This window comes from Sporosarcina pasadenensis, from assembly GCF_047228845.1.
GTDB lineage: Bacteria > Bacillota > Bacilli > Bacillales_A > Planococcaceae > Sporosarcina.
In genome coordinates this window covers 1-115,343 of record NZ_JBFEGM010000010.1, presented here as the reverse complement: position 1 = coordinate 115,343, position 115,343 = coordinate 1, and the positions used below count along the sequence as shown (strand labels likewise).

The window sequence follows — 115,343 nt, the reverse complement described above, 5'->3', positions numbered from 1 at the left end:
TCCGAGATTTTGCATTCCGCTCTACAAATCTTAGAACAGAATCACAAACGGCTATTAGTAGTTGATCTGGCATTTGAACCATTTTTGAAAGAGGGGATCGAAGGGCTGTTTGGTGTGTTGTTGCGAGAGGAGGAAGGCTTCCTGTGAGTACTGTTGTGATGGTTGTTGGAGAAGGATTACTGGCTGATCGTATGTGCGGGGATTTATCCACTCAATACGAAGTAATACGCCGCTTCGATTTCGATGAGGGAGTACCGGACACGACTGATCTGGTTCTAGTATTGCACGATATCTTGAATCCTTCCATTCATAAAAGAGCAGAAGAAGTGTTGCGGCCAACCGGCATACCTTGGCTGCGAGGCTTTGTTTCATATGGAGAAGGTGTGATTGGGCCACTAATGCGTCCGAAAATACTTGGCTGCTCCCAATGTGCAGACAAGCGACGTATCATGGCCGGCCGAGACCGTAAAGAGATGTGGGTGATGGAACAGAGACATAAAGCTCAAGGTGAAATTTCGTGTGATGCTTGGGCAACGCGTACGGGATTATTGCAAATGGCGCACCTTCTCGAGTCAGAGGTACAGAGCATACTAGATGGAGAGCAGGCTCGTTCTGAAGGTCGTTTATGCTTAATCAGTCTGAAATCGCTAAAGAGTTCATGGCACTCGTTTCTTCCTGACCCGTTATGTCCGGTCTGTAGTCGATTGCCTGATGATTCTCCGGCCGCGGCCCGAATTACACTGCAATCTAGTCTAAAAATCAGTACCGACAGTTACCGCAGTCGTTCCATAGATGACCTGCAAAATATTTTAAGCAAGGATTATCTAGATGATCGAACTGGTTTGGTGAATAGTAAAATGTATCACCTCATGCTGCCATTTGCCGATGCAAGTGTTAATCTGCCGTTGTTTGGCGGAGACGAGGGGGTGGCAGGCCGGACTCATTCATACAAGGTTAGTGAGTCTACGGCTATTTTGGAGGGGTTGGAGCGGTACTGCGGTTTGTCTCCAAGTGGAAAACGAACAGTGGTTCATGACAGCTTCCGCAATCTGGAAGACCGAGCGCTTAATCCTCTTAAGGTAGGTGTGCATTCAAAGGAACAGTATGCGCTGCCTAATTTTCCGTTCAAACCGTTCAATCCTGATCGCTCCATCGATTGGGTTTGGGGTTATTCGTTTTTGAAAGAGCGTCCTATTCTGATTCCGGAGAAGCTTGCTTATTACAGCTTGGGCGGAGAGGGATTTGTCTATGAAACTTCAAATGGATGTGCATTAGGCGGTAGTCTAGAGGAGGCCATTTTCTACGGTATTATGGAAGTTGTTGAGCGTGATTCGTTCTTGATGACTTGGTACGCAGAGCTGGAACTTCCACGTCTTGACCCTCACTCTACTAATGATCAAGAATTACAGTTGATGATTGATCGTGTGCGGGCAGTTTGCGGTTATGATCTTCATTTTTATAATTCGACGATGGAGAATGGAATTCCAAGTGTTTTGGTTCTGGCGAAAAACAGGAAAAAAACGGGGTTGAATATCATTGCTGCGGCAGGCGCTCATCTAGATCCAATACGAGCGGCGAAAAGCGCGATTCATGAGTTGGCTGGCATGATGCTAATACTTGACGAGAATTTAGAGGCGAATCGGGAGGAGTATTTGCGAATGCTGAAAGACTCTTCCTTGGTACGGAAGATGGATGATCATGGGATGTTGTATGGGTTGCCGGAAGCGCAAGAACGCCTCCAGTTTTTGTTAGATGATAATCGACCATTGCGAACGTTTGACGAGGAATTCAAATGGGAGACAGTGCATGCAGACCTCACGGATGATCTACGGGATATTCTCCAAGTGTTTAGGGGATTAAACCTCGATGTGATCGTAGTGGACCAAACGGCACCGGAAATAAAACAAAATGGACTGTTCTGCGTAAAAGTCCTGATTCCGGGGATGCTGCCGATGACATTCGGTCAACATCTTACCCGAATAACAGGACTTGAGAGGGTGCTCCGGGTGCCGGTGGAACTCGGATATAAGGAAGAATTGTTAACACTTGAACAGCTCAACCCATATCCGCATCCGTTCCCATAACCAGTCGTTAGGAGGTAGGAGGATGAATCTTGAGGCATTACTGCACAATCTCCATTTTGACATTGACAAGGCAAGCCCGCCAGACTGGGAAGTGGATTGGGATGATGCACCGCTTACGTATAAGCTCTACCGTGGCTTACCTGTGATTCCGCTTTCTTTAGAAGTACCGTTGACGCTTAAAGGAATGGAAGTACCTGCAAAGCTTGACCTAAGCAACATCGGACATTTTCTCTGGTATGTATTCGGACTAACTCAATTTAGCGAGTATAAGATGGACGGGGATTCCAGCGATCCAGCCATGGACCTAATGCAGTCGAAACGGCGGTTTGTTCCTTCTGGTGGGGCGCTGTATCCAAACGAATTGTACATTTATTTGAAGATAGAGAATTTGCCTGCCGGTGTTTACCATTATGATGTAGCACATCATCGCTTAGTGTTGTTGCGAGAAGGAAATTTTGATTCCTATATATCCCGGGCACTTGGTAATCGCTGTGACCTATCCGAGTGTTTTGGTACTGTTTTTGTATCAACGATGTTTTGGAAAAATTTCTTTAAATACAATAACTTTTCCTACCGTCTTCAAGGGTTGGATGCGGGTGTGTTGATTGGTCAATTACTGGAAGTTGCAAAATGCTTTGGCTTCGCCTCTTGTGTATACTTCCAGTTCCTTGATCGGGCCATCAACCACCTCCTTGGCCTTTCCGAAAAAGAGGAGAGTGTGTATGCGGTGATTCCGCTTTCGGCGGAATCAACAAACTGCTTCAACAGAAGTAACATAGATGGGGAAGTCTATGCCAATGAATTAAGCCAAGAGTTGACAGCAATTCAGTCTACTCATCACGTCCGATCACGAACGGTTAAAGAGTTTCCGATGTTAACCAAGATGAATGAAGCGTCTATGTTGGAATCAACGAAATCGTTTCGGCAGATCAAGGAGGAGCAACTAAATTGTGACGGTCAATCGGTGACACTGCCTTATGTGAAGCGATTGTCGTACGATTTGGCGTCAGCCTGCCGAAAGCGATTTTCTCCGGACGTAGATTTCGTTTTGGGGAATGTTAGTCAACTCCAGCTTGCCACACTGCTTAAGGGCGCGATGAATTCTTTCTCGTATCAAAATGATTTGGATGGAGTTCAAAAGAAACAGAAGTCCCGTGTCTCACTTTACGGATGTTTGTATAATGTCGAGGGCATTCCGAACGGTGCATATCTCTATGACAGCTCTTCCCATGCGTTACGCCGAGTTCAACTCGGAGATCATCGATTACAGTTACAGTACGGAATGTCCGGAGGGAATGTAAATCTGTTTCAAGTGCCGCTTTGTCTACATGTTGCAGGGGACAAAGATCATTATAAAACGGAAATGGGATACAGAGGATATCGCATCCAACAAATGGAGGCAGGTATGCTTGTGCAAAGATTGCTGCTAGTCGCGTCAGCCCTCGGTTTCGGAGGACACCCACTCCTCGGGTTTGATGTGAACAGTAGTGATGCGATTTACAAGCTGAGTCCAGAAGGAAAAACCAGCCTCATCCAAATCCCGACAGGTCCGTATCGGCACCGTCCTTGGTTAAGTGGGGGTCTGCATAGTTAAAGTAAGTGGTAATGCCTCAATTTCCTTTTAGGAGTTGAGGCTTTTTTTATTAGAGAGCTCAAACTTCTCTTGTTGGTTGATTACATAAGCTGTGGGGTACATTGTTGTATATATCTTACAACTCAGAATATGTAAAGAGAATTTACAAAACCTTTACAAGAAAACTTAATTAAATTTACAAACTAACATTATTATTTACAAAGGGTCAATAAATCATTTCGGAGGTACAAATATGAAATATATAAGGAATGCAATCAAAGGATTATTCGTTATCTCCGTAGCAATCGTCCTGACTGCATGCGGCAACAATGCTGAAAAGGGTAGTAAATCGTCAAATGATAGTGCAGCGACGATTGCTATTTCAGGGTCTACTTCCGTAGGGCCGTTAGCTGAGAAATTGGCATTTAAATATGAAGAGAACAATGATGTGAAAATAGAGATCAACCAGATTGGATCATCGGCTGGCATAACGAATGCCATAAATGGGGTATCTGAAATCGGTATGGCCTCCCGTGATTTAAAACAGGAAGAGATCGAAAGCGGATTGAGCGAGATCGTTATTGCCTACGACGGCATTGTTGTCGTAACTCATCCGACGAACAAAGTAAAAAATCTCACTTTGGAACAAGTGAAGAAAATATTCACCGGAGAAGTGACGAACTGGAAAGAGGTTGGCGGCGAGGATATGGAGATTGTTGTTGTTTCCCGAGAAGACGGCTCGGGCTCACGTGACGCGTTTCAGGAAATTGTCGACTTCTCGTCAGGGGAATTAGTGAGAAACGCCATAATTGCGAGTGGAAACGGAAATATTAAAACGACTGTTGCAATGAATAAGCATGCGGTAGGTTTTATTTCCTTCGAATATGTGGATGAGTCCATTTCAACTGTTGACATAAATGGAGTGGAAGCAACAGCGAAAAATGTTCTGCAGCAAACATACAAATTGTCACGTCCATTCTTGTTCGTCACGAAGGAAGAAAATTTAACTGAAGCAGGTCAACAATTCATCGATTTCATTTTAAGTCCGGATGGACAAGATGTTGTTTCTGAAACTGGGGCTATCCCCGTTAACTAATCAAATTGACATCTTACGTAAAAGCGATTTTGGAGGGATTCAGCTATGACAAGCCCACCTATTGAAAAGCAAGGTATAGGTAACGGTAAATCAAATAGAAGAAAATACATGTTAGAAAGTTTATCATCCAAGCTATTCTTGTTCTGCGCACTGCTTTCCGTTTTCAGTTTGTTATTGATCGTAGGATTTGTATTTTATAGAGGTTCCCATCCGTTCATTGCAGAGGGGTACAGCTTTTTTGACTTCATCTTTGGAGTAGAGTGGGTGCCAAGCGAGGATAAATTCGGGATTTTCCCAATGATCGTCGCTTCTATTTATGCAACGATCGGAGCGTTAGTAATTGGGGTGCCTATTGGATTATTTACAGCAATCTTCCTATCAGAAATTGCGCCGAAACGGTTTGCGAAAATCATTTCGCCGGCTGTACAGCTGCTTGCTGGGATTCCGTCAGTTCTGTATGGTGTTTTTGGACTTGCCATTATCGTGCCGTTTTTTCAAAACAACTTAGGATTAGTGAAAGGGCAAAGCTTATTGGCTGTCATTTTAGTATTGGCGATCATGATGCTGCCGACAATCGTGACGGTAGCTGAAACGGCGATCCGCGCTGTTCCGAAAACGTACCGGGAAGGTTCTTTGGCACTTGGCGCGTCTGAAATCGGCACCATTTTTAAAGTCGTCGTACCGGCAGCAAAGTCCGGTATTATGGCAGCGATTGTTTTAGGTCTAGGCAGAGCGATCGGTGAAACAATGGCGGTAATTTTGATTGCAGGAAACAGTTTGATCACGCCTACAAGCCTGACAGACAGCGTCCGACCGCTAACAACCAATATCGCATTGGAAATGGGTTATGCAGCAGGCGTGCATCAAGAAATGCTGTTTGCAACCGGTATCGTGTTGTTCTCCTTTATCTTGATTTTGAACTTTGTACTAGCGAAAATCAGCGCAAGGGGTGCTAAATAAGATGAGAAATTTTAAAGACAACTTATTGCGCGGACTTCTATGGTTTGCAAGCTTAGTAACGGTTGCCATTCTGTTGCTTATTGTAGGATTCATCTTTTACAAGGGATTCCGTCTCATCAATTTCGAATTCATCTTTGGCGATTATTCGCCGACAGGTGGCGGTGGCATTTGGCCGATGATTGTTACTACCGTGTACACAATCGTTATTTCTCTTCTTATTGCAACGCCAATCGGAATTTTGGCTGCTGTATATCTTCAAGAGTATGCGAAGCAAGGCCGCCTTGTAAGAACGATCCGTTTTGCGACCGAAAGCTTAACAGGGATTCCGTCGATCATCTATGGATTGTTCGGTGCCGTATTCTTTGTTACGACGTTAAAGCTCGGCATGTCAATCATCGCTGCGTCATTAACGTTGACAATCATCGTATTGCCTGTCGTCATCCGAACAACAGAAGAAGCATTGAAAACGGTGCCTCAAACGTATCGTGAAGGTTCTTTGGCATTAGGGACAACAAAACTTCAAACACTCATGAAAGTCATCTTGCCAAGCTCAATGCCTGGAATTTTATCAGGGATCATCCTTTCAATGGGACGGATTGTCGGTGAGTCGGCTGCTATATTTTTAACGGCTGGAACTGTCGCGGCGATGCCTTCAAGCATTTTCTCTTCTGCAAGGACATTAACGGTCCATTCCTATTTAGTTACACAGGAGGCAGGCGATATCGAACTTGCAGCCGCGATTGGGATTGTGTTAATCGTTATTATCTTGATTTTGAACTTCTCAGCTACGTTCATATCCAAGAAATTGAATAAAGCGGATTATTAATTTTACGATAGCGGGACATAGAAGTAAGGAGGAGCTTATGAAGCAGTCAGAGGGAACAGCAAAGATCAGTGTAAAAGACTTAAGTCTTTTTTATGGAGATAAACAGGCATTATATGATGTATCGTTAGATATTGAAGAAAAGAAAGTGACAGCATTAATCGGCCCATCCGGTTGCGGGAAGTCGACCTTTCTACGGACGTTAAACCGTATGAATGATTTAATAGATGGAGTGAGAATCAACGGGGACATCGTCATCGACAACGAAGATATTTATAAATCCAGCGATGTCATTAAGCTTCGGACAAAAGTCGGAATGGTATTCCAAAAGCCGAACCTATTCCCAATGAGCATTTATGATAATGTTGCGTACGGACCTCGTGCACAAGGAATTAAAAATAAGAAGGAATTGAACCAAATTGTTGAGGAAAGCTTGCGTGGCGCTGCGATATGGGATGAGGTGAAGGATCGTCTTAAGACATCTGCACTTGGTCTATCAGGCGGTCAACAACAAAGGGTTTGTATTGCCCGTGCGATTGCGATGAGACCGGATGTCATTCTGATGGATGAACCGACTTCGGCATTAGACCCGATCTCCACATTGAAAGTTGAAGAATTGATTGCACAATTGAAAAAAGAATATACAATTGTAATCGTAACACATAACATGCAGCAAGCTGCCCGCGTATCAGACAAAACAGCATTCTTCCTAAATGGAGAGATTGTTGAATATGATGCCACAAACAACGTCTTTTCAAATCCGAAAGACCAACGAACCGAAGATTATGTAACGGGTCGTTTCGGTTAACCAAATCAAGGGGTGACATTCATGAACGCAAGGAAATACTTTGACAAGAACTTGCAAGAATTGCAAAACAAAATGAATGAGATGAACAAGCTTACTGTATCTGCATTTGAGAAAGCATTCACAGCTTTTAAAACGCAAGATGTCGAATTGGCGTTGCGAGTCATTGATGAAGACACAGCCATTGATAATCTGGACCAAGAAATTAACCAATTTGCGGTATGGCTTATTGCGAAAGAACAACCATTTGCAACCGATCTGCGAAGAATCATTGCATCATTGAAAATTACTTCTGATATCGAGCGGATTGCCGACTTTGCAGTAAATATCGCGAAAGCGACTGCTAAAATCGGAAAAACCGAATCGCTCATCAATATTACAAATCTAGAGCAAATGAATGAGATCTCCCTTAATATGCTTCAAAAGGCGGTGTCTGCATTCATCGATGGAAACATGGCGTTTGCTAAGGAAGTTGCCGAGTTGGACGATCAAGTCGACAATTACTATGCGGAAACATATAAAAGCATCACCGGCTATTTACGTGAACATCCAGAAGAAACAACACAGCTCGTACAATTGCTATTCATCAATCGTTACCTTGAACGTACTGCTGACCACATTACGAACATTGCTGAAAGTGCAGCGTATTTAATTAAAGGTCAAATTTATGATTTGAATCAATAACGATAGACATGAGGTGAAATTCATTCGAACATGGATGAGTTCACCTCGTTTTTATTTTCTGCATTAAAATTTATCTGTTTGCACTATATTTACTATTTTGAGAAGATGAGATTACTAGGGATATGGTGGAGGGGTATGATGACGTCGGTAACGGATAGATTAACGGAATCAGTTTTACTAGAGATATTGGAAAATGCATTTCAATGGTTTGTTGTCGTTGATAAAGAATCGAACATTTTATATATCAATGAAGAATACTGTAAGTTCCTTGAAACGACTCGTGAAGAAGCAATCGGAAAGCCGGTGAACGAAGTTATTGAAAACTCACGTATGCATGAAGTTGTCGAGACGGGTGAGGAGCATATCGCATCGCCGCACTTCATAAAAGGGAACTACATGTTAGCGAATCGTGTTCCAGTGAGAGTGGATGGAGAAATTGTAGGGGCGTTCGGAAGTGTCATCTTTCGAGACATGAACGATTGGCATAACTTGAGCTCTCAAGTGAGAACGACAATGGAGAAAATTAAGATTGGACAGACGGCAGAGAAAACGACCTTCCAACTTCAAGATATTCTTGGATCTTCCGATTCAATCCGATCAATTAAAGAAACCATTCAAATGATTGCCCCAAGTGATTTACCTGTATTGATCCAAGGTGAAAGCGGAACTGGAAAGGAAATGTTTGCACAAAGTATTCATTACCTATCCAACCGCTCTGAAAAGCCTTTTGTAAAAGTGAACTGTGCAGCAATTCCAGCAGAGTTTCTTGAACTTGAGCTCTTTGGCAGTGTTGGATCTACTGAACAAATCCAAAGAAAAGGGAGGATCCATCAAGCTGAAGGCGGGACATTGTTCTTGGATGATTTAGGGGATATGCCGCTATCGATGCAAGTTAAATTATTGCGGGTGCTCCAGGAAGGAACGATTGAACCGATCGGGTCACACAATGCAAATAAAGTAAACGTCCGAATCATTGCTGCTGTGAATCAACCGTTGAAAACCTTAATGGAATCCGGGAAATTTCGAGAGGATCTATATTATCGAATTCATGCGGTTACGTTGCAAATTCCACCACTTCGTAAGCGAATGGATGATTTCGAGGAAATTACAAATCACTTTTTTCACGAAACGATTGCGACAGTGGGAAAGCGAAATCTTTCAATTGCACCGGGGACGATGCAAACTTTAAAAGAATATAGTTGGCCGGGGAACGTGAGAGAATTGCAGAACGTAATCCAAGCGGCAGTCTATTTAACTAATGGAGATGTGATAGAGCCTAGTGTCCTGCCTCAAGGAGTCCGATCCAAGTCCCGATACTATACGGGCAAAACCCAAACGTTACAGCAAGCGGTTGAGCAAATGGAGAGGAGTATCATTGCTGAAACTCTCCAGATGTACCCGAATAAGGGAGAAGCAGCAAAGGTGCTAGGGCTAAGTAGAAGTACGTTTTATGAGAAGTTGAAAAAATATGAGTTTTGACCTATTTTCCGAGTTTCTGGACACGTGTCCGGAATTTCGGACGTAATGAAAAGCGTGCTTTATATATTGGAAAGAGTTCTATCTGAACAGTCCGAGATTCTGGACTGTTTTTTCTCTTTATCTTGTAAAACGTTTAGAAATAAGGGTTTGCAAGTTTTCATAAGCTTTGATTAAATGAATTGAAAGCGTTTTCCGTATACATACGTAGGAGGTGGATTCTAGGGAGACGAGCTATTGATAAATTGTAATGTAGCTATTGTCATTATTTTTTGAATAACATTAACTGAAAATTACAATTACATTTGGGGGAAATACAATGGAAGCATTAGGGATGATTGGTTTGATTGGGGGACTCGCTCTTCTTATTTTCCTGACAATGAAGGGTGTCAATATTTTGATCGTCGGTCCTATTTCTGCATTGTTTGTTGCGTTAATGAGTGGAATGCCGCTATTCGCCAAACTTGCTGATGAAGGGCAAGCTGATTTTGTAACAAGTTATATGGGTGGATTCACTTCCTTTATTGCATCTTGGTATATGATGTTCTTGCTTGGTGCAGTATTTGGGAAAGTGATGGAAGATAGCGGAGCGGCGGATGCCGTTGCAAAATGGTTTGTAGACAAAATGGGGATGAAATATGCCGTAATGGCAATTGTAGCCGCTTGTGCGATTTTGACATATGGCGGCGTAAGTTTGTTTGTTGTTGCATTCTCCGTCTATCCTATGGCAATCTCTTTATTTAAACAAGCTGATTTGCCAAGAAGATTCATTCCCGCGACACTTGCTCTTGGATCCGTCACATTTACGATGACTTCTGCCGGATCGCCGGAAATTCAAAACTGGATTCCGATCCCGTATTTGAATACAACGGCTTACGCAGGCTGGGAAGTCAGTTTAATTGTCGCCGTGTTCATGGCGGTGTTTGGATACTGGTGGCTGAAGAGAATGGTGACAAAAGCAGTGAACAAGGGTGAGCGGTTCGTCGGTAGGGAATCGGATCCAGCATTCGATACGACTCGTAAACTGCCAAATCCATTCTTGTCCATGATTCCTTTGGCTGTTGTACTAATCATTTCATTTATTTTCCACGATTCGTTAGCACAATCCGCATTGATTGTCGCGTTGCTCGGTGGGATTATTGCTACTTATATTGTAGGAAGAAAATATTCCGCGAATTTTGGTGCAGCTGTTTCCGCAGGGACGCTTGGAGCAATTGTTGCGATTGGTAACACTGCCGCTGTCGTCGGTTTCGGTGGAGTTGCAAAAGCGGTTCCCGCTTTCCAAATGGCTGTAGAAGCTATGACGAACATTCCAGGCTCTCCTTTAATTGGGGCAGCTATAGCTGTATCGGTCATTGCAGGTATGACTGGTTCTGCATCAGGTGGCCAGACGATTGCCTTGCCTTTGATTGCGCCGCATTATATGGATATGGGAGTGAATCCGGAGGCGTTGCACCGTGTTGTCGCCATCTCGTCTGGTGCACTTGATTCCCTCCCGCATAACGGCTATGTCGTGACAACAATTCAATCTATTTGTGGAGAATCACACCGAGACGCATACGGTCCAGTAGGTGCCTTAACTGTAATAGTTCCTGTCATTGGAGTGGCAATTGCAATCATCTTGTTCTCCTTAGGCTTTGGAATTTAACCAAATATTTTTTAACCAGTTTAAAACTGGTTGACAGTTCACCTTTGGGGCGCCATATGAAAGACGGGTGAGGCGCCCTGTATTTTTGTTTCAGGAGGTATTCACATGGTAGAAGGAAAAGTTTTATTTATAACAGGAGCTGCACAAGGAATCGGCTTTGAAATTGCCCAAGAATTTTCTGAAGCCGGCGCTAAGGTTGTGCTATCTGATATTAATGAGGAAAAAGTGAAGGCCGCTGCGCAAAGACTCGGCAAAGACGCAATTGGTATCAAGTGCGATGTCACGTCTGAAGCAGATTTGGAAAAGGCGATCAATGAAGCAATCGATCATTTTGGACGGATTGATATTCTCATTAATAATGCAGGGATGCAGCATGTTGCGATGCTTGAGGATTTCCCGACGGAGCGGTTTGAATTGCTTGTTAAAATTATGCTGACAGCGCCATTTATCGCAACGAAACTCGTATTGCCACATATGAGGAAAAATGGCTTTGGACGTATCCTGAACATGGCTTCCATCAATGGACTAGTCGGTTTCGCAGGGAAAGCCGCATATAACTCAGCGAAGCATGGTGTCATCGGGTTGACGAAAGTGGCTGCTCTGGAAACAGCAGCAGATGGGATTACGGTGAACGCAATCTGTCCTGGGTATGTCGACACGCCGTTAGTGCGCAATCAGCTAGAAGACTTAGCGACAACACGCAATGTCCCACTTGAATCCGTTCTGGAGGAAGTCATTTATCCATTGGTTCCTCAGAAGCGACTATTAGACGTTAAGGAAATCGCCGATTTGGCACTATTCCTTGCGAGCGATGCAGCTAAAGGCATGACCGGCCAAGCGGTAGTACTAGATGGTGGATATACAGTCCAATAAATGAAGCGTCCTCTCATCTTAGAGAGCCCGCTTTTATTTATCAGAATTTTGCCGGTGCCTGTGCAGCACACATTTATGACAATTCATCGAAGTGTATAAAGATTCATATTTTTAAATTGTGAACATTGACACGAATGGATTCTGAATTTAATTTATTCAATTGTAGTGCATAGTCAGAATAGTTTGCTGCACAGGCACCGCTTATTTGGGCACCGCTTATTTGGCATCGCTTATTTATTTCGTATCTGTTCCATTAAATAATTGACGAAAGCTTCGTCCCGTACAAGCCATGCTTCGTAGTTTCTTTTAAGGAAACGCTCCGCTTCCTCGAAGCTTGTAAAAGGCTGATCTATCTTTTCGTTATTTTGTTTAATGGCCCATGCTTGATCGTCTTCCGGATAGATGAAAAAGCTGTCTTCCATTCGGTTTTTATAGAGGGAACCGAACGAAGAATGTTTCACATTGTAGCGATTACGTCGTGCATCTTCCCTTAATGGCTCCAAGTGGAACGTGTCCAACACAAACTGCTTAAATGCCTCCTTGCTTAACGAGCATCCTGAAGCTTTTGCATGACCGCCTCCGCCGAATTGCCCGGCCACTTCAGATACATCAACATGATCATGGATTGTTCGAAAACCGGCTCGTTTCCCCCCGATATTGAGGATTGCGATGTAATCAAGATGAGGGTATTCTTTGCCCAACTCATTGCCAAGCTCTGAATGGTACGATTCCGCATAAACAATTCCGGCGAATAGGTCTCCGTTTTGCGACTGGACGAGCTCTCGTCTCTTACGGCGAATATACCGTTCAATTTTATCTTCTTCCATATCGAGCAATTTTTTCTCGAATTCATCAAAGTGGAAGTGGTCGTCTGAAAGTAGTCGATCAATCATCTTTTCTTCAAACTCATCAATTGTAATTAGGAAAAAGAGGGCATTAAGACGTTGTGCAGACTGATTATTATTTTTTTCCCATTCCCACGTATCGTACTGCCTGACGAGCTCGACAAATTCAGCTATCGATTCCGATGGTTCCATAAGCTGGTGTGTCACAAGGTATTCATAAAATAGGGAAGTCGCTGAAGTTAATTTACCTTCATCGTCCTCTACGACGACATGACCCCAATCATACTCGTTAAAGTGAAGCGCTGTTTTATGGTGATCAAGCAATTGGACCTTTCCGCCATCTTCATAAAACGACTCAAGCCTCTTCTCGTTTTCTTCATTGACCGACAAATCCGTAATGAACAAAAAAGTTTCCTTATCTTCATTTTCCAAAAACCATTCCACTTCCCGGTCTAAACCAGAAACGGAATTATAGCGCACTTTAACTTGCTTTCCAAAAGCGATCTTCGCTAAAATACCGCAACCAACACCATCCAAATCATTATGCGACAATAATTTATACATATCCATCACTCCTCGAACGACAGTATAGTCAAATTGCGTGGGTGACAGTCATTTATAGATGAATCTAAATGCTATTCATTCAAAAGAAAACCCCCGAATTAACGGGGGTTGGAAATTGGCAATTCGGCAGTGACGCCAAGCTTATCTAGAATGAATGCATAGCATTCCGCCGCTTCTTTCAAGTGGTTGAATCGGCCTGACTTGCCAAAATGGCCGGCGCCCATATTCGTTTTAAGCACGATGACATTATCATCGGTTTTTATTGCTCTCATTCGTGCGACCCATTTGGCTGGCTCCCAGTATCCGACTCGCGGATCGTTCAGGCCGGTAGTGATATACATATGCGGGTAGTTTTTCGCCTCCACATTGTCGTACGGGCTATATGACTTCATATAGAAATAATCCTCCCGATCTTGCGGATTGCCCCACTCGTCCCATTCCAACGTGGTAAGGGGAATCGTGGTATCAAGCATCGTCGTGACGACATCGACGAACGGAACTGCCGGGACGATGACCTGAAACAGCTCGCCAGCCATATTGGCTACTGCACCGACAAGCAAGCCTCCCGCACTTCCTCCGCGAGCTGCCATTAAGTTCGGGCTTGTGTAATCCTGCTCAATAAGATATTTCGCTGCAGCGATAAAATCGGTGAAAGTGTTTCGCTTCTTCTGCATTTTCCCATCCTCATACCAACTTCGTCCCATCTCGGAACCACCACGAACTTGCGCTGTGACAAATACGACACCCTTGTCCAAAAGCGGAATGCGATACGGATCAAAATGCGGATCGCTGTTTGCGCCATAGGATCCATACCCATACAGAATCAACGGCGCTGGTCCATCATCGAACGCACCTTCCCGGTAGACGGCGGTCATTGGCACGTTGACTCCATCTTCCGCTTCCGCCCACAATTGCTCTTGACGATAGTTGGAACGATCATATTCTCCACTAACCGGGGCAACTTGTAGTCGATGCTTCTCTCCTGTCACTAAGTTCAGGCCGAAAGTTGTTTTCGGGGTAAGCAATGACTCGTATTGAAGTAATACTTCCGTCGCCTCATAGCTTTGGTCGGATAAAACAGCAACCGTATAAAGAGGCTCCTCCCATTCAAATCGCTCCAACCCATCGTCCTGTACCTTCCAGATCTGCGTCAATCCATTCTCACGGCCAGCAACTAGCAGCGTGTTGCGGAACGGATATATAGCTTGAAGATAGCGTTCTTCGCTATGCTCAATGATTTTAACCCGTGACTCTAGGTCATTGAGAGGGCAGCGGAGCAATTGAAAGTTCAGTGCTTCTTCGTTTGTCAGTATGAACAGGTCATCTTCCCGATGCTCAACGTCGTATAGAATTCCTTCACGCCGCGCATCCAGCAGTTGCAAAGGGGATAATGGAGCATCTGCATCCAACATGCGGATTTCGCTTGATGTTTTCGAATGTGAATAAACAAAAATAAACTTCCCGCTTTGCGATTTTGACACGAACAATGTAAACGTCTCGTCTTTTTCTTCGAAGACGAGTTCATCATTATCCACGTCACTTCCTAAGCGATGTCTCCATAATCGGTACGGACGTTGATTCTCATCAACCGTAATATAAAAAATATAGTCACCGCAACGACTCCATTCCATGCTGCCATATAAAAAGACATCCGGAATCCGATCGGGCAGAAGCTCGTCCGTTTCCAAGTCCTTAACATGGATTGTATACCGGTCCGTGCCGTCCCGGTTCTCCAAATAAGCGAGTCGGTTTTGATCAGTGCTGATACGTTGCGCCGTCACGCTTAAATAGTCGCTGCCTTCGGCGAGTACGTTCAAATCGAGCACCACTTCCTCCGTCGCTTCCGGCAGAAGCTCGCGGCTTGCCGCCCGCTTGCGTGCATAGATCGGATATTGCTTGTCTTTGTCCAGACGCGAATAGTAGAAAAATGGTCCGTGCTGCACTGGTACTTTCACTTCTGAATCGGGAACCCGGTCAACCATGCTTTCATAAATCTGTTCAGCCTGCTCTTCGAGTGGGCGCATGATCTCCTCAAAATATCGATTTTCTTCCTCTAAATACTCGATGACCTCCGGATTGGTACGATCCTTGAGCCAATAATAGTCGTCTTCGCGCACATCGCCATGCAATTCATGGGGATGGGGAATACGTTTTGCTACAGGTGGTTTCATAAAACCTCCTCCTTTCCCTATAGATAGTAGTTTCGTGACTTCGATTGGGAATCCCTCTTTTTATTTCGAAGTACAAAAAGTACTGAGGGAAGGGTTATACTATATAAAGAAGAAATAAAAAAGGTGGAAACTACTATGACGAAGAAAATTGAGAAGTTGTCATCAGAACAACGGGAAGACTTACTTAAAACATTGAAATCCCGTTTTGAGAAGAACATGGACCGCCACGAAGGTCTTGACTGGGTAAAGATTGAAAACAAGCTTGAAGCGAATGACGAAAAACTGTGGTCGCTCAGTGAAATGGAGAGGACTGGTGGCGAACCGGACGTTGTCGGCTACGACGTCGACAAGGATGAATACATTTTTTACGATTGTTCACCGGAAAGCCCGAAAGGCCGAAGAAGTGTTTGCTATGATCGGGAAGCGCTGGAATCAAGGAAAAAACATAAACCGGAAAACAGCGCAATGGATATGGCAACTGAAATGGGCATTGAGCTATTAACAGAAGAGCAATATCGGATGTTGCAAACACTCGGGAATTTCGATATGAAAACGTCGAGCTGGGTACAGACACCGGCTTCTATTAGAAAGCTCGGCGGAGCCATCTTTTGTGACCGGCGCTATGACACTGTGTTTATGTACCATAATGGAGCGGAATCCTACTATGCTGCCAGGGGGTTCCGTGGTTCGCTGAAGGTCTGAATTTACGGTAGTGGCAAAGATGATCATATGACTACATTAAAAAGGAAGAACATGTCCCTTATATGGGTATTGTTCTTCCTTTTGTTTGAACGAATATATCAATACCTATTTAACTGTAAATGGAATTTGTTTAAAACATACAAAGCCATGTGCATAAAAGACGTTGTTCAAAGTATACAAAGTATTGTCCAAATGGGCTGTGGGGGTGAAAAAAGTTATGCACTGTATCTAGCTGGTGTTTGTGCATTTTGTTTACTAGACATAAAGACCTCTTCCGAAAAGCTATGTATAATAAGTATTGTTCCCAGCGAAAACGTTGTAGAGAGGCGTAAAACAACGAAAAAATGTTTTTCTGCAAAAGTAATTTGATCGCTCGAATAAATATATCTTTAATCACAGCACCGAAAGGGGAATAACAAATGTCTACAATTAATGAAAGTTTCGATACAAAAGCAGTTCCGATCGAACAAACTTCGACATTGGATGAATCACTGCATCCGAAGTCCGATCAGGACCGTACCGTCAAACCTAGAGACTATGTTTTCATGTGGATTGGCGACGGGGTTAACCTCGGGAATATGACATTGGGAGCCAGCGTAATTGTGGCGGGTGTGGCAACATTGAACATCTACCAGACAATTCTCGCAGCATTGATCTCCATCGGGATCATTTCAACTATTTTCGCACTGAATGATCGACTCGGCTATCGAGAAGGTATTCCTTATGTTGTGCAGCTTCGAATGGCATTCGGGATAAAGGGTAAAGTCATTTCTTCCTTATTACGGGGCATACCTGCCATCGTCTGGTACGGAATCCAAAGCTGGATTGGCGGTACTGCGTTAAATGAAATTATGAAGATTGTTACGGATGGATCTTTCAATAATGTTGTTGTCTGCTTCGTAGGACTTCAACTATTCCAAATTGTCCTTTCGCTGTTCGGCTTCCATGCAATCAAATGGGTTGAGACAGTTGCGTCAGTTGTGTTCATGGCGGCACTTGTGTATGTATTTGGAATCCTTATGACTTCCCATACGGCTGACATTGCTCAAAACTGGGTACAAGCTAAAGGTTCATGGGGCTTGCCGTTCTTCGGCCTTATCATGGTCTTCTTAGGAAACTATGCAGGTATCTTTGTAAGTGCCGCAGACTATTCCAGAGAGTTGAAAACTGGCCTGAGCGATAAGAAGCGCGGAGCATTATACTTTATCCCAATTACGATTTCATATGGGTTTGTCATTGTCATCGGAGCGATGCTTGCAGCTGCAACGGGTGTAACAAACCCTGCACAAGCACTTCCGATCATATTGAACAATGATTATGTTTCTGTATTCGTATCAGCATTTATCGTAATTGCGGTTATTGCAACAAATATGGTGGCGAACATCATTCCGCCAGTTTATGTAATTACGATGTTGACGAAACTTAAATATAAACCATCTGCGATCATTACAGGTTTGCTAGCTTTAGGTGCATTCCCTTGGCTGCTTATCCAAGAGTCATCCGCTACAGGTTTGAATATGTTCATTCTTATCTATTCTGCATTCTTGGGGCCGGTTATTTCCATCCTTCTAGTTGACTATTTCATCTTAAGGAAACAGAAAGTGGATATGACGGACTTGTATAATGAAGAGGGATCATTCGCAGGATATAATCCAGCAGGTCTACTTGCCATGTTTATCGGTGCGGCAGCTGCCTTCCTAGAGGTTGAGCTTGCATGGATCATTGGATTAGTAGTGGCAGGGACGTCTTACTATCTTCTATCGAAGTTTGCCTTTAAAGGTTCGAACTTCAAAAAAGGAACGATCTTCGAGAAATAAAAACTTAAGGAAGTACCTCGTGGAGAAACACTCTTCACGAGGTACTTCTGTTGTTCATTCTGCACAATCAGTTAGATAAAATGTATATAATCTTAACCTTCCTTATCCACTATACATAATAAAAGATGATTCTTTTGTTTAAGAGACCTAAAGAAGTATGGCTAGAGAGTATGTATAATGATGTAGTCCATAACTGGTCTCGAATGTTAGTTGTATAAGGAGGAGTTCTTTTGAATCTTTTTAATAGAGAAAAAGCTATGGCTGAAGGCTATAGCAATGATGTATTACCGACAGAGGAAGCGGATCGAAAATGGGGCGTTAGCAACTTTTTCACTGTTTGGATGGGTTCTGTTCATAACATTCCAAACTATATTGCCATTGGCGGTCTGTTTGCTTTAGGATTGTCAGTCGGTCAAGTTTTCGCAGCGATAATGGTTGCCTCTGTTGTCATAGCAGCGATGCTCGTCCTGAATGGCCACGCGGGGTCGAAATACGGCTTGCCGTTTGCGATGTTGCTGCGTTTATCATATGGACCTAAAGGTGCAATGATACCGGGCGTGTTACGTGGAGTTATTTCCGCGATTATGTGGTTTGGGTTTCAAACGTACGCAGGTAGCCAAGCATTATCAATCTTAATCGGGAAGCTTTGGCCGACGTATTTAACGTTAGGCGGAGATTGGAACCTTTTAGGATTGACATTGCCGGCATTAATTTCGTTTTTACTCTTCTGGTTATTCAATGTTGCTTTGATTTATGGAGGAATGGGTTTCCTAGGGAAATTTACAAATATCCTCTCACCGCTTGTGTACATCGTGTTTGGTGGAATGGCAATTTGGGCCATTAACTTAGCGGGCGGAATTGGACCGATTTTGTCGTATACGGGCTCGGGAGTTGCAGGGAATAAAATCGTTATCTTCATTGCTGCCATCACAGCAGTAATTGCAGCATGGGCAGCACCGATTGTAAACATTTCAGATTTCACAAAGCTAGCTAAATCTACGAAGACGCAAGCTATTGGACAAACTGCAGGACTTGTTGTCGCATACCTATTGTTTGCGGTGGCAAGTATCGCGATTATTGTCGGTTCTGAAATCGCTTTCGGAACACCGATATGGAATGTACTTGATGTTGTAGCTCGATTTGATGGTACATTTGCAGTCGCTATTTCTGTTTTAACACTGTGCTTAACTACTTTATCCGTTAACGTTACGGGAAATATAGTACCTGCCGGTTACCAATTGGCATCCTTATTCCCTAAAAAACTTACTTTCAAATCCGGCGCAATCATTGCAGCGATCATTGGGATTCTTGTAATGCCATGGAAGTTGATGGAGAGCGCAACAAGTATTTTCACATTCTTAAACATTATCGGTGGGATATTAGCTCCTGTTACTGGCATCATGTTAGCTCAGTATTTCATCATTTCTAAAAAGAATGTTGACTTGAATGCTCTGTATGAAGCCAAAAAGGGAAGGTACTACTATACAAAAGGCTTCAATGTAAATGCGATTGTAACAACAATTGTTGCAGGCGTTGTTTGTTTGATCGGCAATTTTGTTCCCTTCTTAAAACCGCTTTACGATATGTCCTGGTTTGTCGGGATCATTACAGCGTTCATTCTTTACACGGCGCTTGAATTGCCACATGGAAAAGGAAAATTATTCGAAAAAACTCCAGAGTTAAATAAGGAGAATAGTTAAAGTAAGATATGTCGAAACTGTTGTTTGGCTTATAAAGTTGTTGAATGTAAAAATTATTGATAGTTGAAAGGGGAATTTCAAATGGCATTTGATTTGGTTATTAAAGGCGGAAATGTTGTATTGCGTGACGGTGTTTACAAAGTTGATATCGGGATTAAAGATGAAAAGATTTCTTGCATCGCGGAAACGATTACGGATGATGCGAAAGAGGTCATTGATGCAACTGGCCAATATGTAATGCCAGGAATGATCGATACACATGTTCACATAAGCGAACCTGGACGTGCAGAGTGGGAAGGTTTCGAGACGGGATCGAAATCATTAGCTGCTGGAGGAACGACTAGCTATGTGGAAATGCCGCTGAATGCCCTGCCAGCAACAATCAATAAAAAGGCATTGGATCTTAAGCTGGAAGCAGCTGTTAACCAAAACTATGTTGACTACGCATTTTACGGCGGACTCGTACCTGAGAACTTGGACAATCTAAAAGAATTGGCTGACGCAGGCGTTCTTGCTTTCAAATGCTTCCTATCCGATATTACAAGTGATATTCCGGAAGACTTCGTAAATGTGGATGACTTCACATTATACAAAGGCATGCAAAAGCTCGCAGAACTTGATCAGATCCTATGCATCCATGCGGAAAACGCATCCGTTACGTCTGGACTTGCGAAGGAATACGCGAGAGAAGGCAAAAACTCTGGCGTGGAATATGCGGAATCACGCCCAATATTCACAGAAGTGGAAGCTGTTCAACGTGCTATTCTGTTTGCTAAAGAAACGGGATGTAAATTGCATCTAGTTCATATTAGTACTTCAGAGGCAATCCAGACAATCTTGAAGGCGCGTGAAGAAGGTGTAGATGTTACGGTTGAATCATGCCCGCATTATTTCGCATTCACTGCCGATCAAGTTGACGAGATTGGTCCACGAGCAAAATGTCAGCCTCCAATTAGAAAAGCGGAAGATCAAGCAAGATTATGGGACGAGCTTTTAGCTGGGAATATCGACTGGCTAACGTCTGACCACTCACCATGTACGGAAGACTTGAAGCAAGGGAACATTTGGGAAGCGTGGGGCGGTATTAGCGGCGCGCAAAACAACGTAGACCTTATGTTTGACTTGGCTGTTAAACAACGTGGACTTCCAGTTCATAAATTTGTCGAGTTGATCGCAACGAATCCATCTGAGCGTTTCAACATTCCACATAAAGGTGAAATCGCTGTTTCAAAAGATGCGGATATCATTTTAGTAGACCCTAACCAGTCTTATACGGTGAAAAGGGAAGACCTTTACTATAAAAACAAACATAGTGCATACGAAGGCAGAAAAATCGACTGCCGCGTAACAAAAACAATCGTTCGCGGAAACGTCGTATTTGATCTTGAACAAGGAATCGTGGGAGAGCCGGTCGGCAAACTGATTTCTGCTAAATAAATGATTCAAATAAACCCATTGCCATTGCCAGCTACAGCAATGGCAATGGGAAATAGCTTTTTGGAGGAATGAAATATGACTACATACGATTTGATCATTAAAAACGGAAAGATAGTTACTGCAGAATCCATTATTCAAGGGGATATTGCGATTAAAGACGGTAAAATTAAAGAAGTATCTCCATCACTTGAAGGTTCAGCTGACCGAGTGATCGATGCAAAAGGACTTCATGTTTTGCCTGGATTGATCGATACGCATGTTCACTTTAATGAGCCGGGGAGAACGGAATGGGAAGGTCTTGCTACAGGAAGCCGTAGCTTAGCTGCTGGCGGAGCGACTTCTTTCTTCGATATGCCGTTGAACAGCACTCCTCCGACGATCAATAAAGAAAATCTAGACTTGAAAAAGGCATGTGCAGAAGAGAAATCAGTCGTCAATCCTTATTTCTGGGGTGGTCTAGTTCCTGAGAATATTGCTGATCTGAAAGAGCTTCACGAAAACGGGGTTATTGGCTTCAAAGCATTCATGTCCCCAAGCGGAATTGCCGACTTTAATCATGTCGACGATGAAACGATCTTCAAAGGAATGAAAGAGATCGCATCTTTTGGATCGCTTCTTGCGGTTCACGCTGAAAGCACTGTCATCTGTGATCAGCTTGCTGAAGAAAAACAAAAGCAAGGGAAAACGACTGCGAGAGATTTCGTAGAATCACGACCAATCATTTCGGAAATTGAAGCTGTCAGAAGAATTATCTCTTATGCAGAAGCGACTGGCTGTAAATTGCACGTTGTCCATGCGAGCAGCAGAAAAGTAGTTGAGATCATTACTGAAGCTAAACAGCGTGGCGTTGATATTACGGTCGAAACGTGCCCACATTATTTAGCTCTAAATGTACAAGACTTTGAAGAAAAAGGCGGATTGGCGAAATGCTGCCCTCCACTACGTGATGAGAACGAAGTCGAAGACCTATGGGCTGCTGTAGCGAATGGGGAAATTAACGTCATCGCATCTGACCATTCTCCAGCTCCAGCGTCTATGAAAACAATAACAGATAACTATTTCGAAGGTTGGGGCGGAATTTCAGGTGCTCAATCAACACTAAACATCATGTTGACTGAAGGGTACTTCAAACGCAATCTTCCTTTAGAGAAAATCGTTGCGTTAACAGCGACAAACCCAGCTAAATTGTTCGGTCTTGAAAATAAGGGAACAATTGCAGAAGGCTATGATGCTGACATTGCGATTGTTAACTTGGAAGAAAGCTTTGAACTTAAAAATGAAGATCTGTTCTACCGGCACCAGCATTCTCCGTATGTTGGCATGACGTTTAAAGGAAAAGTCAAAACGACAATTGTTAATGGGGAAGTTGTATTTGAAAACGATGAAATCGTCGCTGACAAAACAATCGTTGCCCAATAATAATAAAAAAACCAAAACCCGATTTGAACCGGGTTTTGGTTTTTTGTTCTTTATGATTCCTGCTCTTTAAGAATTGATCCGATCAATAATGCGACACGTATACGCAACGAATGGGCAGGATCTCGGAAAGAGCAGCTCAGCAATTCTTCAGCTTTCTCAATCCGGTATTTAACCGTATTTCGATGGATGAACAATCGTCGTGACGTCTCAGAGATTTCACATTGGGAATCAAGGTACACTTGAATCGTTTTGACTAATTCCTGATTTTCTTTTGTCTTCGGATGGGCAAGCGACTTTAATGTGTTTTCATACAGTGCTTTTAAATCCTTTTTCGGAATCGTATTCAATAAATCTTCAAGTTCTTTCATTTTATAAAAGTTGATGAACCCAAGCATATTCATATCATAGCCGCTCATAATTGCTTCACAAGCTTCAGAATAGGCGGTTGTTATATCTTTAATGGATTGAACTGTATTGCTGACACCGAAAGAAATTGAATAATCGCCTTGCAAGCTCGCTTGACATTTATTGACGAATTCGGTTACTTCGTTTGGATCTGCTTCATTGCCATCGGCATATTGCAAGATCATGACGAAATATTTTTCCTTCGTGAATAAAACTCCTTCCAAGTTGCTATGAACAATTTCATCTTCAAGCTGGTCATATATGCTGTTGTATAATTCTCCGGCTTTTTTCTCGTACAACTGAAGATCCTCGTAGTTCTGCCCTTTCTGGTCGACAGTACAAACAATACAAATATTACTCAAATCCTCATTCAAACCATAGTAATTGGCGCGGCTTAATATTTCTTCATCGGAATGGATTCTATTTTCAATTAGATCATCGAAGAAATTATTCTTCAAAAGCCTAGAATTTTCTTCAATTGCCTGCTCTTTAATAATGGTAAATGTAATAACGTTGCCGGCCTGTTCAATCGCCATTTGTGAAGATGGGTACGGCAAAGTCATTGAATCAACGATGACGAGCATGCTTGGATGCTGCCGTTTTGTTTGAACAGAGAAAGTGGAAATGGATTGGTGCTCTCTAGATGGAACGGTAAATGTGCACCCTGCTCGGGCCGCAGTCAAGTCTTCCTTCACTTTCGCAATGATTTCTTGTTCGACTATTTTCATGGAATCCATGCGGAAATCATGGCTATGGGCGATTTTTTCTCCCCTATGATTTAGTAACAGGGTTGGCCGTGATAGAAAATGACCTAATTGCTCGATGAGTGCAGTTAAACTATAGCCTTTAATCATCATGTCTGAAAACTCTTTTTGAACATGCAAGGCATAGTACAGCTGTTCAGCTTCGGCATCATTTAAATAATTCAAGATGTGGCGCGAAACTTCACCTAATGTATGCTTTGTCGGTAGATCGATAATCGGAAATGCCAGATCATCAGCCAACAATTTAACTTCAGTCGGCAATTCCTTAAAGAAACGGTTGATCTTAATGACAAGGCCTGAACAATTTAAATTATGCATTTGTCTAATTAACTCGCAGAACAGTTCCGGATCATCTTTAAACGCATATCCGGTTGAAAGGAGTAAGTGATTTTCATTCAAAAAATTAATGACATCAGGTGTATCGGATATATTTACAAACTGTACATTTCTAGTTAAACCGCGATGACCTGCAAGCACGACACTATCTTTCATGCCTTCCAATATAAATAAATCATTTACTGTTTTCATAAGAATTACCTCATTTTCAAGATTTCCCTCGAGAAATATTCACCTACTTATTTTACGTTAAAAGTAAACAAAAATCAAGTCGGAATTTGTTCATAGTAAACAATGAAATTTTCGATAGATAACTGTAGACTAGAATAGATAAAGGTTAAAAATAAGGGAAAGCTATAGAATGGAAATAATCAAGTTTTGGGGTGAAAGTATGTCTGATCGTAACAGTCGTGCGTTTGTTTTGACCGCCCTTGCAGCGAGTGAAGATATTTCCCGTATCCTTGAAGAGAATCCTAAAGGTCATGTCCATAGTGTTTTTAATACAAGCTTCAATTTAGCTTTCGGTGAACATCTCGTCCATATTGGGGCATTGGAGAATGGTCTCGCTCCGTTCGGAATTGGAATGGACCAAGCGAACGCAACGCTGCTGACAAAGTTGCTTGCTGTAGACTTGGAAGTTTTATGGGATAAAATGTCTATGTCATTGCTTTTTCCAAAAGGGATTACCCTATCGATGTCTCAGGTGAAGTGGTCAAACCATAAGCTACAACCGTTTTCTTACGACCTGCTACATCTGGAAAATAATTTTCGGTTTATTGCAGAGAGGATTCTGCAAGCCGATTGGCAAACAGGTTTAGCTCAAACAGAAGAGGAAAAAAAGCGCATCATTCAATATATAGTCGATCCTTCATCATCCGTTGATGAGTCTCCCGTTCTGGATAAATTGGATAGCCTGAAAACTCTTGTCCGTCATCATGAACATGACGCAGAAAAAGTCTTCGACTATTGGATTGGCAGAGGGCTCGGACTTACTCCTAGCGGAGACGATTGTATTACAGGGATCTGCGCCGTCCTTTCAGCTTTAGATGGTGTCGACAAAACATTTCTGGACAAACTGAACTCTTATTTGGAGGAGCGCGGTCGAAAGCGGACGACGTATGTTGCTCTTGAGTATCTCCTCTATGCAACTGAAAACAAATATCATTCCCATCTCCTGCAGTTATGTTATGTTTTAGATAAACCGCGAGGGCCTGAATTTTTGAAAGCTCTTGAAGAGATGAAGGAAATCGGCCATACATCAGGCGCGGATACATTAGTAGGTATGTTAATCGGCATGAAAGCTGCCGTGATTCATTAGAAGAAAGGTGATTGTCATTAACGTTAATGAGTTATTAAAATCAAGTAACTGGATTTCGGGCTTACAGTGGCTCTTTTTTATTTTTACAAATATCGTCGTCATACCAATCACTGTCGGAGCGGCCTTTGACCTTTCTCCAGAGACGATTGTCAATATGCTTCAGCTTTCCTTTATCGTCACAGGTCTTGCATGTATCGTTCAAGCGTTTCTAGGGCATAAACGTGCCATCATGGAAGGGCAATCAGGGCTTTGGTGGGGCGTCATTTTGACGCTTTGCACGACGGCTGCAGCTCAAGGGATGCCATTGCATATTCTTGGGGGCAGCTTGACGGTTGGAATTATCATTGTCGCGATTATTACGACTTTAATTGGTGTAACAGGGCTCGGGCCTCGTATAGCAAAATTATTCACCCCTGCGGTGATGGCTGTATTTATGTTCTTGTTCGGATGTCAATTGATCGGCATCTTTTTAAAGGGGATGCTCGGTATTCCTTTTGGTAACCAGGCGACAAACCCACATATCAATTTATCCGTTTCACTATTATCGATTGTCATTGCGATACTGGTCATCGTCATTAGCGTGAAGGCACCTTCAAGTGTACGACGCTATGGTTTGCTAATCGGGATTATCGTCGGTTGGGTCGCTTATGCACTTATTTTCAAGCCGGAAAGCACAATTAGCGAAACGACGAAATTCACGCTTGAATTATTCCCATTAGGGAAGCCTGCATGGGACATCGGTATTATCATTACGACTGTTTTAGCGGGATTATTGAACACGGCAAATACGTTTGGCGCGTTAAAAGGAACTGAAAGCATGTATGAGGTGGAAACGACGAAGTCCGAGTACAGAGCGTCGTTTACGATTACAGGTGTTTTCACGTTTATCGCAGGAATTTTTGGCCTTGTTCCAAATTCACCTTTCGTTTCGTCGATTGGCTTCTTAAGTCAAACAGGGATCATCCATAGGATTCCGTTTGTTATTGGTGGATTCATGTTCCTCGTAATGGGACTTATTCCGCCACTAGGCCACTTTTTCTCGCAGCTTCCGTTAAGCATCGGAAGCGCAGCATTGTTTGTTTCGTATTTGCTCCTGTTGAATTCTTCGTTGAATTTCTTCAAGCAAGTTGAATACAACACGGTCAACGTGTACCGTTCTGCTGTTCCTTTGTTCGTCGGAGTTGTGATTATGACTCTTCCTGCATCTTATTTCATCACCATTCCAAGCATCGTCCGCCCATTGCTTAGCAGCGGATTGCTCGTCGGGATCATTCTCGCACTTCTGTTGGAAAACCTATTCAAGTGGGATAAATACGGTGTAGAAGTGAAGACGGAGCAAGAGGAAAGCACAAAGTCTGTTTCCTAAATAAAAACCTTTATTAAATCAAAATGATGAATATATATAATGAAAAGGGCGTGAGATAGATCTCACAGCCCTTTTCACTTACTTCAAGTTATTATTTAAGAATGTAATCACTTCTTCGAAAGCGTTTTGCACGATTGGGCTTTGCCAATCTTCGTCGAAAGAATGCTTGCCTTCTGGAATTGTGACCAGTTTACCTTCCACCCTGTTTTCCTTTAACTTCTCTGCGAATAAAACGGATTGCTCATAAGGGACATCTTCATCTTCCGTTCCGTGCAATAGAAGTGTTGGCGGAAAATCAGCTTGAATGTTGAAAAGAGGGCAGTACTTCGATAGTTCATCTTTCGAGATAATCGGAATAAGTCCACTCAATTCTTCGATCCAAACTCCATGCTGCCTTGCGTGCATATAGATGGCGTAACGCTTTTCAATTGGGCCGACAGAAATGATTTCATCAGATACGAGCATTTTCGCAAGTTCCCTCGGCACATTTGTCATAGCTGCATAATGGGGGCTTGGTTTCACTGCCCAGTCTCCGGTAATATCACCGTAACCGTAAAACGAGACGATCGCTTTCGGCTTATTCGTAAATGTTCCTGTTAAAAGTGACAGGTATCCGCCCGCAGAGCTTCCGATGACAGCTATTTTTTTTGGATCATAATCAAACTGCTTAACACCTTCGTTTTCCACCCAACGGAGGGCGTCAACAATATCCTCTTGAATAGCAGGAAGTTTGGATTCGGGCGCTAAACGGTAATCGATTGAAAAAATATTAAAACCCGCTTGCTGGTAAAACTCAATCTGTTCGGATTTCATATCTTCGCGCGAGCCCCAAACAAGGCCTCCGCCGTGAATAAAGACAATGACAGGGCGAGACTTTTCGGATGCGGGATAAAAATCGCCTTTAAGCTCGAAGTTCTGTTCCTGTTTATAGATAACAGTTGTTTTCAATGTGAGTCACACTCTTTCCTTCAATAGATAAGTTATATTTTATTATTGTATAATAAGATGAATGATATTTCGAGATAAGGACTTTTAGATACATGGAAAGGACTGCCGCAAATGGAGTTGAAAATAAGAGATTTATTAGCGATGGAGTCCATGAAGGAAGCTGAGGTTTTAGGCGGCCGCAATTATATTAACAATGTAATTGAAGGCGTGACGATCATGGAAGGCCCTGATATTGCAAATTGGATTAGGGGTGGGGAAGTGATCTTAACGAGCCTCTATTCAATCCGGAACTTCACTGAAAAAGAGCAAAAGGATTTCATTGCTCAATTAGCTGAGAAAAGAGTAAGCGCCCTTGTTATTAAGAAGCATAGTGAGGAAATTTCAGATCAATTGCTTGAAGCGGCCGATAGGAATAGGATGCCAATCATCCTACTCCCTCAAGAGGTTCCATTTGTGGATGTCATGTATCCAATCATGGGGGAGCTTTTTAATAAGCAAGTGACAAAACTGCAATACTATAAAGAGATCCATGATCGATTCACGGCATTATCCCTTGCCGACAAAGGGCTTGAGAAGATTATCCATACACTTGAAGAGTTGATCGGAAATCCGGTCGCGTTGTTTGATCGGAATTTCAGCTGTATCGTATCGACTTATCCTGAGCTTGAAAAGTTTGAAATGGTGGAGAAAGTCCACTTTTACGAACGGACAGCGGGCATTAAATTCCCGCACTATCGGCAAATTGTAAAATATCCGGAACTGAATAATATTAAAGGCCATCAAATTGTTGTACCAATTGAAACGTTAAACCATAATAAAATGTATTTGCTCATCGGTGAGATTAATAAATCATTAGGTGAACTCGACTTGATTGCTGTAGAGAACGCGGCAATATCATTATCCCTCGAATTAGTGAAGCAATTTGCGGTCGCTGAAGTTGAGAATAAATATAAAAATGATTTGATCGAGGAACTGATTAGCGGAAAAATCCAATCGATTAACGCCATATATGAAAAGGCGAACTTGATCGGCTGGGATCTCGACGGATCCTTTGCTGCAGTGCTCTTCAAGATCAACCGTTTTACAGACGTCGTATTAGAACAGAAAAGCGACCTATCCGACCGAAGCCATTTCCTTGCGCATGAGGCGATCCATCATTATTTGCCAAATGGCATCATTTCCAACAGAAGCAATCTCTTTATCGTCCTTTGGAAAGTGGAGGAGGCGAGCAAAGACGATGTTTCGTGGATGGACGAAATTACAAAAACGTCAGAGGCGATTCAAGCGCTCGTCAAAGGGCAAATTAAAGACATCGCAGTGCAAGTCGGGATAGGGGGAGTAGTGAACGATATTACCGAAATCCCTAAAAGTTATAGAGAAGCCCAAGATGCTCTCGATTTAGGTGAAACGTTAAATGGCTTAGATTCGGTCACCGCCTTTTCGGAATTAGGGATATTCAGATTGCTTCGCCATATTAAAGATTCTTCCGCACTTGTCCAATTCATTCCACAATCCCTCAATGAACTGCTTGACTACCAACAAGCAAATCAAGCGGATTTGTTGAAGACATTGCAAACCTTTTTGGATTGCAATCAGAACATTGCCCAAGCGGCCAAGCTTCTCTTCGTTCACTATAAAACGGTTGTATACCGTTTGGAGAGGATTAAGGAAATTACAGGAATGGATTTCAACGATTCGGAAGAAATGTTATCTGTGCGAGTCGGGCTTAAGATTTATGAACTGATACAACGCGAAAAAGAAGAATAGGAAAGGAGGCAACGTATGTTGCCTCTCTTTTTTTCATTTTAGTAATAAGTTATCCATAATGGTCAAAAATAAGATGAATCTTTATCCTTGTATGCAAAAGATTATTTCATATGAAACGTTTACAATTAATAGTGGTGCATATGACATGCATGAAAACTAAAACAAAGAGTTGACTAGGAATACATCTTTCGGTGAAATGACTAGCAATTTATACATAGCGAGAAAAAGGGAGGTGTAACATAGTGAACGAAATTAAAGATACTTTACAAAAGCTTGATCATCTTGCTGAAGAAACAGCAGGCAAGCTTGAATGGTTGGCTGAATTCGGAAAAGATTCCGAAGGCGGAGTATCTCGTTTGCTGTACACGAAAGAATGGGTTGAAGGGCAACATGCTTTGAAAGAATGGATGGAGAGCGAAGGCCTGGAAGCTCGATTTGATGAAATTGGAAATTTATACGGAACGATAAAAGGTAAAAATACGAATGAAACGGTTTTAACTGGCTCCCATGTTGATACCGTGACAAACGGCGGCCGTTTCGATGGCGCATATGGAATTGTAGCTGGGATCATTGCGTTGAAATACTTAAAAAAGCATTTCGGTGAACCGGTTAGAAACATTGAAGTCGTTTCAATGGCTGAAGAAGAAGGCAGCCGTTTTCCTTACTCGTTCTGGGGTTCCAAAAACATTGTCGGCTTAGCGAAGCGCGAAGACGTTGAAACAATCAAAGATTTCGATGGTGTTCCATTTGTCGAAGCGATGAAGGAAGCAGGCTTCGGTTTCGGAGATGAATCAAAAGGTCCTCGTGAGGATTTGAAAGCATTCGTCGAAGTGCATGTCGAACAAGGCAGCGTTTTGGAAACCGAAAAAACGGCAATTGGTGTAGTCAACAACATTGTTGGACAAAGACGGTATACGGTTGAAATAACAGGTCAAGCTAATCATGCTGGTACAACACCAATGGGTTATCGAAAAGACGCTGTGTTTGCGGCTAGCCAAATGGTCCATGAAATTATTTCGATGGCAAGAGCTGCCGGAGATCCACTCGTCACAACGGTTGGAAAATTCGAAGCTTCTCCAAACATCGTCAATGTAGTGCCAGGAAAAGCTATGTTTACAATTGATGTTCGTCATACTGATAAAGAGGCAATCGTTTCATTTACAGAACAAATGACGGCTAGAATGCAGGACATCGCCAAAGAGCACGAAGTTGAAATGAACATCGATCTATGGATGGATGAAGATCCAGTTCCTATGGATGAAAAAATCGTTGAACTCATTGAAAAGCAATGTAGAGATAACGGCCTCAATTTTAAGGTAATGCACAGTGGCGCTGGACACGATTCCCAAATCTTTGCTCCAGTCGTACCGACAGCTATGTTGTTTGTTCCTAGTCTAAAGGGAATCAGCCACAATCCTGCAGAGTTTACAGAACCTGCAGATTTGGCGGAAGGCGTAAAAGCACTTATTGGCGCTCTTTATGAATTAGGTTATAAAGAATAATTCGCAGTCAATTTGTTGTGTAAATACCAGGTGTACTCCTGGAAATATAAACAAACAGAGGAGAATGTAACGATGGGTTATCCAAAAGATATACTTTCAAGCAGGTCAATTATTAAACCAGGTCAATATGCGCTAATCGCTCCAGAAGGTTTAGTGAATAACGTTATCCCTGGATTTGAAAATTGCAGAATCTCCATTTTGGCTTCACCGAAGCTGGGCGCTGGCTTTGTCGACTACATGGTAACAATGCATGAAGGCGGAAAGAATAGCGAAGGCTTCTGTGGTGAAGAAGACGTACAATGCTTTGTTTACGTTATTAGCGGAAAAGTGAAAGCGAAAGCAGACGACCAGGAGTTCATTCTGGAAGAAAGCGGCTACCTATATTGCCCACCAGGCGTGAAAATGTATTTGGAAAATATGGAGTCTGGCGATTCCCGCTTGTTCCTATACAAACAAAAACATATTCCATTAAAAGATGGACGCAAACCTTGGGTCGTTTCCGGCCATGCGAATGACATCGAGTACATGGACTATGACGACATGCACAACGTTCACCTGAAAGATCTATTACCGTTGGATCTTGAATTTGATATGAACTTCCACATTCTTTCATTCGATCCGGCAGCAAGCCATCCATTTGTTGAAACACATTATCAAGGACATGGCGCTTACCTATTGTCAGGAGAGGGTATGTATAACCTTGACAACGAATGGATTCCAGTTAAAAAAGGCGACTACATTTTTATGGCGCCATATGTGCATCAAGCAGCGTATGCAGTTGGAAGAGAACCATTGACTTATGTTTATTCTAAAGACTGCAATCGGGATGCATCATTATAATAATCCCAGTGAAGAGGTGTCATGATGAGAGTAAGTAGAGAAGATCTAAAAGGTCTAATCAAAACAAAGCTTCAAAAAGCCGGCCTGAAAGAGGAACATGCTGATGTCGCGGCAGACGTATTGACGTTTGCCGACGAACGAGGCATTCACTCCCACGGTGCAATGCGCGTGGAATATTATGCTGAAAGAATCGCAAAGGGCGGGATGAATACAAACCCTGACTTTAGATTCGAAAAAACTGGTCCGGCCACTGGAGTATTCCACGGAGATGGCGGAAATGGCCATACAGCAGCGAAACTAGCCATGGATGAGGCAATCAAAATGGCGAAAGAAAGTGGAGTTGCGATCGTTGGAGTTAGAGATATCTCTCATAGCGGAGCAATTTCTTATTTCACAAACCAAGCTGCAAGTGAAGACTTGGTCGGCTTCTCGGTTTGCCAATCAGATCCGATGGTCGTTCCATTTGGAGGCGCTGAGCCTTATTATGGAACGAATCCAATCGCTTTCGCAGCACCAAGCAACGATGGCAGAATGATTACATTGGATATGGCAACGACAGTACAAGCTTGGGGGAAAATTCTTCATGCTCGTTCTAAGAACGAATCAATCCCGAATACATGGGCAGTTGACAGCAATGGAGAACCAACGACAGATCCGATGAACGTTAATGCATTGCTTCCGATTTCAGGTCCAAAAGGTTATGGCCTTGCGATGATGGTAGATGTGTTATCTGGAATTCTTCTCGGACTTCCGTTCGGTAACAAAGTTTCCTCTATGTATGAAGATTTATCCGAATATCGAAAATTAGGTCAGCTTCATATTGTCATTAATCCGGCATTCTTTACGGCATTAACTGGATTCAAAAACGACATCACTCAAACGATGGAAGATTTGAATCAAATCAAGCCTGCACCGGGCTTCTCGAAAGTCCTTTACCCAGGTCAAAACAATGATGTCGTTATCGACGACTACAAAGAAAACGGTATTGAAATTGTAGATGATATTTATGAGTATTTAAAATCCGATGTCATCCATAATAATCAATATGATCATAAGAACCCATTCGCTGAATAATATTCGATATTTGAATATAGATAAACCGGTTGAAGAACTTAATAGGGGTGAGTGGAATGAGATTAAGTAGTGAGCAGTTGAATGAGTTGATTACGAAAAAGCTGCATAAGGCAGGGTTAACCGAGGAACATGCACGTGGCGTTGCAGACGTGCTCGTTCATGCGGATGCCAGGGGAGTTCATTCTCACGGAGCGATGAGAGTTGAATATTATGCAGAGCGAATTGCTAAAGGCGGACTTAATGCGAATCCTGATTTCACATTTGAGAAAACGGGTCCTTGCACAGCTGTATTTGACGGCGACAATGGAGTAGGTCATGTCGCTGCGAAATTAGCGATGGACGAAGCAATTCAAATGGCAAAAGAAAATGGAGTAGCTGTTGTTGGTGTAAGAAGAATTGGCCATAGCGGTGCCCTTTCTTACTTTGTTCAACAAGCTGCCAACGAGAATTTGATTGGTATTTCAGTTTGCCAATCAGATCCGATGGTTGTTCCTTTCGGCGGATCAGAGCCATATTACGGAACAAATCCAATTGCTTTTGCGGCACCAGGCAAAAACGGGGAGAACATTACATTTGATATGGCAACAACCGTTCAAGCTTGGGGGAAAATTCTTCATGCTCGATCAAAAAATGAATCCATTCCTGATACATGGGCAGTTGATAGCGAAGGAAAGCCCACAACCGATCCATTTAAAGTGAATGCTTTAGTGCCAATCGCTGGACCTAAGGGATACGGACTCATGATGATGGTTGACGTTCTATCTGGAATTCTGCTTGGACTTCCATTTGGAAACAAAGTTTCGTCAATGTACCATGATCTCACCGAATACCGAAATCTTGGACAACTTCATATTGTTATTAATCCGGAATATTTCACAGGATTAAATGCGTTCCAGGAAAGTATTGCTACAACAATGAAAGATCTTAATAACATTAAACCGGCTCCTGGTTTTGATCACGTTTCCTACCCTGGACAAAGAAGTGCTGAAAGGGAGAAACAATACGAGGAAAACGGAATTGAGATTGTAGATCATATTTACGAATATTTAATTTCAGACGTTGTTCATAACAATGCTTACGATAATAAGAGCCCTTTTGCTAAGTAAGAAGGAGAAAGGGTGGTCATCCTGAGTGGCCACCCGCTTTTCTGTGCAAATTTTACGTAGGTTTCTTCAATTTTCTGTCAAAAATGCAAGTACAAAAAAATTCTAAAGAGGTGCGTGAAAACATGCTTTATACGATTGTCAAACAGAATTCATACCAGGATTCAGTTAACCTAATGCTTCTCACGAATAAAATTTCAACAATGGAAGGCGTTAACAAAGTTCAAGTCATGATGGGTACGCCTGCTAACAAAGACATTTTCAAAACTGCTGGCCTTTTCACTGAAGAGCTTGAAGGCGCAGCATCAAACGATATGTGTATCGTTCTTGACACGGATCAAGAAGAGAAAATCCAAGAAGTGCTTGATGAAGTTGATAACTACCTAAGCAACCAAGCGATCAGCGCTGGTAAAGAATCTTTCGAAACTGTTAACTCATGGGACAAAGCTGTAAATGCACTTCCTGATGCAAACATTGCAATCATCTCTACACCAGGCCAATACGCTGCTGAAGAAGCGGAAAAAGCGCTAGACAGAGATATGCACGTAATGATTTTCAGTGACAACGTTACGACTGAAGACGAGCGCCGCATTAAAGAAAAAGCTCATGAAAAAGGTCTTCTCGTTATGGGTCCTGATGCTGGTACAGTAATCGTTTCCGGTGTTCCACTTGCATTCGCAAACGTAGTGAAAACAGGCAAAATCGGTGTAATCGGAGCTTCCGGAACGGGTATCCAAGAAGTTACGACTGAAATCGACCGTCTAGGCGCAGGTGTGAGCCATGCAATCGGTACGGGCGGCCGCGACCTTTCTGACAAAATCGGTGCAATTACAATGTTGGACGGCTTGAAAGCATTGGCACAACATAACCAAACAGAAGTGATCACACTTATTTCTAAGCCACCTGCAAAAGAAGTTCGTGACGAAGTTGTCAGCTTGCTACACAGCATTTCTAAACCGGTTGTTGCAATTTTCCTTGGAGAAGAGCCACATAACCATGAAGGAAATGTGTACTATGCAAACACGCTTGAAGAAACAGCAGCACTTGCTGTTGATCTCGTAAAAGGCAACCCAATCAAACCAAATTACAATCACCTTGAAGACGAAGTACCTGCAGTAGACTTGAAACCTGAGCAAAAAACAATCAAAGGTTTATATTCCGGCGGAACGCTTGGATATGAGGCAGCTACTTTGATCAGCAGAGGTTTGAACCTTGGAGAAACTGAACATGACCAAGCTGGCTACCTTCTAAATGCAAACGGCTTTGAAGTAATCGACCTTGGTGACGACGTTTACACGCAAGGTAAACCACACCCAATGATCGATCCGGATACAAGAATTCAATTCTTCCAAAAAGCTGCACAAGATGAATCAACAGCTGTTATCCTGTTTGACGTTGTTCTTGGATACGGTGCACACGACGATATGGCAGGCGCATTGCTCCCTGGTATCGAAAAAATCCAAAACGAAACAAAAGCAGCTGGCAGAAACATCTACTTCGTTGCAACTATTTGCGGTACTGACCAAGATCCACAAAACATCGATGAGCAAAAAGCTAAACTCGAAAAAGCTGGCGTTATCATTCGTGATAGCAACAACCAAGCGACTCTTACTGCTTTGGCAATGCTTGGCATTCAAGTTGAAGAAGGTACGAAAGAAGTCGTTCCAGCAAAAGAAACTGCTACTGTTGAGTTTACAGTTTCAGAAGCGATCGAGAAGTTATTGAATGAAAAACCAAGCGTAGTTAACGTTGGATTGAAGAAATTCACAGAATCGGTTACTGCAAACGGTGGCAGAGTTGTTCAATATGACTGGCGTCCAGTTGCTGGCGGAAATCCAAGACTTCGCAAAATCTTGAGTCTCCTTAAGTAAGCTCGAGCTGAACGCAGATAAGGTTCTAAGAAATATTGAATTTTCAGGAGGAAACCATAATGTACGGACAATTTAAAACAATTGATGAAGCAAACCGAGCGGTTATCGATAAAGTAGTATCGGGCGCGCCATTTTTAATTGATGTAGTTCCAGCTAAATCTGTAATTGAAGAATTAAACGGGAAAGTACTACTTCATGCAGGACCACCTATTAAATGGGAAAACATGACGAGCCCAATGCAAGGATCTTGTATCGGTGCTGCATTGTTCGAAGGCTGGGCAACGAATGCTGATGAAGCACGTGCTATGCTTGAAAACGGAGAAGTTGAATTCATTCCATGTCACCACGTAAACGCAGTAGGTCCAATGGGTGGAATCACATCTGGAAGCATGCCGGTTCTCGTTGCTGAAAACCGTGACGGCGGAAACCGCGCATATTGCACAATGAACGAAGGAATTGGTGCAGTACTTCGTTTCGGTGCTTACTCTGAAGAAGTAATCAACCGTCTAAACTGGTTCAGAGATGTTCTTGGGCCAACACTATCCAAAGCTCTTCACATTAAAGGTGACGGCCTTAACGTAAACGTTATGATGGCTAGAGCAATTACAATGGGTGACGAATTCCACCAACGTAATATTGCTGGTTCACTTATTTTCTTGAAAGACATCGTTCCTTACATTCTACAAACGGATGTAGACGAAAAAGACAAGCAAGACGTTATCCAATTCCTAGCTGATACGGATCAGTACTTCTTGAACATTGCGATGGCTTCAACGAAAGCGGTTATGGACTCAGCTAGACAAATCCAACATGGTACAGTTGTAACAGCAATGTGCCGTAACGGACATGAGTTCGGAATCCGTATTGCAGGCATGGGTGACCAATGGTTCACAGCACCAGTTAACACGCCACAAGGTCTATTCTTCACAGGATACGATCAAGATATGGCTTGTAAAGACATGGGTGACAGTGCAATCACTGAAACATTCGGTGTTGGTGGATTTGCAATGATCGCTGCTCCTGGTGTTACACGCTTCGTAGGCGCTGGCGGTATGGACGATGCAGTTAACACAAGTAACGATATGATGGATATTTGTATCGACCACAACCCGAACTTCTCAATTCCTACATGGGACTTCAAAGGTTCTTGCCTAGGAATCGACGCTAGAAAAGTTGTTGAAACTGGAATCGAACCGATTATCAACACGGGTATCGCTCATAAAGAAGCTGGCGTGGGCCAAATCGGTGCAGGTACTGTTCGTGCTCCATTAGCTGCTTTTGAAAAAGCGATCGATGCTTACGCAGTGAAGCTTGGACTAATCGAAGCTGCGGAATAATGGATTCATGTGGAGAGGGATGGTTTGTAGCTAGTTCCTCTCCTCTTTTCTGTGATAAAATGAAGAGGTTTCATTTTACTCCAACAGTTGGACTTGCAAATGTAGTTTATTTTTCTTAATTAAAGGAGAGTTATCGATGAGTAAAAAAATCGTTTTAGCCATCGGCGGTAACGCAATCATCAAAGAAGGCCAAAAAGGAACACTTGAAGAGCAAATGCACAATATCAATGAGAGCTGCGAACCTGTACTTGACTTGATCGAACAAGGGAACACAGTTGTCATTACACACGGTAACGGTCCACAAGTAGGTAATTCATTAATTAAAAACCAAATGGCTGAATCAGTCGTTCCTGCTTTCCCACTTGATGTATTGGATGCTGAAACGCAAGGGAACTTGGGTTATTTGATTCAACAAGCATTCAGAAACAAAATGGTTGAGCGCAACATCCAACGACCTGTTGCGACAATCGTTACACAATCTGTTGTTTCCCAAGAAGATCCAGCATTCGCTAACCCGACAAAACCGATCGGTCCATTCTACACTCAAGAAGAGTTGGACAAAGTTCTTGAAACAGAAAAAATCGATTACATCGAGGACAGCGGACGTGGATACAGACGCGTCGTTGCTTCTCCAAAACCAGTTACAATCGTTGAGAAAGATGCTATCCAAGCTCTACTTGACAAAGAGATCATTGTTATCACAGCTGGCGGCGGCGGAATCCCTGTTGTCGAAGAAAACGGCATGCTAAAAGGTACAGACGCAGTTATCGATAAAGACTTCGCAAGCGCGCTATTAGCTGCAGAAATCAATGCTGATTACTTGTTCATCCTAACTGGCGTTGAGCAAGTAGCAATCAACTTCGGTACTCCACAACAAGAGAACCTGTTCGAAATGACTGTTGAAGAAGCACTTCGCTACATGGATGAAGGCCATTTCCCGAAAGGAAGCATGGGTCCGAAAATCGAAGCAGCGATCATGTTCTTGGAAAAAGGCGGCAAAAACGTCGTTATCACTTCAATGGACAAACTTCAAGACGCACTCGAAGGCAATACAGGCACTCGCGTAACTCTATAATATAAACAAGAATGGCAGCTCTCGTAGCTGTCTTTTTGTTTAAGGAAATATATCTAAATTAGGTAGGTGAGGTTGAGGTGTCTGGTAATATTGATGACTATATTCAGCAAGGAATTCATGGCACTCGAGAAACAAAGCCAGACGAACGGCGGAAGTTTCTTGGAACAATTCGTGAACGGATTGTTATCGCGCTTACAAAAGAACAAGTGAGAGAAAGAGGCATTTATGGACAAGTCGAGGATGCGATAAAGGAAAACAGAGAAGCTCGTCTTTATTTGAATGGACATATACACTATAAAGTGCTTTTAAAATATACCAAAATTGCTTCCAAGTATGATGTGCCATATACATTTGTCACAAATAAAAATCATGATTCCGAAATTGGTCTCATCCTCGCTTACGACCATGCTATTGACAAAGAAGAAATTTACGTAAAAAGGGAAACACCGAATGTTGAAAAGCCTCGAAACAGCAAAAAGAAAGGCCTGTTTTCCGCAATCTCAAAACTGTTCAAGCCGGTAAATTAGAGACTGCGGTGCCAGACTCCGGTGCCGAGACTCCGGTGCCTGTGCAAGGTGCATTTATGACAATTCAACTGTTTGTATAAAAATTAGTAAGGAAGCTAACTGATCATTGAATCGGGTAGCTTCCTTATTTATTTTATGCAATTGTAGTGTATAGTCTGAATTGTTCACTGCACAGGCACCAGTCAGGCGAAATAGGGAAAATCATGAATCGTTTTTTCATGTGTATTTTCTCTGCAATGGGAAAAACTATACCGATAGAAGGCAATCATTTAACAACAAAAAATGATTATCGAGAAGAGGTAAAGCTAATGAAAAAAAGTGCTAAAGGTATAAGCTTAGGGGCCACGTCCGCAATTGCATGGGGTGTAGATACAGTCATTATCGGTATTATTATTGCGAGCACACCATTTAAAGAGGCCGTGATCATTGCTCCAATTATTGCTGCGTTCATGCATGACTTTATCTCTTCAATTTGGATCTCGTTGTTGATGATTATTAAGGGCGAATTTATAAATGTCTTAAAGCTCTATAAAACGAAGAGTGGCGCTATTTTAGTGTTAGGTGCATTGGCGGGCGGACCTTTGGCAATGAGTTTTTATTTCCTTGGGATTCAATATGCTGGCGTAACGTATGCGGCAAGTATTGCTTCTATATTTCCTGGCATTGGAGCCGTGCTCGCATATTTCTTTTTGAAGGAAAAAATGAACAAAAAAACTTGGTCCGGCGTTGTTTTGAGTATTATCGGGGTCATTGTATTGGCATATGTCCCAACGAAATTTGATGCCGAAAGCACTTTTTTCATTGGAATATTGTTTTCATTAGGGGCCGCCATCTTTTGGGGACTTGAAGGTGTGATCGGCGCTTGGGGGATGAGAGGTAAGGAGGTCGTCCCGCTATATGCGATTAATATTAGGCAAATTACTTCCGCATTCAGTTATGGAATCATACTCGTACCATTGTTGCATGGCTATCCTTTAGTATTTGAAGCGGCGACATCGAGCATCGTATGGGTCATCGTCATCGCCGGGCTTTTAGGGACCGCTAATTATTCATTATACTATGCGTCAATTGACTTAATCGGTGCCGCCAGGGGGCAATCACTGAACAATACGTATGTGTTTTGGGCGATCTTAACCGAAATTGTGTTTATCGGTACGGCGGTCAATTTACAATTTGTCATAGGTGCAATCATTGTCATTATGGGGTCCATACTCGTTTCAGGAAGCATTAAAAGATAAAGTTGAAACCACCATAAAAGCATCCTTCCGAATTGTGCGGGTGCCTGTGCAACACACATTTATGACAATTCATCTGTTTGTATAAAAACACGAAAGGAAGCTTATCGGTTATTAAATCGGTCGGTTTCCTTATTTTTATTATACAATTGTAGTGTATAATCTGAATAGTTTGCTGCACAGGCACTTACTTATTGATGAATATACTATTGAATGCCGCAACAACGATTACAACGGGAGGTGGAGCCATGAACGTCACAGTGGAATGGATTTATAAATCACCGAAGGGACTGGAAACAACCTTCCGTTCCGATGAAATGCCGGCTGAACAAGCTATCCGGATTGCGGAGGATTTAGAGAGGATGGGTCGTGCTAAACAAGTGCTGTTCCTTGACCGATTCGATAGCTCGTGGACGGTTAAGGAAATGAAGGGCTACTTGAAAGGGATCGAAACGGAACCGCATAATATAACGGTTTATTTTGATGGAGGATTCGACCTGACAACGAAGGCAGCCGGTTTAGGCTGTGTCATTTATTATGATCAAAACGGGAATTCGCATCGCCTAAGGAGAAACGCAGCCGTAAAAGAGCTCATCTCAAATAACGAGGCTGAATATGCAGCTCTACATTTTTGCTTGCAGGAGTTGGAGCTGTTGAATGTACATGACCTTCCAGTCCGTATTATCGGAGACTCCAGGGTCGTCATTAATCATTTAAGCGAGGAATGGCCGGTCATCGAAGAGAACCTGTTCAGTTGGGCGGACAGAATCGAATCGAAAATGAAAGAGCTTGGCATTCGGCCGGAATATGAGTTAGTATCGCGCAAAAAGAATACCGAAGCAGATCGGCTTGCTGCCCAGGCATTGAATGGCATTGACATTTCGGCGACAATTGAAGTAGCGAATGAATAATACGCATTGTCCTGTAAGCAACAGTTACGGGACAATGCGTATTTTAGTGAAAATACAGGGAATCTTAACGATAAAAGGCGGATTTTCAATGAAAAGACGATTCATTGTTCTAATCACTATTTGTACGGCTTTCCCTTTATTTCAGAAGGATGTTCATGCAGTTGATCGAGTGGTCGTCAATAGCATTCAAACCGACAGATGGTATGATAATGTTTATTTGATGGCTGATAGGATTAACTGGATGACATTTCGCAATTTCACCATTCAGATCGGTGATAGAGATGGGAGTCTTTTTCATTTTCCGTCATGGGAAAGCGGTAAGTATGATACCTATCTTTTCCGAGAGGATTTAAATAACGATAATTTCAAGGATATTATCATTGTGTTGGACAGTTACCGAGATCCCATTCATGTACTGCAACACGATGGATCTTCAGATTATAAAGAAGTTACAGTTGAACCGGCGGCTGTCGCGATTAAACGATTAGTAAAGATGGAAAAAAAGGCCGACATCGTGACACTTGCAACAAAACAAAAAGTGTATAACATAAACGTCAAACCATTTCACTATACTACCGTCAAACCTTCCTCAACGGATGTATGGATTGATGGAGACCAAGTGGATTATTCAGTTGAGGGAAATAAAATTGTTGCGGATGTGCCCGTATTCATTACCATAGGAGGTTTAATTGGGGACTTGAAACTGTCTTACGATTGGACCGACAACGGGTATGAGGTAACATCAGTGAGTTTTAAACGCTATATTCCAAAGTGAATGAGGGAGCTTGGAAGCAAAAAAAGTCCCCAATTGGGAACAAAGGCATTTCAAATTATTTTCTTCACGAATAACGGTTAACTATGATCAATTGCATTTTTTACAATTCTTGCACTCCGATTTGTCGGCACCACATTTTTTGCATTTAGCCACTCACTCACTCCTTTACCTGGATAAATTCCATCTATTCCACTTTATTCTGTTAGGCATGGCATTATGCTTATCACAACTTGGATATTTGAAATCTTTAGTTCAAATAAAAAGCTGACAGACCCCTCAGAGGTTCGTCAGCTTTTCATCATGCATTCAACGTCATTGAAACTGAGCCCCAAATTGTGTCGGTGCCTGTGCAAGACACATTTATGACAATTCATCAAATTGAATAAAAACTCATTATAAAATTGATCGGAACCTTGTGTGATCTGTGTCCTGTATTTCTATTATGCAATGGTGGTGTATAGTCAGAATAGTGTGATGCACAGGCACCGAAAAAGAGCTTCCAAACGGCTGTTGCGTTAAAGTTGGTATACAATAGATGCAATAGCGATTGTTCATATTAGGAGGAAATGACAATGGAAATAGGTATAACAACGTTCGTGGAAACGACGCCGGATGTGGAAACGGGTAAAGTCGTAAGCCACGCGGAGCGGATCCGTGAAGTGGTGGAAGAAATCGTCTTGGCGGATAAAGTCGGATTGGATGTATTCGGAGTAGGGGAGCATCATCGCGAAGATTTTGCCTGCTCGGCGCCTACAGTTCTACTTGCTGCAGCGGCCGCACGGACAAGCCGGATTAAACTGACGAGTGCCGTCTCCGTTTTGTCCTCCGATGACCCGGTACGTCTCTACCAGCAATTTGCGACGGTCGACGCCATTTCAGACGGCCGCGCGGAAATTATGGCGGGCAGGGGATCATTCATCGAATCATTTCCTCTATTTGGCTACGATCTTCAGGATTATAATGAATTATTTGATGAGAAGCTGGAATTATTATTGAAGATAAATGAATCCGAAAAGGTCACATGGAATGGGAAACATCGGCCCTCCATTCCGAATTTAGGCGTGTATCCACGACCTGAACAAGACCGTTTGCCGATATGGATTGCGAGCGGAGGAACCCCGCAGTCCGCTGTGCGTGCCGGCGTTCTCGGGCTGCCTCTTGTTCTTGCAATCATTGGCGGCAGTCCGTTGCAGTTTGCGCCGATCGTGGAGTTATATAAACGAGCGGCTGAGAGGGCGGGGCATGACGTATCGAAGCTGAAGATTGCATCCCATTCCCATGGCTTCGTCGGGGAGACGACTGCGATCGCAAAGGATAAATTCTTCCCACCAACTGCACAAGTGATGAATGTGTTAGGAAAAGAACGTGGGTGGGGACCTTACACACGCGACACATTCGAGGCTGCAAGCAGCTTGGAAGGTGCCATGTATGTAGGAGACGCGGCAACAGTCGCAGAAAAGATCATCTATCTCCGTAAAAATGTCGGAGTTGAACGGTTCATGCTCCATGTTCCTGTCGGATCCATGCCGCATGAGGACGTCATGAAGGCGATTGAATTGCTAGGGACAGAAGTGGCGCCAATCGTCAAAGCTGAAATTGAACGATGGGAAAAAGAAAACACGCAATAATAGAAACTGCAATGAAGTTAGGAGAAAAACAATGCAAAAACTAACGAAAATATCCGACCGCCTTTATTACTTACCACCTGTTCAAGAAACGGACCGCCCGATATTAGGGGCGGTCGTCGGAGAAGAAAAGACGCTGCTTATTGACGCGGGGAACTCGTCGCAGCACGCCAAGCTGTTTTTACAGCAGCTCGGAGAAATCGGGATTGAAGCGGATCTGCTCGCCCTCACTCATTGGCATTGGGACCATGTCTTCGGCATGCGTGAAATTGCCGTGCCGAGTATTTCGTGTAAGGAGACATACGGCAAAATCAAAGAAATGCAACCCCTCTCCTGGGAAGACAAAGACTTGGATCAACGGGTGGAAGAAGGAACGGAAATCCCATTTTGTGCGGACGCAATGAAGAAAGAATTCGGGTATGAACGGAACATCCAAATTCAGCTTCCGACATTGACATTCGAAGATCGGATGACAGTGCATTTAGGCAGCTTAACTTGTGAAATCGAACACGTCGGCGGCGACCACTCAAGTGATTCTTGCGTCGTCTTCATCCCCGAGGAAAAGGCTCTGTTTGTAGGAGACTGCCTCTATGCGAATCTGTATGCGGAAAAGTGGAATTACACCGTAGAAAAAATGCTGAAGCTCATTCACCGATTGGAACAATACGATGCGGATATTTACTTCCTCTCCCATCATCCAGGCCCTTTAACGGAAGACGCCTTCCATTCATTTTTGCAGCTGCTGAAAAACGCAGCCTTGCTCACGCAAAAACATGCAGGAGACGAAAACGCCATCCACCAAGAAATGTCCGACAACCTACAACGTGACTTGAACGAAGAAGAACTCGAAGCAATCGGCTACTTCATCAACGGCTGGTAATTGTCGGAATTGTGCCGGTGCCTGTGCACGGCACATTTATGACTATTCATTAATTTGGATATTTATGACGAAATATTGTACTGAAACATTATTAAATCCAGGTTATTATTATTACGTTATACAATTGTAGTGAATAGGCGGAATTGTTTGCTGCACAGGCACCGCCTTTCACGGCTTTTATCGATCGGTTTCCTGGAAGTCGATTTTGATTAGTTCGCTCGTTCTTGTATTAAATGTGATGTTGACGAAGACGCCAAATTCGTGGCGGTCGTCTTTTAACCATAGCTTGAACTTTTCAATTGTTGTATCGTCTTTTATTTCGCTCCCGATATGCAAGTAGTCGATAATATTTGCATCGGGGTATTTTTGTTTTGTCTCCTTTACCGCAAGCACTCCCCATTTGGCGTAAGACGGAACTTCTACTTGTGCGGGTATGGTGATGGGGATTTGGGTTATTGCTGTGTAAACGGACATCAAAAGTCCAAGTGCCATAACGATATTTTTCATTGGTTTACAACTCCTTTTTTTCAGGATTGGTGCCAGTAGGATGAGTAATTTGGTTGGATTCATTCTGTTCGTTCGAGAATAATTCATTCGCAGATTGTAAGGATAGGAGATGTGACGATGAAGAGGTTAGTGATTATTACAGTTGGTAAGACACATAGCGGAAAAACTTCATTTGCGAGGGCTTTGGAGCAGAAGCTCGAGAACTCTATAGTGATGGATCAAGATAATCATGGGGCATTCATCAACACGTACTATAAAAACTTGCAACCGAAGACAGGGCCGAATACGCTTAAGCATGCTATTTCCCAGCTAATCGTCGATTACGCGAAAGAACATAGTGACTGTCATCTGATCTTATGTAATTCAAATCGGAGTCGGAAAGGTCGAGCGTATTTACTTGAACAGTTGTTTCCTGAGAATGAATTTATTCGCATCCTCGTCCACTTTGATTTGCCGGACCGTGTTCTTCAAGCTCGTGTTTCGAACAGTCAACGGAATACGAATATATTCAGAAGCTCATCCAATTTTGAACAGGTGCTCAATCGGCAAAATACAGACTCACTGAAGGAAGATGTAGCGGATCCAGTTGAGGGAGAAGCAAATCATTTATTCGTAATCAACGATAGCAGTGAAGTGGAAAGTGTTATTGAGACGATCATCATGATCGAAAAAGATGTGCTCTAGTCATTGGCAAAGTATAGTTCCATGGTGAAGGGGAATCGTAAAGCCAACATAATCAAATGGAGGACTTGCGATGACATTCGGTAATTGCCTGGGGAAATGCGTACCATGAAGTATTTATTGCTCGTTGGGACGTTCTTAGTAACGTTAGTAGGCTTTACAATTCCAAGCACTGCTATGTTCCATGACTCGACTATGAAAAGCTCTGTGAAAAATGAAGCGCTTTATCAAGAGATCAATTCTTACAGTGAGCAGCATGAAGTCAAGCCGATTGATGCGAAGGTGGACACGGTATGGAAGGCGATGCCCGGGTACAATGGGTTGCGTGTCGATGTTAAAGCGAGTTATGAAAAGATGAAGAAGGCAGGGAAGTTTGACGAAACGAAGCTCGTCTTTGAGGAAGTGCCGCCCGCAGTTCATTTGGACGACTTGGAGCCTCAGCCAATCTTTAGGGGGAATCCGGAGAAGCCGATGGTCTCCTTAAATATCAATGTCGCGTGGGGGAATGAATTTATTCCTCCCATTCTAAAAATCTTGGATGAGCATCAAGTAAAAGCCACATTTTTCTTTGATGGCAGTTGGGTGAAAAAGAATCCGGATCTGGCATTGATGATTCACAAAAATGGCCATGAAATCGGCAATCACGCGTACAGTCACCCCGACTTGCAGAAACGTTCCAGGGCCGAGACGATGGAGGAAATCTCAAAAACGAATGATGTCATCGAGGAAACGATCGGATTCAAGCCGAAGTGGTTTGCCCCGCCGAGCGGAAGTTTCAATCAGCAAACTGTCGATGTCGCCGACGAACTCGACATGAAAACGATCTTATGGACGGTTGATACGGTCGATTGGAGAAAGCCCGAACCTACCGAAATGGTGAGGCGTGTCGTCTCAAAAGTGGAAAACGGCTCAATGATCCTCATGCACCCTACCGAACCAGTCGCTCGAGGGCTGGGGGCAATGATAACTGAAATAAAAGCGAAAGGCCTTCAGCTCGGGACGGTCAGTGAATTGATGAGTGAGAAACGGATTGATTGAAAAGTGTCACAGAAACTGAAATGTCCGCTTTAAGCCATCACTTTGTAATGAAGATGCATACTATGTATCGAACGTTCTAATCGTGATGGAGGTATGCTATTGACGAACTTTCTATCTGCTAGCGGCAGAGTGACAAGGATCGATGACTTTTCGATTATGCAAAACGATCCGCAATCAGGTTGCTACAAATTATTTTCACTGATGGGCAACGATGGTTCAATTGTGAATTTTGTTGTCGAGCCTACAACTTACTTTGTGGAGCATGTCAAGGTGAAGGTCGGAGATTTTGTAACAGGATTTTTTGATGCAGACGCGCCAGTACCGTTAATTTACCCTCCGCAATATCGGGCAATTGTGATGGCGAGGGATAATGCAGATTACTTTGTGAAAGTGAGTTTCTTTAACAGCCAATTAATAAGCAGTGACGGCAATTTGAAATTGAATCTATCGAGGCAAACAGAAATCGTTCTCGAAAACGGGCAAGAATTTAATGGCAATCCCGCAAACCGAAATCTGGTCGTCATCTACGGTGCTTCGACGAGAAGCATTCCGGCGCAGACGACACCTTATGAGATTGTCGTGCTTTGTTAAATTTAAGTGAAAAGAGTCAACCGCTCAGGCGATTGGCTCTTTTCATTTTCAAGATAATCAATCTCCGATGGCCAAAAGGTCCAGTTCATAAGTCAAAACAAGAAATTGGAACCGTTTCGAAAAGGCCATATAAATGGTAAAATGGAAGAGTTGTAAATTATTTAAGGGAAGTGTTGTAAATGATTGGACGTAATGATCCATGTCCTTGTGGCAGTGGTAAGAAATATAAGAAATGCTGTCAGTCGAAACAGGCTGTTTCTGTCGAGGCTGTTCAAATGGAAGAATTGGAAGGATTACTGCAAACATTTTATGATGTGTATCCGGAGCGGAAGGACATTCCGGACTACTTGGAACTGGCGAATGAATGGAAACGTTCATTGAATACATATTTGCCTGAAGAAGAGATGATTGAAGCTATTGTGTTGGATGAATTCTTTTTCCATCATCGACCGGACATTTGGACTGGATACTTGGACAAACAGAAGAAAAAGCTGTTGCGTCCTTCCGTATTGCGAGTCATCGACACATGGCGGCGACCCCAAGCTATCATCGGGGAAGTGATTGACGTTGAAGATGGCTACATTACGGTGAAATCGATTTTTAACGGCGAAGTGATTCGGTTACGACGGGAAAGTGAGAAGCCGGTTCCAGTAGGTGTACACTTATTCTGCTTCATGCTGCCTGACGGTACAGGAGAGGAAAGTCAGTATTTGGCCGTTTCAAGTCTCATCTTTTTCCCGACAGATCATGGAGAAGTGATCAAGGAATTTGCAAATCAATTTACATCGGGTGAAGAGCAAGATATCAGTGCGTTCTTAAAGGAGAACGCGATGAATTTCTGGATGTTGCTCGGTCAAAACGGCTATCAAGGCGGGGAGTTTACTGAATTTGAGGCAACCGTTTTGCTCGATGTCATGGCTTTTCTCGAACAACATGACCGTACTGCAACAAAATTATTGGAAATCGTTGAAGACTTTTTAGTGGAACAGCAACCGAATGCCCGTAAAGAAACAGCGATTGCAGCTGGAGCGATCCGATTTGGTCAAGAGCATTCGTTTTTCGAGCCGCTTTCTATGACATTGAAAGAAATCGCTGAATGGTTCGATGTTTCGCCATCATCGATGAATAAGTATTATAAGGAACTGGATGCTTACTGCCTCTCGAAGGCTTCCGAGTAATCCTACATGGAAACCACCTACAGCTGTGAATAGCGGTAGGTGGTTTCTGTAGTAGCAACAGGTAAGCCTATACCCAACTTGAATTCATGCATACCATAGTATGAATGATAATTGAAGGAGGTATTAGACTTGAGAAACCCAGAACATAATCACATGGATGAAAGGCATCGGCATGAACATCGGCATGAGCACCATCACTATTTTCATACGGGAAATATGAGTCACCATATGGGACATATGCATAGTCATCACCATATGGGCGTCCAACCTGTAACGTTCTATCCAGTCAGTTTTCACCCGGTTCACCACCACATGGGGCATCATCACCACCACATGGGACACCAACACCACAATATGGGACATCACCACCACAACATGGGACACCAACATTTCCATGGAGGATTCAATAGGTTTTAATTAAGTGCGGGCACACTGTAGGCAATTATAAGTAAGGCAAGCATCCCTCGACTGTTCCGGTCTGAGGGTTTTTCCATGATGTAATTAGTTTAACTATTTTGAATGAAAGCTTTTATTGATATGATAAGATTGTTATTAGTAAAGGCATTACGAGAATGATTCATAGAAAAGGGGATGGGGAGAATGGCAATGCCGACACATATTGTAGCATGCGGGGCGCTCGTGGAAGATGATCAAGGGAACTTACTAATCGTAAAAACGCATCACGGCGGATGGGTGTTTCCAGGCGGACAAGTCGAAGTGGGGGAAAATTTGATGGATGGCGTCATCAGGGAAGTGAAAGAGGAAAGTGGCATCGATGTGGAAGTGTCCCACCTCATTGGTGTGTATACAAATTCAGCTATTTATAAATGGTATGACGGAGTGACGGACGTTCCGACGAAGGTGATGTTCGACTTTGCGTGCAAGCCGGTCGGCGGTGAGCTATGCACGTCAGAAGAGACTTCGGATTGCAAGTGGGTTCCTAAGGAAGAAGTGCTTGAATATATTACGCAGCCTGCGATACGGGCCCGCATTGAAGAGTATTTCAAGTTTGACGGGAATGTGGAGTACCAAGAATATGTCACACATCCGGAATTTGAAGTGAAATTGAGCAGGAAGGTGTAACTAGAACAAAAGCGAAACCGGCCGGCTAATGCAGTTATGCTTGAATAAATTGCTTTATGCGTATCTGCAGCGATTTATGAGCAAATAATTACGTTTATGCGTGCTTCTGGATTTATGCGTAAGTATTCGTGTTTATGCGTGAATAAACAACTTTATGCGTATCTGCAATAAAGTACCCTTACCCTACAGACGAAAGTACGAGTTTGCCAGATTTCATTTACAATAAAAAATTCTTCGTCTATACTAATGGCAACATAAAAGACAACTACATACCGTTTCTGCACTAGGGGTGCCCAATATTGGCTGAGATGCGAGCAATGGCTCCGATCCCTTATGACCCGATCAGGATAATACCTGCGTGGGGAAGTGTAGTGGCTTTCCGATTGTTTCATATTGGAGAAGTGCTACATCTTCCGGGATGTAGTTTTTTTATGGAATTTTTTCGGGAGGTCGAAGGAAATGGAATGTGGATTAAGCCCAATCGTCGGATTTCGTTTTTCGTTACATCCGATGGCAGATGATTTTGTAAGTGTGATTAAAGGAGCGTTGGAACAAACGGATACGTCAAATGTATTGATGCATACGGATGATGTGTCTACTGTCATTCGGGGCAAGCAGGTCCATGTCTTTAACGTGGCGAAGGCGATTACATTGCATGCTGCGAAAACGGGTAAGCATATTGCGTTATCCGGTACGTTTTCGGCAGGATGCCCGGGTGATACGGCGGGCGATGCGTATTTGGATAAAGGCGAGAAGATCGCGAATACGGATGAGACGAAGCAATACGTCTCCTCTCAATTTGCACTCTATCCGATGAATAATCCGGCATATATGGACATTATTTATCGCGAAGTGGACCGGGCGAAGGAGCAAGGCGTGTTCAATGAATCAATGCATTATGCGAGCGGCATCCATGGGGATATCCATGATGTGTTTGCATTTTATGAAGAATCGTTTAGCAATGCGCGTTCAGAAGAGCATAAGCATCTCGTCATGACGGTTTCGATGAGTATCAACAGTCCGTCGCACGGAGGACTGTAAGATGTTGAAGTCATGGAAGTTGAAAGAAGTTGTTCTCATGTCGTTGTTTTCGGTCGTGTTCGGGATTGTCTATTTGCTGTTTCTGCATGTCGGGAATATATGGTCGGGGTTCATTGGTCCGATCGCTTATGAATGGATGTTCGGTATTTGGTTCATCGTGTCGATCATTTGCATGTACATTATCCGAAAACCTGGCGCGGCGCTCATCTCTGAAACGATTGCCGCTGCCGTCGAAGTTCTTTTAGGGAATGCGGTCGGTCCGCGTTTAATACTTGCGGGTATTATACAAGGATTAGGCGCTGAAGCGGCTTTCGCTGCAACGCGCTATCGGCGGTTTGATTTATGGGTGTTAATGTTGGCGGGGGTAGGCTCCTCGGTATTCAGTTTCATCTATGGCTACTTCTTAGGCGGATTCGCGGTGTTCAGCACAGGCTATGTAATGCTCATGCTTGGCATCCGGATCGTCAGCGGAGCGGTCATTGCAGGCATTGGCGGTAAAATGGTCGTCGATGGATTGCTCGCTACAGGCTCGCTCCGTGGATATGCGATTACGCGTACGAAGAAAGGTGAGGCCCGTGCCTGAAGTGATCCGGTTCGATAACGTAAGTTTTCGCTATCCTGATGATGAGGAATGGATTTTGGAAGAACTATCATTGTCAATCAATCGTGGGGAGAGAGTCGTCATTACGGGGCCGAGCGGAAGCGGCAAGACGACATTGCTTTATTTATGCAACCGGCTATATCCGGAAAACTGCGATGGCATCGTAAAGGGCACCGTTTCATTATTCAATAAAGAAAGCCAGTCCTATTCACCTGGAGAAGTGAATCACCGGATTGCGACGGTTTTTCAGGATCCGGATGCACAATTTTGTATGCAGACTGTCGAAGAGGAGCTTGCCTTTACGCTTGAAAATTTAAATGTGGACCGGGAAGAAATGGATGGACGAATTCAAGATGTGTTGGAGCTGACGGGCTTGAGCAATTTCCGTCATTCCATCATCCAACAGCTGTCCGGCGGGGAGAAGCAGCGGATTGCAACAGCGTGTGCATTGATCATGGAGCCGGAAGTACTTCTCCTCGATGAACCGATCTCCCATTTGGATCCGTATACTGCGAAGCAGTTCATCGATTGGCTGGATGAGCTGCAAGAGAAACGGTCTCTGACAATCTTGGCGATTGAACATCGTCTCGATTTATGGGGCGACTTTTTCGATCGTGAAATTCAGTTGGAGGAAATAAATGAAGCGGAACAGATAACGAAAAGACATAGCAGCAAACAAGAACTTCAGTCATTGGAAGTGGCTGAAGTCGGCACAGAGTTATTTCTAAAAGACGTTTCCTTCACATTGAACCGGGGGGAAGTGGCGATTGTTGCCGGACCGAACGGAAGTGGCAAATCGACTTTGCTGAAAGCATTATGCAAATTGATTCCTGCGAATGGAACAGTGCGGCCTTCTAATTTAGGGTATGTCCCCCAATCACCGGAATTTTTATTCGTAACGAAGACAGTTCGGGATGAAGTTGCATTCGGCGGCGGTGAAAATGAAGAAGAATTGCTTGGCCGATTGCATTTGGCGTCGGTCTCGGCTGCACATCCTTTTGCCGTGAGCCATGGGCAAAAGAGGCGAGTGGCAATCGCTTCGATGCTTTGCGACGGCCGGGAAATCATCTTGATGGATGAGCCGACATCCGGGCAAGACGCCGCAGCGATGGCTGAGCTGTTCAAATTGATTGACGAACGGGCAAGGGAAGGAACGACCTTTTTAATCGTCACCCATGATATGGAGTTTGCGTATCATGTGGCGGATTCGATTTTAGTAATGAAAGATGGAGCTTTGACCGGGAAGTTTGATGCCGACCAAGTATGGCGGGACGAAGAGTTACTAGCAACCCATCATTTACTTCAACCGAAAGGATGGGTGCAACATGAGCTCTGCTTTGCATAAGATGAACCCTTCTGCAAAGTTCATTGTCGTCACGGTTTGCATGTTGACGATGGCGTTCTTTTTCAACCCGTGGACGCCGTTGCTCATGTGGGTCGGTGTACTTGTCATTCAGCTGTTGTTCAGCCGGATTGATTGGAAAATGTGGATTCTGATCATGATTCCGTTTTTCGTCATGGCTTTCGGATACTTTTGGACGACGCTAGTATTTGCGGAAGACAAGTCAGGGCCAGTCGTCCTGTCCATTTGGTCAATCAATATTACGGAAGTCCAGTTGAACCATGCGTTGTCTCTCAGTTTTCGAGTCCTTGCGTTCTCCGGCTTGTCGTTGTTATTCGCACTGACGACAAACCCAGTATCATTCATCTTAAGCTTAATGCAGCAAATGAAGTTGTCACCGAAAATCGCGTACAGCATTTTGGTCGGGTATCAGTTCCTGCCAGTCCTGAAGGATGAGTTTGTCCAAATCCAGCAAGCCCATCGGTTAAGAGGCGCAGTCCAAGAGAAACATGCACTTCTTCGATTGCTCCATATGCGGAAAATCCTTCTGCCGATGCTTGCGGGTGCTGTCCGGAAAGCGGAAAGAGCTGCATTCGCGATGGAAGCGAGGGGATTTACGGGTGACAAAAGGGAAAGCTTCTACAAAGTCATACGTGTCGGGAAGGTGGACGGGTATATGGTTAGCCTTTTCATGCTGCTACTTGTTCTAAGTTGTACGAGTGTATTGTATATCAATTAATTTCTCAAAGTCCCACTTGGATGTTCAAGTGGGATTTTATGATGTAAGGCGAAATAAGTGTGTGATATAGTTAGAGAATATGAAGGATTCTGAAATAGAGGAGGCGAAAGGTAATGAAAGAACAAAAGAATATTTATACAAAACTAATCGAAAGTTATGATGAATCCTTATCTGCGGGAGGCATCAATGGAAGAAGAATTGCCGAGCGATTAAGCGAATTATCCAGCATAGGTCAAACAGCAGAAGGTGGCATAAATCGTCCAGGGTTTTCAGCCGAGGAAAAAGAGGCAAAGCAATTGGTGAAAGGCTGGATGGAACAGGCGGGTTTACTAGTTAGAGAAGATGGGGCAGGAAATGTATTCGGTAGGATGGCAGGAACGACTGACGGGAAGTCGATTTTATCAGGATCTCATGTTGACAGTGTCCCAAATGGCGGAAATTTTGACGGACCACTTGGTGTAATTGTTGCATTGGAAGTGGCGGAAGCATGGAAAGCGACAGGGGTTCAACCGATAAAGCCGTTTGAAGTTGTTATTTTCTCGGATGAGGAAGGTTCGCGATTTGGCACGGGATTGACGGGAAGCCATGCTGTCCTAGGCCGTTTGAATAGGGAAGATGCAGTTTTATTGAAGGATAGTGAAGGGAAATCTTTCGAAACGGTCATTCAAGAATACGGGAGTACATTAGACGCTGTATGGGAAGCGAAGCGGGATATGAGTGAAGTGGAATTGTTCGTTGAAGTTCACATCGAGCAAGGCAAGAAACTGGAAAGAAGTGACCTTCCCATTGGTGTTGTAAAAGGAATCGCAGGACCTGCATCGGTAGCCTTCACGTTCGAAGGGGAAGCGGGGCATGCAGGAAACACTCCGATGGATGACCGTAAGGATGCCGTCTTGGCAGCTGGTGAATTTATTCGCACAGTTGCTACGTTGCCAATTCAATTCAGTGACACGGCTGTAGCGACCATTGGAAAAATGAATGTATTTCCGAATGGCACGAATGTCATTGCTCAAAAGGTTGAGTTGACCGCGGATGTACGCGATATCCATGAAGAGAAACGCGATGCATTAATAGAAGCGATAATAAAGGCCGCGGAAGACGCAGGCGCAGTACATAATGTAGACGTCCTTTACCAACGGATGCTAGCTGTTGAACCATTGCTGATCGACGAAACACTCAAAACAAGTTTGAAGGACTCCATTACGAAGTTCGGGATTAAACCGATGGAATTGATAAGTGGGGCGGGGCATGATGCAATGGTCATCGGAAGGAAAGTCCCTGCAGCCATGCTGTTCGTCCGCAGTAAAAAAGGAATTAGCCATAATCCGGAAGAATGGACGGACTTGAACGACTGTGTAGTAGCTGCACATGTATTGAAGGATTTTATTGAAAAACAAATGGATCATGCCTCAAAAGGGGATTCGCTCCATGATTGAAGTAAGGAAATTAAAGCTAGATGAAAATAAACGAATGATCATTACGTCAGATATTCATGCAAATCTTCCGCTGTTTCAGCAATTACTCGAGAAAGTGAATTATACGACAGAAGATTACTTATTCATCAACGGCGACCTTTGTGAAAAAGGGCCGGACAGCCTGTCGACGGTAGCGTTTGCGAGAAAGTTGAGCGCTGAATCTGATCGGGTTTTCATTACGAAAGGGAATTGCGATGTCGTCTATGATTATGTATTCAATAATGTCGAGGGCATTAAAAACTATATGCGGCAGCGGAAGAATTCCATTTTGAATGAAATGCTCGACCTTCATGGGAAGACTCTTGACGAATTCTCGACGCTTAAGGAGCTTGGGGAATTTTATAAGAGTCATTTCGGTGACGTGCTTGGCTGGCTGGACCGTCTGCCGATCGCCTATGAAACAAAAGACTTCATCATCATTCATGCGGGGGTTGAGGATATTCCTGATTGGAGGGAGACGAGCCGTGAATATGCTTTATATGCTCAGGCGTTTTACGAGAAAGGGCATCAGGCGGATAAAACGGTCATCGTCGGGCATTGGCCAGTCGTCAATTATCGGGCGAAAACTGTCAGCTCGAACTGTCCAATAATGGATTGGGAGAAAAGAGTGATCGCTTTGGACGGTGGCAATCAAATCAAAATGGACGGCCAGTTGAATGCATTGATCATTGATGGGCAAGACATCACCTATACATATGTGGATGAATTGAAAGAAAAAGAGATCGGATGTAGTCATGTGGATGAAACGAAACGTGTCGGAACGGTCACCTACCCGAACTATGGATTACGCATAGTTCAAGAAGACGATTTTTTTACGTTGTGCGAGAATGTGAATCTCGGCATTGAACAGTGGATAAAAAATGAGTTCATTCATGAGGGTAATTGTAAAAACGACTTAAGCACGACGTTTTTATCTGTTGAAAAAGGAGAAACCGTCTCTATCGTTGATGATCGACACGAAGGATATACATTAGTGAAGTCAGGCATTGGGGCAGTAGGGTGGATACCGAAGGGTTGCTTGTTGTAATCTGAAAAGCTTCGAAGGCAGGCGCCTGTCGAGGCTTTTATTATGGGTCAATAGTCACGAAATAACGATATAGTTGTGAAATTGACCGATAACTCATCTCGAATGATCGATAACTTTCCACGGTTGAAAAAATATCGATTGGAACATCGCCATTAATGAAAACGTCAAGCTCTATTAGAAGAAATCGGTGTCAAAAGGAGGAGCTATGTGGTTAATTAGTACATACGTCGTCGAGATGCTAGCATATATGATTTTTGCGCTCCCATTCTATGTGATTGTGCGAACTGTCATCGTCAAAAGAAGAAAACTGCCCGTTAACAAATTGCATGAAGTGCTGCTTGCCTTATTCATTCTATACTTAGCCGGGCTCGCCTCCCAGACGATTATTCCGAAGTGGAATATGGGTGTCGACGGAAGTACAGGAAAGTTCTTTTTTGATGTTTATTTTTTTGATCGTCTATCGAGCGTCAATATCATTCCATTCCGAACGATCATGAATTACTTTCAAGCGAATGAGCATGTGAGCGGTTGGAGCAGCGTTTCGCTTGTGAATCTACTTGGCAATCTGTTCGTTTTTTCTCCGATAGGATTCTTCATTCCACTCTTGTGGAAAAGGATGCGTTCGTTCGGTAAAATCGCATTCATCGGTTTAGGAGTAACTTGCTTCATTGAAAGCACCCAGTATTTCATTGGCCGCAGTGTGGATATTGACGATATCATTTTGAATACAATCGGTGTAATTTTCGGTTATGGCGTCTATCTCGTCTGGAAAGTGTTTGCTAGGCATGAAAAAATTGTTGACCGCGAATAATCGTTTTGTTATGATAAATACAACTTTCAGAAAGCGGGTGATGTTTTATGGCGAAAATCAATATGGCTATTGCACAATTGATCGGCACCATAATTTCACCTGCCATGCCTTCGTAATAGGCATGTCTATTCTGTTATGCGCGTGAAAGCATGGTGTCCGATCCGGAACCATGCTTTTTTATATGCATAATAGGAGGAATAACATTGATTAATTTGAACGAATACGGATGGAATCAATTTCATCAACATAATTTGGAAACGATTATGGAAGAACTAAAAGCGGACAATTGCGTTCCAGGACGTGTGACGCTTGAACATAAAAGAATGTATCGAATTATGACTGCGGAAGGGGAATGGCTATCCGTCTGTTCGGGCGCTTTTCAACATGCAGCCTTTGAACGAAGGGATTATCCTGCTGTCGGCGATTGGGTGGCCGTTGAAAAAATGCCTGGGGAAGAGCGCGGCATCATCCACGCCATCTTGCCGAGGACATCACTATTTTCTAGGAAATCGGCGGGATCAACAATTTCGGAACAGATTATTGCAGTGAATGTTGATATCGTTTTTCTCGTCATGTCAATGAACGATGATTTCAACGCAAGACGATTGGAACGTTATCTCGTAGCCGCCTATGATTCCGGAGCGATGCCGGTTGTCGTCCTGACGAAAATGGATGTAAGCGATGATCCGGATCATTATTTGGAAATGGCAAAGGCTGTCGCATTCGGCACTGATGTTTTCCCGGTGAGCAATACAACCGGGGAAGGGATTGAACAGATTACGGATATGCTGAAAAACGGCAAGACGGCTGCATTACTAGGCTCTTCAGGCGTCGGTAAATCATCGCTAGTCAATTCGATTTGCGGTGAAGGGAAGATGGCGGTGCAAGGCATTCGCGAAGATGACGCAAAAGGAAGACATACGACGACCCACCGGGAACTCATCAAAATTCCGACAGGGGGAGTGCTCATCGACACGCCGGGAATGAGGGAATTCCAATTGTGGAATGAAAGCGAAAGCCTCGATGCTGGATTCAAAGATATTGAGGAAATTTCAATTGCTTGCAAATTCGGTGATTGCCGGCATGAAAGCGAACCAGGCTGTGCAATCCGAAATGCGCTCGAAACCGGAGAGTTGTCAGCAGAACGTTATGGTAACTACGTAAAGCTCCAGAAGGAAATCGCCTTCCTCGACCGAAAAATGGACCGCCAAGCGCAAGCCGCCGAACGGGACAAATGGAAGAAGATAACGAAAGGAATGCGGAAGCATCCTTCGAAGAAAAAATGACCTACCACACTAGCGGAAGATAATAAAAACGGGCTGCGGCTTTCATCGACCAAACGATGGGTCCGCAGCCCGTTTCACATCTTATTCTGCGCCGATCTGCTCGGCTGCTTCTCCTGCTTCAACTATTTCTTCAACTGTCGCCTCATCAGTTCCTTCAGCCCCGTCCACTTCATTCACTTGGCCGAGATTGATGAACAGTTTTCCGTCCGCAAGCTTCCTTCTTTCATTTCCAAACCCATCGACAACTTTCACTTCGACGCGTGCACCATCAGCCGTGACGCCTAACGGAACTGTCCAGTAGCCGACGTAATGGCCTGGAGATACTTCGCTCATCGGCAATTCAGTCGCATTAGTCACTTCTTTGTCGCCGAGATTCGTCAGCGGCATGTGGATGACGTAAGTTGCTCTTAATCCCGGTTCGCTGTCGAATTCGAATTTAACGGACTTCCCAGTTACTAAATGGACATCCTCTTTTGGTATTAAATTCGTAATTTCTGGTGCTGTATATTTTGCGGTAACGGAAACAGTTTGAGTCGTTTCATTCCCCGCAGCATCTGTAGCGATTACAGTAATGGAATTCACACCATCATCCAATAGGATTCGTTTGGAGTAAGTGCCATTTTCGGAAACGGCGGCTTGTTGGCCATTCACTGTCACCGATTTGAGATGGGCATCCACAACTGTACCTTCCACCGTGACAGTTTCACGGTTTGTCGTTTCTCCGTTTTTCGGGTTCGTTATCGTCAATTCTGGTTTCATCGTATCCAATGTCACTGTCACAGGGTTTGAAGTACCTGTCTTGCGACCATCTAATAGAGAAACGGCGGTAAATTCATTATCCCCCTCTGTCAGAACTGTTTGGAATGAAAACTTTCCATCATTCCCGATGACAACGGAATCCACTTCTTCACCATTGTTTTGTAAAGAAATTGTCGTTGTCGGTGTAGCAGTACCTTCAATGACAATGTTCTTTTCATTTGTAACGGTGCCGTTTTCAGGGGAAGTGATCGTCGGTTCAAACACTTCGAAGCTGACGCGTGCCCGAATCATATAGTTCCCTTCAGCGGCAGGTGCAGGTGACCAAGAGCCGACGAACTGGTAACTTCTTTTCGCATTCGGTCCATTCTCATCCGTTGCGAGTCCTGGCGCATACGGATTTGCTGCCGTTTGGATGTACACCATGTAGAAGTCGCCGTTCACGACGATATTGTGCTCTGTCAAATCAACGACAGTCCAGTCGCCATTCCGTTTCGCCTGTGCATCGATCGGTCCTGCGATTTTTTGTCCTGGAGCTCCGTCAGCGCCCGTCGCATCCCAAACTTCCACTGCAAAAGCGGTTCCGCCCGGTACAGGCCATTCAGTATCCCAGAAACGGAAGACGCCTTCTGTGACAATGCCAGTATCATTACCTTCCGGAAGAGACATTTTGACGCCCCAACCGTTGCCAGCATCGTAAAATGCACGTGCGTTTTCTGCAGTTCCATCATCGTAACCGATTTCACCGCCAGGATATGTGAAGAACGGTTCAAGCACGAAGTCATGCGTTGTTTGCCCACCGATAGTGATGGTTGCCTCTTGACCGTGATAACCGCGCGCCACGACTTTTAGCGTATAATCTCCTTCATACGCAGTGATGGCAAAATTCCCTGATGCGTCCGATTGGACTGGAGAGATGTTCGCATCTTCCATTAGGAGCAATGTTGCGCCTGCAATCGGCTCACCTGTAGATTGGTCTGTCACAGTCCCGCTAATTGTCGCCTGAGGCATTTCCTCCAATGTGAAATTGGCCTTGGTCGTTGCATCCGCATTGATTGTCACCGTTTGCGCCTTCGATTGGTAACCGTATGCTTCTGCTTTCGCTGTGAACGTTCCTGCCCCGTGTGTCAGTGAATACGATCCGTCTGCTGGATTTGTATAGACGGACCTGTTCGTTTCGAGAATGTTCACTTGTGCGCCTAATGGAAGAAGGACAGGGGAGGCCTTGCCTTCCTCGATAGGCGGAGCCGGTTCTTCTATTGGCATGACAGGCTTGATTGTTTTAGGGTCGATTGGCGTTTCAAGTGCATCTTTTCCTTTTTCGATAATGATGCCTGGATTTTTTTCTTTGCCAGGCTTTAAGACGTTAGGTGTATTTTGCTCATTTGTTTTAAATAAGTTGTTTTTAGGAGTGGACGAGATTTCACTGGTCCGGGATTGACCGCTCAACGCGACATCATCGATATACCAGCCCTCTCTTACTACGCTTCCATCGGAAAACGCATTGAAACCGATGTAGACACGTTGGCCGCTATAAGCGGACAGGTCCACTTCCGCATCGATCCAACCATTCGAAGCGCCTTGTATCATGAGCAATTGCGTCCAGTTCTCCATATCCGTGGAAATGAACACATGTCCATAATCCCAAGCTCTTCCCGAAATGGACTGCTCGAAATTATGCCATTGCTTGAACTGCAAATAAGAATTGCCTTCAGGTAAGTCGACCGGAGGCATGACGAGCGTCGCATTCATATTGCTCTCATACATTCCGGATAAATTTGTGGCGTACACATTCACGCCTGAAGCCGCGTTGCCAGGACCGGATGTCGGTTTGCCCCATTCCCAGCTGTTTTTATTCCCGAAGGAAGTCCAACCAACCGGTGTCTGTTCGAAATTCTCGAAATAGCCGACAGTGACTCCAGGTTTGACAAGTACCGTGTATTCTTCGCTCGATACTTCATTGTTTCCGAAGTCATTGATCACCCATTTATAAGTGAATGCCTCTCCGGAAATTTCGTCACCGGGAACAGTGACACCGAACTCCCCGGATAGATAGTCGCCAGACTTTCTCTCGGCGTTAATTGAGCTCCATTGACCTTCCGAATTTACATACTGAAGTGTCACGGAGGAAATGCTTATATTATCCGTCACGTTGATGCGTAGATCCAAATCCATTCCCGCGTACGTTTCCGTCGGTGCAGAGTGCTCGAATGAAGGCGGTTCGTTATCATCGCCTTGTTTCGTCACTTGGCCTTCGAGCTTTCCAAGACCGCTCGCGATCGATGAAACAGCTGCATACGCATCGACTAGTCCGTGTCCATACCCGTGGTTAGGTGATGTCGGATACACATTATCCGTTAACGGCGTCGCCGTAGTGAGCAGGACTTGTTCCATTTCCTCGACAGAAATTGTAGTGTTCACTTGCCGGAGCAAGGCAGCAACGCCTGAAACAGCAGGACCAGCCATAGATGTTCCATTCCAGCCGCCTTCATAACCGTTTCCAGGAACAGAGGAGCGTATGTTGACGCCTGGCGCTGAAATATCTGGTTTTGTTAGACCATATGGTGAAGGTCCTCGAAGTGAGAAACTTGCCACTTTATTATTGATATCTGTCGCGCCTGTAGCAAAGGATTCCGGATAGTTCGCAGGTGCTGCGACCGATCCAGGACCTCCGGGATTCGAAAGGGTCGTGTTGCCAGCGGAGAATTCAGGGAAGATTTCCGCGGCGCGCCAGTTTCTGACGACATCACGATACCATTCATCGAGACCTGCGCCGCCGCCCCAAGAGTTATTGACGACGTCGGGAGCCAAGTCAACCCGTGCATTTCCATTTGCATCAGTTGGAGCAAGAATCCATTGCGCAGCGGCCAATAAATCACGATCTGTTCCACCGCTTGCAGTGAATGCCTTAACTGCTATCCATTTTGCACCCGGAGCGACTCCAATCTTGTTATTCCCGTTCGGTTCGCTTCCGACCATCGTGCCGGTTACATGTGTACCGTGTCCATGGTCGTCGTAAGGGGTTGTCCGTCCCGCAGTCGCATCAAACCAGTTGTAGTTATGGCTCACTTCGCCTGTTACCGAGTTGTAGCCACGGTATTTCTGTTTCAATGCAGGATGATCCCATTGCGCGCCTGTATCGATGCTTGCAACGACAGTGCCCGACCCATCGATCCCCATGTCCCAAGCTTGTGGCGCATTGACACGCTCAACATTCCATTCGACATTCGCCAGTTGCAATTTCGGGGCTTCAGCGTTTTCAACTACTGTTGTTTGCAATTGACGCGTTTCATTTGGCAGGACCTTTTCGACTTCCGCGAATGTCCCGATTGCTTGCGCGACTTCTTTCGTCGCCGTCACAGCCATGCCGTTGACGATAAAGTAGGAGGTGATATCTTTCGCTTTGCCGGCTTTCACTTGCTGTTCGAGATACTGCATGACATTTTGCTGCGATTCAAGGGAAGTCAATCGCAATTCGGAGACGACAGCCGATCTAGTCAGCATTACTGATTGCTTTCCGGAAAGGTTTGCCTGGCTTGCCTGTTGCTTTGCCGTAGCCGCGACTTGCTCCGTGTCCGCCTTTTCCTTGAATTTAATTAGAAAGGTGACCATGCTTTCATCTTTAAAACTTTCGAGCAATCGATTGCTGAGTTTCTCTTTGGCTATTTCATTCGAATCTCGCAACGAGTTATGCAGCTGTTTGTTCATTCCCGTGCTTGCCGCCATTGCAGGTGTCATTAATGAAAACACCATCAGGATTGTTGCTGCAATGCTGAAGTATCTCATCCGTCTACGCTTCCTCAATTCCATTCCTCCTTTTTTGTTTTAGCCATTTCCTTATACCGACCAACAAAAAAACACCCTTCGCCCCCTTTCTCAATCGTTAAGGTTCTCTGGTGTCGGATTCTCCGTATCTGGCTGTCTAGTAATATTATACAATTATTAAATTTGAATTAAATACTAAACCATCTGATTAGTTAATAAATAATGATAAGTAACTAACTTGGTCACATTGGAATAGGGAATTTCATCACGGTTAAGTATTGATCGAAAAAAGTCAAATAGTTAGCGTTAATGCTTTAGGTAAAGGGTTTGTGAGGATTATGAAGTAGGAGGTGAATGAGAAGTGAAAACGGAGGAAAAAAGAAAATAATATAGAAGACCTATAATTGGAATGAAATGCTATATTACTTATTTATAAAACAATAAATAATAGGTGAAATTTAATATGGAAATTGGTGAAAATAAATAGGGAGAACGATCGGAGAAATTTTCCCAAGTTAGCTCAATTAAAAAGAAGCCGGCGAATATCCGGCTTCTTTCGTTTAAGGACGAGGATTTTTATGAATCCTTTCTTTTCGCAAATCCTCTTTCATATCATCCAAGTTGATCGTATCCACTGTCTGCATATCCTCATGCATATCGAACAAGCTTACACGATCCGAAGAGGGAATCCCTTCAGGGTGCGCCAAATAGCGAAAGTCGATCTTTTCCCGATCTTCACCCGTCCCAGGCTGATTTTCGTTTGCCATAGCTGTTGCCTCCCTACATCTGTTTCCTCATAGGATTGGCAAGATCAGTGGATATATTCGCACCTAATAAACCGCTATGGACAACACTGTTCATTTTACCGCCTGCGTAATGGGGCAGTCGTCTTTTGTTTGTTTGCAACAATTTTGCGCACGATCGGATATACGACCGGAGCCCATTTAATAGCTGCCTTGATTAATCTTCCTAATTTCATGTAATTCGCCCCTTTAACCGTTTTCTTTAATTTGCCCTCTCTTGCGATTAAGTAAACAAAATCCGCTCTTTTCTATGACAGTTTCACTATGCTAATCAACTTCTTGTTTTTCATATTCAGAACTTTTAAAGATAAATATGTTTGAAATTGAAAGTTTTTGGACAAGACTGGTGGAAATTGTTAAGAAGAGAGGAGCAATATTACTTGATTAAGATTAAATTGATTGTGTTAACCGCAATCATGACACTCTCATTCAGTGTCGTGACCGAAGCGGCTATATTCAGCCAGACAGAACACGGAGAAGAGAATGCGAATCAACAAGTGTGGCCGAATCTTCATGATATTCCTTTTATCGAAGTATGGGAAAGTACATTTCCGTTATTTTATCCACCACTAGATTTATTGAAGAGAGAACCTATGACTTACGTCGTCGAGGAGGGCGATACTTTATTTCGGATCGCCTTGAATCATGACATGACAGTGGATGAACTGATGAGCTTGAATAATTTGTCCGGGGAAACGATATACCCAGGAGATGTTTTGACCATTAGCGGAGAAGGACCTGTAGACGATATTGTTGCAGTTAGTACTGTAAAGGTCGCATCCACCTATGAGGAATCAGTGCCGAAAAAGCCTGCATTCAACTCCTCCGTCTCGACTCCGCCAGCAAGTTCTGGAACGGAAATGACTGTGACGGCAACAGCATATACGGCCTATTGTACCGGTTGTTCGGGAACGACAGCATATGGAATTGATTTACGCGCCAATCCCGATCAGAAAGTGATAGCGGTAGACCCATCGATCATTCCTCTTGGAACAAAAGTTTGGGTGGAGGGCTATGGGGAAGCGATTGCTGGAGATGTCGGCAGCGCTATTAAAGGACATAAAATTGATGTCTTCATCCCGACCTATGAGAGTGCGATGGAATGGGGCGTCAAAAAGGTGAAATTAAAAATTATCAATTGAGTGGGTACGCATTGGGAATCTTTCACTAGAAATCCCTAATGCGTATCTTTTTTATGTTACACTATTTGATAATAGTGTGTCGGTGGAGGGATGAAGATGAAGAGTATGAATGACGAGCTTTATGATTTCTTGCTTGAACATAAAGAGGCCATAACAGAGGAATGGCTCTCGGACCGTGATAAAAAGGACGGTTCGATTTATTCGAAAGATGCCGGCGAATGGTCGGAGCAGATGCTGCGGGAGCAAAACAGTTTGACGAACTTGACGATCGCCAGCAGCCTCTTGGAAGATCAGGAGGTATTTGAAAATAATAAGAAGAATTGGGCGAAGCTTGTCGCAGAAAGTCGGGTGAGCAGCAGGACTCCGATTTATGAAGTTCTGGAGGCGCTCAGTAAGTTGAGGCATACATTTTGGCGATTTATCGAAATGTTTGTTGAGCGGGAAGGGAACCGGGTCCTTCGTTCCAACAATATAAATTGGGGCATCGTCATAAATCAGGCGTTTGATGATATCATTGTGGAGTTTACGAAAAAGTATGATGAACTCATGAATACCCGGCTAGTTGCACAGCAAAGCCTGATTGAAGAGTTGAATGCGCCGATTATCAAACTCAATTCAACAATCGGCGTCTTGCCGATCATCGGGGATGTGGACACGACTCGGGTACAGGCGATTGGGGATTTTGTTCCGAATAGGTGCGTGGAGCTTGGTGTCAGTCATTTATTTATTGATTTGTCGGGTGTTTCCGTGATCGATACGATGGTGGCAAATCATATTTACCAGTTGATGCAGGTGCTTGATCTGCTTGGAATCGAGTCGACTATGACGGGAATCCGACCGGAAATCGCTCAAACTTCGGTTCAGTTGGGGCTGGACTTTTCTAAAGTCCGTACGTACGGTTCGCTGCAGTTGGCCATTAAGAAACATTTTAAAGAGTTCTCAGTGAATTAATCAATTATGAAAAATGAACGGTAAAGGATAGGATCCTTCGCCGTTCATTTTTTACTATATTTTTATTCCAAATGAATTTAAGAGAATCGCTTCTTTTTCACTTTCAGTGAGTGATTTGGAGCTTATGATTCCATTCTCGGATACTGTCAGCTCTCGGTCCTTAACTGTCATTCTCCCTGCAGGAATAGCTTTTGTGACGATGTCGAAATGGGTGAAGGTCGATTCGGGTGAGACTTGATTGAATACGCAGCCTTCATGGAAGTCGACGAGTTGCTGTTCAATTGTAGAAAACCGATAAAGTGGTCGGGATTCACCATTCCGGCTTCTAATTAAGTCATAGACATCCTTGCCTGATTTCTGTACTGCATAAGTTCCGCTGACGTCAGTTTGCTGGCTTCCGCTCAATGGAATGGGGAGTATGGTGGAATCTCCGAATCCGACATCGACAAGGTATGGTTCATCCAAACGGACGAGAATGGCGGCATGTGTGTCGGGCTTTGCCCATTTTCCATTTGGTCGGAAGACAGTGGCGGCGATGAGGGAAGCATCGTATCCAAGCTGTTTTAACAGCCAATGGAATAACCCGTTCAATTCATAGCAATAGCCTCCGCGATTCCGGAGGACAATCTTTTCGTAAATCGACTGCAAGTTCAAGTAGATCGGAACTCGGCGGATGACATCGAGGTTTTCAAATGGCACTTCGGTCATATGTAGACGTTGCAGTTCCGAGAGCTGTTGCAGGGAAGGTTTGTTGGCGCTTGGTGCTTGAAAACGGTTGAGGTATTGTTCACTATCCATTCTATCAGCCTCCTAACGATTAAAAATAGTATACCATTGATAGGAGATGCGCTTATTAAAAAGGCCACTGCAATACGCAGTGGCCTCAGCCTGTTGACAAACGCTCGCATCCGTTGTTGCTCGTGTCGCTCGTCCGCTCATGAACTTTAGTTCTATTCGCGTCTTCGCTCCACTTCGCGCCTAGGATGACAAGCGCTTTCAATCAGGCTGAGGGATTTGTCTATTAATCGTATTTATCCCTAAAATCATTATTATGCAGTTAGATCTTTCTCCACTTTACCGCCTTTGATGACGACTTGGATATTGTCGTTGTTTGCGAGGGAATGGATATCTTCGAGCGGGTCGCCTTTCACGATGATAATATCCGCAAGCTTTCCAGTTTCGAGCGTTCCGACTCGATTCTCCCACCCTAAACATTCAGCGGCAGTTTTAGTGGAGGCGACAATCGCATCCATCGGAGTCATGCCAGCCTCCACCATCAAGCCTAGCTCGCGGAGGTTAGTGCCGTGCTTCATGACGCCTGCGTCAGTTCCCATTGCGATTTTCACGCCGGCCTTATACGCTTTCTGGAAACTTTCGATATGGTGCTGGATGACTTCCTTCGATTTCTGGACTGCCGTTTCGGGCATTCCCGTTTCTGCGGCGGTTTCCAAAACGGCGACAGGAGCAAGAAGGGTCGGAACGAGGTACGTCCCGTTTTCGAGCATCAGATCGATTGCTTCTTCGTCAATGAAGATGCCGTGCTCGATGGAATGGACTCCTGCTCGGACGGCGTTTTTAATTCCTTCCGCCCCTTGTGCATGGGCCATGACCTTGACGCCTTTCCGGAAACGCCCTTCCTCGACGATGACTTTTAGCTCTTCCAACGAGAATTGAGTGAATTCAGGGTGGTCGGTTGCACTCAATACGCCGCCGGTCGCATGCACTTTAATGACTTCCGCTCCTGCACGAAGCATTTCACGCGTCTTTTTGCGGACTTCTTCCACGCCATCGCAAATCCCGTTCGGCATGCCCGGGTATGGAGAAGGCAACAGATCGAGCACATTGCCGGAAACCGTATAGCCATCACCATGCCCGCCGGTAATTGTCAATGCGTTAATGCTGAGCTGCAAGCGTGGTCCTGGAATGAGGCCTTCGTCTACAGCTTTTTTTACGCCTAGATCAGTGCCGAGCGCATCCCGTACGGAAGTGACGCCAGCATCCAATGTCGCTTTCAAATATTGCGCCGCCTGATAATACATGAATGAAAAAGGAGTAGCCAATCGTTCTTGGATTGGTGAGAATTCCAACATCATATGGACGTGCGTATCGATGAAGCCGGGAAGGACTGTTCCGCCCTCCGCGTCGATAACCGTTTCATCCCCAGTTGCTGCATAGCCGCTTTCGTTACCGACGTAATCGATACGATCCCCATCAATCACTACAATCTGGCCTTGCTTCGGTTCACCGCCGTTGCCATCGATAACCGATCCGTTACGAATAATTGTCTTTGCCATCATATTTCCCTCCGAATTATAATGTTTGAACTAAAATGCCGGCGATAACGACTGATGCTACTGTAACTGTCGTAAATCCGCCGATGAGCATCGGTGCCAATAACTCATCGAAAATCGCCTTCGCCTCTTTCTCATTTCGTGCGATGCTTCGGCTTACTTCCTCACAAAGAATATAGTCACCAGGGAAACCGAACAACGCAGTCAATGCAACTGGCATTCCTTTATATGGGTGCCATTTTACAAGTTTAGACATAATGAATCCGCCGACAGTAATGCCAAATGTACCAATGACGAGAATAAGGATGATGCTTGGCAAATTGCTAAGTACTTGAGAAGGTGTGACGCCTGCCATCGACCCGATGACAACAAAGATGATGCCGATCATCGTAATTGTGAATGAATTAGCCTTTTCCAACGTTTTCGGTTCGAAGATTCCGATTTTTAGTCCGATGACGCCAATTGCGAGACACCAAAGCGTATAGTGAATCGGTGTGACTGTGCCGAGGGCAACTCCGACAGACGCACCGACGAAAATATAGAACAATTTCAACGTCGTACTCGATTTGAAAGGACCTTGTTTCTTGCTTTTTTCCTCTTCCTTCAAAGTCTCCGCTTCCGAGACCATAGGGACGAAGGTTCCGTTATCGATGGATTCCTGTATTTTTACTGCGTATTTTCTCATGAAATTCATTGCAAGCGGCATTCCCATAAGCCCTTGGAAAGCTACGATCAGGGCAGGAATGATAACAAGGCTTGAATACCCGAGCTCTTTTAGTTTTTCCGATGTGATGATTAGAGCAATGATGCCTCCGCTGATCGGACCTACTCCTGCAACAGCAGTCGGGTAATCAAAAATCAAAGGAATGATTGTCAATATGAGAATTCCGGAAACGATGATACCTCCAAGAGCGATAAGAACAGCTTTGAATTGGCTTTTTAGCAGTGAGAAAGGAATCATTGTTCCCATATGCAAAATTGCAGGACCGATTAAGATTGCCCCCAGAGCGGGAAATTGGGACTTTTCCAAAATGTCCTTCGGGAAGATGCCTGTCCAAATGAGGATAAGGAATCCTACCATCGCGGTGAGAAGCATCGGGATTCTGGCCCTTGTCACAATCGACAGCCATTCGCCCAATGCTATAAGAGCGAAAATTAATGTTGTGGCGATTACAGGATTACTTAGCATGATGGCTCCTCCTAGATGCAATACAGTTATTCTTCAGACAATGAATTTAATTCCTAGTCTTAAGTGATATCCAATATATCAGGGAGAAAATAGTTTGTAAACAGTATTTCGACGATTAGTACTATTACTTTATATTGGAAGCGCATACAATTATATAAATGGTGTTGCGAAAATATTGTAATACTTTAAGCTCATTGCGAATATAAAGGTATTCAAGCCTATATATATATGATAATATAATAGAAAGATAATTCGGATATCAGCATAATAATTGCTAGAAATTCGATGAGAGAAGCGGGGAATTCATATGAGAAGACATAATCTGTTTTGCATGGCAATCGTCGGAGCGTGCCTGTTTCTCCTTTTTGGGTTTAATGATCAGACAAAAAGGGTCCACACTCCTAATATGCTCAGCGTTGCGCACCGGGGAGCTTCCAGTTTTGCGCCTGAAAATACCCGTTCCGCGTTCCATAAAGCAGTCGAGCTGCGTGCAGACTATCTTGAATGTGATGTCCATCTCTCGAAGGATGGCGAACTTGTCATTATGCATGACGATAAAATCGATCGCACTACAAATGGCAACGGTTACATTAAGGATTATACATTAGCTGAGCTGAAGGCACTGGACGCAGGTGGAAGGTTCGGTGATGAGTTCCGAGGCGAGCCGATTATGACACTCAATGAATTATTGGAAGAATTCTATGACCAGGTCGGATTATTGATTGAATTGAAAAACCCGCAATCCTATCCAGGTATTGAAGAAAAGGTCGTTTCATTATTAATGGATTATGACGACATGAGCTCGATCATCATCCAATCATTCGATGTGAATTCCATGAGGAAAATCAACTCCTTGTTACCCGAAATTGAAGTAGCAATCCTTATTCACCCTTCCGAATCAATTTTAACCGCAAAGAAGTTAGATGAACTGACATCATTTGCATCCTATATCAATTTTAACGTTTCCTTTTTAAGCAAAAGGATGGTTGATAATATCCACGAACGCGGTAGTAAAGTTCTTGTTTGGTCGAAGAAGGATAAGCGGTTAGTGGCGAAAGCGCAGAAGTTTGGTGTGGATGGCATTATATCGGACTTTTCAATTTGGCCGACGGATGAACCAATCTACTTGGTGCAGGAATAATTTAGAACAAAAGCCGGACATAAATTGTCGGCTTTTTTCATTTGTGCAAAATAAGATGTTGAATCGATGCACATCATCCATTTCCCATCTAATGCCACCATTCATCTACCAGTTTTGTCGGAAATGATGGGATATATATAGTATGATAGACGGAATGGAGGCGATCCAAAATGAAGAGCGAATCATTCAATACGGAAATTTGTCCGGAGATTCTATTACAAGGAGCAATGAGATATGACCATACGCATTTTATATGAAGACAATCATCTACTCGTCGTAGAGAAACCTGTCAATATGCCAGTACAGGCAGACGACAGCGGAGATAATGATTTATTGACGTTATTGAAGGCGGATCTGAAGGAGCGTCATCAAAAACCGGGTAACGTCTATTTGGGCCTCGTGCATCGGTTGGATCGTCCGGTAGGGGGCGTCCTTGTATTTGCAAAAACATCAAAAGCGGCGTCCCGTCTATCCGACGTGCTACGAAAAAGGGAGATGGAGCGAACGTATTTGGCTGTCGTCCGAGGAGATTTAGGTCACGGAGGCCTATTGGAGCATCATCTGTGGAAGGATGCAAAGAAAAACAAGGTCCATACTGTCAAGGCGTCCCACCCTGGGGGAAAGAAGGCGGTCCTTCATTATGAAACGATTGAAAGGAAGGACGGCATGAGCTTGCTTGCAATCCAGCTCCATACGGGCAGATCGCATCAGATTCGCGTACAGATGGCTGCATCGGGCGCACCTCTCTATGGCGACCAGAAATACGGTCAGCATGTAAACAAGCCGGGACAGCAAATTGCGTTATGGGCGCATACACTTGCTTTTCCACATCCGACGACAAAGGAAGTCCTCAAATTCGAGTCTACCCCGCCATCCGACCATCCATGGAATATTTGGAAGCCTGTGCGTGGAGGAATGGTAACGACATAAATTATTTCGAGCACGCTGCCCTGCTTAATTGACATCGAAATTCCGGACCCCTACACTAAGAAAGAGAAAACATGTTGGAGGAAGTTATGACAAATCATCCGTTTATCCCGATTATTGTAGGGACTGATATTAATGCATACAATATGGCGATTTCATTTCACGAGGCATACGGAATCCATCCGATCCTCGTCGGTAAAGAGCCTTTATCTTTTACAAGCCTGAGCACAATCCCAGGTTCAATCGAGTTGAATTCGAAATTAGGGGAGAAGAAAGAATTCGTCCGCTTCCTTAAACAAGTTGCGGAAAAATATAGGACGCAAGGGAAAAAGCTTTTACTTATCGGAACGAATGATCTTTATGTCCGCTTAATCATCGAATGCCGTAAAGAGCTACAGGAAGATTTCGTATTCAACTATATCGAAGAAGAGTTAATGAATAATCTTCTAGTAAAGAAGAATTTCTACCAGCTTTGCGAAGAGCACGGCATTGATGCGCCGGCGACTTATTTCTATTCATGCGAATCGGACGACCGTTTCAATGAGGAAGTCATGTTCCCGGTTATCATCAAACCGAGCAATGGCGTGCAATATTACAAGCATCCCTTCGAGGGAATGCAAAAAGTGTATAAAGTCGATTCTTATGAAGAGATCCAGAAAGTCATCGAAACAATCAAGAAAAGCGGCTATCGCGACGACTTGATCATCCAAGATTTCATTCCGGGCGACGATACATATATGTGGGATTCCGTATTCTACATTAACAGCAAAGGCAAATCCGAACTGATCACGTTCGGACAAGTCGTCTTGCAGGAGCACACCTTAACAGCGATTGGCAACTATACTGCCGTCATCACGCGGTACAATGAAGAAATGATGATGAAGCTGAGAGGGTTTTTAGAGGCGCTCAACTATGTCGGCTACGCAAATTTCGATTTGAAATACGATCAGCGCGATGGGAAGTTCAAAGTGTTCGAAGTGAATATCCGGCAAGGACGTTCAAGTTACTACATTACATCATGCGGTCATAACCTGGCGAAGAATTTTGTCGACGACCTCATATACGGCGTCGAAAAACCGTTGACATTATTAGATGAAAAATTCCTTTTTACAGTCGTACCGAAAATCGTTTTAAGGAAATTTGTCGGCAATGCCAAAATCCGCAAAGAGATCGATCAGCTTTTAAGAGCAGGGAAGTACGCCAACCCGCTCTTCTACAAAAGGGATAAGAACTTCAAGAGAAAATTTTATCTTTTCATGAGACAAATCAATTACTACCGCAAATATAAAAATAGTAGATGGTGAACAGAAATCCCTGTTGCTAGTAGTGGCAACGGGGATTTTTTGGTTAATTCTTCATGGTTTATAGAATTGATGGTAGTGGAATAGATGATAGGCATCAATCTAGGAGGAGTTATCACCATGAGAAAGATAGAAAATCCCTTACTCGAAAACAAGAGGGATAAAATAATTGAAAGCCTAGTAGAAGAAGGCGTCTTTAAAATTAATGGAAAACAACTATATGAACTATCTTTATATGAGTTAATGAAACAGTATACAATGAAATTAGAGTGAAACTGACGTTGGGGGGATTTACATGAACGGAAAATTGGATGAAATGCGGCATGAATGGCTCGAAGAGGCGACAATCCGGCAAATGCAGGAAAAAATGGCGACTGGTCATCTTACATCAGAAGAATTGACCGTCATGTATATGGAAATAATTGCGGAGAAAGATCGGAATATCAATGCCATACTAGAATTGAATCCGCAAGCCCTCCAAATCGCCAGGGCTCTTGACGAGGAACGTCGCCGCGGAATTGTGCGGTCGTATTTGCATGGCATCCCGGTGCTGTTGAAAGACAATATGGATACGGGTGACGGCATGCATACAAGTTGCGGCTCGTTGGCTATGAAAAACCACTACGCTACGGAAGATGCTTTTTTAGTGAAGAAGCTTCGGGAAGCCGGCGCTGTCATTTTAGGCAAGACGAATATGACAGAATGGGCGAATTTCATGTCGGATCGTATGCGGAATGGGTGGAGCTCACGTGGAGGACAAGTGAATAACCCGTATGGACTTTTTGATGTCGGAGGTTCGAGCTCCGGAGCTGCGGCCGCGGTTGCAGCCAATATGGCGGCGGTCTCCATCGGTACGGAGACGAGCGGCTCCATCATTAATCCATCAGCACAGAATGCTCTTGTCGGCATAAAGCCGACTGTTGGGGCGATTAGCAGAAGCGGCGTCATTCCGCTATCATTCACACAAGATACACCAGGACCACTCGCCCGGACGGTGGAAGATGCGGCTATCACATTCGGATTGATGGTAGGTTACGATGAAGCCGATCCGATCACTGGGGAGGCTGAACGTTTCGATGGAATCAATTGGCTATCCTTGTGTGACGCAAATTCACTAAAGGGAAAAAGGATCGGTATCGCCCGGTCGATTTTCGTGCGGGAGGTTTCAACAGAAAGGAAAGAGAATTTCGAAGAAGCTCTCCGTCGACTTGAATCATTAGGTGCCGAACTAGTCGACAATATCGATTTAGGGACAATGGAAGACGATTTGGGTTATGATGTCCTTCTGTATGAATTCAAAGCGGCGCTGAATGGGTATCTTGGTAAAACACCAATGATAAATCCGATCCGCACATTGTCGGATATTATCCAATTCAATAAGGAACACCCGGATGAAACGTTGAAATTCGGTCAAGTGATGTTGGAAAAAGTGGATCGGACGAGCGGGACGTTGACCGAACCGGAATATATTGAGGCATTGGTACGAAACCGTCATTTGGCAGGGGAATTGGCCCTCGATCGGGCATTTGATGAACATGAAATTGATATGCTCGTATTCCCGCAAGATCACGGGTGCAGTTTTAGCGCGGCTGCAGGCTATCCGGCGATTACGGTGCCTTCTTCCTTCACGGAGGAAGGGGAGCCTTTTTGCATAACGCTATGTGGCAAGGCGTACTCCGAACCTGAACTGATTGGTTATGCATATGCATACGAACAGGCGACGATGGCAAGAAGAAAGCCTTGATGACTTGAAAGAAAAACGAATCCGGTACATTATAAGATAAGGAACAGTGAAAGCGGGGATGAGAATGTCCTTCTTGGAAAAAATGGACGATAGTATTAAGCAGAAGTGGAAATTTGAACGGGAAACACCGATTCAATCCCAAATGATACCGGAACTCTTGGATGGCCGGGATGTAGTGGCGGAATCACCAACTGGAACAGGGAAGACGCTTGCCTATGTATTGCCGATCCTTCAACAGGTGGACGGGAAGAAGATGCAGACACAAGCGTTGATCATGGCTCCTTCCCAAGAGTTGTCAATGCAGATCGTCAATGTCATCCGTGAATGGGTGGAAGGAACGGATATAACGGTTACCCAATTGATCGGCGGTGCGAATATGCAACGGCAGATTGAACGTTTGAAAAAGAAGCCGACGATCGTTGTCGGAACTCCGGGAAGACTCGTCGAACTCGTGAAAGCGAAGCGTTTGAAAATGCATGATATCCGCTATATCGTGTTGGACGAAGGCGATCAGCTGTTGTCACGCGATTATCGTGTCATCGTAAAGGACTTGATTGAAGCGTCGAACCCGGAACGTCAAGTTGCTGTTGTTTCAGCTACGATCACTGATGAAATCGAACTCGTCGCCAAAAAGCTGATGAGAGATCCTGTCCGGTTGCATGTCCCTGTTGAGGATATGCCGTTGTCGGGGAAAGTGGTCCATTCATTCATTAAGACGGATGCGCGGGATAAAACAGACCTTCTTCGGGGACTGTCCCATCTGCCTTCAATTAGGGCGCTTGCTTTTATGAATAATGTCGATCAGCTTCGAATGAAGGAAATGAAGCTGCAATACAATGAGGCGCCAGTTGCGGTCCTCTATTCTTCGATGACAAAATTCGAAAGGCAGGAAACTTTGGAGAGCTTCCGAAAGGGCGAAATCCGGATCCTTATTGCAACGGACTTGGCGGCAAGAGGATTGGACATCCAAGGACTGACCCATGTCATCCACGTGGATGTCCCTCAAACGATCGAGCAGTATTTGCATCGTTCGGGTAGGACGGGACGTGCCGGCGAGGATGGAGAAGTGCTGACATTGCTTTCGTATCCTGAGGAGCGGACGTACAGGAAGCTGTCGAAAGGGTTCAAGCCGGTCCAGAAAGTCTGGTATAAAGGGAAGTTGACCGAAGGGAATTCGAAGACGGTAGGCGGCCAAAAAGACGTGAAAAAACCGAAAAAGAAATGATTACAAAAGCGTAGGGTGGCGGTTATGCGACAGGCATAAGACAGATCTGCGAAACGGCGTTCTTTGCCGTGCAGCAGAGCTGACTTATGACCCGAGCGGTTGCCACCCGGAGACTAGATGAAACAAAAGCGTAGGGTGGCGGTTGCCACCCGGTGTCTAGACGAAACGAAAGGGCATGCCTAATTTCCGGCATGCCCTTTTCCTTTGTTATTATAACTGAGTTAAAATGATCGGTTCGTCTTTTGTCACGATGATCGTATGTTCAATTTGAGCGACGAGAGATTTATCCGGAGTAATGAATGTCCAGCCGTCTCCAAGCTCGATAATATGCTCGGCTTTTTCAGAGATGAACGGCTCTACCGCCAACACCATTCCTTCTATCATCAACGTTTGATCCCAAGCATCATAATAATTTAAAATATGCTGCGGCTCTTCGTGCAAAGATGTTCCGATCCCGTGCCCAGTCAAGTTCTTAATGACTTTCAGGCCGTTATCCTTCGCTTCCCTCTCGACAACTTTTCCGATCTGGCTTAACTTTGAGCCTGCTTTCACTTTTGTCATAGCACGGTCAAATGCGCTTTTCGCCACGTCACAAAGCAGTTGTTTCCTCGCATCTGCCGTGCCGACGACGAATGAAATGCCCGTGTCTGCAAAGTACCCGCCGTAAGATGCGGAAACATCGATATTGACGAGATCGCCATCTTGGATGACCCTTGATCCTGGAATGCCGTGGGCAACTTCATGGTTGACACTGATGCATGTGTATCCCGGAAACTCGTATTGGTCAATCGGTGCCGACACAGCCCCGCGCTCAGCAAGTAGGCGTCCTCCGAGTTCATCAATCTCTTTCGTCGTAATGCCAGGCACAGTCGCCGCTTTCATCGCTTCCCGTACCTCTGCGACGATGCGACCGATTTTTTTCAGTGCCTCGATCTCTTCGTTGTTCTTTACAATCATGATTTACAGGTCCCTTCCTCGAAACGTACTTTTCCAACTGATTATAACATAATTATTCAACCGTAAATAAACGTATGCCTATCCTAGTTGAGTTTAGTTTTTATCAAAACAGTTTTGAATGAGGATAACTTTTGCAACAATATTGCTTTTTTATAGAGAAAAATAAATATGTTGATTTTCGCTACAGGCACACGCTTTCCGTGGGGCGGGCGGTGAGCCTCCTCGGTCGCTACGCTCCACTGCGGGGTCTCACCTGTCCCGCCAATCCCACAGGAGTCGGCGCCTTTCGCTACAATCAACGATAATGTCTTATATATATTTAACACTCAAATTGATTGGAGTGGAGATCGGCGACTCCAGCGGGAACAGCGCGAGCTGAAGACCCCGCAGGAAAAGCCGTAACGAAGAACGGCTTTTGTGACCAAAAGCGATAGCGTTGGGAGCACCTCCGAGGAGGCTGAAGCCGTGCCCGCGGAAAGCGTCCGATCGGAACGGAGATCAATGGTTTTTGGAGCAGGCTAGAGCATTATCAATCCATTACATAGATTTTACTTATATCCTTTTCATCCTTATCATTTCAACACTTTCACACCCTGATAGACATTCCAGATGACGACGAGTAAAAACAGCAGTCCGTAGACGAGCATAAACAGGAAAGGAGCGAGGCCCCAAAAGTCGAATTGCCCGGTCATCATCGTGTGCATTCTCGATTCATACGAAATCATTGAAAACGAAAACAGGATGAAGCCTGCGATGAGGATCACGATAGGGACAAGGTGCGAGATGAGCGAACGTTTCGCGTGCCCTTTCACTTCATGGTCATCCGTAACGAAATAGACGATTGCAGGCAACAGTAAAGGTGAGAAAAATATGCTGAAATAACATAGTGCAGATAGAAGTTTATTATTGGTCATGGGCTTTCCTCCCGTAATCCTAATAAGTAGTTTACAATATCATCTTGCTTATAAGTATTTTAACATATACAATGGATACGACAATTGAATTACAAGACCACAAGGGGTGCCTTTTATGGCTGAGATTGGACTTTTGTCCTAACCCTTCGAACCTGTAAGTTCATGCTTGCGTAGGGATGTGGATGGAAACTGACATATATCGATGTCTCGGTTCTATCCGGGATGTCGTTTTTTGTTAAAAATGAAAAAAGGCTCTGTTTACTATTCGTTACCTTGATTGGCTTTGTGTAAACGTATACTTATCAACGTATTCTTATCGCCTTCAAGTCGAAGCAGAAAATCGTGTTTTTCTTCATTCCGTATCCCTCCGACAAAATTAGAGGAGGAGTTTCAATTGGATCGTAAACGGCTTCAGTTATTATTAGAGGTTGCTATTTTAGGAGCATTATCCTTCGTCTTGGATAACTTGACATTATTCAAAATGCCCCAAGGCGGATCTGTTACATTATCGATGTTGCCGATTATTTTGATGGCATACCGGTGGGGAGTTGCAGGGGGCTTATTGACGGGATTGATTTCCGGTCTTCTCCAAGCTGTGATAGGGGGCTATATCATTCACCCTGTGCAAGGTGCGTTAGACTATTTCGTCGCATACACAGTTGTTGGATTGGCGGCGTCAACTTATAGTTGGTTACTAAAAGGCAAAATGGAAGGGCGCAAAGGTGTGATGGCCGCAGCAATTATTGTTGGAACGGTATTAGGGGGACTTCTTCGATATGCAGCCCACTTCATCGGTGGAATGGTGTTTTTCGCAGAATATGCCGGAGACCAGCCGGCATGGCTATACTCCTTAGTATACAATGGATCCTATATGATACCATCCATCATATTGTGCGCAATCGTAGCGGTTATCCTATTCACATCAGCGCCTAGACTTATCCAAAGAACATAAAAATAGCAGGGGCATGAGTTGATCATGCCTCTGCTATTTTTTAATGTGTTCGCCTGCCTGAGAACAGGAATATGCACGTGACGATGACGGCAGATAAAAAGATGGCCGCTGCCGATATGAACAGCTCCTCCGTCCCGTTCCTGACGGCAATGCCGATAAACGCCCAAACAAAAACGAGATTCATTACATAATCCTTATAGTGGTACATAAAATGTAAAGCGAACGCCGTGGAAAGCGTCAAATAGATAACGGCCCATAGTGGATCGCTTAATCCTAATCCCGTCCATCCGTGAATCATAAGAAAATAACTGACATTCGACAGTGTCGTGATGAAAATCCATCCCGTCAGTAAACTGAATGGGACTCTGCCATACAATCGGTTATCCCGTTTCGGAAATATAACGTAAAATGTGAGCAACACAATGAGAAGTGCGATTTTTGCAATGACGGTTCCCGTAAATAATTCAAAGTGCCAAAGGAATATCCAAGCGATATGCAGAAGGCAACTCAATATGAAAAGGAAAGTGACGCGGTTTCGATGTGCGGAGCTCATCTCGTGGCGAGTCTTATTGAAATTGATAATCCAGAAAAAGAGCATAATATAGAGCAACCAACAGATTACTAATACATAGTCCGCAGGTAGGAAAAGCAACGGCAGCCGATTTGTAATTTCCGCCGTAGTGTTTCCATTTAGTGAGAAAAAGCTTGCTGTTATATTCAAAAGTATGACTGTACAAAGCGACAGGGTCATCAGAAGTATTCTAGACATAGTACATCCTCCCTTTGAACAGTATACATAGGAATGGTAATTTGTGCGAAGGAAAGTATGAAGTTTCCGTCACAAATCTAATATTTCGAATGCCGAACATTCATGGTATAATAAAAACATGATTTTATTAAAATTTTCTAAATGATTAGGGGGATCATTCATTGACGACTACAAAAACATATTCACAAGTATGGGATTTAGATGTATTTTTTAAAGGCGGCAGCGATTCAGAGGAACTCCGCTCGCATCTTGATGCTGTAAAAGAGCAGCTAGGCGATTTGGAAAACCTTGCAGCCGCTATGCAAACTCCTGCATCAGTGGAAGAGGCAGACCAAATTCTACACGTCATTGATGAAATCAAAAATACTGCAAAAAATTTAAGGGAAGCGGGAGCTGTCATCGGCTGTTTCCTCGCTGCGAATACGAAAGATAAAAAAGCGCTCGTCCTCCAAGCTGAAGTTGGGTCTTTAGGTGCGCGGTTCCAGACAGCCATTTTGAAAATCAAACAAACGGTTGCAAGGACGGATGAAACGGTTTGGAATGAACTGCTTGAGACGGAGCAGCTATCCCAATTCGATTTTATTCTACAAGAATGGCGCGAAGAAGTTCGGTTGAAGCTATCAGAAGAAGAAGAAAGCCTCATTACGGCGTTAAGCGTCGATGGTTACCAAGGGTGGGGACAACTGTACGATCAGCTTGTAGGGGATATTACAATTGAATTGACTGTTGATGGGGAAGAGAAGAAACTTTCTGTCGGCCAGGCGAATAACTTAAGTTCACATTCAGACGTCAAAGTGCGCAAAGAAGCGTTTGAAAAACTCGAAGAAGCATGGGAATCGAAAGAAGATTTCTTCGCTTCGACATTAAACCATCTGGCCGGCTTCCGTTTGGCTGTCTATGAAAAGCGCGGTTGGGATTCCGTTTTGAAAGAACCTCTCATGCGGAATCGGATGAGCCAGGAAACGCTCGACGCAATGTGGTCGGCGATCAGTGCCAATAAAGCTCCTTTTGCAGAATATTTGAAGCGGAAAGCCGAACTATTAGGAAATGAAAATATGAATTGGTATGATTTAGATGCACCGGTCACGTCATCGACGAAGGAAATGTCCTTCCAGGAAGGTGCAGAGTTCATCCTGGAGCACTTTGGTAAATTTGGTCCAGAACTGGAATTGTTTTCAAGGAAAGCATTTGAAGATAGCTGGATTGAAGCGGAAGACCGTGCGGATAAACGTCCGGGAGGATTTTGCACGGGCATGCCGGTTTCTGAACAATCCCGTATTTTCATGACATACAGCGGCTCCATGTCCAATGTGGCGACACTAGCACATGAACTTGGCCATGCGTTCCATTCATATGCGTTGCGTCCGGTGCATTACATGAACCGTCAATATGCAATGGGAGTTGCGGAAACAGCTTCAACATTTGCAGAGATGATCGTGGCGGACGCTGCCGTTAAAGCAGCGGAGACAGAAGAAGAGAAACTTGCATTGCTGGAGGATAAAATCCAGCGCAGTGTGGCATTCTTCATGAATATACATGCACGCTTCCTTTTCGAAACGCGGTTCTATGAGGAAAGGAAAAATGGAGTTGTTCCTGCTGGAAGATTGAATGAATTGATGGCAGAGGCGCAAAGAGAGGCATATGCAGGTGCTCTTGATACTGTACACCCTCATTTCTGGGCTTCGAAGCTGCATTTCTATATTACGGGAGTACCGTTTTATAACTTCCCATATACATTCGGATATTTGTTCTCATTGAGTATTTATGCGAAAGCCATTGATGAAGGGGAGTCGTTTGAACAGAAGTATATGGCCTTATTGCGCGATACTGCGGTCATGTCTGTCGAAGATCTTGCGATGAAGCATCTAGGTGAAGATATTACGAAAGAGGAATTCTGGGCAAAAGGTGTGGCATTATGTGTGAAAGATGTCGAGGAATTTTTGAAAATTGCTTCCGAAGAAAGGTGAAGTGGCATTGATTCTGCTTGAAGGGCGAACTTGTTATTTACGTATATTGACAGAAGACGATGCAGCGATTTTCACCGAGCTGCTCAAAGCGAATCGGGAATATTGGACGGTCTTTGAGCCGCGTCATGAATCGAGTTACTATACGGTTTCTGTCCAACGGGATAAGATAAGGGAATCCATTTATCAAATGAGAGATCGGCGCGAATACAATTTTGGGATTTTTGATGCCGAAACAAGCAGGTTGATCGGTCACATATCGTTATACAGCATCAAGAGGCTCCCGTTCTCAAGCGGTTTTGTCGGATATTCAATAGATGAGCGGGAAACGGGCCGGGGGCTCGCAACGGAAGCGGTGAGAATCGTTACAAAGTTCGCAATCGAAACTGTTTCATTGCATCGGGTAGAGGCGTTTGTTTCTCCGAGGAATGTCGGTTCAGTGAAAGTATTGGAGAATGCGGGTTTTGTCCGTGAAGGGTTGCTGAGGAAGCTGTTGTACATTAACGGTTTTTGGGAAGATCATTATATGTATGCAATTTTGGCTGATGATTATTGAAAGGGTAAGGCCGCCTGGCGGAAAATAGCTGCTAAAATAAAAAGCCGATTCTTCTGATTGAAGAATCGGTTTTTGTCATATTACATATTTCCCGGGAAATCAGGTGTCAGTTTTCGTCGATTGAATCGTATCCGTTGACGATGATGTCCAAGAGGCCTGTGTCAGGGTGTGCGACGAGACCGTGGACAGGAACTTTGCGATCCATAAGCGGGTGGTTCCGAACTTGGTCCACACTTCTTTTCACGCTTTCCGTAACATCATTGAAACCGCGTAGCCAATCTGTCATATCAATTCCGGAATACTGTAATGTTTTAAATAGATTTTTATCGACGCCACGATTAACCATTTTTCCAATAATTTTTTCCGTGTCGATGGAGCTCATGCCGCAGTCGTGATGGCCAATAATATACACTTCATCAGCCTGCAATTCGTAGAGGGCGATCAGGATGCTCCTCATGATTCCGCCAAAAGGATGAGTGACGATGGCGCCGGCGCTTTTAATGATCTTCGCATCACCATTCTTTAAATTCATAGCTTTCGGAAGGAGCTCTGTCAGCCTCGTGTCCATGCAAGTCAAGATGACGATCCGCTTATCGGGAAATTTTGTAGTGGCGTATTCTTCAAATTTTTTCTCATTGACGAATTCTTTATTGTACGTAATGATCTCAGACAAGATGGTCATGTAGAGGCCTCCGTTTCTAAATAGGATTTCTTATACTACAAGATTGCCATTCAAGCGTCTTGTAGTTGCAAATCCTTCTTCGATTTATAATAAATAGTGTACAGAAAAAGAAAAGAGCTGCCAAGTGGCAACTCTTTTTTTTTATTTTACTTCCGGTTTTGGATCGATTCTTTCTGCATCCGCAGAATTGAGAGCTTTCCCAAGATAATGCATTGTGAATAATGCTGCTAAACCAAGGACGATAGCATATCCAATAACTGTAGTATACATTAAGCCCATGATGCGACCCCTCTCTACAATGAATATTTATTATACATTCATTATACTATAATCATCCGATAATTAAAGAGGAGATTGAAATGTTTTAAGGAATTGTGTCTAAAATCAGAAGGCCCAGTTTCCATTGCGGAAGACGGGTTCGACAGTACCATCCTCCAAAACGCCGTCAATATCCATTTCAGCAGACCCTATCATGAAGTCGACATGCGTAATGCTTTGGTTGAGGCCGCGTTCTTCCAACTCCTCGGAAGACATTGTTTTACCTTCTTCGATACAGAAGGAATACGCACTGCCGATCGCCAAGTGATTCGATGCATTTTCATCGAAAAGTGTGTTGTAGAATAAAAGCCCCGATTCGGAAATTGGCGAAGCGTGCGGAACGAGTGCGACTTCTCCTAGATGCCTAGCCCCTTCATCTGTATCGATGAGTCGTTTGAGGACTTCTTCTCCTTGGCCTGCTTTCACTTCTGTAATCCGGCCGTCTTCAAAAGTGATTGTGAAATCATCGATGATGTTTCCTCCGTAGCTAAGCGGCTTCGTGTTTTTAACATAGCCGTTTACGCCTGTCTTATGAGGGACCGTGAAAACTTCCTCAGTCGGCATATTTGCCATGAACGCATTTCCGTCCACATTTACGCTTCCGCCGCCAACCCAAATATGCCCTTTCGGCAATTCGATCGTCAAGTCAGTGCCCGGTGCTTTGTAATGAAGCTTGGCAAATGCTTTTTTATTCAAATAATCGGCTTTTTCATTTAAATTGCGGTCAAGTTCTTTCCATGCGCCGACTGCATCTTCCTGGTCAGCACGTACTGCTTTGAAAATGGCTTCCCATAGTGCCGGAACTTGTTCGGATTCGTCCAGATCCGGAAACATTTTTGCAGCCCATGCCTTCGATGGTGCAGCAACGACGGACCAGCTGAAACGATCGGCCATCATCATTTTTCGATAATTGCTCAGCGCTTTCCCGGCAGCCTTTTGGGCATCCGCAATACGGGAAGGGTCGACATTTTTTAGCAGGTCAGGACTTTGTGAAACGATGCTGACAAATGCCGCCCCGCCTTCCGCAAGCTTTTCGCGTTCCATCACTTTCCATTCAGGGAAGTCCGAGAATGATTCGGCAGGCGCCTTTTCATAGCGAAGTTTAGTCAGTTCATCATCAACCCAATCGACGATGACATGTCGAGCGCCGGCAGTATATGCTTTGTCGGCCACCTTTCTAACGAGCTCTTTAGTCTCGATGGAAGCGCTGATGAAGAGCGTCTGATCCTTTTGGATATTCGCTCCGACCTCCACGATGAGACTGGCATAATTCTCCAACTTCTGTTCAAATGTCGACAACATGAAAACCTCCTTAGTCTGTATATTTTAATAGTACTCTAGTGTCAGATAACAGGCAAAGGAGAATGTGTGAACAGGGACAATGAATTATTCATGGAAGTTCCATATTTATTATTCAAGATTGCTAAAGAATAATGGGATTATGTCGAAATAAGAAGAAGTAGACAGTAGGACATGGAGGTACTTATATGGACTTATCAACCGTTTTTGGACTTATCCTCGGAATTGTGGCGCTTTTTGTCGGTATGGCGATGAAAGGTGTAACACCGGATAACCTGTTTAATATAGCCGCTATCCTCATCATAATTGTTGGAACGATAGCAGCGGTCGTCATCGCATTCCCGATGAAGGAGATTAAGCGGGTGCCGAAACTGTTCGGCATCATTTTCAAAGAACAGCACTTAACTGCCGACTCGGACTTGATCAAAATGTTCTCGGGTTGGGCGGATATTGCTAGACGGGAAGGCTTATTATCATTGGAAGCAAAAGCCGATGAAATTACCGATCCATTCTTAAAAAATGGACTAAGCCTAGCAATCGACGGTCAAAACGCAGATTATATACGCGATGTTCTGACTGAAGAAGTAGAGGCGATGGAAGATAGACACTCGGCAGGAGCACAAATCTTTTCTCAGGCAGGGACGTATGCGCCGACTCTTGGTGTGTTAGGGGCAGTTGTCGGTTTAATCGCCGCACTGAAGAACATGAATGATATCGATGCACTTGGACATGCCATTTCAGCGGCATTCATCGCAACGTTGTTAGGGATTTTCACAGGATATGTGCTTTGGCATCCATTCGCCAATAAATTGCAACGCAAATCGAAAGAAGAAGTTCGCCAAAAAATGATGATGATTGAAGGCGTCCTATCAGTCCTCGAGGGTGAGGCACCACGGGTGATTGAACAAAAATTGGCGTCTTACTTGTCGATGGAAGAACGTCGAAAGCTCGCAGCTAAAAATACGAGCGACAAGGGGGCGGGCCAGGTTGTCGAGGAAACGTAAGAGAAAGAATAGGGAAGAGGGTCATATTAACGAGTCTTGGCTTTTGCCTTATGCAGACCTTCTCACGTTGCTGTTAGCGATGTTCATCGTCCTGTTTGCGTCAAGCTCATTGGATGAAGCTAAATTCAGCCAAATATCGTCCGTATTCAACCAGATTTTTGACGGGGGGACGGGGGTAATGGATAACGCTGCTCCGACACCTGTACCGATTCCGAAAGACAGCGCAGGGGAGCAGAATGAAAACTCCTCCTATTTGGAAGATCAACAATCCCTCGAGGAAATCCAGGATAAGCTTGATGAGTATATCGCGGTTCATGAGCTCGAAAATCAGTTTCAGACGAAATTGACAGAAGAGGGACTGTTGATCACAATTAGAGACAGCATTCTGTTCGAGTCAGGCAAAGCGACGATCCAACCGCAGTATGAAAGTTTGGCGAAAGACATTTCCAATTTGCTTGTTTTTGAAAAGCCGCGTCAAATTGTCATTACGGGACATACCGATAATATTCCAATTCAAAGCGCAGAATTCCCCTCGAACTGGGAACTGAGCATGATGCGGGCCATTAATTTCCTAAGGGCGATTGTTGGCAATGATAATTTGGATCCGCAGCTGTTCAGTGTGAAGGGGTATGGGGAAAACAAACCGGTCGCTTCAAACGACACGGCTGAAGGAAGAAGCAAGAACAGACGGGTTGAAGTTCTTATACAACCTCTTGTTTTAAAAGATGGAACGTCAGTTGAATAATCAATGAGTTAACAGGTGAAGGAGTATCTTTCACCTGTTTTTTTGCATGAAAAAACCGATATGGCAGGAGTCTCCTGTCATATCGGTATAATGGTCATTTATTTACGCAATGCCCCAAGTTCAGCTGCGATGGCTTGCATTTCATTCGGAGTGATGTTATCCCTTTTCATGACCATCTCGTACATGTAAACCAAGTCTTCATATTGGGAAGTGCTGAAGTTCTCCGCTTTCATTGCATCCACATTGACCATTCGTAGTTTTTCTTTAATTTTTTCGATCATATACGTTACATTTTCAGGTGTTGGTTGAGATAGATCCATAATGTCGTCCGCCCTTCATTAGCTTCGGACTTAATCATCACATTAATCTTACTTGCTGTCAACCGATGCTGTTTTCCCTACTTTTGCAGCTTCTTTCTCTTCCTCGATTTTCGTTTTGAATCGTTTAGTTTCCATAATGATTACTCCAGACAATCCGAGAAGACCAATCAAGTTCGGAATTGCCATCAAACCGTTCAATACGTCAGCTAGTAGCCATACGATATCGAGGGATACAAGAGATCCGACAATGATGAAAGCTACAAATGCAATACGGTAGCCTAATACTGCACCCTGTTTAGGGAAGAGGTATTGGAAACATTTTTCTCCATAGTAGCCCCATCCAAGAATAGTGGACGTTGCGAAGAAAACGATACCGATTGCTACGATGATTGGACCAGCCCCGCCTAGGAATGTTCCGAAAGCTTCGGCAGTCAATGCACCAGCGTCAATCGATTTGTCTTTCCATTGACCCGACATGACAATTGTAACTCCAGTAATTGAACAGATGACAAGTGTGTCAAAGAAAACTTGCGTCATGGAAATGAGCGCCTGGCGTCCAGGCATATCCGTTTTTGCAGCCGCGGCCGCAATTGGAGCGGACCCAAGACCTGCTTCGTTCGAGAAGAGACCACGGGCAACCCCGAAACGGATAGCAGCACCGATGGCACCACCTGCAGCAGCTTCTCCTGTAAATGCATATTTGAAAATCGTAGCGAAAGCTTCAGGAACTAGATGGATATTCATAACCATGACAATTGCACCGGCTATGAAGTAGAAAAGTGCCATAATCGGTACGAAGAATGCAGTAACCCGTCCGATGGATTTGATTCCTCCAAGGATTACAAGTGCGCCAAAGATCAAAAGGGCAATTCCAGTAACTATATGTGGTACATTGAATGTGCTTTTCATGACATCCGCGACTGCCTTCGATTGTGTACCGTTACCAATACCGAAAGCTGCCAGCGCTCCGAAGATTGCAAATGCGACACCGAGCCATTTTTTCTTCAAACCGTGTTCCAAGTAGTACATCGGCCCACCGGCCATTTCACCTTTGGAATCCTTTACGCGGTATTTGACCGCAAGGATGGCTTCCCCATATTTCGTTGCCATTCCGAAGAAACCTGCGAGCCACATCCAGAATACGGCACCCGGACCGCCCATGTATACGGCGGTTGCGACACCGACGATGTTACCGACGCCGACTGTGGCGGCCATCGCGGTCATGAGCGCCTGGAACTGGGTAATGTCGCCGTCCGCTTTTTTATCGTGCTTACGGGAAAATACTTGTTTCAATGAATACGGCAATAAACGTACTTGGATAAATCCGAGTCTTAAAGTTAAAAAGATACCCGTTCCCACAAGTAGGACAAGCAATGGTGGCCCCCAAATAAATCCACTTGCCTTGTCCAAAAAGCCTGTGATTACATCCATCATACTACCCCCTGTTTAGTTTGTCTTTTTGATTTGGAATTACTTTTACATCAAAAACATTCCCCCCTGACGATCGACTCCCTCCCTTTATCACTATCGAAACATTGGACTATTGAGAATATTGATAGTGTTATGGTTAATATGCCTTAACTCCTTCATATTAGTCAAGACATTTTTGCGAATTCGCGAAGATTGTTTGTTTTTTCATTCGAGGGGTATAATGATATATGCAAATTAGAATGATATTGGAGGGTTTTACGTGGGAAACAGCAAATTTGGAAGGTTTATCATACTAGGGGCAATATTGGGCGGAGCTATTAGCATGTTCGATAGAAGCACCCGTTACCAGGTGAAGAGAAAATCAAGCGCGATGATTGAGCAAGTAGGGTATTATTCAAAAAATCCGGATGTCTTGAAAGAGAAACTTCAACAGCAGAAGGACAAGTACTTATCGATTTACGAACAATTTTCTGGAGACGCCGCATATATTAAGAATCAAGTGGAGGAGTTAAAAACGTTGACGCCGCAAGTGAAAGAGCTTGTCGTCGGGACGAAGGAAGCCTTCGTTGATTCGAAAGAGGAATACAAGGAGATTGTCAACGAGTCGAAAGAGGCTATGGAAGCAAAAAAGAATTAAGCCTCGGAAGGAGTGAGTCAAATGTGAAAAACAAAGACCCGTTAACTCCGAAAAAAGAAAAAAAGCCGTCCAAGAATGAAAAAAGTGGTTTCATGTCGAATTCTCCAATTATGAAATTCCTTGATGACGTGAAGGATGGGGATTTAGAAAAATTCGATGTCACAACGACAAAAGGATTTTGGAAGGAGCTCCTCGTGAGAATTAAGATAGTGGATATCACTGGCTTAGGTTCTCAGTTGGCGTTCTTTTTCCTATTATCTTTATTCCCTCTATTAATCTTTTTGATAACATTATTGCCATTCTTGAATATCGATGAATCCCAAGTGCTCCTGTTCATAAGGGATTATGCTCCTGACAGCGTATATACGCTGATTCGTGACACCCTCCAAGAAATATTGAATAACCGGAATGGGGGATTATTATCGATCGGGGCATTGGCAACGATATGGTCTGCCTCGAAAGGGATGAACGCTCTTACGAAGGCATTAAACCGGTCTTATCATGTAGAGGAATCTAGATCATTCATCGTGGCAAGAGCGATGTCGGTCGTATTCACGATTGCATTGATTGGCGTCTTGGTCGTCGCTCTTATTTTACCAGTATTCGGTCAGCAGATCGGAATGCTAGCATTCTCCTATTTTGGAATGGAAGAAGGTTTCCTGAAATTATGGGGAAGCATAAGATGGATTATACCTCCTATTTTGATCTTCCTTGTTTTTTCCGCTCTATATTGGGCAGTCCCGAATTTGAAAATCCGATTAAAAAGTGCAATGCCTGGAGCGTTGTTCGCCACTGCGGGATGGATATTGACGTCACTTGCCTTCTCCTTTTACGTCGGTAATTTCGCGAATTACTCGAAGACGTACGGGAGCATCGGGGGGATTATCGTCCTTATGATGTGGCTTTATTTCTCAGCGATCATTTTAATGCTTGGCGGTCAATTGAACGCAGTTATGACGGAACGGAAGCAAGCAAAACTAGCTAAAGATAAGAGCAATGCTGTCGGTTGACATGCATTGCTCTCAGCCTGTTGAAAAACGCTCGCATCCGTTGTTGCTCGTGTCGCTCGTCCGCTCATGAACTTTAGTTCTATTCGCGTCTTCGCTCCACTTCGCGCCTAGGCTGACAAGCGTTTTCAATCAGGCTGAGGATATGCCTATTAATTGTCTACACTATGAGAGCAATGCTGTCAGTTGACATGCATTGCTCTTTTCGTCTCTTTATTCGACTTTATTCAATAAACGCAGTCCATTCAATATGACGAGGATCGTGCTTCCTTCATGGCCGATTACGCCTAAAGGCAAATCGACGACTTGCATGAAATTGGAGATGATCAGGACAGCAATGACGGCGACAGAAAAGAAGACGTTCTGTTTCACGATCCGCTGCATCTTCTTTGAAACTTTCACAGCATAAGAGATGCGAGTCAAATCATTTTGCATGAGGACGACATCTGCCGTCTCCAATGCGACATCGGTTCCTTCGCCCATTGCGATTCCTGAAGTCGCTGTCGCCAAAGCAGGGGCGTCATTGATGCCGTCCCCGACCATTCCAACTTCTCCGTATTCCGTAAGAAGCTTCTTCAATTCCTTGACCTTTGTCTCCGGCAGGCATTCGGCTACATAACGGTCCAATCCCGCTTCATTGGCGATTGTCCTCGCTGTCTTTTCGTTGTCACCTGTCAACATGATCGACTGGATTCCTAAATGTTTCAGATCCTTTATGGCCTGTATCGCTTCAGGGCGCAGCGTATCTTTCAAGGCGATGACTGCGAGAATACCTTCCGAATCTTTCATGGAAACGACGGTCTTTCCTTCATTTGAAAGGTTATGGACGATTCCGTCATGGAATTCATCAATAAGTTTGGTCCCGACAAATCTCGGGTTTCCTACGAGGATCTCTTCGGAGTCGATAAATGCACGTATTCCATATCCCGGAACATCTTCGATCTGCGGGTTTTTCCTCTGGAACACCCCTTGCTCTTCAGCGTATTTCACGATGGCGACTGCGAGTGGATGATTCGATTGCGCCTCGATGCCCGAAAGCAGGGCAAGGACTTGCTCGGCGTCTGCATTTTCACGGACGACAAAATCGGTTACGACCGGCTTTCCGGAAGTCAATGTGCCGGTTTTGTCAAAGGCGATCGCTTTCAATGAACCAAGATGCTCCAGGTGGACGCCGCCTTTGAAAAGGATTCCTCTCTTTGCTCCGTTCGAAACAGCCGCCAACGTCGCGGGCATGATCGAAGCGACGAGCGCGCAAGGGGAGGCGACAACCAACAGGACGATGGCACGATAAAACGTCGTTGTCCAATCCCAGTCGAACAGATAATGCGGTAAAAACATCATGACGATGACAGTGAAAATGACAATCTTAACGTACGTGCCTTCGAATTTTTCAATGAATTGCTGGGATGGAGACTTTTCACTTTGCGCATTTTGAACAAGGGCGATAATTTTTTGGAACAATGTTTCCGTACTCGGCTTCGTCATTTCCATCTGGATTGCTCCGCTTATATTGACCGTGCCAGCAAATAACTCATCATCTTCAGCTTTGGAAACGGGGACCGATTCGCCATTGATAGCCGACATATCGACAGAAGTCGTTCCTTTAATGACAGTCCCATCGACAGGAATCCGCTCTCCCGGTTTTACAAGTATCCGTGAGCCGACGGAGAGGGAGGAGGTGGCTACTTTTACAGTGGAGCCGTCTCTTTGTATGAGCCAAGCCTCCTCGGGCTGCAGCTCCATTAACGAAGATATTTCCTTATGGCTTTTATTTAATGTAAACGTCTCAAGGGCGCCGCTAATTGCAAAAATGAAAATCAGGATAGCTCCTTCAGCCCAATAACCGATTACTGCGGAGCCGATTGCTGCAAACACCATCAGCATCTCCACATTCAACTGCTTATCGGCGATCGTTTCCTCGATGCCTTCTTTCGCTTTCGCAAAACCGCCTATCAGAAAGGCGATAATATATAGAGTTATTGAGAGCGTCGATGATTCATCCTTTCCAATCAACCAAGCAGCTAAAATCAGAATTCCCGCTAGGATTGCAGCGATAAGCTCCAAATGCGCTGTCCAATGTGCAAGATTTTGTGGGGATTCCTTCGTTTGCGTTGTCATTTTACTACCTCCTTTTTGAGAATGAGTATCAACTTCAATTAGCGATAATTATTATGATTTGATAATTATTATAAAGTAAGTATACCAAACTCAAAGGGAAAAGCAATACACATGACCTAGGGGAAGGAAAATAGCATGGAAAAAGCCCCGACACAATATGTGCCGAGGCTTTAGTTAATTAACTGAAAACTTTTTCTTTAAATTGGGATAGTTTTTCTAGGGATGATTGATCTACGTCCGCGTGTAGGCTGTTACCGTGTGAGTCCATCGTCACGACAGCTGTAAAGTCCTCGACGCGCAAATGCCACATCGCTTCCGGAATACCGAATTGGAGAAGGTCGACGCCTTCAACCGCTTTAATGCAGTCTGCATAGTATTGTGCAGCTCCACCGATTGCGTTCAAGTAAACTCCGCCATGTTCCTCAAGCGCTGCAAGTGTTTTCGGCCCCATTCCGCCTTTTCCGATTACGGCGCGGATGCCGAATTTTTTCATAATATCGCCTTGGTACGGCTCCTCGCGAATTGAAGTCGTTGGCCCAGCGGCAACGATCTCATACCCGCCGTCTTCATTTTTCATAACGACCGGACCGCAATGGTAAATGATCTGGCCATCCAAATCGACTGGCGCATCATTTTCGGAAAGATGCTTATGGATTGCATCGCGTCCTGTATACATATGGCCGCTTATTTTAACGACGTCCCCGACTTTAAGGTCGCGGATTTGTTCCTCACTGATTGGGGCTGTCAACTCGACAATACGTGAGGACTGCTTCGTTTCAGTTTGTTCTCCGTCTTGTGCGAAGGAAAGTTTTTCTCCTTCATTATAATGCCAACTTGTAACGGCTCCTGTCTTCGGATCGAGATCCACAGCCATCCGGCGATATGCCCAGCAGTTATATGCTACGGAAACATAGAAGCTGGCAGGAAGGCGATGCATGACACCGATTTTACAACCTAATAATGTTGCCTCTCCACCGAAGCCCATCGTTCCAATGCCGAGCTTATTCGCCGACTCAAGAATGTAAGCCTCCAATTTGGCGAGGTCCGGATTAGGATTCACGTCGTCCACTGCGCGGAAAAGTTGGTCTTTCGCAAGCTCATAGCCCGACGTGCGGTCTCCGCCGATACCGACGCCGATGAAACCTGCAGAACAGCCTTGTCCTTGTGCTTGATATACAGAATGGAGGATGCATTTACGGATGCCGTCAAGATCGCGGCCCGCTCGGCCTAACCCCTCCAATTCCGTCGGCAGGCTGTATTGAATGTTTTTATTCTCACAGCCTCCGCCTTTCAAGATCAATTTCACTTCAATATGCTCGTTTTCCCACTGCTCGAACTTGATGACTGGAAGGCCATCCCCGAGGTTGTCCCCGCTATTCTCACCAGTTATTGAATCCACTGCATTCGGTCTCAGCTTGCCATCTTTTGTCGCTTGGACGAGCGCTTTTTTAATGGCTGCCTTTATTTCTAGTTGATTGACTCCGATCGGCGTTTTGATCTTGAATGTCGGCAAGCCGGTATCTTGGCAAATTGGGGATAGCTTGTCGTCTGCCATATTGATATTCTTTGCAATCGTATCGAGACTCATTGCAGCCCGTGTGCCGGCATCTTCTTGCTCTCTAGCTGCTTTTACGGCACGACGGACGTCTTTCGGAAGATTTGTAGACGTTTCGCAAATTAGATCATACATGCTTTTCTCAAGTTGTTCTATGTACATTCTCATTTCCCCCTAGAAAATCATTGATCTTTTTTTAGTTTGTTCATTTGGTTTTCCAGTTCATCGATCAAGTCAATCAGCTGATCGATATCGTCAAGGTCAGTCGTTTCTGGCTCAATTGATTCAAGCTTCTCCAAAAATTGATGGAGACGATTTTTCAACTCGTCGACGTGATTATTGCTTTGCCTATTATCCAAGAAGTACACCTCTTTTCATCATTGTAATCGTATACGAATTACATGCTTTTTTCAATGTTGCCAAAGTGCATGTTAATAAAATGAAAATTCAACTTAACAAAATGTTTACAATAGAAAAATATCATGCTATACTACAAGTAATCATTTGGAAAAGGAGGCCGTAGTGTAGAGACGAATCGAATCCTTACGAAAAGGAGGGGATCCGTGAACGTTTGACGGCCCTAGCCGATAGACGCCTACGAATTATATGCAAAATGAAAGTGAAGGTTCTATTCATAAGTAAAGGCCCAGCCGTATTCTGACATCAGATATGGACTGGGCCTTATTCATTCACAAAAATTCATATGTCTCAACGACTTCGATCGAATCGACGACCGATTGAAGCATAGAACAGTTCTTTGCCGTTACATGCAAGATCTTTTCCATTTGTTCATCTTCGATCTTTTCACGTTCAATTAGAAAATGAAGATGGATCTTTTCCACACGGTTCGCAACTTCCTCATTCCGGACGACTTCCTTCACTTCGATGCTTATATTTTTTGCAGGCATCCTTTTTCTTTCAAGGATCTTCCGTAGAACGCCTCCGCTGCATACTGCGATGGATGAAACTAAAAGTTGGTATGGACGGAATCCGTATTCGTCATTCGAGGAAATTTGCAGCTTGCCGAACGAAGTCTCCGTTTCAAATCCATTTTCAGTCATTTCGAATTTCATTCTAATCAATCCTCCTTATGCTACTATTATAAGGTGAAACTTCACTCAGTGCATCTTAAGGAGCGTATTGCTTATGAGTACTACAACAACTGCCGAACAGCGGCGGTTTTGGATTCTTGTCATCATCGTTTCGATTTCAGGCTTTTCCCAAGGCATGTTATTACCGCTCATTTCCGCCATTTTCGAGCGGGACGGAATTTCGAGCGCATTGAATGGCCTGAATGCTACAGGCTTATACATAGGCACACTTCTCGTGTCCCCATTCATGGAAGCACCATTGCGTAAATATGGTTACAAACCCGTCATCGTATTAGGCGGCATCATTGTCTTTTCATCATTGCTTATGTTCCCATTGTGGAAAAATGTCGTCTTTTGGTTCATCCTCCGTTTGTTAATAGGCATCGGGGATCATGCCCTCCATTTTTCAACACAAACGTGGATAACAAGCACATCGAAGCAACAAACATTAGGGAGGAATATCGCGATTTACGGCTTGTCATTCAGCTTAGGTTTCGCAGTAGGGCCGCTTTTTGCGCCGCTAGTAAATATTCATGAAGGACTGCCGTTCATCGTCTCAGGCTTATTATGCATGTCTGCATGGCTGCTCGTCTTCAAACTGAAAAATGATTATCCTGAAGTGATGAAAGGGAATGTGGTAGCCGGAAGTTTTGTAAAACGTTCAAAAAGCACGATCGTCATTGCGTGGATCGCTTTCTTAGGTCCGTTCGGTTATGGATTCCTGGAATCTTCATTGAACGCGATGTACCCGGTATATGCATTGCGGAATGGCATTGATCTTACGTCCGTGTCGATGATCCTCGCCATTTTTTCAACAGGGGGCATCATTTCACAGTTGCCGCTCGGCATGCTTTCGGACAAGTTCGGAAGACAAATGATCGTTCCGATAACGTATGGGGGAGGAGCAATCGCCTTTTGGGCAGCGAGTTTGATGGGGAACTCAGTCCCTTTCATCATGCTGACCGTTTTCATTGCAGGCGTTTTTGTCGGGTCGACCTTTTCGCTCGGCATTTCATATATGTCAGACCTCACTCCGAAGAATCTATTGCCAACCGGTAATTTGCTTTGCGGCATCTTCTTCAGCATTGGCAGTCTTACTGGACCATTTGTAGGAGGGATTTTCCTAGAGTTCGTCGAAAACGTCAGCTATTTTCTCATCATCGCCATTCTGTTCGTGGTGTTGTTCATCATCTCTCTTTATGGCACGAAAAGAAAAAGCATCCTGACGTAAGGGATGCTTTTCAATTCATCGGAGAATTGAATGGACATTTTCATATTCGAGAACTAGATCGTCCAAAGATCGGAATTCATATCCCGCTTTTTTTGCATCGCGGATGAAGTCCGGCAATGCTTCCGCATTATCGGGTGACACTGTATGCATGAGAATGACGGCACCGGGATGCAGCTGGTTCATGAGCTCATTATAGGCATAGTCTCGACCGCGTGGTTTATTGGCATGCCAATCAATGAATGCGACGGACCAGAATATATGGCGGTATCCTAACTCATTTCCTTTACGCAAGACAGCATCGTTGAAAATCCCTTCAGGAGGCCTTGCGTAAACAGTACGTTCGATTCCTGTCGTCTTATAGAGGAGCTCATCGAACTTCTTCCATTCTTCCTCCATTCTTGCTTCCGATAGATTCGCCATGTTCGGATGATCGAAGGAATGGTTTCCAATTCCATGTCCATCCTTCACCATCCGCTGGACAAGTGGGGCAGCGCTTTTCAAATAGTGGCCCGTCAGAAAGAATGTTGCAGGGACTTCCTCTTTTTTCAATGCATCCAAAATCTTTTCGGTATAGCCGTTTTCGTAGCCATTATCGAAAGTCAAATAGGCGATTTTTGCGTCAGGCTTGCCTTTGTATATGGCGCCATGTTGTTCAAGCATCGATTCCAAAGCTGAGCCCGCGTTCGGAGGGACTCCATTCGTAGCTTTTTTAAATCCCCAATGGAATTCCTCGGCTTTAGCCGAAAACGGATTAAACAAAATGCCTACAACGATGATGAAGGCAGCCATAAGAATTCCGGGGCCATGTTGTTCAACCATAGATCGCACTCTCCTTTTTGAGTAGGGTGTGCATATGAAAGGAGAATATACTCTCTTACAGCAGATTATCCAAAGCTAAGGACAGAATTGGGAAATCGAATTCAAAGCCGTCCGCCAATAGTTTTTCAGGCTTTACATGCTGCCCTTCCAGAACAAGCGAGCTTTTTTTTCCAAGCGCAACTTTCATGACGGCTGCTGGAACAGGAAGCCAATGCGGCCGGTGTAAAGTGGTGCCAATCATCTTCCCGAACTCATCCATCCGGAGGGGGAATGGTGCGGTGACATTGACGGCGCTTCCAATTGGCCATTTTGCAAAATGTGCAGAACGGCTCTTGCAACGTCTCGCACATGCACCCATGAAACCCATTGTCGCCCCGTGCCTACTCTGCCGCCGACGTACATTTTATACGGCAAGACCATAAGCGACAAAGCACCCTCACTCTCTCCAAGAACGAGACCGAACCGGGTGTATACTGTCCGTATCCCTAAGTCGTTCAACGTAGCCGCTTTTTTCTCCCAATCATTCACCGTTCTGCCAAGAAAGTCTGTCGCAACTTCAGTAGATCCCTCCGTGTACATTGCGGTTTCTGAGGCAGGATATATTCCAATGGCGCTAGCATTAATGAAGAGAGATGGTTTGACATCCATCTTGTCTATAATTCGGATCAGTTCATCCGCCGCTTCCATCCTGCTATCATAAATCCGCTTCTGATGAGCCTCCGACCAACGTCCATCATTAATCGAGACCCCAGCAAGGTTAATAAACACATCCGCCTCACCAATCTCTTTCTCCGGAACAGCTCCCTCTTGCAACCAAAGTACATACATCACATTCGCGCTGTCAGGTTTTTCATTCCGTGAAAGAATGATAATTTCATGACCGTTCTTTACTAGTAAATCTGTAATATGTTGTCCAATAAAACCAGAACCACCTGCAATGACGACTTTCAATATCTATTCACCCCCTATATTGATATGCCCACCGGATTGAAGCGAAAGGCGGCGACTCCTGCGGGAACAGCACGAGCTGAAAGCCCCGCAGGAACGCAGTGACGAGGAGATTGAGGCCGTGCCCGCGGAAAGCGTCCGCCTGTAGCGAAAGCCGTCACGAAGAACGGCTTTTGCGAGTAAAAGCGAAGCGTTACGAGCACGGTATTGCCGGAAAGAACTGCAAAGCTGACCTCCAACACCAGAACATGTATACTGATAGATAGCGAGGGAGGTCGAACAGATTTGCCTGTTATAACGAAAATAACACAACAAAAACGTGATAGCGAACGTTATAATATATTCCTAGACGAAGTATACGCCTTCAGCGTCCATGAATCCGTCCTCGTCAAATTCGGACTGACAAAAGGAATGCAACTCGACGAATGGTCGATGGACGAAATCACATACGAAGACCAAATCGAAAAAGCATTCAACCGCGCGCTCCACTACCTATCCTTCCGAATGCGAAGCGAATTTGAAGTCAAAAAGAAACTGAAGGACTTAGAATTCGGAGAAGCCGTCGTCCTCGAAGCAATCGTCAAATTGAGAAGGCTTGGATTCCTTGACGATGAGGCATTTTCCGAAGCATTAATGCGAACACAGAAAAATGCATCGAACAAAGGTCCAAAAGCGATCCAACAAGAATTGCAGAAAAAAGGGGTCGGGAAGGAGTTGCAGCAACAAGTGCTTGAAAACTATTCCGAGGAAGAACAATTTACAGTCGCTAAAAAGCTAGCCGAAAAGGCGGCTCGGTCAAATCGTTCTATCGCCCCGGCACAATTAAAGCAGAAAATCCAAAATGCGCTTGCACGCAAAGGGTTCTCTTTTGAATTGATAAACAGCGTTATGGAAGAAATCGATTTCGGCAGAGATGAAGATGAATGGGATTCGATCATCGGCTCGGTCGGTGAGAAGGCGTGGCGCCGATATCAATCAAAGCATTCCGGCTACGAACTAAGAAAACGTGTAAAGCAGGCGATGTACCAAAAAGGGATTCCATTCGATCGGATTGACAGTTTCATCGAAAAAAAGGAGAACGAAGAAGATGGAGACTAAAAAATATAGTGAAATGAATGAACATGAGTTGCGGTCGGAGATCGGCAGTCTGATGGAAAAAGCGCGCAAGGCGGAGCAATTAGGCATGATCAATGAGTTTGCCGTCTATCAACGCAAAGCGCTTATGGCAAAATCATATATGATCGATCCGTCAACAATCATTCCCGGGGAAATCTACAGAATCGAAGGGGATGAAGGGGTCTTTTTCCACGTCGACTATTTGAAAGGCCGCTTTGCATGGGGATACCGTTTAGGCGGAGAGCGTGCAGAAGAGGCGCTGCCGATTGCAATGCTGCAATCAGTGAAAACGGGCAAATAACATTTAAAAGCTTGCCGAGAACGTTTCGGCAAGCTTTTGTCTGGCTTTTCCGTCTAGACTCCGGGCGCTAGAGCCTCGGGGTCATAAGTCAAATATACTGCGTGGCAAAGAGCGCCACTCCGTATATTCGCCTTATGCCTGTCGCCTCTGAGCGGGCGCCCTCCGCTTTTGTTATGAGTTCGGAATAAAATTCAGTTTTTTACGGAGCTTGTCCTCTGAAAAAATCCATCCTGTGTACGAATTGATGACTTCCATGTCTTCATTAATATGTGCGACAGCAACAAACGGATAATAGCTCTTACTCCGATAGCGCAAATCGATAAGGCGTACTTCATACAAATGTCCGACATAAGAAACGGACCATCTATAGATCGGTGAAAAAGATACGAATGCCTGGATGTTCTTATCTTCCATCGCTGCATCGATGTAAGGCGACTTCGGCATAGGTTCGCGTTCGAACCTGTCGTATATATTGACGGAACGGCCGTATGCTCGCCCGACATAGTGACATTCCTTATTAGATGCGGCAACTCTCCACTGGAAAAAATGCATTGTCGGTGCAATGAAAATATCGTCAGCATCCGGAATCGTATTGCGAACGGCATGTGTCACTGCTGCTTTGACAGCAAAACGCAACAAATAATAGAAGAAAACGACAATGTACAAAAGCGTGAACGTCAGAACAGGTTCTGCACCGAACGCCCATGCAACAATTGCGATAATGTGCAACGCGAAAATAATCGGGTCAAACGTATTGATGACCCCAATGGCAACCCATTTATTAGAAAACGGCCGTAGTGCCTGGGTTCCATAAGCGTTGAAAATGTCAACGAAAACGTGCAAAAACACCGCTAAGAAAGTCCATGCCCATAGATGATAGAAGGCTGCCTCAGGAAGAAGGAATGACAGCAAAATCGAGATGACGAGCGGCCAAAGCAGGACCGCAGGCACCGAATGAGTAATTCCGCGATGGTTTCGTATATAAACCGCATTATTCCTCAATTTAAGTACAGTATCGACATCAGGTATCAAAGAGCCTGAGACGACTCCGATAAACACCGCTGTCATCGTGACTGAATCTGAGGCAACGACTGGATCCGCCAATGTCAAACCGCAAACGGCGGCGCCCATGACAATATGTGTTCCGGTATCCAAAAAAATCACTCCTTTACATCGCCTCTGAATTGGCAAAAACAAAAACAGAGCAATCTTTATTCATTTAGTATATACCCTATTTTTCATTAACGAAAAGCATATGCAAAACGGAGGACTTCATGCAATTATTTGAACGGAAACTTGAAAGTGAATTTAGGAAAGCATTAATTTCATGGTATTTGGAAGAAAAGAGGGATCTTCCTTGGAGAAGGACGTCAAATCCCTATCATATATGGGTGTCGGAAGTGATGTTGCAACAGACACGTGTCGAAACGGTCATCCCTTATTATGAACGTTTCATCGAAAAATTTCCGACGCTAGCTGATTTGGCCGATGCGAAGGAAGAGGATGTCTTGAAACTGTGGGAAGGGCTTGGATATTATTCCCGTGCACGGAACTTGCAAGCTGGCGTGAAAGAAGTTGTAGCAGAGTATGGAAACCGAATTCCTGAAAATCGGAAAGACATTTCTAAATTGAAAGGTGTCGGTCCATATACTGCGGGAGCCGTGCTCAGCATCGCTTTCGGTGTACCGGAGCATGCTGTCGATGGGAATGTGATGAGAGTCCTGTCACGAATTTTATTAATCGAAGAGGATATCGCGATTCCGCGTACGCGGAAACTATTCGAGGAAGTCGTCATGGCGTTAATTGACAAAGACGATCCTTCGTCGTTCAATCAAGGTCTGATGGAGCTCGGGGCTACAATTTGCACACCACGACCGAAGTGCCTTTTATGCCCGGTTCGTGATTTCTGCACAGCTTTCCACGAAGGAAAACAAGAGGAGCTTCCCGTTAAATCAAAGAAGGTAAAGACGAGGACAGTACCTCTCCTTTCATTCGCTATCAGGAATACCGAAGGAAAATGGTTAATGACGCAGAGGCCGTCAAAAGGACTCCTGGCTAATATGTGGGAGTTTCCGATGGCGGAAAACAATGCGGGTGGTCCGTTAGAGAAAATCATAAAAGCCGAATATGGAATAAATGTAGTGTCGATTACGCCATTGATCGAGTTCAGACATATCTTTTCCCATCTGACGTGGGAAATGAAAAGTTATTTGGCGGTAACCGATGATGCAGCTCCTGAGGGCTTCACGTTTTTTACAACCGAAGAAGTCGAGGCGTTGCCAAAAGCAGTCCCCGTTATAAAAGTTTGGGACGAAGCAAAAAAACCAACAAATTCCAAACAGAAATTCTAGAATAAAACGAGGTGCTTTGAACATCATATTGGTTACGGAGGTGAAAATCCATGACAAACAAAAATCGAAACAACCAACAACAAACGCAAGCATCGTTCACAAATCCAAACAAAGTAAAACAGGAAATCATGTCTGAAGAGTTTGGATCTGAAACAGACGTGAACGAGGTTCGCCAACAAAACCAACAATCGGAAATGAACAAACAAAACGTTTCCGGCGGAGCTGGAAGTTTCGGAAAACAGTCGAAATAATGGATGGACATCACCGGCCGGCAGCTAAAGCTGCCGGTTTTTTTATGTACCTATGTCGAAGGGTAAACGTTTCAATTTTGATTGGCCAATTGGTATAATGTACGAATATTAGGGTTTCCGACATTTAAAGGTGGTTTTACTGATGACAATACCGAAAGAAGGCGAAACGATACAGGTACATAGCTACAAGCATGATGGCAATATCCACCGTGTCTGGCAGGAAACGACCGTGTTGAAGGGGACGCGCAATATTGTAATCGGAGCGAATGAACGAACGCTTGTAACGGAAGCGGACGGTAGGACATGGTTGACGAGGGAGCCATCGATCTGTTATTTCCATGCCGAGCATTGGTTCAATATCATTTGCATGCTTCGGGAAGACGGGGTTTACTATTACGTGAATATGAGCTCTCCCTTCGTATATGACAATCACTCATTGAAATACATCGATTATGATCTCGATGTGAAAGTATTTCCTGATATGAGTTATTTGATTTTGGATGAGGACGAATATGATGAGCATAAAAAGAAGATGAATTACCCTGAAGTGATCGATCAAATATTGAAGCGTAATATGGATAAACTGCTCTTGTGGATCAAACAACGCAAAGGCCCATTTGCACCAGATTTCATCGAAGTGTGGACATCCAGGTATGAGTTCTATAAACAGGTAAAGAAAAATGACAAATGAGAGCCTGTCTGCGTTTAAGCAGTTGGGCTTTTTATTGTTAAAGGAGGATGAAAATGGGTGAGAGCATAAAGAGGTATTTAAAGTTTGTAAAGCCATATAATTGGCAAATCATCTTGACGATTTTAATTGGCATCGTGAAATTTGCAATTCCTTTATTCATTCCATACCTTATTAAAATTGTCATCGACGATATTATCGGGGCGGATACGCTGACCGATGCGGAAAAGACGAAGCAGCTTTTCCTATGGATGGGAGGGACCGTTTTACTATTCTTCATCATTCGGCCGCCTGTCGAATACTATCGCCAATACTACGCACAATACGTCAGCAATAAAATCTTGTACGATATCCGTGAAAACTTGTATGGACATTTACAAAGGCTCGGGCTGCGCTACTATTCCAATACGCGGGCGGGCGAAGTCATTTCACGCGTCATCAATGATGTTGAACAGACGAAGAATTTCGTCACGATCGGTTTAATGAATGTGTGGCTCGACTTGGCGACAATCATCATTGCAACATGCATCATGCTTACGATGGACGTTCCATTGACGATTGTGACTTTGCTCGCATTTCCTTTTTATGCATACAGCGTGAAGCATTTCTTTGGCAAACTTCGTGACTTGACGAGGAAGCGTTCGCAGGCTCTAGCGGACGTTCAAAGTTATTTGCATGAAAGGGTTTCAGGGATAAGTGTCATTAAAAGCTTTGCATTAGAGGATAAAGAGCAGGAGCGCTTTGACGGTACGAACGGCAATTTCCTCGATAAGGCTCTCAATCACACTCGATGGAATGCGAAGGCGTTCGCGGTCGTCAACACGATTACCGATGTCGCGCCTTTGCTCGTGATTTCTTATGCAGGCTATCAAGTGATCAACGGTTCTTTATCGGTCGGTGTGATGGTTGCGTTCATTGCGTACATCGATCGTTTGTACAATCCGTTGCGACGGTTGGTTAATGCGTCTACCTCTTTGACGCAATCATTCGCATCGATGGACAGGGTCTTCGAACTGATGGAAGAGCCGTATGATATCAAAGATAAGAGCGATGCTGTCGCATTGCCGCGGATCGAAGGGGAAATCCAATTCGATAATGTCGGTTTTTCATACGCGGAAGATGAGGAACCGGTTTTGCGGGATGTCAATTTCACAGTCAAACCGGGTGAGACCGTAGCGCTAGTCGGCATGAGCGGCGGAGGAAAGTCGACAATTGTCAGTCTGATTCCGCGGTTTTATGATGTGACGCAGGGTGCGATCCGGATTGACGGCTATGATTTACGTGATATTCAATTGAAATCTTTGCGTGACCAAATCGGGCTCGTCCTTCAAGACAGTATTCTCTTTAGCGACTCGGTGAAAAGCAATATACTGATGGGCAAGCCGGACGCAACGGATGAGGAAGTGATTGCCGCGGCAAAAGCTGCAAACGCACATGATTTCATCGAATCGTTGCCGGAAGGGTATGATACGACCGTCGGAGAGCGGGGCGTGAAATTGTCGGGAGGACAAAAACAGCGTATTGCGATTGCACGGGTATTTTTGAAAAATCCGCCGCTGCTCATTTTGGATGAAGCAACTTCCGCATTAGATCTTGAAAGCGAAGCGCTCATACAAGAATCCCTTGAACGTCTTGCCAGTGACAGGACAACCTTGATTGTCGCCCACAGGCTATCGACAATCACCCATGCTGACAAGATTTTTGTCATCGACCATGGGGAATTGAAGGAAGTTGGAAGCCATGAGGAACTGATGGCGCAACAAGGCATTTATTACAATCTGTTTCAAGTACAATCGCTATAATCATGCAGCTACCGGACAAAACCGGTAGCTTTTTTTATTTCATTCTGCCATTCGGCAATCGCGTCCAAAGAGAGTGGCCCCGCGCCCAAAGTGCGCAGTTCCGCGTCCAAAGCAAGCCGCCTCGCGCCCAAAGCGATCCGTTCCACGCCCAAAGCATCCCCTTTAGACTATTAAAATTGTATATTGCCTTTTTCTTAATAGAAAGTATAATAGATGTAATTTAATGTTTCTGAAAACACATAAAATGAAAAGGTGATCTGATGACTGAAAGGAAGAAAATTCTCGAGGTAAAAGACTTGCAGACTACCTTTTTCACAGACTCCGGAAATGTTCCGGCGGTTGATCACATCGATTTTCATCTCCGGGATGGCGAAATTTTGGGGATCGTAGGGGAATCAGGATGCGGAAAAAGTGTTACCTCCTTATCTGTAATGGGGCTCGTGCCAAGTCCGCCTGGGAAAATTACCGGCGGGGAAATTGTGTACAACGGACGCAATTTGATCGGCCTGTCTGAAAAAGAGATGAGGCAAATTCGCGGGAATGACATAGCGATGATTTTTCAGGAGCCGATGACTTCGTTGAACCCGCTATTTACAATCGGCAATCAGATGGTTGAAGCGATTTTGATTCACGAAAAGGGTTGGTCGAAAAAGAAGGCTGAGCAAAGGGCAATTGAAATGTTGAAGCTTGTTGGCTTGCCACGTGCCGATGCCTTGCTGAAGGACTACCCGCACCAATTGTCGGGCGGTATGCGGCAAAGGGTGATGATTGCGATGGCACTTGTCTGCGATCCTAAAATATTGATAGCGGACGAGCCGACAACTGCGCTTGACGTGACGATCCAAGCGCAAATATTGAAACTGATGAAAGATTTGAATGTCCGGTTAGGGACTGCCATATTATTGATTACCCATGATCTTGGAGTTGTCGCCGAAAGTTGTGAGCGGGTCATCGTCATGTATGCAGGGCAAATCATCGAGGAGGCCCCGACTAAACTCATTTTTGAAGATCCTCAGCATCCGTATACGAAAGGACTGATTCAATCAGTGCCGGATATGCGGTTTAAAAAGGAACGACTTCATTCCATTCCGGGGAATGTTCCGAAGCCCGGCTCCATAACGAGCGGTTGCAGGTTCGCGGCTCGATGCGAGTTTGCTTTCGACCGGTGCTTTCAGGAAAACCCGGAGCTTTATGAAACAGCGGATGTCCATCAGACCCGTTGTTTCCTATACGACGAAGGAAGGGTGAAGTCGGATGGCCACAACGCCTTTATTGAAAGTTGAAAACTTGAAGAAGCACTTTCCAGTGAAGAAAGGGATGTTCGGCAAGACGGTCGGGCATGTGAAAGCTGTCGATGACGTGTCGTTTTTCGTAAATGAAGGGGAAACGCTTGGAATCGTCGGAGAGAGCGGTTGCGGAAAATCGACGACAGGGCGCATGCTTATGCGCTTGCTGGAACCTACTGCTGGAAAGATAGAGTTTGACGGGAAAGACCTTACTTCATTAAGCCATGAAGAGATGAGAAAAACGCGCCGTGATATCCAAATGGTCTTCCAGGATCCTTACGCTTCGTTGAATCCTCGCCATACGATTGGCAAGATTTTGGAGGAGCCTCTCCTTGTCCATGGCGTTTCGGATCCGAAGGAAAGGAAGAAGAAGGTACGAGAATTTTTGGAAATTGTCGGATTGAATGCCTACCATGCAAAGCGCTATCCGCATCAATTCAGCGGAGGGCAAAGACAGAGAATCGGCATTGCGCGCGCCTTGATGACGAATCCGAAGCTCATCATCGCGGATGAGCCCGTTTCAGCGTTGGACGTATCTATCCAGGCGCAAGTGTTGAATCTTATGCAAGATCTCCAAAAGGAGTTTAATCTCACTTATATTTTCATTGCACATGATCTCGGGGTCGTCCGGCATATTAGCGATCGTGTCGCTGTCATGTATTTAGGGAAGATGGTGGAGGTTGCGGATAGTGAGCAGCTTTACGAAAAACCGCTGCATCCTTATACGCAAGCGTTATTATCCGCTGTACCCGTCCCGGATCCGGATTTTCAGAAGGAGCAGATCATCATAGAAGGAGACATCCCGAATCCGGCTGACCCGCCAACCGGGTGCACATTCCATACACGATGCCCATTCAAGATGGATATTTGCACTAAAGTATCACCTCAACTTTCGGAACAAACTACCGGTCATTCTGTCGCCTGTCATCTTTATACAACTCAGGTCGACAATGATATAAAACAATTGGAGGGGTCTCTATGAATAAAAAGAGAATGTGGTCAGCTGCGTTACTGCTATTGCTGGTCCTGTCAACTGTACTTGCTGCCTGTGGTGGCAACAGTGGAAGCGGCAGCACGAAAGATACATTAGTGTTCGGTCGCGGCGGCGATTCCACTTCGCTCGATCCGTCAAGGGTGACGGAAGGCGAAACATTTAAAGTAACAGTCAATCTATATGAGACGCTGTTGAATTTCGGCGAGCAAGATACGTCAGTACAGCCTGGCCTTGCGAAAGAATGGAATACGGATGATGGCTTGACGTACACATTCAAATTGCAAGAGGGCGTCAAATTCCATGACGGAACGGATTTCAATGCTGATGCTGTTGTAAAGAACTTCGAACGCTGGGCGAACGGGGACGCGGAAAAGTTTCCATATTACAACTCCATGTTCGGCGGATTCAAGGGGGATGAAGGCCATGTCATCGAATCTGTCACAGCTGACGGGGATCACACGGTCATCATCAAGTTGAAACGTCCACAGGCTCCGTTCTTGAAAAATATTGCGATGAGTATGTTCGCCATTGCAAGCCCGACTGCATTTGAAAAAGGCGACGATCAGTTCGAAAGGAACCCTGTCGGTACAGGTCCATTCAAATTTGTCGAATGGAAAGCGAATGAATCAATCACGATTGAAAAATTCGATGAGTATTGGCAAAAAGGGTTGCCTAAATTGGAAAAAATCATTTTCCGCTCCATCCCGGACAACTCCGCACGTTTGAATTCACTCATTGCCGGGGAAATCGATCTTGCGGACGGCATTAATCCTGCCGATGGCGAAAAGATTGAAGGGAATGCAGATTTGCAATTGATTGAACGTCCTTCAATGAACGTCGGCTATCTCGGTTTGACGGTGACACGTCCTCCTTTCGATAAGAAAGAAGTACGTCAGGCGATGAACTACGCGATCAATAAGGAAACAATCATTGAATCATTCTTCGAAGGAAGAGCGAATATCGCGAAAAACCCAATGCCGCCTTCCATTTCAGGCTATAACGATGATATTGAACCTTATGAGTACAATCCAGAAAAGGCGAAGGAACTTCTAGCGAAAGCGGGATATCCGGACGGTTTTGAAATGGAACTATGGGCGATGCCTGTTCCGCGTCCATACATGCCTGACGGTGCAAAAGTTGCCGAAGTGATCCAAAGCAACTTGGCGGATATTGGCGTAAAGGCGAAAATCGTTTCGTATGAGTGGCCTACTTATCTCGACAAGGCGAGCAAAGGGGAAGCGGATGCTTTCATGCTAGGCTGGACTGGGGATAACGGGGATGCTGACAACTTCCTATACGTTCTATTAGATGAAGATAATATCGGCAGCAATAACTATACGTATTTCAAAAATGATGCAATGCATGATCTTTTCATCGAAGCACAAACGGAAGTGGATGAGGATAAACGAATCGAGCTGTACAAGAAAGCTCAGGAAATCATCCATGAAGAGGCGCCTTGGGTACCAATCGCACACTCTACGCCACTTCTGGCAGCAGCTAAGGATTTAACTGGGTTCGTTCCACACCCGACTGGTTCTGATCTGTTATCGAACGTAGAATTCAAATGATGGATCCACTTTTCACTTTGCAATGAACAGTAAGGGGGGAGTCGTTCGATACCCCCCTTTTCCTATTGGTGCATTGATTGACGAAAGTGAAGTTTGACGGAATCCGATTGATCGAGATTTGGTGAGGTGAATGTGATGCTCAGCTACGTCGGCAGAAGGTTATTGCAATTAATACCTGTTCTTCTTGGTATGGTTTTCATTGTTTTCATGATGATCCGGGCGATTCCCGGCAACCCGGCCCAAGTCATCTTAGGGCAGCAGGCGACAGCGGAGGCCGTCGCAGCGATGAACGCGAAATTAGGGCTGGATCAACCGTGGTATATTCAATTTTTCAAGTACTTAGGCGGAATTTTACAAGGTAATTTAGGAGAGTCGATGCGCACCCGGCTTCCGGTCGCAGATGAAATATGGCCGCATTTGGCCGCGACGATGGAGCTCGCTTTTTTTGCAATGTTAATCGCTATAATCGTCGGCGTCAACGCGGGCATTGTCTCGGCATGGTTCCAAAATTCATGGTTTGACTACATAGCGATGATTTTGGCGCTCGTTGGCGTTTCCATGCCGATTTTTTGGCTGGGGCTTTTAGGGCAATGGGCATTTGCCATTGAATTCAGCTGGCTGCCTACAACCGGAAGGGAGCAAGTAAGGGATCCGGTCAATGCCATTACCCATTTGTATATTATCGATACGATCATCCAAGGCCGATTCGATCAACTATGGCAAGTACTGCGCCACCTCATATTGCCAGGCCTCGCATTGGCGACGATCCCGATGGCGATCATTGCAAGGATGACGCGGTCAAGTATGCTTGAAGTAATGCGCTCCGATTACATTAGAACCGCTCGGGCGAAGGGCCAGAAAATGTTTTGGGTCGTTTACAAGCATGCGTTCAAAAATGCGGTCATTCCAGTGTTGACGATCATCGGTCTTCAAATGGGGATGCTGCTTGGCGGGGCTATTTTAACTGAAACGATTTTTGCTTGGCCGGGCATCGGAAGGTATATATACGATGCCATCAACTTCCGGGATTATCCCGTCATCCAATCAGGGATTCTCGTTGTCGCCTTCATCTTCGTCATGATCAACCTGATCGTCGACCTGCTCTATGGTCTGATTGATTCGAGGATTAAATATGACTGAGGAAGGGGGAATGCGGAATGTCTGAATTTACGCCTAAAATGGATGGAATTGTTGAAGCAGAAATCGAAAGGACGACCGGCCCTTGGCGGGAAGCTTGGCGAAGTTTCACAAAGAGCAAAGTGGCGGTTGCCGGAATGATCATAATCCTCTTTTTCGTGCTTCTTGCCATTTTTGGTCCTCTCATTGCAAAGGAGGGCATCAATGAGCAAATGGCGGCCGACCGGCTCCAACCGCCTTCAGCAGAATATTGGCTTGGAACGGATGATTTCGGCAGGGATATACTGTCACGCATTATCCACGGTGCGAGAATATCGCTTTCGGTCGGGTTCCTATCCGTCATCGCCTCGGTCATCGTCGGCAGCTTTTTAGGGATTGTGGCAGGCTATTACGGTAGGTGGACAGATACGATCATATCTAGGATTTTTGATATTATGCTCGCATTTCCATCGATCCTGCTAGCCATCGCGATTGTTTCTGTATTAGGACCAGGGCTAGAAAACGCCTTGATCGCCATTGCCATCATCAATGTTCCGAATTTCGGGCGTTTGATCCGGTCTAAAGTATTGAGCATCAAGGAAGATGAATATATTATGGCGGCCAAGGCGATTGGAATGAAGGATGCACGAATTTTATTTTCACATATCCTTCCGAATTCAATGGCTCCCGTCATCGTGCAAGGGACGCTAGCCGTTGCAACTGCTATTCTTGAAGCGGCTGCACTCGGTTTTCTCGGATTGGGTGCACAGGCGCCACAGCCTGAATGGGGGAAAATGCTCGCCGATTCGAAGTCCTATTTACAGTCCGCTCCATGGACGATGATTTTCCCTGGACTTTCCATCATGCTGACTGTTCTAGGTTTCAACTTAATGGGAGACGGCCTGAGGGACGCCCTCGATCCGAAAATGAAAAACTAAAAAACCATCCTTGGCACATTGCCAAGGATGGTTTCTTCAGTAAATCTCATTTTCCAGTTCATTGCTTACTTTATGTCCGTGCCTGCGTTGATTAGAGACGATCAACCGATCTAGATACTCCAATTGCTCTTCATAGTTCAACAACGAAGAGAGGACGTGGAGGAGGTGATAGGCGGAAAATTCCTCTTCCTCTTTTGTGATGGCGATTTCCTTCGCGAAAATATCCATCACTTCCTGTCGTTGGATGAATTCCTCGTTCAAGCTTTCCGTCATTCTATCGGCCTTCAGCTTGCCTACAAATTTCAGATGAAGCTGTTCATGATAAGTGAGCAATGCGTCGAGCCGTTCCTGGATCATCATCCGGAAATGCTCAGGCAGATTGATCAATTCATTTTCATATTTATGAAGCCTTGACAGCACTTCATAACTACTTTTTGACGTTGCGATCATCTGTCTGTATATGACAAGTTTCCTCGCCTTAGACCGCGAGTTTTTCTTGAAGTAGCTCCGTTCTTCTTTATAAAGGGAATAGAGCTGATCAACATTTGCAAGACGCTCTTTCAATTTGGCCAACGATTTCTTTGTTGCAATATGTTCGGAAGCCTGCCTTCCTGCAAGCCGGATCCACCGTATGATTTCATCCTGCGCTTGATGGATTGCTTGAAACAACTTCGTTTCATACTTCGGAGGCATGAACAGCAAGTTGACGATAAAAGCGGAAAGCACCCCAATGACCATAGTGACAAATCGAAGGAGAGCGAAGGACAGGAATGCGTCCCCTTTGATTTCCATGATGGCGATCATTGTTACTAAAGCTAAGGAAATGGATTTCTCAAGCCCCAACTTGAGCATAATGAGGATGATGATGACCGCTGCAAATCCAACAGTCACAATTTGATGTCCAAACACTAACACAAAGGTGATGGCCGTTATGGCACCGATCAGATTACCTTGGATCTGTTCGATTATAGTCAAATATGATCGGTAAATCGATGGTTGAATCGCAAAGATGGCCGCAATGCCTGCAAAAACCGGATTTGGCAAGCTGAGCACCTCAGCCAAAAACAATGCGGCAACAATCGCTATACCCGTTTTGAAGATGCGGGCGCCAAGTTTCATATGATTATCCTTTCTACTAAAGGTATTCAAAATAAAATGCGCCTCTTTCGAGAATGAGGCGTTTTCCGTACTCTACCCTAAATCTTCCAACTGGTCAACTGTTCTTCAGTTCTTTGAATGAACGTTCTACCGCCTCTAGTGTATGAATGATGTCCTCCTCTTTATGCGCAATTGTGAGGAACCAAGCTTCATACTTGGAAGGTGCGAGGTTGACGCCGTTTTCGAGCATCAGTTTAAAGAACTTCGCAAAAGTCTCTCCGTCTGTCTGTTCAGCCTGCTCATAGTTCTCTACGATCACATCCGTGAAGAATAACGTAAGTGCACCGCCGAGACGATTAATTGTCAACGTGATGCCGTGCTTTTCCGCTAATTGAAGGATGCCATCTTCCAGCATTCCTCCTAAGCGATCCATTTCTTCATAGATGCCAGGTTGCTGCAATACTTCCAAGCAAGCGATGCCGGATAGCATGGAAGCGGGATTTCCTGCCATCGTGCCGGCTTGGTACGCAGGTCCGAGCGGTGCGACAGTCTCCATGATCTCTTTCTTGCCGCCATATGCTCCAATCGGCAAACCGCCGCCGATGATTTTCCCGAAGGCGATCAAATCGGGGGTCGTTCCGAGTAACGTTGAAGCACTGCCGTAATGGAAACGGAAGGCCGTGATCACTTCATCGTAAATGATAAGTGCGCCTTTCTCTATCGCAAGTTCATGGACGAGTGGAAGGAATCCTTCATTAGGTTCGACAATGCCAAAATTCCCGACGATCGGTTCGACCAATACACATGCCAATTCGTCTCCCCATTTTTCCATTGCTTCCTTATATGCATCCGGATCGTTGAATGGGATTGTGATCACTTCTTGCGCGATGGAAGCTGGGACTCCCGCTGAATCCGGGGTTCCTAACGTTGCTGGACCGGATCCTGCAGCTACGAGGACAAGATCGGAATGTCCATGATAGCATCCGGCAAACTTCATCACTTTCGTTCTTCCGGTGAAGGCACGAGCTACTCTTATAGTCGTCATGACAGCTTCTGTCCCTGAATTGACGAAACGGACTTTATCCATGGAAGGAATCGCTTCTTTCAGCATTTTAGCAAATTTGACCTCATGCTTCGTCGGCGTCCCGTACAATACCCCGTTTGTGGCGGCCTTCGTAATCGCCTCCGCGATATGTGGGTGCGCGTGGCCCGTAATGATTGGCCCGTATGCACCTAAGTAATCGATATATTTATTGCCGTCGACGTCCCAGAAATAGGCGCCATCTGCACGCTCCATCACTGTAGGTGCTCCTCCGCCGACCGCTTTATATCCTCGGGAAGGACTGTTGACTCCTCCAACGATATGTTCACAAGCTTCTTGATAGATCTGTTCTGATTTTGTTCTGTTCATTTCAATTCCTCCGTTCAAATCGGTACATACTCCATTTTAAACAAACTTGTAGTCATACGCCAAAGAAATTGAAACTATATCGGTTGTTCGGTACGATTGGGGTAAGAAAGAGTTGGAGGGATCGCTATGGAAAAGTTGGAAGGAATGCAGGCGCCGCAATTTACACTGCCTGACGAAAATGGTGAAATCGTTTCTCTAAGTGATTTTGAAGGGAAGAAGTATGTCATCCTCTATTTTTATCCGAAAGATGCTACTCCTGGCTGTACAACGCAGGCATGTGATTTCCGGGATGCCTATGAGAGCTTTAGCGACCTGAATGCTGTCATTTTAGGAGTCAGCCCGGATAATGAAGCATCACATCAACGATTCATCGAGAAGCAAGGCTTGCCGTTTTCATTATTAGTCGATGCAGATCATAAAGCTGCGGAAGCGTATGGTGTATGGAAATTAAAGAAAATGTTCGGCAAGGAGTATATGGGAATTGAACGTTCCACCTTCCTGATCGATCCTACTGGGACAGTCGTGAAGGAATGGCGGAAAGTGAAAGTGAAGGGGCATATCGAAGAAGCGCTTGCAACATTGGAGCAATTGACGAAGAAGGCGTAAGGGGGAGCGGGGCGGATGAATGTTTTATTCACCTTCAAGATAAAAGATGATCAGATGAAACAATTGGAAAGCGATTATCCGGGAATCGAATTTTGCTTCAATAGGAAAATCGATGAAGGGCCAATCGATGAATTTGAAATCATAGTCACCTATGGAGAAGATATCACAACGAAGGTGCTTGACCGGGCGAAGTCACTGAAATGGTTAATGGTCGCTTCCGCTGGAGTGGAGAAGATGCCGCTTGCCGAAATTGCGGAAAAAGGGATTGTGATAAGCAATGTACGCGGAATCCATAAAACACCGATGGCTGAAACGGCCCTTGCACATATTTTGGCACTTGGACGGGCACTACCTAAATTAGCGGAGCAGCAAAAACAAAAAGAATGGAATGCGAAAGTGCGTCAAACGGAATTGCGCGGGTCAACAGCGCTCATTCTTGGACCGGGAGCGATTGGATCGGAAATCGGAAGGTTGCTTCAAGCATTCGGCGTCCGGACAATCGGCTGCAATCATTCGGGGAACCCCGCGCCATTTATGGATGAAACTATTCAATTTGGCGGGCTGATAAGCAGTCTTCCAGAAGCCGACATTGTCATTTCCGTATTGCCTAGTACTGAAAAAACGAAAGGCTTGCTGACGGACAACCATTTCAAGGCGATGAAGGAGACAGCGGTATTCATGAATTTCGGCAGGGGAGACCTTGTGAAAGAATCCATTCTTGTCGAAGCTTTGAAAAACGGAGCAATCGGGCATGCGGTCCTCGATGTATTCGAGAAAGAGCCGTTGCCAGCGGAAAGCGATCTTTGGTCTTTGCCGAATGTAACAATTTCTCCGCATGTCTCGAGCCATTCCGGGAAGTATATTGAGAGAGCGCTGGAGTTTTTCACGGCAAATCTGGAGAAGTGGCAAAGCGGGGATAAGAACTTGACCAATTTGATCGACCCTGAAAAAGGGTATTAAATCAGGTCTTGGTTCGTCCCGAGCGACAGCACTTTAGTTGACAAATATGCCTTTCTTCAGTAAACTAATTATAATGATTATAAAGAAGTAATCTTTATGGATTGGAGTGTTGGCGATGTCTGAAGTGTTCTTGAAAGACGCGCTTGTCACATTGAAGGAGAGCGGTGTTCGTATTACACCGCAGAGGCATGCCATTTTAGAATTTCTCATTTCCTCCGAGACGCATCCAACAGCTGATGAAATATATAGAGCGCTCGAAGCTGATTTTCCAAATATGAGTGTTGCGACCGTATATAATAATCTGCGTGTTTTCCGGAATGCCGGGCTTGTAAAGGAACTAACATATGGAGATTCTTCGAGCCGTTTCGATTTCGTTACACATGATCATTATCACATCATCTGTGATAACTGTGGCAAAATCGTAGACTTCCATCATCCCGGGCTGGAGGAAGTCGAGCATCTCGCTTCCCATGTTACAGGATTCGAAGTGAATTCACATCGTCTTGAAGTATATGGAACATGTCCTGAATGTGCATCAGGCGCCAATAAAGCAGAATAAGAAAACCGGTTCCGAGGTTGAGATACGGAACCGGTTTTTTTATTTCTTTTCTGGCGAGTCTTTTTTATTCGTCGGTCGGTTATATGCTACATCGAATTCCTTGCCTTCCAATGAAGGGTCCAACGTGAGCGGCTCTCTGCAATGTCCGCACATATCAACCCGACCAAGCATTTTAGTCGCTTTACCGCAATTTGGACAGACGATCTGTACAGCTCTCGTTGACAAAGTTCCTATCCAAGCGTAAACAACAGTACTACCAAGAATGGCTAGGAGTCCAAGAATCATGAATATCAACATGATGATTTCATTATTTCTGAAGAATATGCCCAGATACATAATGACAACCCCGATGAAAATAAGGGAGAGCGCAAATGACCGGATCCGGTTTATTTTATTTTTATAAGGTTTCATCCGTAATCCTCCTTAGAATGAATGATAGTAAATACGAAACGTCTATAGAAAGGAAATGAACGTTCCTCAATTAATATAGCACATATTCCATTTGCATCATATTTTACGAATTTTGATTGAAGGGTTTTTGAGAAGGTGCGTCGAAGAAATAGAATTGGAGGTGTCATAATGGAACAGGTTCTTAGACCGATTTACCAAGAACGCGCTAGCTCGCCTGAAACACTAGGTGTCATTCTCGTTGAAAAAAGGGGTGCAGGCGATCCGATAACAGACACGTTTGACGAAATCATGCTTATCATTACATCTAATGAAGAAACGCCCATATATACAAAACACTACACAGACGGTACAGGGAAAGCTGCCATGCATGTCATCAGTGAAAAACAGCTGAGGAAATGGCTGCTGCTTGGGACAAGAAGAAAAGTCGTCGATTGGCTCTTCTATGGAAAGATCTTTTTCGATCGCAACGAGTTTGTCGAAGGCTTGAAAAATGAACTGAAGGAATATCCCTTCTATGGTAGGAAGATAAAGATGGGACTCGAGCTGTCGAGATTAGTTCGAGTGTATATGGAAGGAAAAATGTTTTTCGAACAGCAAAACTATATGGATGCGTATCATCATGCAATCCAATCCCTTCATCATCTTGCAAGGCTCACCGTCATTGAAAAGGGATTCGCTCCAGAAGTGACTGTATGGTCTCAAGTCAAAAAGATCGATCCGGCGATCTATAAACTATATGAAGAACTGATCATGAGCGAGGAGCCGATAGAGAAAAGATTAGAGCTTCTATTCTTGGCAAGTGAATTCTTCATCCATAACCGGACGCTGGACGGAGCAAGACATATTATGGACGTCATGTCGACGAAAGAGACATGGACAATCCAGGAGCTTCATGAGCATGAGGAGTTACAGATGTATTCGATCAATCTAGAAGTGCTCGTTGAGTTTTTAATTGAAAAAGGTTTTATTCAAATCGTGGAAAGTGAATCGAAAAATGAATATGTATTTCATAGAGACTACCGAGTAAACCCTGAGGACTGATAGGAGAATGTGAAACTGTTGATTTGCGCTGCAGGCGGACGCTTTCCGGGGGGCGGGCGGTGAGCCTCCTCGGTCGCTACGCTCCACTGCGGGGTCTCACCTGTCCCGCGAATCCCCCAGGAGTCGCCGCCTTCCGCTTCAATCAACGGAACTCCTTATTCAATCAAATCAAGGCCCATTCTACGAATTTGGAGCTTTAATAAGTTTTTTCGTTTTTAGTGTTGACTTATGAAAACAACCCATGCTATTATAGTAAACGTCGCTGAGGGAGTTAGTTACTTAGCTTCGAAACAAGTTTTAAAAACTAATTTTAAAAAGCTCTTGACTCTACAGAGCAACGATGGTAGATTAGAGAAGTCGCTTTTGAAGAAGCGAAACAAGAGAAGTAAAACGAACCTTGAAAACTGAACAGCAAAACGTCAACAAATAAAGTCTTGCAACCGACCTGTCGGCGAAAAGACAAAACGAATCTTCGGATTCGAAATTGACATCTTAAATGATGCCAGCAAGAAACTCGAGCTACTCGAATTTCTCTATTATGGAGAGTTTGATCCTGGC

The 115,343-nt window shown here is 44.4% G+C and carries 108 protein-coding genes and 2 riboswitches (1 of these 110 running past the window's edge); of the genes, 76 read left to right on the top strand and 32 right to left on the bottom strand.

The features are described 5' to 3' along the window. The 11 genes from AB1K89_RS14235 to AB1K89_RS14185 form a co-directional block, all read left to right on the top strand. On the top strand, positions 1-147 hold the 3' end of the coding sequence (locus AB1K89_RS14235) for a putative thiazole-containing bacteriocin maturation protein (RefSeq protein ID WP_413055378.1). It extends 1,797 nt beyond the left edge of the window; 147 of the gene's 1,944 nt are visible here — the last part of the coding sequence; the start codon falls outside the window, past its left edge; it ends in the stop codon at positions 145-147. 44 nt (positions 148-191) lie between these two features. After that, positions 192-2,084, top strand: a complete 1,893-nt coding sequence (locus AB1K89_RS14230; protein ID WP_413055377.1) for a TOMM precursor leader peptide-binding protein — start codon at positions 192-194, stop codon at positions 2,082-2,084. Between the two features lie 22 nt (positions 2,085-2,106). Continuing rightward, complete coding sequence (locus AB1K89_RS14225) at positions 2,107-3,678, top strand: SagB family peptide dehydrogenase (protein WP_413055376.1); 1,572 nt, start codon at positions 2,107-2,109, stop codon at positions 3,676-3,678. A 232-nt stretch (positions 3,679-3,910) separates the two neighbouring features. Beyond that, on the top strand, positions 3,911-4,753 hold the full coding sequence (locus AB1K89_RS14220; protein WP_413055375.1) for a phosphate ABC transporter substrate-binding protein: 843 nt from the start codon (positions 3,911-3,913) through the stop codon (positions 4,751-4,753). Positions 4,754-4,798: 45 nt separating this feature from the next. Further along, entirely contained in the window at positions 4,799-5,713 is a 915-nt protein-coding gene (gene pstC / locus AB1K89_RS14215; protein ID WP_413055374.1) for a phosphate ABC transporter permease subunit PstC, read from the top strand. A gap of 1 nt (position 5,714) precedes the next feature. After that, positions 5,715-6,539: a phosphate ABC transporter permease PstA gene (pstA, locus tag AB1K89_RS14210; protein WP_413055373.1), complete on the top strand. Its 825-nt coding sequence runs from the start codon at positions 5,715-5,717 to the stop codon at positions 6,537-6,539. Positions 6,540-6,576: 37 nt separating this feature from the next. Beyond that, entirely contained in the window at positions 6,577-7,344 is a 768-nt protein-coding gene (gene pstB / locus AB1K89_RS14205; RefSeq protein ID WP_413055372.1) for a phosphate ABC transporter ATP-binding protein PstB, read from the top strand. A gap of 21 nt (positions 7,345-7,365) precedes the next feature. Then, positions 7,366-8,025, top strand: a complete 660-nt coding sequence (gene phoU / locus AB1K89_RS14200) for a phosphate signaling complex protein PhoU (protein WP_413055371.1) — start codon at positions 7,366-7,368, stop codon at positions 8,023-8,025. A gap of 138 nt (positions 8,026-8,163) precedes the next feature. Then, complete coding sequence (locus tag AB1K89_RS14195) at positions 8,164-9,504, top strand: sigma-54 interaction domain-containing protein (protein WP_413055370.1); 1,341 nt, start codon at positions 8,164-8,166, stop codon at positions 9,502-9,504. Positions 9,505-9,820: 316 nt separating this feature from the next. After that, positions 9,821-11,149, top strand: a complete 1,329-nt coding sequence (locus AB1K89_RS14190) for a GntP family permease (protein WP_413055369.1) — start codon at positions 9,821-9,823, stop codon at positions 11,147-11,149. A gap of 105 nt (positions 11,150-11,254) precedes the next feature. Next, positions 11,255-12,022, top strand: coding sequence for a 3-hydroxybutyrate dehydrogenase (locus AB1K89_RS14185; RefSeq protein ID WP_413055368.1), 768 nt, complete (start codon positions 11,255-11,257; stop codon positions 12,020-12,022). A gap of 230 nt (positions 12,023-12,252) precedes the next feature. Here the strand turns inward: AB1K89_RS14185 and AB1K89_RS14180 are convergent, their stop codons facing one another. Both AB1K89_RS14180 and AB1K89_RS14175 read right to left on the bottom strand, forming a co-directional pair. After that, on the bottom strand, positions 12,253-13,431 hold the full coding sequence (locus AB1K89_RS14180; RefSeq protein WP_413055367.1) for a DHH family phosphoesterase: 1,179 nt from the start codon (positions 13,429-13,431) through the stop codon (positions 12,253-12,255). A gap of 98 nt (positions 13,432-13,529) precedes the next feature. Beyond that, complete coding sequence (locus AB1K89_RS14175) at positions 13,530-15,602, bottom strand: S9 family peptidase (RefSeq protein ID WP_413055366.1); 2,073 nt, start codon at positions 15,600-15,602, stop codon at positions 13,530-13,532. A gap of 135 nt (positions 15,603-15,737) precedes the next feature. Here AB1K89_RS14175 and AB1K89_RS14170 point away from each other — a divergent pair, with 135 nt between their 5' ends. The 5 genes from AB1K89_RS14170 (at position 15,738) to AB1K89_RS14150 (ending at position 22,677) form a co-directional block, all read left to right on the top strand. Continuing rightward, positions 15,738-16,304 (top strand): DUF4256 domain-containing protein, encoded by a 567-nt coding sequence (locus AB1K89_RS14170; RefSeq protein WP_413055365.1) that lies wholly within the window; start codon positions 15,738-15,740, stop codon positions 16,302-16,304. Positions 16,305-16,723: 419 nt separating this feature from the next. Beyond that, positions 16,724-18,121, top strand: a complete 1,398-nt coding sequence (locus AB1K89_RS14165) for an NCS1 family transporter (RefSeq protein ID WP_413055364.1) — start codon at positions 16,724-16,726, stop codon at positions 18,119-18,121. Positions 18,122-18,351: 230 nt separating this feature from the next. Next, positions 18,352-19,821, top strand: coding sequence for an allantoin permease (gene allW, locus AB1K89_RS14160; protein ID WP_413055363.1), 1,470 nt, complete (start codon positions 18,352-18,354; stop codon positions 19,819-19,821). 81 nt (positions 19,822-19,902) lie between these two features. Beyond that, entirely contained in the window at positions 19,903-21,258 is a 1,356-nt protein-coding gene (gene allB / locus AB1K89_RS14155) for an allantoinase AllB (RefSeq protein ID WP_413055362.1), read from the top strand. 75 nt (positions 21,259-21,333) lie between these two features. Next, positions 21,334-22,677: an allantoinase gene (locus AB1K89_RS14150; protein ID WP_413055361.1), complete on the top strand. Its 1,344-nt coding sequence runs from the start codon at positions 21,334-21,336 to the stop codon at positions 22,675-22,677. 50 nt (positions 22,678-22,727) lie between these two features. Here AB1K89_RS14150 and AB1K89_RS14145 read toward each other — a convergent pair whose 3' ends face one another. Further along, positions 22,728-24,374, bottom strand: a complete 1,647-nt coding sequence (locus AB1K89_RS14145; RefSeq protein ID WP_413055360.1) for a PucR family transcriptional regulator — start codon at positions 24,372-24,374, stop codon at positions 22,728-22,730. A gap of 199 nt (positions 24,375-24,573) precedes the next feature. On the opposite strand from AB1K89_RS14145, the gene AB1K89_RS14140 reads away from it, so the two are divergent. Both AB1K89_RS14140 and AB1K89_RS14135 read left to right on the top strand, forming a co-directional pair. Continuing rightward, the gene (locus AB1K89_RS14140; RefSeq protein ID WP_413055359.1) at positions 24,574-25,500 is read left to right on the top strand and encodes an oxamate carbamoyltransferase subunit AllH family protein; all 927 of its coding nucleotides are present in this window, start codon (positions 24,574-24,576) and stop codon (positions 25,498-25,500) included. Positions 25,501-25,507: 7 nt separating this feature from the next. Next, complete coding sequence (locus AB1K89_RS14135) at positions 25,508-26,866, top strand: uracil/xanthine transporter (protein WP_413055358.1); 1,359 nt, start codon at positions 25,508-25,510, stop codon at positions 26,864-26,866. A gap of 78 nt (positions 26,867-26,944) precedes the next feature. Here the strand turns inward: AB1K89_RS14135 and AB1K89_RS14130 are convergent, their stop codons facing one another. Continuing rightward, complete coding sequence (locus AB1K89_RS14130; protein ID WP_413055357.1) at positions 26,945-27,814, bottom strand: alpha/beta hydrolase; 870 nt, start codon at positions 27,812-27,814, stop codon at positions 26,945-26,947. 111 nt (positions 27,815-27,925) lie between these two features. On the opposite strand from AB1K89_RS14130, the gene AB1K89_RS14125 reads away from it, so the two are divergent. The 14 genes from AB1K89_RS14125 to AB1K89_RS14060 all read left to right on the top strand — a co-directional run bounded on the left by AB1K89_RS14125 (position 27,926) and on the right by AB1K89_RS14060 (position 44,336). Then, on the top strand, positions 27,926-29,581 hold the full coding sequence (locus AB1K89_RS14125; protein ID WP_413055356.1) for a PucR family transcriptional regulator: 1,656 nt from the start codon (positions 27,926-27,928) through the stop codon (positions 29,579-29,581). A 242-nt stretch (positions 29,582-29,823) separates the two neighbouring features. Next, on the top strand, positions 29,824-31,083 hold the full coding sequence (gene allC, locus AB1K89_RS14120; RefSeq protein ID WP_489686571.1) for an allantoate deiminase: 1,260 nt from the start codon (positions 29,824-29,826) through the stop codon (positions 31,081-31,083). 72 nt (positions 31,084-31,155) lie between these two features. Further along, entirely contained in the window at positions 31,156-31,923 is a 768-nt protein-coding gene (gene allE, locus AB1K89_RS14115; RefSeq protein ID WP_251629620.1) for a (S)-ureidoglycine aminohydrolase, read from the top strand. A 24-nt stretch (positions 31,924-31,947) separates the two neighbouring features. Beyond that, the gene (allD, locus tag AB1K89_RS14110; protein ID WP_413055355.1) at positions 31,948-32,997 is read left to right on the top strand and encodes an ureidoglycolate dehydrogenase; all 1,050 of its coding nucleotides are present in this window, start codon (positions 31,948-31,950) and stop codon (positions 32,995-32,997) included. A gap of 56 nt (positions 32,998-33,053) precedes the next feature. Further along, complete coding sequence (gene allD, locus AB1K89_RS14105; RefSeq protein WP_252504205.1) at positions 33,054-34,103, top strand: ureidoglycolate dehydrogenase; 1,050 nt, start codon at positions 33,054-33,056, stop codon at positions 34,101-34,103. Positions 34,104-34,225: 122 nt separating this feature from the next. Beyond that, the gene (gene fdrA / locus AB1K89_RS14100; protein WP_413055354.1) at positions 34,226-35,971 is read left to right on the top strand and encodes an acyl-CoA synthetase FdrA; all 1,746 of its coding nucleotides are present in this window, start codon (positions 34,226-34,228) and stop codon (positions 35,969-35,971) included. A gap of 59 nt (positions 35,972-36,030) precedes the next feature. Next, a complete protein-coding gene (locus tag AB1K89_RS14095) occupies positions 36,031-37,308 on the top strand; it encodes a YlbE family protein (RefSeq protein ID WP_252504203.1) in 1,278 nt (425 codons plus the stop codon). 136 nt (positions 37,309-37,444) lie between these two features. Further along, a complete protein-coding gene (arcC, locus tag AB1K89_RS14090; protein ID WP_413055353.1) occupies positions 37,445-38,383 on the top strand; it encodes a carbamate kinase in 939 nt (312 codons plus the stop codon). A gap of 77 nt (positions 38,384-38,460) precedes the next feature. Next, the gene (locus tag AB1K89_RS14085; protein ID WP_413055352.1) at positions 38,461-38,910 is read left to right on the top strand and encodes a YueI family protein; all 450 of its coding nucleotides are present in this window, start codon (positions 38,461-38,463) and stop codon (positions 38,908-38,910) included. Positions 38,911-39,218: 308 nt separating this feature from the next. Then, on the top strand, positions 39,219-40,148 hold the full coding sequence (locus tag AB1K89_RS14080) for a DMT family transporter (protein WP_413055351.1): 930 nt from the start codon (positions 39,219-39,221) through the stop codon (positions 40,146-40,148). Between the two features lie 245 nt (positions 40,149-40,393). Next, a complete protein-coding gene (locus AB1K89_RS14075; RefSeq protein ID WP_413055350.1) occupies positions 40,394-41,056 on the top strand; it encodes a reverse transcriptase-like protein in 663 nt (220 codons plus the stop codon). Between the two features lie 88 nt (positions 41,057-41,144). Beyond that, positions 41,145-41,831 (top strand): hypothetical protein, encoded by a 687-nt coding sequence (locus AB1K89_RS14070; RefSeq protein ID WP_413055349.1) that lies wholly within the window; start codon positions 41,145-41,147, stop codon positions 41,829-41,831. 572 nt (positions 41,832-42,403) lie between these two features. Beyond that, entirely contained in the window at positions 42,404-43,459 is a 1,056-nt protein-coding gene (locus AB1K89_RS14065; protein WP_413055348.1) for an LLM class flavin-dependent oxidoreductase, read from the top strand. Between the two features lie 31 nt (positions 43,460-43,490). After that, positions 43,491-44,336 (top strand): MBL fold metallo-hydrolase, encoded by an 846-nt coding sequence (locus tag AB1K89_RS14060; RefSeq protein ID WP_413055347.1) that lies wholly within the window; start codon positions 43,491-43,493, stop codon positions 44,334-44,336. A 177-nt stretch (positions 44,337-44,513) separates the two neighbouring features. On the opposite strand, the gene AB1K89_RS14055 is transcribed toward AB1K89_RS14060, so the two are convergent. After that, complete coding sequence (locus tag AB1K89_RS14055; protein ID WP_413055346.1) at positions 44,514-44,843, bottom strand: DUF3889 domain-containing protein; 330 nt, start codon at positions 44,841-44,843, stop codon at positions 44,514-44,516. 117 nt (positions 44,844-44,960) lie between these two features. Between AB1K89_RS14055 and AB1K89_RS14050 the strand changes: the two genes are divergently transcribed. The 4 genes from AB1K89_RS14050 to AB1K89_RS14035 all read left to right on the top strand — a co-directional run bounded on the left by AB1K89_RS14050 (position 44,961) and on the right by AB1K89_RS14035 (position 48,331). Continuing rightward, the gene (locus AB1K89_RS14050; protein WP_413055345.1) at positions 44,961-45,527 is read left to right on the top strand and encodes an ATP-binding protein; all 567 of its coding nucleotides are present in this window, start codon (positions 44,961-44,963) and stop codon (positions 45,525-45,527) included. A 105-nt stretch (positions 45,528-45,632) separates the two neighbouring features. Further along, positions 45,633-46,562 (top strand): polysaccharide deacetylase family protein, encoded by a 930-nt coding sequence (locus AB1K89_RS14045; protein ID WP_413055344.1) that lies wholly within the window; start codon positions 45,633-45,635, stop codon positions 46,560-46,562. A gap of 99 nt (positions 46,563-46,661) precedes the next feature. Beyond that, positions 46,662-47,153: a hypothetical protein gene (locus AB1K89_RS14040; RefSeq protein ID WP_413055343.1), complete on the top strand. Its 492-nt coding sequence runs from the start codon at positions 46,662-46,664 to the stop codon at positions 47,151-47,153. A 179-nt stretch (positions 47,154-47,332) separates the two neighbouring features. Next, the gene (locus tag AB1K89_RS14035; RefSeq protein ID WP_413055342.1) at positions 47,333-48,331 is read left to right on the top strand and encodes a YecA family protein; all 999 of its coding nucleotides are present in this window, start codon (positions 47,333-47,335) and stop codon (positions 48,329-48,331) included. Positions 48,332-48,454: 123 nt separating this feature from the next. Here AB1K89_RS14035 and AB1K89_RS14030 read toward each other — a convergent pair whose 3' ends face one another. Next, positions 48,455-48,628, bottom strand: a complete 174-nt coding sequence (locus AB1K89_RS14030; RefSeq protein WP_413055341.1) for a hypothetical protein — start codon at positions 48,626-48,628, stop codon at positions 48,455-48,457. Positions 48,629-48,931: 303 nt separating this feature from the next. Between AB1K89_RS14030 and AB1K89_RS14025 the strand changes: the two genes are divergently transcribed. From AB1K89_RS14025 to rsgA, 9 genes are all read left to right on the top strand, one after another. Continuing rightward, positions 48,932-49,414 carry an NUDIX hydrolase gene (locus tag AB1K89_RS14025; protein ID WP_413055340.1) on the top strand — a complete coding sequence of 161 codons (483 nt, stop codon included), beginning with the start codon at positions 48,932-48,934 and terminating at the stop codon, positions 49,412-49,414. A 275-nt stretch (positions 49,415-49,689) separates the two neighbouring features. Next, positions 49,690-49,796, top strand: a riboswitch (TPP riboswitch). A gap of 77 nt (positions 49,797-49,873) precedes the next feature. Then, positions 49,874-50,455, top strand: a complete 582-nt coding sequence (locus AB1K89_RS14020) for a YkoF family thiamine/hydroxymethylpyrimidine-binding protein (protein ID WP_413055339.1) — start codon at positions 49,874-49,876, stop codon at positions 50,453-50,455. A gap of 1 nt (position 50,456) precedes the next feature. Then, entirely contained in the window at positions 50,457-51,038 is a 582-nt protein-coding gene (locus AB1K89_RS14015) for an ECF transporter S component (RefSeq protein ID WP_413055338.1), read from the top strand. Beyond that, positions 51,031-52,401 carry an ABC transporter ATP-binding protein gene (locus AB1K89_RS14010; RefSeq protein ID WP_413055337.1) on the top strand — a complete coding sequence of 457 codons (1,371 nt, stop codon included), beginning with the start codon at positions 51,031-51,033 and terminating at the stop codon, positions 52,399-52,401. Before AB1K89_RS14015 ends, AB1K89_RS14010 begins: the two co-directional genes overlap by 8 nt. Next, positions 52,382-53,137 carry an energy-coupling factor transporter transmembrane component T family protein gene (locus AB1K89_RS14005; RefSeq protein WP_413055336.1) on the top strand — a complete coding sequence of 252 codons (756 nt, stop codon included), beginning with the start codon at positions 52,382-52,384 and terminating at the stop codon, positions 53,135-53,137. Before AB1K89_RS14010 ends, AB1K89_RS14005 begins: the two co-directional genes overlap by 20 nt. Positions 53,138-53,250: 113 nt before the next feature. Beyond that, complete coding sequence (locus AB1K89_RS14000) at positions 53,251-54,573, top strand: Zn-dependent hydrolase (protein ID WP_413055335.1); 1,323 nt, start codon at positions 53,251-53,253, stop codon at positions 54,571-54,573. Beyond that, on the top strand, positions 54,566-55,639 hold the full coding sequence (locus tag AB1K89_RS13995) for a metallophosphoesterase (RefSeq protein ID WP_413055334.1): 1,074 nt from the start codon (positions 54,566-54,568) through the stop codon (positions 55,637-55,639). Before AB1K89_RS14000 ends, AB1K89_RS13995 begins: the two co-directional genes overlap by 8 nt. A 205-nt stretch (positions 55,640-55,844) precedes the next feature. Next, positions 55,845-56,450 (top strand): VanZ family protein, encoded by a 606-nt coding sequence (locus tag AB1K89_RS13990; RefSeq protein WP_413055333.1) that lies wholly within the window; start codon positions 55,845-55,847, stop codon positions 56,448-56,450. A gap of 206 nt (positions 56,451-56,656) precedes the next feature. Beyond that, on the top strand, positions 56,657-57,736 hold the full coding sequence (gene rsgA / locus AB1K89_RS13985; RefSeq protein ID WP_413055415.1) for a ribosome small subunit-dependent GTPase A: 1,080 nt from the start codon (positions 56,657-56,659) through the stop codon (positions 57,734-57,736). Positions 57,737-57,817: 81 nt separating this feature from the next. Here the strand turns inward: rsgA and AB1K89_RS13980 are convergent, their stop codons facing one another. The 3 genes from AB1K89_RS13980 to AB1K89_RS13970 form a co-directional block, all read right to left on the bottom strand. Beyond that, positions 57,818-62,302: a S8 family serine peptidase gene (locus AB1K89_RS13980; protein WP_413055332.1), complete on the bottom strand. Its 4,485-nt coding sequence runs from the start codon at positions 62,300-62,302 to the stop codon at positions 57,818-57,820. 515 nt (positions 62,303-62,817) lie between these two features. Continuing rightward, complete coding sequence (locus AB1K89_RS13975; RefSeq protein WP_413055331.1) at positions 62,818-63,024, bottom strand: hypothetical protein; 207 nt, start codon at positions 63,022-63,024, stop codon at positions 62,818-62,820. Positions 63,025-63,119: 95 nt separating this feature from the next. After that, positions 63,120-63,236, bottom strand: a complete 117-nt coding sequence (locus AB1K89_RS13970) for a hypothetical protein (protein ID WP_252504179.1) — start codon at positions 63,234-63,236, stop codon at positions 63,120-63,122. A gap of 204 nt (positions 63,237-63,440) precedes the next feature. On the opposite strand from AB1K89_RS13970, the gene AB1K89_RS13965 reads away from it, so the two are divergent. Further along, a complete protein-coding gene (locus AB1K89_RS13965; protein WP_413055330.1) occupies positions 63,441-64,202 on the top strand; it encodes a 3D domain-containing protein in 762 nt (253 codons plus the stop codon). A gap of 96 nt (positions 64,203-64,298) precedes the next feature. Beyond that, the gene (locus AB1K89_RS13960; protein ID WP_413055329.1) at positions 64,299-65,153 is read left to right on the top strand and encodes an STAS domain-containing protein; all 855 of its coding nucleotides are present in this window, start codon (positions 64,299-64,301) and stop codon (positions 65,151-65,153) included. Between the two features lie 54 nt (positions 65,154-65,207). On the opposite strand, the gene AB1K89_RS13955 is transcribed toward AB1K89_RS13960, so the two are convergent. The 3 genes from AB1K89_RS13955 to AB1K89_RS13945 form a co-directional block, all read right to left on the bottom strand. Continuing rightward, positions 65,208-65,951 carry an arylamine N-acetyltransferase family protein gene (locus tag AB1K89_RS13955; RefSeq protein WP_413055328.1) on the bottom strand — a complete coding sequence of 248 codons (744 nt, stop codon included), beginning with the start codon at positions 65,949-65,951 and terminating at the stop codon, positions 65,208-65,210. Positions 65,952-66,202: 251 nt separating this feature from the next. Further along, positions 66,203-67,447, bottom strand: coding sequence for a metal-dependent hydrolase family protein (locus AB1K89_RS13950; protein ID WP_413055327.1), 1,245 nt, complete (start codon positions 67,445-67,447; stop codon positions 66,203-66,205). 16 nt (positions 67,448-67,463) lie between these two features. After that, entirely contained in the window at positions 67,464-68,633 is a 1,170-nt protein-coding gene (locus AB1K89_RS13945; protein WP_413055326.1) for a hypothetical protein, read from the bottom strand. 307 nt (positions 68,634-68,940) lie between these two features. On the opposite strand from AB1K89_RS13945, the gene AB1K89_RS13940 reads away from it, so the two are divergent. The 6 genes from AB1K89_RS13940 to AB1K89_RS13915 all read left to right on the top strand — a co-directional run bounded on the left by AB1K89_RS13940 (position 68,941) and on the right by AB1K89_RS13915 (position 74,971). Beyond that, positions 68,941-69,774, top strand: a complete 834-nt coding sequence (locus AB1K89_RS13940) for a glycerophosphodiester phosphodiesterase (protein WP_413055325.1) — start codon at positions 68,941-68,943, stop codon at positions 69,772-69,774. A gap of 234 nt (positions 69,775-70,008) precedes the next feature. Further along, a complete protein-coding gene (locus AB1K89_RS13935) occupies positions 70,009-70,704 on the top strand; it encodes an RluA family pseudouridine synthase (RefSeq protein WP_413055324.1) in 696 nt (231 codons plus the stop codon). Positions 70,705-70,790: 86 nt separating this feature from the next. Then, positions 70,791-72,005: a carboxylate--amine ligase gene (locus AB1K89_RS13930; RefSeq protein ID WP_413055323.1), complete on the top strand. Its 1,215-nt coding sequence runs from the start codon at positions 70,791-70,793 to the stop codon at positions 72,003-72,005. A 117-nt stretch (positions 72,006-72,122) separates the two neighbouring features. Next, positions 72,123-72,275, top strand: a complete 153-nt coding sequence (locus AB1K89_RS13925; protein WP_413055322.1) for a Fur-regulated basic protein FbpA — start codon at positions 72,123-72,125, stop codon at positions 72,273-72,275. Between the two features lie 22 nt (positions 72,276-72,297). Continuing rightward, entirely contained in the window at positions 72,298-73,746 is a 1,449-nt protein-coding gene (locus AB1K89_RS13920) for an amidase family protein (RefSeq protein ID WP_413055321.1), read from the top strand. Positions 73,747-73,810: 64 nt separating this feature from the next. Next, positions 73,811-74,971 carry a DEAD/DEAH box helicase gene (locus tag AB1K89_RS13915; protein ID WP_413055320.1) on the top strand — a complete coding sequence of 387 codons (1,161 nt, stop codon included), beginning with the start codon at positions 73,811-73,813 and terminating at the stop codon, positions 74,969-74,971. A gap of 210 nt (positions 74,972-75,181) precedes the next feature. Here the strand turns inward: AB1K89_RS13915 and map are convergent, their stop codons facing one another. Next, a complete protein-coding gene (gene map, locus AB1K89_RS13910; RefSeq protein ID WP_413055319.1) occupies positions 75,182-75,928 on the bottom strand; it encodes a type I methionyl aminopeptidase in 747 nt (248 codons plus the stop codon). Positions 75,929-76,500: 572 nt separating this feature from the next. Continuing rightward, positions 76,501-76,842 carry a magnetosome magnetite crystal formation protein family gene (locus tag AB1K89_RS13905; RefSeq protein WP_413055318.1) on the bottom strand — a complete coding sequence of 114 codons (342 nt, stop codon included), beginning with the start codon at positions 76,840-76,842 and terminating at the stop codon, positions 76,501-76,503. 92 nt (positions 76,843-76,934) lie between these two features. Continuing rightward, positions 76,935-77,036: riboswitch (TPP riboswitch) on the top strand. A 200-nt stretch (positions 77,037-77,236) separates the two neighbouring features. On the opposite strand from AB1K89_RS13905, the gene thiT reads away from it, so the two are divergent. Further along, positions 77,237-77,794 carry an energy-coupled thiamine transporter ThiT gene (gene thiT, locus AB1K89_RS13900; RefSeq protein ID WP_252504166.1) on the top strand — a complete coding sequence of 186 codons (558 nt, stop codon included), beginning with the start codon at positions 77,237-77,239 and terminating at the stop codon, positions 77,792-77,794. A 40-nt stretch (positions 77,795-77,834) separates the two neighbouring features. On the opposite strand, the gene AB1K89_RS13895 is transcribed toward thiT, so the two are convergent. Further along, positions 77,835-78,563, bottom strand: a complete 729-nt coding sequence (locus AB1K89_RS13895) for a tryptophan-rich sensory protein (protein WP_413055317.1) — start codon at positions 78,561-78,563, stop codon at positions 77,835-77,837. A gap of 161 nt (positions 78,564-78,724) precedes the next feature. Between AB1K89_RS13895 and AB1K89_RS13890 the strand changes: the two genes are divergently transcribed. Together AB1K89_RS13890 and AB1K89_RS13885 are read left to right on the top strand one after the other, a co-directional pair. Further along, positions 78,725-80,530 (top strand): M3 family oligoendopeptidase, encoded by a 1,806-nt coding sequence (locus AB1K89_RS13890; protein ID WP_413055316.1) that lies wholly within the window; start codon positions 78,725-78,727, stop codon positions 80,528-80,530. Positions 80,531-80,537: 7 nt separating this feature from the next. Further along, positions 80,538-81,083: a GNAT family N-acetyltransferase gene (locus tag AB1K89_RS13885; protein ID WP_413055414.1), complete on the top strand. Its 546-nt coding sequence runs from the start codon at positions 80,538-80,540 to the stop codon at positions 81,081-81,083. 106 nt (positions 81,084-81,189) lie between these two features. Here AB1K89_RS13885 and AB1K89_RS13880 read toward each other — a convergent pair whose 3' ends face one another. The 3 genes from AB1K89_RS13880 to AB1K89_RS13870 form a co-directional block, all read right to left on the bottom strand. Further along, a complete protein-coding gene (locus tag AB1K89_RS13880) occupies positions 81,190-81,765 on the bottom strand; it encodes a beta-class carbonic anhydrase (RefSeq protein ID WP_413055315.1) in 576 nt (191 codons plus the stop codon). Positions 81,766-81,906: 141 nt separating this feature from the next. Then, on the bottom strand, positions 81,907-82,044 hold the full coding sequence (locus tag AB1K89_RS13875; RefSeq protein ID WP_413055314.1) for a hypothetical protein: 138 nt from the start codon (positions 82,042-82,044) through the stop codon (positions 81,907-81,909). A gap of 105 nt (positions 82,045-82,149) precedes the next feature. Continuing rightward, entirely contained in the window at positions 82,150-83,382 is a 1,233-nt protein-coding gene (locus AB1K89_RS13870) for an aminopeptidase (protein ID WP_413055313.1), read from the bottom strand. A 188-nt stretch (positions 83,383-83,570) separates the two neighbouring features. On the opposite strand from AB1K89_RS13870, the gene motA reads away from it, so the two are divergent. Together motA and motB are read left to right on the top strand one after the other, a co-directional pair. Next, complete coding sequence (gene motA / locus AB1K89_RS13865; protein ID WP_413055312.1) at positions 83,571-84,386, top strand: flagellar motor stator protein MotA; 816 nt, start codon at positions 83,571-83,573, stop codon at positions 84,384-84,386. After that, positions 84,370-85,131, top strand: coding sequence for a flagellar motor protein MotB (gene motB, locus AB1K89_RS13860; protein WP_413055311.1), 762 nt, complete (start codon positions 84,370-84,372; stop codon positions 85,129-85,131). The genes motA and motB overlap by 17 nt, the downstream gene beginning before the upstream one ends. Before the next feature lie 98 nt (positions 85,132-85,229). Here the strand turns inward: motB and AB1K89_RS13855 are convergent, their stop codons facing one another. Continuing rightward, positions 85,230-85,451: a DUF1128 domain-containing protein gene (locus tag AB1K89_RS13855; RefSeq protein ID WP_252504157.1), complete on the bottom strand. Its 222-nt coding sequence runs from the start codon at positions 85,449-85,451 to the stop codon at positions 85,230-85,232. A gap of 48 nt (positions 85,452-85,499) precedes the next feature. Continuing rightward, complete coding sequence (locus AB1K89_RS13850) at positions 85,500-86,882, bottom strand: alanine/glycine:cation symporter family protein (RefSeq protein WP_413055310.1); 1,383 nt, start codon at positions 86,880-86,882, stop codon at positions 85,500-85,502. A 259-nt stretch (positions 86,883-87,141) separates the two neighbouring features. Between AB1K89_RS13850 and AB1K89_RS13845 the strand changes: the two genes are divergently transcribed. Together AB1K89_RS13845 and AB1K89_RS13840 are read left to right on the top strand one after the other, a co-directional pair. Further along, positions 87,142-87,519, top strand: coding sequence for a YtxH domain-containing protein (locus AB1K89_RS13845; RefSeq protein WP_413055309.1), 378 nt, complete (start codon positions 87,142-87,144; stop codon positions 87,517-87,519). 23 nt (positions 87,520-87,542) lie between these two features. Then, positions 87,543-88,529, top strand: coding sequence for a YihY/virulence factor BrkB family protein (locus tag AB1K89_RS13840; RefSeq protein ID WP_413055308.1), 987 nt, complete (start codon positions 87,543-87,545; stop codon positions 88,527-88,529). A 210-nt stretch (positions 88,530-88,739) separates the two neighbouring features. Here the strand turns inward: AB1K89_RS13840 and AB1K89_RS13835 are convergent, their stop codons facing one another. The 4 genes from AB1K89_RS13835 to AB1K89_RS13820 form a co-directional block, all read right to left on the bottom strand. After that, entirely contained in the window at positions 88,740-90,644 is a 1,905-nt protein-coding gene (locus AB1K89_RS13835) for a heavy metal translocating P-type ATPase (RefSeq protein ID WP_413055307.1), read from the bottom strand. Between the two features lie 178 nt (positions 90,645-90,822). Further along, positions 90,823-92,361 carry a fumarate hydratase gene (locus tag AB1K89_RS13830; RefSeq protein ID WP_413055306.1) on the bottom strand — a complete coding sequence of 513 codons (1,539 nt, stop codon included), beginning with the start codon at positions 92,359-92,361 and terminating at the stop codon, positions 90,823-90,825. Between the two features lie 20 nt (positions 92,362-92,381). Continuing rightward, on the bottom strand, positions 92,382-92,558 hold the full coding sequence (locus AB1K89_RS13825; RefSeq protein ID WP_413055305.1) for an SE1561 family protein: 177 nt from the start codon (positions 92,556-92,558) through the stop codon (positions 92,382-92,384). Positions 92,559-92,888: 330 nt separating this feature from the next. Beyond that, positions 92,889-93,272 (bottom strand): OsmC family protein, encoded by a 384-nt coding sequence (locus AB1K89_RS13820; RefSeq protein WP_413055304.1) that lies wholly within the window; start codon positions 93,270-93,272, stop codon positions 92,889-92,891. Positions 93,273-93,345: 73 nt separating this feature from the next. Here AB1K89_RS13820 and AB1K89_RS13815 point away from each other — a divergent pair, with 73 nt between their 5' ends. After that, positions 93,346-94,521, top strand: a complete 1,176-nt coding sequence (locus AB1K89_RS13815) for an MFS transporter (protein ID WP_413055303.1) — start codon at positions 93,346-93,348, stop codon at positions 94,519-94,521. A gap of 15 nt (positions 94,522-94,536) precedes the next feature. Here the strand turns inward: AB1K89_RS13815 and AB1K89_RS13810 are convergent, their stop codons facing one another. Genes AB1K89_RS13810 through AB1K89_RS13800 form a run of 3 tightly spaced genes read right to left on the bottom strand, consistent with a single transcriptional unit; the run spans position 94,537 to position 96,291 of the window. Beyond that, positions 94,537-95,340, bottom strand: coding sequence for a polysaccharide deacetylase family protein (locus AB1K89_RS13810; RefSeq protein WP_413055302.1), 804 nt, complete (start codon positions 95,338-95,340; stop codon positions 94,537-94,539). A gap of 55 nt (positions 95,341-95,395) precedes the next feature. Further along, entirely contained in the window at positions 95,396-95,581 is a 186-nt protein-coding gene (locus tag AB1K89_RS13805) for a DUF1731 domain-containing protein (RefSeq protein WP_413055301.1), read from the bottom strand. Continuing rightward, a complete protein-coding gene (locus tag AB1K89_RS13800) occupies positions 95,578-96,291 on the bottom strand; it encodes a TIGR01777 family oxidoreductase (protein ID WP_413055300.1) in 714 nt (237 codons plus the stop codon). Before AB1K89_RS13800 ends, AB1K89_RS13805 begins: the two co-directional genes overlap by 4 nt. Positions 96,292-96,573: 282 nt before the next feature. On the opposite strand from AB1K89_RS13800, the gene recX reads away from it, so the two are divergent. Then, positions 96,574-97,386: a recombination regulator RecX gene (gene recX, locus AB1K89_RS13795; RefSeq protein ID WP_413055299.1), complete on the top strand. Its 813-nt coding sequence runs from the start codon at positions 96,574-96,576 to the stop codon at positions 97,384-97,386. After that, complete coding sequence (locus AB1K89_RS13790; RefSeq protein WP_252504146.1) at positions 97,376-97,705, top strand: YfhH family protein; 330 nt, start codon at positions 97,376-97,378, stop codon at positions 97,703-97,705. The genes recX and AB1K89_RS13790 overlap by 11 nt, the downstream gene beginning before the upstream one ends. Positions 97,706-97,876: 171 nt before the next feature. On the opposite strand, the gene AB1K89_RS13785 is transcribed toward AB1K89_RS13790, so the two are convergent. Next, positions 97,877-98,860, bottom strand: coding sequence for a metal-dependent hydrolase (locus AB1K89_RS13785; RefSeq protein WP_413055298.1), 984 nt, complete (start codon positions 98,858-98,860; stop codon positions 97,877-97,879). 119 nt (positions 98,861-98,979) lie between these two features. Between AB1K89_RS13785 and mutY the strand changes: the two genes are divergently transcribed. The 4 genes from mutY to AB1K89_RS13765 all read left to right on the top strand — a co-directional run bounded on the left by mutY (position 98,980) and on the right by AB1K89_RS13765 (position 102,797). Then, on the top strand, positions 98,980-100,056 hold the full coding sequence (gene mutY / locus AB1K89_RS13780) for an A/G-specific adenine glycosylase (RefSeq protein ID WP_413055297.1): 1,077 nt from the start codon (positions 98,980-98,982) through the stop codon (positions 100,054-100,056). Between the two features lie 50 nt (positions 100,057-100,106). Continuing rightward, positions 100,107-100,307 (top strand): gamma-type small acid-soluble spore protein, encoded by a 201-nt coding sequence (locus tag AB1K89_RS13775; RefSeq protein WP_413055296.1) that lies wholly within the window; start codon positions 100,107-100,109, stop codon positions 100,305-100,307. A 142-nt stretch (positions 100,308-100,449) separates the two neighbouring features. Next, positions 100,450-100,998 carry a nucleoside tri-diphosphate phosphatase gene (gene ntdP / locus AB1K89_RS13770; RefSeq protein ID WP_413055295.1) on the top strand — a complete coding sequence of 183 codons (549 nt, stop codon included), beginning with the start codon at positions 100,450-100,452 and terminating at the stop codon, positions 100,996-100,998. A gap of 53 nt (positions 100,999-101,051) precedes the next feature. Then, positions 101,052-102,797, top strand: coding sequence for an ABC transporter ATP-binding protein (locus tag AB1K89_RS13765; protein WP_413055294.1), 1,746 nt, complete (start codon positions 101,052-101,054; stop codon positions 102,795-102,797). A gap of 8 nt (positions 102,798-102,805) precedes the next feature. On the opposite strand, the gene AB1K89_RS13760 is transcribed toward AB1K89_RS13765, so the two are convergent. Continuing rightward, positions 102,806-102,943: a hypothetical protein gene (locus tag AB1K89_RS13760; RefSeq protein ID WP_413055293.1), complete on the bottom strand. Its 138-nt coding sequence runs from the start codon at positions 102,941-102,943 to the stop codon at positions 102,806-102,808. 114 nt (positions 102,944-103,057) lie between these two features. Between AB1K89_RS13760 and AB1K89_RS13755 the strand changes: the two genes are divergently transcribed. From AB1K89_RS13755 to nikC, 5 genes are all read left to right on the top strand, one after another. Beyond that, a complete protein-coding gene (locus AB1K89_RS13755; RefSeq protein ID WP_413055292.1) occupies positions 103,058-104,080 on the top strand; it encodes an ABC transporter ATP-binding protein in 1,023 nt (340 codons plus the stop codon). Continuing rightward, positions 104,052-105,065, top strand: coding sequence for an ABC transporter ATP-binding protein (locus AB1K89_RS13750; protein ID WP_413055291.1), 1,014 nt, complete (start codon positions 104,052-104,054; stop codon positions 105,063-105,065). Before AB1K89_RS13755 ends, AB1K89_RS13750 begins: the two co-directional genes overlap by 29 nt. Then, the gene (locus AB1K89_RS13745) at positions 105,062-106,645 is read left to right on the top strand and encodes an ABC transporter substrate-binding protein (RefSeq protein WP_413055290.1); all 1,584 of its coding nucleotides are present in this window, start codon (positions 105,062-105,064) and stop codon (positions 106,643-106,645) included. Before AB1K89_RS13750 ends, AB1K89_RS13745 begins: the two co-directional genes overlap by 4 nt. A 135-nt stretch (positions 106,646-106,780) precedes the next feature. Beyond that, positions 106,781-107,785, top strand: coding sequence for an ABC transporter permease (locus AB1K89_RS13740; protein ID WP_413055289.1), 1,005 nt, complete (start codon positions 106,781-106,783; stop codon positions 107,783-107,785). Positions 107,786-107,802: 17 nt separating this feature from the next. Further along, the gene (nikC, locus tag AB1K89_RS13735) at positions 107,803-108,699 is read left to right on the top strand and encodes a nickel transporter permease (RefSeq protein ID WP_413055288.1); all 897 of its coding nucleotides are present in this window, start codon (positions 107,803-107,805) and stop codon (positions 108,697-108,699) included. 36 nt (positions 108,700-108,735) lie between these two features. Here nikC and AB1K89_RS13730 read toward each other — a convergent pair whose 3' ends face one another. Then, a complete protein-coding gene (locus tag AB1K89_RS13730; RefSeq protein WP_413055413.1) occupies positions 108,736-109,818 on the bottom strand; it encodes an FUSC family protein in 1,083 nt (360 codons plus the stop codon). A 94-nt stretch (positions 109,819-109,912) separates the two neighbouring features. After that, on the bottom strand, positions 109,913-111,208 hold the full coding sequence (locus tag AB1K89_RS13725) for a glutamate-1-semialdehyde 2,1-aminomutase (RefSeq protein ID WP_413055287.1): 1,296 nt from the start codon (positions 111,206-111,208) through the stop codon (positions 109,913-109,915). A gap of 126 nt (positions 111,209-111,334) precedes the next feature. Between AB1K89_RS13725 and bcp the strand changes: the two genes are divergently transcribed. From bcp to perR, 3 genes are all read left to right on the top strand, one after another. Then, positions 111,335-111,814 carry a thioredoxin-dependent thiol peroxidase gene (bcp, locus tag AB1K89_RS13720; RefSeq protein ID WP_413055286.1) on the top strand — a complete coding sequence of 160 codons (480 nt, stop codon included), beginning with the start codon at positions 111,335-111,337 and terminating at the stop codon, positions 111,812-111,814. Positions 111,815-111,829: 15 nt separating this feature from the next. Then, on the top strand, positions 111,830-112,774 hold the full coding sequence (locus AB1K89_RS13715; protein WP_413055285.1) for a D-2-hydroxyacid dehydrogenase: 945 nt from the start codon (positions 111,830-111,832) through the stop codon (positions 112,772-112,774). 115 nt (positions 112,775-112,889) lie between these two features. Further along, positions 112,890-113,333 (top strand): peroxide-responsive transcriptional repressor PerR, encoded by a 444-nt coding sequence (perR, locus tag AB1K89_RS13710; protein ID WP_252504134.1) that lies wholly within the window; start codon positions 112,890-112,892, stop codon positions 113,331-113,333. Positions 113,334-113,372: 39 nt separating this feature from the next. On the opposite strand, the gene AB1K89_RS13705 is transcribed toward perR, so the two are convergent. Continuing rightward, on the bottom strand, positions 113,373-113,744 hold the full coding sequence (locus AB1K89_RS13705; RefSeq protein ID WP_413055284.1) for a YgzB family protein: 372 nt from the start codon (positions 113,742-113,744) through the stop codon (positions 113,373-113,375). Between the two features lie 168 nt (positions 113,745-113,912). On the opposite strand from AB1K89_RS13705, the gene AB1K89_RS13700 reads away from it, so the two are divergent. Next, complete coding sequence (locus tag AB1K89_RS13700) at positions 113,913-114,785, top strand: nucleotidyltransferase-like protein (protein ID WP_413055283.1); 873 nt, start codon at positions 113,913-113,915, stop codon at positions 114,783-114,785. Positions 114,786-115,343 lie beyond the last annotated feature (558 nt).

Bases quoted from the DNA above. Each gene is read 5' to 3' on its own strand.
- perR (WP_252504134.1), top strand. From the start codon at position 112,890: ATGTCTGAAGTGTTCTTGAAAGACGCGCTTGTCACATTGAAGGAGAGC.
- AB1K89_RS13960 (WP_413055329.1), top strand. From the start codon at position 64,299: ATGAAGAGTATGAATGACGAGCTTTATGATTTCTTGCTTGAACATAAA.
- AB1K89_RS13855 (WP_252504157.1), bottom strand. From the start codon at position 85,451: ATGGATCTATCTCAACCAACACCTGAAAATGTAACGTATATGATCGAA.
- AB1K89_RS13755 (WP_413055292.1), top strand. From the start codon at position 103,058: ATGACTGAAAGGAAGAAAATTCTCGAGGTAAAAGACTTGCAGACTACC.
- AB1K89_RS13815 (WP_413055303.1), top strand. From the start codon at position 93,346: ATGAGTACTACAACAACTGCCGAACAGCGGCGGTTTTGGATTCTTGTC.
- AB1K89_RS13730 (WP_413055413.1), bottom strand. From the start codon at position 109,818: ATGAAACTTGGCGCCCGCATCTTCAAAACGGGTATAGCGATTGTTGCC.
- AB1K89_RS14195 (WP_413055370.1), top strand. From the start codon at position 8,164: ATGACGTCGGTAACGGATAGATTAACGGAATCAGTTTTACTAGAGATA.
- AB1K89_RS14020 (WP_413055339.1), top strand. From the start codon at position 49,874: ATGGAATGTGGATTAAGCCCAATCGTCGGATTTCGTTTTTCGTTACAT.
- AB1K89_RS14045 (WP_413055344.1), top strand. From the start codon at position 45,633: ATGAAGTATTTATTGCTCGTTGGGACGTTCTTAGTAACGTTAGTAGGC.
- allB (WP_413055362.1), top strand. From the start codon at position 19,903: ATGGCATTTGATTTGGTTATTAAAGGCGGAAATGTTGTATTGCGTGAC.
- AB1K89_RS13715 (WP_413055285.1), top strand. From the start codon at position 111,830: ATGAATGTTTTATTCACCTTCAAGATAAAAGATGATCAGATGAAACAA.
- AB1K89_RS13975 (WP_413055331.1), bottom strand. From the start codon at position 63,024: ATGGCAAACGAAAATCAGCCTGGGACGGGTGAAGATCGGGAAAAGATC.
- mutY (WP_413055297.1), top strand. From the start codon at position 98,980: ATGCAATTATTTGAACGGAAACTTGAAAGTGAATTTAGGAAAGCATTA.
- AB1K89_RS13895 (WP_413055317.1), bottom strand. From the start codon at position 78,563: ATGTCTAGAATACTTCTGATGACCCTGTCGCTTTGTACAGTCATACTT.
- AB1K89_RS13880 (WP_413055315.1), bottom strand. From the start codon at position 81,765: ATGACCATCTTGTCTGAGATCATTACGTACAATAAAGAATTCGTCAAT.
- AB1K89_RS13990 (WP_413055333.1), top strand. From the start codon at position 55,845: ATGTGGTTAATTAGTACATACGTCGTCGAGATGCTAGCATATATGATT.
- AB1K89_RS14190 (WP_413055369.1), top strand. From the start codon at position 9,821: ATGGAAGCATTAGGGATGATTGGTTTGATTGGGGGACTCGCTCTTCTT.
- fdrA (WP_413055354.1), top strand. From the start codon at position 34,226: ATGCTTTATACGATTGTCAAACAGAATTCATACCAGGATTCAGTTAAC.
- AB1K89_RS13830 (WP_413055306.1), bottom strand. From the start codon at position 92,361: ATGTACATAGAACAACTTGAGAAAAGCATGTATGATCTAATTTGCGAA.
- AB1K89_RS14070 (WP_413055349.1), top strand. From the start codon at position 41,145: ATGAAAAGACGATTCATTGTTCTAATCACTATTTGTACGGCTTTCCCT.
- AB1K89_RS14050 (WP_413055345.1), top strand. From the start codon at position 44,961: ATGAAGAGGTTAGTGATTATTACAGTTGGTAAGACACATAGCGGAAAA.
- AB1K89_RS14165 (WP_413055364.1), top strand. From the start codon at position 16,724: ATGTCTACAATTAATGAAAGTTTCGATACAAAAGCAGTTCCGATCGAA.
- AB1K89_RS14025 (WP_413055340.1), top strand. From the start codon at position 48,932: ATGGCAATGCCGACACATATTGTAGCATGCGGGGCGCTCGTGGAAGAT.
- AB1K89_RS14185 (WP_413055368.1), top strand. From the start codon at position 11,255: ATGGTAGAAGGAAAAGTTTTATTTATAACAGGAGCTGCACAAGGAATC.
- AB1K89_RS13970 (WP_252504179.1), bottom strand. From the start codon at position 63,236: ATGAAATTAGGAAGATTAATCAAGGCAGCTATTAAATGGGCTCCGGTC.
- AB1K89_RS13745 (WP_413055290.1), top strand. From the start codon at position 105,062: ATGAATAAAAAGAGAATGTGGTCAGCTGCGTTACTGCTATTGCTGGTC.
- AB1K89_RS14150 (WP_413055361.1), top strand. From the start codon at position 21,334: ATGACTACATACGATTTGATCATTAAAAACGGAAAGATAGTTACTGCA.
- AB1K89_RS14000 (WP_413055335.1), top strand. From the start codon at position 53,251: ATGAAAGAACAAAAGAATATTTATACAAAACTAATCGAAAGTTATGAT.
- AB1K89_RS13790 (WP_252504146.1), top strand. From the start codon at position 97,376: ATGGAGACTAAAAAATATAGTGAAATGAATGAACATGAGTTGCGGTCG.
- AB1K89_RS14145 (WP_413055360.1), bottom strand. From the start codon at position 24,374: ATGAAAACAGTAAATGATTTATTTATATTGGAAGGCATGAAAGATAGT.
- AB1K89_RS13850 (WP_413055310.1), bottom strand. From the start codon at position 86,882: ATGGATGTAATCACAGGCTTTTTGGACAAGGCAAGTGGATTTATTTGG.
- pstA (WP_413055373.1), top strand. From the start codon at position 5,715: ATGAGAAATTTTAAAGACAACTTATTGCGCGGACTTCTATGGTTTGCA.
- AB1K89_RS14060 (WP_413055347.1), top strand. From the start codon at position 43,491: ATGCAAAAACTAACGAAAATATCCGACCGCCTTTATTACTTACCACCT.
- AB1K89_RS14170 (WP_413055365.1), top strand. From the start codon at position 15,738: ATGACGAAGAAAATTGAGAAGTTGTCATCAGAACAACGGGAAGACTTA.
- AB1K89_RS14220 (WP_413055375.1), top strand. From the start codon at position 3,911: ATGAAATATATAAGGAATGCAATCAAAGGATTATTCGTTATCTCCGTA.
- AB1K89_RS13920 (WP_413055321.1), top strand. From the start codon at position 72,298: ATGAACGGAAAATTGGATGAAATGCGGCATGAATGGCTCGAAGAGGCG.
- AB1K89_RS14230 (WP_413055377.1), top strand. From the start codon at position 192: ATGTGCGGGGATTTATCCACTCAATACGAAGTAATACGCCGCTTCGAT.
- AB1K89_RS14175 (WP_413055366.1), bottom strand. From the start codon at position 15,602: ATGAAACCACCTGTAGCAAAACGTATTCCCCATCCCCATGAATTGCAT.
- AB1K89_RS14075 (WP_413055350.1), top strand. From the start codon at position 40,394: ATGAACGTCACAGTGGAATGGATTTATAAATCACCGAAGGGACTGGAA.
- AB1K89_RS14055 (WP_413055346.1), bottom strand. From the start codon at position 44,843: ATGAAAAATATCGTTATGGCACTTGGACTTTTGATGTCCGTTTACACA.
- AB1K89_RS14180 (WP_413055367.1), bottom strand. From the start codon at position 13,431: ATGTATAAATTATTGTCGCATAATGATTTGGATGGTGTTGGTTGCGGT.
- allD (WP_252504205.1), top strand. From the start codon at position 33,054: ATGAGATTAAGTAGTGAGCAGTTGAATGAGTTGATTACGAAAAAGCTG.
- AB1K89_RS13945 (WP_413055326.1), bottom strand. From the start codon at position 68,633: ATGCTAAGTAATCCTGTAATCGCCACAACATTAATTTTCGCTCTTATA.
- arcC (WP_413055353.1), top strand. From the start codon at position 37,445: ATGAGTAAAAAAATCGTTTTAGCCATCGGCGGTAACGCAATCATCAAA.
- motA (WP_413055312.1), top strand. From the start codon at position 83,571: ATGGACTTATCAACCGTTTTTGGACTTATCCTCGGAATTGTGGCGCTT.
- bcp (WP_413055286.1), top strand. From the start codon at position 111,335: ATGGAAAAGTTGGAAGGAATGCAGGCGCCGCAATTTACACTGCCTGAC.
- pstC (WP_413055374.1), top strand. From the start codon at position 4,799: ATGACAAGCCCACCTATTGAAAAGCAAGGTATAGGTAACGGTAAATCA.
- phoU (WP_413055371.1), top strand. From the start codon at position 7,366: ATGAACGCAAGGAAATACTTTGACAAGAACTTGCAAGAATTGCAAAAC.
- AB1K89_RS13940 (WP_413055325.1), top strand. From the start codon at position 68,941: ATGAGAAGACATAATCTGTTTTGCATGGCAATCGTCGGAGCGTGCCTG.
- AB1K89_RS13925 (WP_413055322.1), top strand. From the start codon at position 72,123: ATGAGAAAGATAGAAAATCCCTTACTCGAAAACAAGAGGGATAAAATA.
- AB1K89_RS13955 (WP_413055328.1), bottom strand. From the start codon at position 65,951: ATGGATAGTGAACAATACCTCAACCGTTTTCAAGCACCAAGCGCCAAC.
- AB1K89_RS14095 (WP_252504203.1), top strand. From the start codon at position 36,031: ATGTACGGACAATTTAAAACAATTGATGAAGCAAACCGAGCGGTTATC.
- allD (WP_413055355.1), top strand. From the start codon at position 31,948: ATGAGAGTAAGTAGAGAAGATCTAAAAGGTCTAATCAAAACAAAGCTT.
- AB1K89_RS13950 (WP_413055327.1), bottom strand. From the start codon at position 67,447: ATGGCAAAGACAATTATTCGTAACGGATCGGTTATCGATGGCAACGGC.
- AB1K89_RS14015 (WP_413055338.1), top strand. From the start codon at position 50,457: ATGTTGAAGTCATGGAAGTTGAAAGAAGTTGTTCTCATGTCGTTGTTT.
- AB1K89_RS13915 (WP_413055320.1), top strand. From the start codon at position 73,811: ATGTCCTTCTTGGAAAAAATGGACGATAGTATTAAGCAGAAGTGGAAA.
- AB1K89_RS14140 (WP_413055359.1), top strand. From the start codon at position 24,574: ATGTCTGATCGTAACAGTCGTGCGTTTGTTTTGACCGCCCTTGCAGCG.
- allE (WP_251629620.1), top strand. From the start codon at position 31,156: ATGGGTTATCCAAAAGATATACTTTCAAGCAGGTCAATTATTAAACCA.
- ntdP (WP_413055295.1), top strand. From the start codon at position 100,450: ATGACAATACCGAAAGAAGGCGAAACGATACAGGTACATAGCTACAAG.
- AB1K89_RS13765 (WP_413055294.1), top strand. From the start codon at position 101,052: ATGGGTGAGAGCATAAAGAGGTATTTAAAGTTTGTAAAGCCATATAAT.
- AB1K89_RS13705 (WP_413055284.1), bottom strand. From the start codon at position 113,744: ATGAAACCTTATAAAAATAAAATAAACCGGATCCGGTCATTTGCGCTC.
- AB1K89_RS14035 (WP_413055342.1), top strand. From the start codon at position 47,333: ATGATTGGACGTAATGATCCATGTCCTTGTGGCAGTGGTAAGAAATAT.
- AB1K89_RS13750 (WP_413055291.1), top strand. From the start codon at position 104,052: ATGGCCACAACGCCTTTATTGAAAGTTGAAAACTTGAAGAAGCACTTT.
- AB1K89_RS13930 (WP_413055323.1), top strand. From the start codon at position 70,791: ATGACAAATCATCCGTTTATCCCGATTATTGTAGGGACTGATATTAAT.
- AB1K89_RS14225 (WP_413055376.1), top strand. From the start codon at position 2,107: ATGAATCTTGAGGCATTACTGCACAATCTCCATTTTGACATTGACAAG.
- AB1K89_RS13740 (WP_413055289.1), top strand. From the start codon at position 106,781: ATGCTCAGCTACGTCGGCAGAAGGTTATTGCAATTAATACCTGTTCTT.
- AB1K89_RS13995 (WP_413055334.1), top strand. From the start codon at position 54,566: ATGATTGAAGTAAGGAAATTAAAGCTAGATGAAAATAAACGAATGATC.
- AB1K89_RS13775 (WP_413055296.1), top strand. From the start codon at position 100,107: ATGACAAACAAAAATCGAAACAACCAACAACAAACGCAAGCATCGTTC.
- AB1K89_RS14005 (WP_413055336.1), top strand. From the start codon at position 52,382: ATGAGCTCTGCTTTGCATAAGATGAACCCTTCTGCAAAGTTCATTGTC.
- nikC (WP_413055288.1), top strand. From the start codon at position 107,803: ATGTCTGAATTTACGCCTAAAATGGATGGAATTGTTGAAGCAGAAATC.
- AB1K89_RS13725 (WP_413055287.1), bottom strand. From the start codon at position 111,208: ATGAACAGAACAAAATCAGAACAGATCTATCAAGAAGCTTGTGAACAT.
- AB1K89_RS14065 (WP_413055348.1), top strand. From the start codon at position 42,404: ATGGAAATAGGTATAACAACGTTCGTGGAAACGACGCCGGATGTGGAA.
- AB1K89_RS14125 (WP_413055356.1), top strand. From the start codon at position 27,926: ATGGAGTTGAAAATAAGAGATTTATTAGCGATGGAGTCCATGAAGGAA.
- AB1K89_RS13905 (WP_413055318.1), bottom strand. From the start codon at position 76,842: ATGACCAATAATAAACTTCTATCTGCACTATGTTATTTCAGCATATTT.
- map (WP_413055319.1), bottom strand. From the start codon at position 75,928: ATGATTGTAAAGAACAACGAAGAGATCGAGGCACTGAAAAAAATCGGT.
- AB1K89_RS13935 (WP_413055324.1), top strand. From the start codon at position 70,009: ATGACCATACGCATTTTATATGAAGACAATCATCTACTCGTCGTAGAG.
- AB1K89_RS13820 (WP_413055304.1), bottom strand. From the start codon at position 93,272: ATGAAATTCGAAATGACTGAAAATGGATTTGAAACGGAGACTTCGTTC.
- AB1K89_RS13810 (WP_413055302.1), bottom strand. From the start codon at position 95,340: ATGGTTGAACAACATGGCCCCGGAATTCTTATGGCTGCCTTCATCATC.
- AB1K89_RS14080 (WP_413055351.1), top strand. From the start codon at position 39,219: ATGAAAAAAAGTGCTAAAGGTATAAGCTTAGGGGCCACGTCCGCAATT.
- AB1K89_RS13700 (WP_413055283.1), top strand. From the start codon at position 113,913: ATGGAACAGGTTCTTAGACCGATTTACCAAGAACGCGCTAGCTCGCCT.
- AB1K89_RS13980 (WP_413055332.1), bottom strand. From the start codon at position 62,302: ATGGAATTGAGGAAGCGTAGACGGATGAGATACTTCAGCATTGCAGCA.
- pstB (WP_413055372.1), top strand. From the start codon at position 6,577: ATGAAGCAGTCAGAGGGAACAGCAAAGATCAGTGTAAAAGACTTAAGT.
- AB1K89_RS13875 (WP_413055314.1), bottom strand. From the start codon at position 82,044: ATGGGCTTAATGTATACTACAGTTATTGGATATGCTATCGTCCTTGGT.
- AB1K89_RS13805 (WP_413055301.1), bottom strand. From the start codon at position 95,581: ATGATTGGCACCACTTTACACCGGCCGCATTGGCTTCCTGTTCCAGCA.
- AB1K89_RS13835 (WP_413055307.1), bottom strand. From the start codon at position 90,644: ATGACAACGCAAACGAAGGAATCCCCACAAAATCTTGCACATTGGACA.